Genomic DNA, 115,343 nt, shown 5'->3' with positions numbered 1-115,343 from the left:
TATATTTGCCATTTTGCGACACAATATGAACTAAAGAACCATTTTCTACTGATATAGCGCGATCTATTTTGAATAACATGTTTTTAGCGAAAACTTTTTTAGCATGCTTCAAACTATATTTTTTAAGTAAGCCATTTTTTCTTTGATACAATCCGCCATCAGTAGTAGCTATATTTTTAGCTAACTTGAAAACATAGCCAGCTTTAGTCAGTTTGTTAGACCATGTTTTATCAGACACACCCTGATTATTGACTACAGTATTTGTATCGCTTACGTCAGCTGCTTTAACAGGCACATAATTACTGCTTGTTGCACTAAATATCAAGCTTGCACCAAAAACAGCTGCAATTGCTGCTATACTAAGTGATTTTTTCATTTTTACCAACCTACTTTGATTTAATATATCATTTCTTAATAAATTAATATTTTAATAACAAAATTATATATCTTTAATTAATTTTGCTCAATCATTTACACCTATAAAAATAGCCTAAGACAAAATCTTAGGCCTCACTTTTGTACTATTAAGTAGTTCGTTAAGAATACCATTTACGATATTCAACACATCTCGAATTGTGGTAATTACAAGATACAAAAGAATTAGAATTAGAACATCAGACACGTCTTTTCACCACCTTTACGAGAAGTCAGTCAACTTCTCAAGATAGTGCACTAAACGCGGTAAGATTATTTTACGTCTTTTTCTATGTTGGCTAGTGTGACATCAGCTACTGTATTCACGGGCTCTAAATGATTGCCAAAAGTATATTTAGCAGTCGAAGCTTTCACAAAATTACAGTTTGACATCGATGAAGGTGAATCTAAAACTTCATAAAATAGTTCTGCTTTTTTATCTGCTGGAACCCATATATATCTTAATCCTGTAACCGAAACCGTATCACCTGAACTAAACCATGAATCGTCCGCAAATTCTCCTTTTATATTATAAAGATATGCGTCATTCACAAATCTTACATGCATGATATTAGTATACGGTATTAGTTGCTGACGAGGCTGCGTTTTAAGGTCGTCTCTTAAAACAAACAATTTTTTATTGTTTTTTATGCGGAATACTTCTAGAACTCCATTATCAAGCATATCAATTTTAGTCGTCCCTGCTAGTTCTTCTCTATTACTGCGACGATCAACCACTAGTTTCGTACCCTTTTTGACATATTTATTGGTAAATTCACCTTTATTATTAACAAGATTTGCTTTTGTAAAATCTTTATCAGAAGAAAATGGCGATGATGCTATTGTAACAGTAGCATAATTAGTAAATAACTTATTTCCATTGATACTATCAACATTTATAGCTTTAATATAACCGCCATGACCGATGTTGTAGTATTGTTTACCTTTAATTGTTTTATATGGTAGATAATACCAGTTCATATCTTTGTCATTAAAGGAATAACGCTTGGTATCTGGATCAGATAGGGCTTTAATTTTGCCAACATATCTTACTAAAGCACCCTTTTTTAGCAGCCCATTCGTTTTAAGATAAGAATACTTTTTCTTACCCTTTTTGTTATAAACACGAGTCTTATGATTCAAGGTTAGCTTGCCTTGCTCAGAATTTACATTTGACGTAGTAGTTTGAGCTTGATCAATATTAGTTGTAGTAACTGCTAATGATGTTGTTGTCAATATTCCAGCTAATAAGCTAATAAACAATTTTTTGTTAATTTTCATTGTAATTACTCCTTTATCCTTAAATTCTAATAGCAGTTATTGCATGTATTTATGAGTGGATAATATTCTTTAGAAATGCCAAAAAATCAGCAAAAGCAAACTAATTAGCTGTGCCAAAGATGACAGATCTCAATTTTATCTTGTTTAGATAATTTAGACATAAAAATACCCCCAAATTTGTCCTAAATTTTGAGGTCACTTCAAAATCAAATATGACAATTTTAAGTTTATTTATTTGCAACTAAAAGCTCTTCTAACTCCTTACCATAATCTGGCATTCCAGCTAATTTGATACTTTTAATTATTATTTCTGTTTCATCCAGATATTTTTTATCGTGATTATCTTGATATTTAACTATATTATAAAATGCCGGTATCAGCAGCTTATAAAAGAAAACCTCCGGTTTTGTTTTTATTTGATCCGCATAATTAACAAATTCCTCAGTTTCTTCAAATCGCTTATTTCTAATGCAAAAAATCAGCATATTGATAATGATAGCCAAAATTTTTTCTTGTATTCTGACACTGCTTGATCCAACAAGCTGTTTTATTATCCTTTTAGATAGCAATAAGTTGCTATTCAAATCATAAAAGCTCATGAAATTACAGTACGTAATTAAACCATCTTCATCAAAATTAGAAATATTAAAAACTTTTTCTTTCATTTTGTCTATAACTTCTTTATCTAGCATTGTAAGGTCTTTACTAATTACCGCAATATAGGTATCAATAAGAAGTAATTCATCATTTTTATTAGGCAATTCACTTTCAGCAACTACATCTCGTATTTGTTGCAACCCTTTTTTTGAATTTTGGTAATATGCTTCATTAATGAGTCGATTTATTTCTAATTCTTGTTGATTAATCGACTTATCTTTTTGATTTAATTTACTGAAAAAATCAATCACTGGAATTTGATTAGAATGTAGTAATTCAATTAAATCTTCGGCAGAAATTCGACTTAAATTTTTCTCTACTTTCGCATAGAATGAAGGGCTTATCACATCTTTTGCCCATTGTTTCTGCGTCTTTTTTTGACTTATCCGATAATCTTTTAGCAACTCCCCAATTGTCATTTAATTCCTCCTAGTTTTATGCTGTCAAATATGACATTCCTCTCTTTTTCATTATAGCCAAAATATATCGTTAAGTTATGAAAAGAGGTAAAAACATGAACATCTTTTTAAAAAATAAAAACTACAGAAAATTTACCACCATAACTGGTACAATCAATGTTAATTATGCCCTGTACGGTGTCCTGGGACTTAGTTCAATCGTCTTCACTGTTGCTTAAACTGAAATTGCATAAAAATTTACTGATGTTTTTACCTAAAAAATCCAGACCAATCCAACATAAATTATTGGAAGCTATACCAATTTTTTGCATACTAGGGATAAAAGCGTTCTCCATTTAAGATTTTGTGAAATTAAATTTATCCACAAGAAAAAGCCCAAAATATTGGGCTTATTTTTTAATGAGATGTTGCGTGAATTCCCACCAATTAAAGAGTTACTAGTTTAATTTTGAAGACTCATTTCAAAATCCATTCTTTTTATAATTATTTATTTGTGAGTACAATTTTTTGATATAACGTAACTGTTAACAAGTAATAACCCAGATAAAGCACAATAAATATTGTGAATGGAATCCAGATATTATGGTATGGAGATATCAGCAATGTTTTAAACAGTTGTAAGCCACAAAGGACATCTACTATGCCTAAAATAGCAGGCATGGTGAACAAAGTACCAATTTCTTTTCTGATTGAACTGAGCAATAATTGTGGCCTGGCTCCAATTTCATGTAGCATCTGGTAGCGCACCTTGTCACTGGCGGCACCACTTAAAACTTTAAACATTAACGTCGAAGCGAGCATAGTCAGAAATGCTATTCCTAAGAAAAAGCCCATAAATTCAAACGCACTGGTAAAACCAATCATATTGCTATAGTTATATGATTTTGAAGAAAGGTAAATATCTTGGTAATTGCGATTTTCCCTTAGTTGCTGTTTTTGAATTTGTTTAATCACTGGAAAATCATGGGCAAAGTCTTTGACATTAATATAACTAACAAATTTTTTCTGACCACCAAGTGTATTCCACCTTTGTTGTGAAACTAGCTTAATTTTCTTAGGAATACCATTTGGCACCATTTGGCTAAAAATGCTGTTGGCAGCTGTTTCTGGTTTATCCAGTTCGGCAGTAACCAGTGTTTTCACTTTATATGTAGGTAAATTGTCTTGATTGTCATGAAAATAGATTTCTATTTCTTTCAGCGGCTGTTTTTCAAATTCCGTGCGGTTAAAGTAGAGGTGCATCCCCTTTTCTTTGTAGTGATAAGTCTGCTTATTGGTAATGGTTAATTTTGCTTCTGCTTTTTTAACTGCTGGTGTCTTACTAACAATTGTAGCATCATAATAAAAGCTTTTTTGCGTCTCATCCTTCATGGAGCCAAAATTAAGTCCCACGGTAATTGCACCTAGAGCCAAGGCAAACAGAATTGAAATCATAGTTAATATCTTGGTGTAGCTTTGCAAACGGAATTTCAACTGACCAAGAGTAAATTCATTAATACCACGATATGAAAAAGATTTTTTATTAGGTAAATAATTAATAATAGCCGTAAAGACACCATTAAAGACGAAGAAAGAACCAGCAATAATTGTTACTAAGGCGGTGGGAATAAGAAAGTAAATATATCTGGTGGACAGAGTCATCACATAGTAACCGACAGCCAACAAAAGCACACCGCAAATTGCTTCAATTCCCCGCAAAACTGGATGATGATTAAGATTAATGGGATTTTGATCTTCGTGTAAAAGATCAATTACCGGAGTATGTGTAAGTTTGTGCACATTGCTCAGTGCACCCAAGAGAAAAATAATAACAAAGAAAAGCAGTGTCCCTATTATTGCGCTGGGTAATATTGCTTTAAAGTGAGTAATTTCTAGCCCTAACTTACCTACCAGCACCTTGGTAACTATTGTGGTCAACCCAAGCCCCAGTAGTATTCCCAGCAGAACTGCTAAAAAGCCGGTTAACAGAGTTTCACAAAAAATTAGTAAGCCAATACGCGTGCTTTTGACACCGAGCATCATATACATGCCATAGTCATGCTTACGCATGCTTAACAAAAACGAATTGGCATAAACAAGATAAACCGATGTAATGATCACCAACAAAATAATGCCAAAGGTAAAAATATATGTCAGGTATGCCGTTCTACCGTAGACATCTTTACTAATAAATACAGGGTTAGTAGCAATTGACAAGAACATGTAGAAAATCATGCTGGCAACAATTAAACCAGAAAATAATACCAGATAATCTTTTAGTCTATTCTTAATCCCCGTCACAGACAGTTTCCAAATCATTACTGCTCCTTTCTTTAATTAAAAACAAGAATCTATTTACTGCTCCAATTTTACTCACGTTCCAGGACGATTTTTTCATATAGTTTTACGGTTAATAAGTAATAAATCAGGTATAGCACGATAAAAATTGTAAAAGGAATCCATAAGTTCTGGTATGGGTGTGGCAAGAGCAACTTAAATAGTCTCAACCCAAAGAGCACATCGATTACGCCTAATACGCCGGGCAGAAGAAACAGCACTCCAATTTCATTTTTAATAGATTGACGCAAAACTTTTGCCCTTGTGCCAATTTCAAATAACATTTGGTAACGAACCTTGTCACTAGCTGCGCCACTTAAGACCTTGAACATTAAGGTTGAAGCCAGCATGGTCAGGAAAGCGAAGCCTAAAAAGAAGCCCATAAATTCAAAACCGCTGCTGAAATTCTTGATTAACTGGTAACTGCCTGCCTTGCTGGAAGTATAAATATACGAATAAGCAGAATTTTCCTTCAGTTGTTGTTTCTGCAATTTTAAGATGGTGGGGAAATCCTGATCAAAGTTTTTCACTTTTACAAAGCTGACAAACTTGTCTTGTCCTTTTTTCTCGGTCCATTTTTTAGGTGGAACCAGGCGAATAATTTTAGCAATACCATCAGGAACCATAGCGCCAAAGGCATTATTAGCGTATGTTGCTGGGACATCCAATTTTTCAGTAGGCAAATTGACCTTCTTGTATGCCGGTTTGCCATTTTTCATGTAAAACTTGACGTTTTTGACTAAGTTATTGTTAAATTCACTGCGGTTAAAATACAAATATTTACCCTGTTCTTTATAATGATAAGTTTGCTCACGAGTAATCGTCAGTTTATTTTTAGCCTGCTCAACTTTGGGAGAGTCACTGATAATAGTAGTGTCATAATAAAAATTGTCTTCAAGTTGCTCACTGAGCGTGCTGAAGTTAAGCCCTACAGTAATAGCTCCAAGTGCCAAGGCAAAAAGCAATGAAACAACTGTCAAAATTCGCGTATAATCATGCAATCGAAATTTCAACTGACCTAGAGTAAATACCCGAATGCCATGATAAGAAAAGCTTCTGCGGTTAAGCAAAAATCCGATTAAGGCGCTGAAAAAAGCGTTAAATGTGAAATAGGAACCAGCGACTATTGTCACCAGCGCTGCTGGAATAATAAATAAAATAGCACCGCCTGGAAGACCCAAAATAAAGTAGCCTGCAGCTAAAAGTAACAGACCAAGTATTCCTTGAATCCAGTGCAAGACCGGCCGGTGTTTGTAAGCAACTGGCTTTTGGTCATCGCGTAATAGTTCAATTACTGGCGTCTTGGTTAATTTACGGACATTTTTCAAAGCTCCGAATAAGAACATGATAATGAAAAAGATAATCGTCCAAATGATAGCGTTTGGTAAAACAACAGCAAAATGTTTCACCGTCAACCCTAAGCGAGATATCAACAGCTGTGACACTATTGCAGTCAGACCAAATCCGAGCACAATACCCACTAGTGTAGCTATAATGCCAGTTATTAGAGTTTCCAAAAAAATTAATAACCCAATTTTGGTACTCTTAGCTCCCAGCATCATGTACATGCCGTAATTGTGTTTGCGCATGCTCAACAAAAAAGAATTGGCATAAACAAGGTAAACCATGGTAATGATTATCAGCAAGATAATACCAAAGGCAAAAGTGAACCGAACATAGTTACTTGGTGCTGAAATATCATTTTTGATAAAAGTAGGATTAATTGTGATTGTAAGGAACATGTAAAAGATCATGCTGGCAACAACCAAGCCGGAAAATAAAACCGCATAATCTTTAAAACGACTTTTGATTCCCGTTAAGGACAACTTCCAAACCATTTTAGTTCTCCTTATTCGTCAGTATCTAAGTGGTCGATTAATAGATGGTAAAATTCTTGTCTGGACTGACCGTTTTTCAACATTTGCTCACCAATCTTGCCGTCTTTAATAAATAAAATACGACTGGCAAAGCTGGCAGCAAACGGATCGTGCGTAACCATCAGAGTGGTAATACCATCGTTTTGATTCAAATCAGCCATAGTATAGAGCAATTCGCGGGCGCTCTTTGAATCTAAGGCACCCGTCGGCTCATCGGCAAGCAAAATTGCAGGTTCATGTACTAACGCCCTGGCAGCTGCCACTCTCTGTTTTTGCCCACCTGATACTTCAGCGGGATACTTGGGCAAGATTTCTTTGATGCCTAGTCTAGTTGCAATTTTGTCAACCAGCGGATCAATTTTTCTGGGAGAAATACCCCTTAAACTTAAAGGCAAGGCAATATTTTCACGATTAGTTAAATTTTCCAGCAAATTAAAGTCTTGAAAAATAAAGCCGATTTGCTTACTTCTAAAGTCAGCTAATTGATTGGCATTTAAAGTGCTGTTATCCTCATGGTTAATAAAAACATTGCCTGTTGTCGGTTTGTCCAAAGTTGACAAAATGTTAAGCAAAGTTGTTTTACCGGAACCAGAGGCGCCCATAATGGCTACAAATTCACCTGAATTAACCGCGAAATTAATACCTTTGAGAGCCTGATACTGCTTTTCGCCACGCTTGCCGTATGTCTTAGTAACTTGGTCTACTCTTAAAATTTCAGTCATTTGTAAGATCCTCTTCGCAATACTTCTGTACTATTTATCTAATACACTAATTCTATTACTAACTTTTGTCAATAAAAAAATAAGCCTTTCCGATTTTGAAAGACTTATCTGAATACTTTTTCCTTGTTTTTAGCGGTCAATTAAAAATATTAAGTTTTTCTTAAAAACACTTCTATTTTCTTAGCCTACTCTGCGTAATACCTTGTTGAGCGGCGTCACAATAATTGGCGTCACAATTGCAGTGAATACTGCCTCAACCAGACCATTCAGACCTAGGGCAATTATTAACGCTGTAATTAAAGGCGTCCCCTGAGCGAAGCTGCCCAAATGGCCTAGCAGTTTGGCAGAGTTGCCCATGAAAACCAGACTGGTTAATAGAATTACAAAAACAGTGTTAGTTAAAGAAGTCACTGCTCCCGCAACTGTGTAGCTTACTTCTTTAATGCTATTTTTCTTTTTAGCAGTTAATTTTCCAATCAGTCCTGGAAAAAGACCCGCCAAAACACTAGGAATTACGGCAATCGCAAAGTTTTGAAAGAGCATTAAGCTGACAATATCCCCAGGTTGCGTATATGCCTGCACCATACGCGCAATACCCCAGAAAATACCAAAAAATGTGCCGGCAATTGGTCCCATAAGCAAAGAATAAATGGAAACAGTCAAAGGAATAGTAGTTATAGCCGGCAAAGTTGGCAATATGCGAATATAACCGATATTAGGAATGAAAGTTTGCAATAAAAAGATTGCGACAAATATGGCAGTAATAGCCAGGTTCTTAGTTTCTTTTCTGCGCATTTGCGTCCTCCTTAAAAAAACACCTTGCTATTATATTGCTTAGAATTATTTGTCGCAAATATTATCTCTGCTAAGTATTAGTTTTAACAATAATTACTTCAATAAAAGCTATATTTTAAATCCTTTCTCTAAAACTGATCCAGACTCAAAAAAGCGCTTGAATTTTTCAGCTTCCATAAGTAATTTTTCCCGATTATCTACCTGTGAAAGCTTATAGCCGACAAAATATGGCGAAGCTGTGTAGCGCAAAATCAATTTCGCACAAATCCCCTGATCAAAACGCGGATAAAAGAACAAATTGTAGGAGTCACAGCGACCATTGGACAAAACTTCCAGCATGTATTTAGCTCCGCTTTGAATCCAGTCAGACCAGTCATCAATACTTTTTTCGTCAAGCAGATTAAAATCTAATTCGATATAGCCTTGAATCGGATGGGTGCCAACGTTAACCTCCAGCCCGTTGTTGTTAAAAATACTAATGCCTTCAAAATTATTGGGCTGCAGATACTTATAGCCGTTCATCTTTTTCAAGCCAACAATTTGCATGTGTGGGTGCTCAAGTGATCCTCCAGAATTTTTGCCAAAATTCTTGTACCACAATACTGATCCGAACTCAGGTGAATCATTCATTTGCTTAAAACATGACAGTGAAAAGCGCATCAAAGCCCGATTATATTCAGGTGAATAGGTAGTGATATCTCCCGCATGTTTATTAGATTCAATCAAAACTGTCTGAACAGTATCCAGCAATGTGGGATATTTGTTATCAAGCCAAATCATCCCTCCCTGCCTTTTTATAATATTAGTCAGTTCCGCCACATTACAAAAGGGACAACCAGAATTGTTTTTCACTTTACGGTAAGAATTAGGCTTTTCTTTAGCTATGTTAACATCAAACACTAATGGATCATTTTCCATTGGGCAATCCCTCCTAAAAAATTTTCTTAAATCTTGCATTTTACTAGAGCCGCAATAGATGGTAAACTGTAACCGCAATTATTTTTTAAAAAATTCCAACGGTGGTAGAACTATGCAATCAAAAAGAAATTTAAAAAAATACAATAACCGCAATAATATGTTTCTGATTATTATCGGAATAGTTCTGATTTTAGCAGTTATATTTGGCGTGGTTCTATATAATAATCACGTTGAATCGCAAAAGCAGGCTAAAGCATTCGCTATTAATCATTTTAACCCTAATGTTAATATTTATGGAGTTGAAGTTGGAAACTTAACAATTAATAAAGCAACAGCCAAGATTAATCGGAAAGCCAACAATATCGTTTCCCTAGAAAATGGTAAAGTTGCAATTGAACGCGATCCTAACATTGATACGATTAAGAAAAAGGAAGTTGCGAATTACTTTAATAAGCAGCATACAACGATGCCAGATAAGCAAAATTATGAATACCGCAATACTGATTTAGATGCTGCCAATAAAAAACTGCAGGCTGTGAGTCACGCTGTGGTCAGTTACCATGTAGCCGGCAAAGACTATCAGCTTAAAGCTCAAAGTCTGATTAATCAGGTAATTTACAAAAAAGGCAAATATTCGTTTCTTAATTCAGAAAATTTAACAGCAAAACTCAATAAAATTGATCAGGAAGTTTCAACTATTCACCAAAGCTACAAGTTCACTGTGCCAAAGGGCAACAAAGTTGCAGGAACCAAAATTACCGTCAAAAACCAAAGCTATGGCTGGGGTGTTCATGTCAAAAGAGCTCAAGCCGCTGTCGAACAAGCATTTTTAAACGGGACTAAAAATCTTGATGGTAAAGATTACATCTATGGCCTGGGTTATAGTACTTATGGCTTAGGCTATGATAAAAACAATCATGGCATAGGAAATAACTATATTGTTGTTTCACTTAAAAAGCAGGAAATGTGGATTGTAAAAAATGGCAAATTAGTCGTACATTTGAATGACATTGTCACTGGTACGAGAGATGGCGTTAAGGGTAATCGGACTCCGCAAGGCGTTTGGTACATTCACTATAAGCAAGGTCATGCTGTATTGCGCGGACGCAATAACGACGGCTCTAAATATGCTTCACCAGTCAGATACTGGATGCCGTTTACTTTAAGTGGTTGCGGCTTCCATGATGCGAGCTGGCGCGGTGATTGGAGTAAAAAAGCATATTTACGTGGGGGTTCTCACGGCTGCGTTAATATTAAGCCTAGAGAAATAAAACAAGTTTGGCATAATGTAAGCAAGCATGAACCGGTAATTGTATATGATTAAGTAATTTAATAAGAAATTAAAGGACAAGAATTTAAAAAACTTGTCTTTTTTGTTATGCAAAAACCTGTTAACTTAATATCAAGTTCACACTCGCTTTAGTTAACAGGTTTTGCAATTTTAAATATTAAATAATTTTTACTTATAAAGCTTCCTTAACAGCCTGATTGACGGCATCCTTTTCAGCATTAATCACGTCAACCTTGGACTCGATATTCTTGGTATCCATTCTGATCTCACGACCAAGCCCCGGCTGATCAACCTTTGGCTCAAAGAATTCTTTGAATTCTTCCAGTCTCTTTTCAGTATGGAAAATGTTTGAAGCCACAGTAATATAAGTGGTAAATTCCATATCACCACCGACTGTTTTTTCCAGCCATGACCATTGGTCCCGTAACCAGTCCCAAGCAAATTGTTCGCCTTTTGGATTAGCTAAGACATTCGCAAACCAAGAGCGCAAATCTTGAGGCTTAACAACTGCAGCATTCTCAAAATTCTCAATAAGTTCCTTGATTTCAGATGGATTCTTGGTGTTGGTAATACCATCAGTAAGATCGTCCTTATAGTTAGGATCGATGGCAGCTTGATATTCTTTCAGCAAACGATCAACTAGACCCGGCTTATTATAGTTTTTAACTTCATTCATTAAAACATATGGTCTAACTGAAGCATCAATTTCGTTTAAGTTTTGATCGTGCTCAACAAAAATTTGGTGACCATCTTTTATCACAGCAGAATTATCGGCATACAAAGCTAAGGCTATTTCTAGTGGTCGAATTCTCTTATCATCATCTGTATCAGAATCTTTTGCTTGCCAACCTAAACGTTTAACTTGCTCTTGGGTTAATTTATTAACAAACGCCTTCAAATCTTTTTCTTGAGCTGAATCAGGTGTAACAAATTTAAATAATGAACGGATACTAGATAACAAGGCACTAATGACAATGTATGATTTAGAATTCGCAAATTTCGGCAGCAACGGTACAATTTCAGCGTATGAGATTTGCTTGCCTTCTGCTAAAAGTCCTAAATCTTGCAATAATTGTAATTGATCTACCGGTTTAAGCTGATCAAATTCAGCCATAATATCGTTCATCAAGGTTTCATCATAATTGACAATGAAATGTGAACTATTGCCTACGTTTACACGCAAAGCGTGACCAGCTGCACTGCGTAATTCTTTGTAATCTCCCAAATCCAGTTCACGTTCAGACATAATCTGCGGTGCCTCAAAGTTTGCGTTCAAAGGAATAGCCCACTTGCGCCCAACTTCTTTGCCTTCACCAACGAAGAACTGCTTTTGGCTCAAAATTAAGTGACCAGCTGTGTTTACTTTAGCGGAAACAACAGGGTAACCGGGTTGGTCAAGCCAAGTATGCATGATCTTACCAATATCTAAATCAGTGGCTGTCGAAAGAGCATTCCACAAGTCATCACCCGTAGCGTTGCCATATTGGTGCTGCTCAAAGTAATACTTAAGTCCCTTACGCAAAGCATCGTCTCCTAAGAGTGCCCGTACCATAACCAGCATTCTTGAACCTTTAGCGTAAACAATCGCACTATCAAAAATCGAATCAATATCAGCTGGATGCTCCACATTAACGTGAACAGATTGGACACCATCAGTGGCATCACGTTTTAAAGCTGCTGGCACTTCAGAAATTTGATAAAGATTATCCCAAACATGCCAACTCGGCTCCAAAGCATCAACTGAAACATATTCCATCATGTTGGCGAAACTTTCATTGAGCCATAAGTCATCCCACCACTTCATGGTAACTAGATCGCCAAACCATTGGTGCGCCAATTCGTGAGCGATAACTGTTGCCACATACGCTTTCTGATAAGGAGTAGCATTATCAGGATCAAGCAAAATTGCGACTTCACGGTATGTGACTAAGCCCCAGTTTTCCATTGCTCCGGCAGAAAAGTCAGGCAGCGCTAATTGCCAAGAATGTGGCAGCGGATACTTGGTTTGATAAAATTCTTCGTAAAATTCAATTGCCCGTTTTGCGATATCCAAAGCAAAGTCTAGTTCCTTTGCTTGATGTGCTTTAGTCGCAAAAACTCCTACTTTAACGCCGTCTTTGGTTTCGGTGATCTTTGATTGTAATTCACCAAAAGCAAAGGCAATCAAGTAGCTGGACATTCTAACGGTTTGCTCGAAGTAGTGCACGCCATCTTTAACTTTAACTTCCGGCATGTTGGCAATCGTAGTTTCACCTTCATGCTCATCATACTTAAGTGCTAAAGAAAAAGTAGCTTTGGCTTCTGGCTCATCAACACATGGGAAAGCCTGACGCGCAGCTGTTGTTTCAAATTGAGTACCGATAATCTGTTTTTGAACACCATCAACTTGATAGTATGACGGATAAATTCCCATCATAGAATCAGTCAGCGGTGCCGAATACTTAATCTCAACTGTGACTTTACCGGTTTGACCCAGTTCAATAGCAATAGCTTCTTTGTCCTCATTGACAGTGAACGGCACATCCTTGCCTGCACTGGTAACAGAAGCAATTTTCATATACTTCTGATTAATTAAAATAGTATTTTCGAGTGCCTTACCTGTAATTGTTGAAGTACCGTTAATAGTTTTCTGTGCCCGATTAATGTCTATGAACAAGTCATAGTGTTTAGGGTGAAAAGTTTCATAAAAATGTTTAGCAGCCATATTTACCTCCTAAAATAATAGTTACTATCAATTTTAACAGACATATATGGAAATAACATGATTTTTCATAGCAGTAGATATTTGCTCTACTTTTTTCAATAGTGGCAGAATTATTAAATTTCTAAAAAATATTGTAAGAGTTGCGTGTTCTTTCTGTAACAACAATGACATATTGACTGTGTATGATTATCCATAGAATTAATATAGTTAATTGTGGGGATTGAAATATATTGAAGAACAGTAAAAGTTTAATACTTAAGTTAATTACAGCACTGGCGCTTTCATTTAGTTTTGTCACTGCTATAAATATAGAAACAAACAATAATAACTCGTGTACACAAACAGTACAAGCTGCTCGTAAAAAGTCAAAAGCTGAACGCGCAGCTAAAAGATGGATTGCCATGCGTGAATCAGGTGGTAATTATTACGCGCGCAACGGTGTTTGTTATGGTAAATACCAACTAAATATTGCTTACCTAAACGGTAATTACTCTAAAAAGAACCAAGAAAGAACGGCTGACACATACGTTTACGGTCGTTATGGTTCATGGGTTAACGCCAAGAACTTTTGGTTAGCCCACCACTGGTATTAATAAATATCTCTTTAATACAAATATCCCATTATAAAAAATAGCCTAACTAATTGTTAGGCTATTTTTTATATGAATTTAGATGTTAAAACAAAAGAAATTTAATTTTCTTCATTATGAGTCTTTGACAAGAACGGTGCCAAGGTCTTCAAATCTGGTCCCTTACCGCTTGGAATATTTTCTGCACGAGAGACAATAATTGGATTAAGTCCTGTGTGAGTCAAAATATAGAATTTATTTTCTTCTAATGCCTTGAACACAATTCCAGGTATTTTATCTATTGGCATGCCCGTCACAATATCTTGCTTAGCACGTTCTTGACCTTCCTTAAATGCTTCACTTGAATAGTAAGGATCATTCTTATCAGTGTATTTAGCTGGTCTGTGATTTTCAGTATGATATAAGTCTGTCTGGACAAAGGCAGGACAAAAGACGTGCATGCTAATGTTAGCTTTTGCCACCTGCATATCATATTCTACTGCCTCAGTCAGTCCCACAGACGCAAACTTAGAAGCAAAGTATGATGGCATTGAAGGACTGGCAACTAGCCCAGCAATTGAAGCCACATTAATAATGTCACAATGATCTTTTTGTTTACGCATAATTGGTATTACGCGTTTTAATGCCCAAACCTGACTCATTAAGTCAGCATGCAAAATCCATTCCCAATCACGAGTAGGAAGTTCACAAATACCACCAGGTACCGCAATCCCAGCTGAGTTAATCAATAAATCAATTTCATGATATTCAGCTACTGTCTTTTTGACCATGGCATCAACTTCATCTTCATCGGTTACATCAGTAGTAATGCTAATAACTTCCGCGCCTAAATCTTTAATATCAGTTTCTGCCTTGCTCAACGCTTTATCATCTATATCAGCAATAGCAAGTTTCATCCCTCTTTTTGCTGCTTCTAATGACAATGCTCGTCCAAATCCGTGCGCTGCACCAGTAATTAGTGCAACTTTATCTTTAAATTCTTTCATGTGCAAGCCTTTCTATTTAATTGTTCAATACTGAACTAACTTACTTACATCATCAATATTAAGCGCTTACTGTATAAATAAAAATATATAATATTCACAGTTTGTTAGATATTTAACAATTTCGCATATCTATTAGGCAAATTAGCTTTTATGACTTTGATCAGCCATCTTTAAACAATGAACTATTACATCTTTTTGCGTTCTGCGAAACATATCTCTCATTTCCTCTGGAGTCTCTTTTTGTCCATTATTAAGCCAGTCAATAATTATTTCTGTAAATCCACCAGTAAAGAAATGGGCTATAAAGTCACGGTCTTTCTGACTTACATGTAATTTTTCTTTGCTTATTACTTCATCAATATAGCCAAGAAGTATACGATTTTGTGGTTCCCTAAAAATTGCATTAAATTGTTTAATATCTAAATTTTCATAAATGGCTCGTCCCAAGGTTGGATTAACAGCAAAATATTGAAAAATTTGATATAAATCATCATACCATTTTTCATAACCTTTTGACTGCTCTAATAAATTAATTATCTCATCCTGGACAGTCCACTTGATTAAATCAGGTACATCCCTAAAGTGATAATAAAAAGTAGGTCTACTTTTATTAGTTAAAGTAAGTAATTCACAAACAGTAATTTTATTTAAAGGCTCTTTTTTGAGCAACTTCTTTAGTGCCCGCGCAAATTCTCTTTTTGTATTTAGTGAAATCTCTTTATTTTTCATTTTATTTGCCACACTGTAACCCAATAAGAAAAATTTCCAGCAATTATTTGTTACTTGCCACTATTTTCTTAATTTTTGCAAAGCGCTCATCCCACTCGTTAACAATTAAATCATCATATTCCTGCTTTAATAAAAAGTCGAGCAAGACTTTTTTATCAGGCCGGTCTAAAAACAGGTAGCTTTGCGGAATAACAATCTGGGGCAAAACAGTGCGCAACTGGTTAAGTGAAATCTTTTTAACAGCACAAGATTTTAAAATTGGAATAATACAACCATCATCTTTAGGCATAAAATAGTCATAAATTTCGTCATAATCATCATTTTGAATTTCTCGGCCTATCTGAGCTAATGTTGCCGCATTGTTGCGAATCAAAGGTGCGCATTTGATAAATAACTGAATTCCGCCATTATTGCCTGTTGTATAAACAAAGGCTTGAAAACTATCTTTAAAAAATCTCTTGCGATATTCAATTATTTTTTGACCCGTTAAAATTTCTTTGACATACTCCTCATGCAGAGAAATTAGTAAAGTAGGTAAAAACGGATCGTAAACTTCATCTTCTATCTGACACATTAATTATTTTCCTTTTCTTTGTTCTTAATTGTGCAAATACTTATGTTTATCATAAATATCTTCGGTTAAACAAGCAACTGAATATTTAAAATATCAGATTAGCAAAACTGAATTATTATAGACACAAAAAAACTGAGCTGCACTTCAACCATTGAAGTACAGCCCAGCTTTTCTAATCATCTTACGCTCTGTGTCTTAATAAATGAGCCTTTGCGGGTTCACCTTTTAACCAAGTAGCAAAGAATGCATAGCCGAAGACCATCAAAGCAACCACAGCTGCCAAAATAATCATATTATTATCGTTCAGCGAAATTGTCTGTTCCTCTTCTAGCAGATTCTTTGACTCATTAACTTGATTGCATAATCCAAAGAATAACATGATTAGACTGCTTAGAGTTAGTAAGCCATTAACTGCCGTTAAAATTTTCATTTTCGTTAACTTCAAAAAATCATGTCCTTTCTTTCGATTTAAATACCAGCATTATATACCCTTTAAAAATAAATGCAAGGCCTTTGCTTAAAATAATTTAAATTTTTTGTTTATAATATGAATATTATTATAATTTTATAATCAAATCTTCTAAAAACCGAACAAAAAGGAGTACAGCATCTGTACTCCTTTTATTGCCATTCACTGGCCAGCCATTCCTGTGCCAGTTCGAACCAGTGGGCAGCGTGTGGATTCTCCTGCCATTCTCTACCCTTAACCACCATGTCCTTGCGAGCTAAAGAAAAACCGTGACCACCACGATTGAATATATGGGCTTCACAGGGAACCTTCTTGTTATGCAAGGCTTCCACGTATTCAAACGTATTAGTTACAAGTACAACTGGATCATCCCAGGCATGGAAGATAAAAGTTGCCGGAGTATTTGCAGTTACACCTAATGAACTATCCTTAATAAATTCATCTTGGGGTACTTTATCTTGTTCATCTTCTGGAATATCAAAGCCAATTTTAGGCAGATTAATTAAGGGATAACCCAAAATAGTCTTATTAGGCAGAACTTCCGCACTCTTAAAACCAAACTCTTTTTGATATTTTGCAGAGTTAGCCATACTGTTGGCAAAACTGGCAACGTGACCACCAGCAGAAAAGCCGATTGTGACTATTTTATCTGGATCAATCTGATAGTCTTGCGCATGCTCACGAAAGTATTTAACAGTGCTTAAGACATCAAGCCCGGCATCTGGATAAATGTCACCTTCGTCTTGCACAAGGTTGTATTCCATGACCACGCTGTTAAAGCCGCAATTATTGAAAGCCAAGGCAACCGGCTCTCCCTCTCTTTTAGACAAATGGTCAAAACTGCCACCTGGAACTACTACAGCCAAAGGGTGTTTTGGAGTTACCAATTCACCAATTGAACCCAAGGTGTATGTGTGCAGATTGAACTTGCGCTGGTTAAAATTAGTTAACGTTAAATCATTTACTTTCATTTTCTTCCCCCACTTTTACCATATTTTTTGCTAAAAATGTTGTTGCTAATGGTACTGTTAATAATACACCAATTAGAGAGTACATTATAATCAAAGCCTCATTGACAAACATTTTTTCGTTTAATACCTCACCTAACGTATAATTCAAACGAATATACCATAAGAATAACGAAAGAAAGCTGCCGAACATCCCAAATAAAATAGTATTCATAGCTGTCCCCAGAACATCGTTGCCGATTTTAGCACCACTTGCTTTGAGATCCTCATATGATATATCTGGATTATGCTTTTTAATTTCTAAAAGTCCTGAACTCATAGCAACAGCGGATTCGGCTACAGCACCCAGCGTTGAAAAGATAGCTACCGCAACTGCAATTAAAGGATAGCTTAACCCCGGCATCTGGGACAATCCTACCAAAATTTCACCTGCTTCAGGTCCAAGACCAGCAGCTTGTGCCAACCATTCAAAACCCATAATTATTACACTAGTTGCCAGGCACACAATCAGTGAAGAATAAAAAGAGTTTTTAGCAACTTGATAATCATGCGTTCCTAAGAAAATAATGGTTACCAGTTTTAACGGGACAAAAATTAAAATCAGAAGTGGAATATTAATCCCCCAGGAAATCAGAATAGCAACTAAAATTAATAAGAAAGTATTGATTAAAACACTAAAGAAACTGCGAATCCCTGTTTCACCGCCAACAACAGTCATCAAGATTGCGAGCACAATTAGTAAGGCAGTTAAGGTACTCATTTTCTAATCCCCGCTTTCCGCTTTTTCTCTTCTAAAAACAGCAGGCTGCAACCCGTGGCAAAGACCACCGTCAAAACTATCCCAATTGCGGAAATGATACTTTGTGTGACTCCCAGGGAAAGGGTGAAGCCAAAAGTGGAACGCAAGCTGTTGTTATCCCGCAAATAGATAATCGTCATTGGCAATTCTTCTGACATAAAGATTAATACCAAAACGTTAATCAGTGGTCCCATTATTTCTTGTCCCATTGTGCGTCCGCTTTGAATTAACTGCTTGGCAGTTAAATCGACCTTAGTCTGGATCAATTCATAAAGACTGGAAATAATATCGGTGGCTTCGTCCATCACGGCTCCTAAAATACCCAGTAATGTTTGTGCCAAAAAGATGCCACGAGGATCCTGAGTCGCATAATCTCCTGTTTCATATTTAATTTCCGATTCTCCTGTCAAACGCATAATTAAGTAGCATAATGCAAAAGAAACAAAAGTGCCTAGAATTGTCGCCAACCACGTTGCCAGCATCTTGCGGTTAAAGCCTTGGACAACTAATAAACTAAAAAATGAAAAAACAATATCGGCTAAGCCAAATAATAAAACGATATAGGAGCCATTTAGCTTAATATCCAGCATAATCACAAGGTAAAAAATTACCCAGCTGAGTATCATCGATGCAATTAAACTAAACGACTTTTTACCTGAGACTGCCACCATCAGCGTGGACATTACTGTCATTGCCAAAACCAAAACCCAGTCTCGTTTAGGATCCTGAATAACCGGTTCACCGTGTTTGACACTGACAAACAGGCGCTGACCTGCACGAAACTTTTGTGTGACTAACTGTGATGGATAATACATGTTAGTGGTTTCGTAGGTTTGACCCTTGAATTTACCAGACAAAACTTTTAAATGAAGAACTTGTTTTCTGGTTTCATCCTTGTTGCCGTAAACATCTGTACTTTTTTCTTCCAAAGTATCCTTGATTTTACTGTCCGTGACCACAGCTACATCATTTTTAGAATAAATATCTGTTGCAAAATAGGTGCAGGTAGTTAAAATCAACCCCACAACTGCTATTAATACCGCAAATAAGTAGCGTTTTTTAATTTTTTTCAATCAAATCATTCCAATCGATTTATACTTACCTACTGTAACTTAAAAACAGTTATCAGACATTAATTTTAAGCTAAATTTGTAAAATTTAAATATTATAAAAACGACTTTTAACCAAAAGTCGTTTTTTATGTGCCTACATGTCCAAAAACCGTTGCCACCAGTGAGTTTTTTCCGGTTCGATCTGCATATCTGCTAACGTGCGGTGGGCATTGGCATTTGCACTTTTTTCAGCATTTTCCTTAGCTTTGGCTAAAATTTCTTCATGCATCTGCTCACTTGATTTTCCTTCATCCTCGGCCACCTGAGCCCGTTTTTCGGCCGCGGTTAGAGGCTTTGTTTCTGGCATTTCCTGCACATCAGTTATGTCATCACCGTTATCGGTAACAATTCCTGAAATATCAGGTAACACGCTGAAGTCTTCTTCAGCATTAGTTTTTTTAGCTGCTGGTTGCTGTAATTGCTTTTGCTTTTTGAGCAGCTCTTTATTCTGCTTTTCAATATGGTTCAATTGCGTTTGCAAGTTGCTCAGCGCTATATTTTGCTGACCAATAGTTTGTTGCAAAGCATTCAGTAATTTCACCATCTGGGAAGTAGACATTACCTCCTGCTTTTTGCCATTATCCATATGCTGAGGCTTGTCTTTTTTGTCAGTAACAGCAAAAACCTGCTGTGCGGCTTCTTGCAAAGTTAAGCCATTATCCTGGGCTAATTGGTGAAAATCTTCGAGATCCTGCACATCCTGCTTACTGTATAAGCGCGCATTTTGCTTAGTCCGTGCGTAGTAATCCGGTTTACCAGTAACTTTTTCTACAATCAAAGAATATTTACGTAAAGTTGCAACACTAATGTGCAATTTCTTAGCCGTCGCGGAAGGCGCGGTTAATTCTTCAAAATTATGCTTATCTTCGCTCATCAGATATACTCCCCAGCACAATTAAATTAACCAATTTTGTGTAACAAGTTTTTCTTATGGTCAAAACGCTCCTGCGCTTTGACCATCAAACGGGTAATTAATTCCGAATAAGAAATTCCTGCTTCTTCAAAAAGTTTAGGATACATACTAATATTGGTAAACCCGGGCAAGGCATTAACTTCCGTTAAGATTACCTTATGATCACTTTCACGCAAAGTAGAATCTACACGGGCTAAGCCACTGCATTCTGTGACTTGATAAACTTTTAAGGCGTTCGCTCTAACCTTATCTACAATTTCTTGAGGTAATTTGGCAGGAATTTGCAAAGTAGTAGTTGAATCATCATCATATTTATTTTCATAACTGTAAAAAGTACCTGCCGCATTAATAATTTGTCCTACGCCGGAAACAATCGGCTTGTCATTGCCTAAAACAGCAGTTTCAACTTCTGTACCGTGAATGGTTTCTTCAATTAAGACCTTATCATCGTATCTAAAAGCATCAGCCAGAGCTTCATCAAATTCTTTTTTATTGGTAACATGATAAACTCCAACTGAAGAACCTTGATTTGACGGCTTAACAAAAAGATCACCGCCTAGTTTTGCACTCACTTTGTCATAATCACGTTTAACATTATTAGCATCTTCATATTCAAAACGCTTAATTGCGATCCAGTCAGCTACAGGAACACCAACTCGCTGTGCTAAAATCTTGGTAAATTCCTTATCCATGGTCACGGCAGAAGCCAGGACATCGTCACCAACAAAAGGCTTGTTTAAGATTCTGAACAGTCCTTGCAAACAACCGTCTTCACCTAAATTGCCATGTACAATCGGGAAGAAAACATCAATTTCCGGTAAATTCTTTAGTTGAATTAAATTTGAAATGTTGGCTACTTCATGCGGATTCTCAATAGTATATTTTGGATCCTTTAAGACTTTAAAAGAGTCTTCTTCACTGGCTAAATAGCCATCATTGGTAATCCAAATTGGGTGGACATCAAATTTATTTTGATCGATCGCTTTATAAATGTTGTGGCCAGACATAATTGAGACTTCGTATTCAGATGAATTACCGCCAAAAATTAAACCAACTTGTGTTTTCTTAGTCATTATTTTTACCTCTTAATCATTGTTTCTAACTTTTAATTATACGGCAAGAAAAACCCGAAGAACTGTAAATTAGACAATTTTTTAGGAATATTTTTTATTATAAGCAAAAAGTCTTGTATAAAGCAAAATCATAAAGCAAAAATTTACACTATATTAAAAATTGCTATTCGATTCCCAAGTTATTTCATACAGTTGATTGATTTTGGTTGGATGTTTGCCCAAAGCGGTGGGATCAAAGGACTGATGATAGGCTACGGTTAAGTAAAGATCATTAGTGGTAGCTAGTTGAATGCCCTCAAGCTCAGTATAATAGCCCGGAATTCCCATTTTACTTTCATTGGCTAAATTTACCAACTCCCAAAATGCAGGGTCAACTTCTCCCCAAGGAATTTTAACAATTTTTCTATTTTGACCGAGCCTGTCGTCTGCAAATTGACTGGAAACATAGATTGTGCGGTTGTTGTCAATAGCAAAGCCTTGCAGCGAACCAACTAACCCAGCTCGTCCAGAAAATTGTGGTATTTTAAAAGCGGCTATACTTTTTATTGTTCTGATATCAACGTATTTGCTTGCAGTTGCAGCTTCATCAAGCGCCATATTAATTTCTGCTAAATAATAGAGTGCAAAATAACCGGTATAGTCGTTATCACCGTATGCAAGCAGAAAATAACGCAAATCTGGTGAAACTGCAGCTTCTACGCGGGAAAATTGATTGCCTGCACAGCCTATGCCTAAATCAGCTCCCGCATAATTTAAATTTGATAATCTTGGTTGCATTTTGGTATTAGCCGCTATCTTAAAATAATGCGGAATTTTTATGCGCGCAATTTGTTTAGACCAAGTCGACCAGATGGGGTTTAAGTCGTTTGGCTTTGTGCCAACGAACCACTGCCCTGGTCTTCCAGCATACTCCAGCGTCTGAGTATGACCTGCAGCGGTGCCGGTTAAATGCAAAACTGGAATTTGCTTATTAAAAGAAACATTGTTGCCATTTTTGCCGCGATAAACAAAGTTGTCTCCTGCTACGTGTTGCAAAACATAAGTATAACCGTCAATAATGCTGGTTTTCTGGACTACCACTTGGCGCAAGTCCTTATCTATTGATCCAGTTACCCCATCCCAATCGTCCAACTTGCTTAACAGAGCAATTTTGACGTTTTGTGCTGCCTGCATCTTTTCATTATTAGCCAAGATCTTCATTTCCTCACTAAATTTTTCCAAAAACTCAATCAATTTATTAAATATAATTATTATTTTAAAAATAAAATTCTACTCGGTTTTATTTTGCCTTATAATTTATGCTAAAGAAAGGAGAGCATCTTAAATGATTAAAAAATTTTACTCTGCCCTCTTCTGTTTGCTTTTCACTTTTCCTTTTAGCAATACACAAGTTTTCGCTGCAGAACTCACTCCAAGTGAAACGAATGAAGTGAGTCGTTTGCAGCAGGAATATGCACAACTTGATAACACTATTTATAATCTTAATAATCTTTATTTAAACAAGCCACAGTTTAAAACCAAGTTTAAGTCGGGAGCACTTGTGCCGGACTATCTTAACAGTCAATTGGCATATACAAACTATTATAGAAAATTATTCAATTTGACTCCCGTTAAAGAAAATTTTCAAGATAATATTGCTGCCCAAAAAACTGCTGCAGTTTTAGCCGCTCTCGATGCTAATCCAATGGTAAATCAGCATAATTTGCCTTACGAAAAAAGACCGAAAATAATTAATAAAACTACTTGGCAACTAGCCCGCGACATTTCCAGCAAGGCCAATCTTAATTTTAATACCAGTGACCAGACTGCAGGTGAAGTTATCACTGACTTAATTACTGATCGGTATAACTTGACCGGCGCTGACACTGGTCACCGTGCATGGCTGTTATCAACGCGCTTAACTACAACAGGCGCAGGTGCAGCTTATGGCAAAAACGGGTATCGCTACTCTGTTCAAAAAGTTTTTAACCCCGCTGATGTCTTTCGTACTCCCAGTCGAGAAACAGTAACTTATCCCAATAGTGGCGTCTTTCCAATTGAGCTTTTACAAGGTGATAATATCGCCTGGTCAATTTATCTCTCTAATAAAATTTATAAAGGCACACCAAAAATAACCATAACTGATAAAGACACTGGTGAAGCTTATCAAGCAGAAAATGTACGCAATTATAGTCACACAGGCTATGGCAATTTTGAAACTATTATTACCTACTATCCATGCTCAGTTCCACTAGTTATCGGTCACGAATATGAAGTAAAAATTACGGGTTTAACTAGTTACACGTTTAAGCTGTTTCAACTTCAAAACAAGTCAATAGAATAGTAAAAACCTCGAAGAATTATTTTCCTTCGAGGTTTCGTATGTTTTATTATGTGAACTGAGTTAATTTTAAATATAGTTAGCTACGGCAGCTAATAAATCTTTTTCATTATTAACTATGGTGCCATTAAGTTTGATCAGGCCAGTAGTATACAAGTTAACATAATGGAATTGGTTTTCAGCAATTTGGGTCAAAGCTTGTAGCTTCTTTTGGTTAGTAGCTCCCTGCTGACGAGTATCTGTATATAAACCAATTATCGGAATTTCTTTTGCATAAGCTACGCCTATTTCACTCGCTACACCATTGTCAATGCTGAGACCGTCAAGAACGGCAATCATCAAATCGCTATTAAGCAGCTTTTCAGTATCAGCTTGAGCAATCATTTTAGAATCAGCATAAGCCTGTTTGTCATTAATTGACGCGTTTTCCTGGGGCAAATATAAATCAATTGAATTATCTATTTGACGTATTTTAGCCGCCAATTGCGCGTTATAATTAATTTCTGCTTGTGAAAACAGAGCATTTGCAAAATAAATTTTCATATGTGTTTCCTTTAAAAAAACGATTAATTATTTTAAAACAGAGAGCCTAATTGTTTGGAGAGCTAATTTCCCACGGAATTGCACTTAAAATATAAAGAACAACTCCTACAATAACAAAGTCCAAAAAGATACTGCTGCTTATTTCTAACACAAAACCTAATACAGCTAAACCTTCAACATTAAAAATTACTGGAATAATAGCCAATATGCCTGCAATTAATATTAACCAAAAACCTGCCCACATACCACATGCGGTAACTTCGTGAGTCAGCATTTTTGAATTGAAAAATAATTTCATATCACTTATTAATGAACGTAAACTAATAATAGCCATTATCAGGATAATTACGTTAACAATTAATAAGATAAAAGCAATATTGCCTCCAAGAGTGATTGTGTTCAGATTAAAAGTATCGATTACATCAAATGGAGCATTGTTTTCCTGCTCCTTTAATTTTTCTTGTACTAACTGGGCATCACTGGATGAACCTTGATCAATGTTTAAATCAATGTCATGTAAAATTTGCTTGGCCAATTTCATATTACTAAACTTGAACCAGGGGGTTCCCAAAGTATAGTCAATAATATGGTCAGCAATTGGTTGGGTTTGCTTAGTAGTCAGCAGATTGGCATTTCCATTTTTATTAGCTCCAATTGTTTCTGCTAATGCATCAAAATGCTTGTTTATTTGTCTGACTACTACAGCTTCATTACTACTGTTTCTAATTTGTCCCTTCATAAAAAAGGGATTAAGGAAAGTCGCGGTAATCATGGTTAGCGATACAATCAGAAAGATGATAAAGGACAGAACCTGTTTGTATTGGTTGTTCTGTTCTTGATTTATTCTGTGCAAACCATCTCGCACGCCATTTGCCATATTTTTCCTTCCTAACAGACAATCTCCTTGTCTTCATCAAACATCGTATCTATTGCATGATGAATGGTCTTAATGTCAGTAGATTCAATAATCTCATGACCCTCTTTAAGCGCCTTTTCAATAGTTGGTTTTGAGGAATGTAAAAAACTGTACATAAATGCTTTGGTACCATAATCAGCTATCTCTTCAGGAGAAACTCCATATTGTTTATTATCATAATAAAGACGCCCTACACCAGTTACGGAAAAGGCAATCCCCATGCGAACTTCTTTTGGATCAAAGTCAAAGTGATTAAACAACTGCTTTTCTTTCAACCAGTCGTTGATAGTTTTACTCCAAAAATCTAACGATTCGTTACTCTTAAATACCTCAGTAATAATACGTTTAAGACCTTCATCATAAATACCCAGCATTTCAATTGTATAAATAAAAGCTTTAGCGCGAGCCCATACTTCGACTTCCTTGCTAACACTAAACTTTTGCACTTGCTTATCTAATGTATTGAGAATATTCCGAACTACATCAGCAATTAAACTTGCTTTATGTGGATAATATGATTGCAATAAAGATTTGGAAATTCCAGATTTTTCTGCGATCATTTGAAATGAAACACTGTCCATGCCATTTTCTCTAATTAAGTGAAAAGTATTACTTAAAATTGTACGTCTTCTTTTATAATTTTTACGTCGTGCCATAATATTTTCTCAGCTCCTATACATTTGCCTTAATTATACCAATGATATTGAATAAATAAATAAAAATGCACCGGTATATTATTGGCTGATAGTATTTACTAAAGAAACATATACTAAAATAAGCCGTTTATCTACGTAATTACTTTAATTTGCTTTCACTTAACAAATGCATTGAACGGTCATTATATACATAATTAATTCCACGCGCTAAAAGCAAATCGACTGAAATACGAACCATTCTATCTGGATAATGACTATGTTTAATTGTATCAGTTACCACTATTTGTTCGATTGGCAACTCATTCAGAACTTCAGTTGCATTTTGTGATAATAATGCGTGAGTTGATGCAACGTAAACTTTCTTTGCACCTGCTGCTAAAACGGACTTAGTTGAAGAAGAAATTCGCGACCCCGTATCAATTAAATCATCTACAATAATACACTTTTTATCTTTGACGTCACCAATCATATCATGTACATCTGCGTCATAACGTGCATGACGCTGATCAACAATCGCAATTGGAGCATCAAAGTACTGGCCAAAATTACGAGCGAGTTTAGCGCCAGAGTGATCCGGAGAAACAACTACAATATCGTCTTCCTCTTTGGTAGCAATGCCATTATCAATAAAATACTGTGCTAAAAGTGGCATAGCATGCAAATGATCAACTGGCACATTATAAAATCCTTGAATTTGCGAAGCATGTAAATCAAGTGCAATTAAGTGATCCAGACCAGTAATTTGTAATAAATTAGCTATTAGTTTAGCAGTTATTGGTTCCCGCGAACGAGTTTTGGTATCTGAACGTGAATAAGCCAGGTATGGCACTACCACATTGATTCTGTGTGCTGAAGCGCGATGCAAAGCATCCAAAACAATTTCCAGTTCCATAAAGTTTTCATTTACAGGATCCTGAATTGACTGAATAACGAAAACATCACATCCTCTGACACTTTCACCAATATTAACTTGAATTTCACCGTCACTGAAATGTTGCACAGCAGTTTCAATTAACGGTTTTTTCAAAATTTGCGCAATTTTTTCATTTAATGCGGGATTTCCGCCCAACCCAATCAGCTTCATCGGGTGCAATATTTGAAGAAGTTCTTCCTTGTTCATGACTACCTCGTTTTTTAAAAATTACAATCTTTGCAAGTCTATTATAACCAAAAAAGTCCCCAGTGCCTAGAAAAGTAAAAATTCAAAAAAGCCGAAACTAATATCGGCTTTTAAACATTATGTTTGAAACAAAAATATTCTTAAACTAAATAAACTACTTAAAAAAGTCTTCCATTAAGTTTAGCAGTTTAAAACTCCTAACTGCATAACCTTCATGCTTTTGTCTAGGCATAATCAGAAGCTGTCCTCGAGGAATAATTTGACTGTACCAGCGAACATGTTCTACTTTAACCCAGTCTTTTTCTCCAACGACACAATAAGTCGGTATCTTGATTGCCTTCAAGCTGTCAACAGACATGAAACTTTCTGACAATTCCACTTTACTATCACGGTTCATGCGCAAGAAGCGCAGAAAGCCTTCAGTCAAATAATGATATGATTTGATACCATTGCCATTTACAAAGACACCGGCTACCATGAGCTTTTTAAAGATATTTTGATCCTGACTTGCAAGCATCATTGCCACCAAACCACCGGCATCAAAGCCAAAACAATAGCAGCCTCTGATATTCACCTGCTTAATAAAAGCAGCCAAGTCTTCAACTTCTGTTTGATAGTGCTCGGCAGGTTCTCCCTGACTGAGACCATGGCCTCTCATATCTAGAACATAAACCGCATAGTAAAGAGAAAGCGGGGCAACAATCTGGTCAAACATGCCACCATCTAAATGATGTCCGTGTAATAAAAGCAGCGGGGCACCCTTGCCTAACTTACTGTAATAAAGCTCGTTACCATTAACTTTTTCTCTCATCTTTGGTCTCTTTCACTAGCTTCTACCAAACTTCGATTAGAATTTTTTTCTTTCTTATGCTCATGCCACAAACTGCGAACAATGATCTTAGCAATAATATAGTTAGCTTTAAAATTATCAGGAATCATTTTAGCGTTAAAGTGATGAACCATGCTGTCCTTACGCTGCCAATAATGGTATATAGGTTTACTATCACAATAAAAGCCTTCAGTTAAAGACAAATATTGCACATTAAATATCTGATCTTCCATGAAAGCCAAATTTTCCATGAAGTGAAGATGATTCCTCCGCACGACAGATAATTTATAGCCCTTGTTCCAGGTATAGCCTTTGACTGGAGTAGCCAAACAATGATTATCACACAAAGAGCCTAATGGGTTGCTGATTAGCTGGTAAGTTCTAGCCTTGCCCTTCATACCCTGGACAATTTTTTTGGTAACAGGAATTGAGTCTGGTTTCGTTTCGTAGTCAAGCCAAAAGCCACAGGAAACCATTGCAGCATCAGGATGGTTATGAAAAGCATTTACAAAAAATGCTGTGTAATCGGAATCTACCCAGTCATCACCATCATGAAATGTAAAATATGGCGTATCGACATTTGCAATACCGACATTACGTGCATCAGACAAGCCACTATTGTGCTTGTTTATTATCTTAAAGTAACGGAATCTTTCACGATAGCTTTCTGCTATTTTTCGCGTATTATCCGTTGAACCATCATTGACAATTAACAACTTAAAATTCGGATCATCTTGCTTAGCTAAATGTTCAAGTGCCCGATCTAAATATTTTTCAACATTGTAAATTGGCATAATGACAGTTAATTCAGGTTGCTGAATCATAGCTCCCTCCTTCAATTTGTTATTATACCATCTTAAATATTAAAAATAACGTAAAGTAAGTAGTACATAACTATAATTTAACCTTTTGTATTTAGCATTTAGTATAATTAGGAACAGTCAAAAGGAGTTAATTTTTTTATGAAAAAAGCAAAAACAATTTCAACTATTATTACACTGTTATTTTTTAGTATGCTTATGTGCGGTGCTGTCACACAAACTGTTAAAGCAGATGAATTACCAGTTGTTTGTCTTGGGACTTCTTTAACCGATTCTCAAAGAAGCGGTACACTGAAAGCACTCAGCGAACCGCTAAACGGCAGTAGTTACCAAACAATTACTATTACTGGTGAGGATTTAGTCAAATATCTTAATCCTTCAGGTGCAAACTTTACCACCCACTCTGGTGTCTGGTCCAGTGCCATGATTGAAAAAGCAAGACAAGGTAATGGCATTAATGTCCACATCCTTGATTATCAGGGGCGTAATAATATTACAACAATTACAGCTGATCAATATAAAAATGCTGCTTTAACTGCCGGTATTTCTGATGCCAATATTTATGTTACCAGCGCTGTTCCAATTGATGGCTCTGGTGCTTTAGCAGGTGTTTATGCTGCCTACAACAAAACTGGAGAAAATTTAAATCAAAATCAAGTGAATGCGGCACAAGATGAAATGAATACCTTAAGTAAAATTACCAAGGAAAATAAGGATAAAAGCGGTTATAGCGATGCACAATTAAATAATGCAGTTGCCGGCGCTAAACAGGAAATGGGTAAAATCGGCAACAATGTGTCAGATAGTCAAATTCATGATATTGTAAACAATCAGATCAATATTAATCATCTTGGTGACGTCATTAATAATAATCAAAAACAGCAGATTATTAATGTCTTAATTGAAGTCCGTGATTCCGGTGCTTTAAAAAATCACAAATTTAAGGATCAGGCTGATGCTTTGTCCAAAAACATCAAGAAAAATGCCAAAGGAATTTTCGATAAAATAAACACTCCAGAAAATCGTAACTGGTTTGAACAAATTTGGCATAATATTACTTCATTTTTCAGCAATCTTTTTAGTGGTCTGATTGTTGTTAATTTTAATTAATTACATTTGGTCCATAAATTTGTTTAATGTATGATCAACAAATTCATTACCGCGATTATTAGCGTGTCCTTTAGTCCATTCGAATTTAGACTGAGAAAATTTATTTAAAAGCTGATCAAGCTCCTGCCAACACTCAAGGTTTGCAATTGCACCTTTCGTACTTTTTGTCCATCCCCGTTTTTTCCAGCTTTTAAGCCAGCCTTTAGTTATTGGATTTAAAACGTATTGTGAATCCAACACAAATAATAATGGTCTTTCATTAAAGCCCAACTCGAGCAATTTTTTGAGCGCTTTTATTAAAGCTGTTAGTTCCATCTTATTATTAGTAGCTCCAAATTCACCGTTTGAATCAAAAGCAGTTCTTTTATGACCCTGATCTTGCCATTCAATTAGATAAGCCCATGCAGCTTTATCGGTTTCTCGCACATGACCACCCTTAAAATTACCGGTATTGCGAGTACCGCCGTCAGTATAAATAGTGGCAAAATAATTGCCGGAATCTGCTGGAAGTAATTGATCAGTTGCTTTTGCCACTTTTTGTGTATTGTCAATGGCAGAATTTTGTTTGATTTTGCGACTTTCTTTTTGAATCTTGGCAATGGCTTTTTGTAATGAATCCTCGTCTTTTTGAAAAACTTGATTTACTGTTTCGCTGTCCCAATCTAAATATTCAGTGGCATCAGTTATTTTGGTGAAGGATTTGTATTCAGCACCAGAATAGCCCTCAACCTGTTTCCGAGCCTCTTCCCAGGTGCGATAAACGCCTGGCTTGCGGCCTTTTTTTACTGCATAAAATTTCATATGTTCCCCCATCACTAAAATTCCCAGTCAATGCTAAAATATAAGTAGTTCTATTTTTAAGGTGGTATTATGTTCTTCAATACTAAAAAATACAAGGAAGAAGTGGAGAAAAACCACAAGCGCGATCTTGCAAAGGAACCAAGCAGACTAAGCATGGTTTTCTTGGCTGCCTTGGCAACTTTTGCACCTACACGTATTTTCTTGCGTTTGCACAAAAAAGGGATCGAAGATGACGCCACTATTGAACCAAAAAAAGGCAACTTTGACCAGGTACCTATAATTTATTTTCATGGCTTTCGCGGCGGTGACTACACTACAAAGGTAATGGTCAAGCAGGCACTTGCCGATAAAGGCAATCCCAAATATCTCAAAGTTACTGTTGATTTATTGGGAAACTTTAAGTTAGAAGGGACTTGGACTGGTGATCCCAATCCAATAGTGCAAGTTGTTTTTCGCCAGAGACTCGTTGGCGTATATGCAATTGACTACTACCTGCGTTTTACACTGCCCTTTTTAGCTCAAAGGTACCACTTTTCGCATTATTCAGCAATTGCACATTCATTGGCATGTCCCTGCATAGTACGGACTGAAATGCGTGAATATCGGAAGAAAAATTTCCCTCATTTAGTCAAATGTGCGTTTATCGCAGGTCCTTTTGACGGTGTTGTTTATTTAGGAGATATCCCAAATGTAAATGCCTTTAACCAAAAAGGTCGTCCAGCTGTAGTTAATCTGCACTATCTGTATCTGTTGCTCAGACGCAAACGGTTTAATCCTAATATTTCAGTATTAAATATTTATGGTAATGTTTTGGATAACACTAATAGTGACAGATTTATTTCCGTCACTTCTGCTAAAAGCATACGCTATATTCTGGCTCCTTATGCTAAATCTTATCATGAAGTTGAAATTCGCGGTAAAAAATACGCTGAACACAGCTGGATGCACGATAACCCATTTGTAATCGACATTATTGATAAGTTTATTGGCATTAAGAAGTAATTTGATTTTTGGAGGAAATACGTGTGATTCTGCTCCGCGACATAGGACGTATCATCATTATTACTAATACTATACTAGCCTTTTATATCGTCTTTCATAGAAGACGCTCTGTCTCAACTACTTGGGCCTGGCTGATTATTCTGCTGGTTTTTCCAGTTTTAGGGATGATCATTTACGGCTTTTTTGGTCGGGGAATTTCACAGGAAAACATTTTTGCCATTAACAAGCAGCATCATATCGGTCTGCGCAATGTGCAAAAATCTATTACTGCTGCACCTAAAAAAATTAGTACATCTGACACCTCAAATAGAGCTAAAATGGTGGTACACTTTTTTGATCATGATGGCGAATCTCCATTGAGCAAAAACAATCATGTTAAGCTCTATACCGATGGTAAAATAATGTTTCATGATATGATGGCTGACATTAATAACGCTAAGCAATCAGTAAATGTTGAATTTTATACCTTTTATAATGATGAAATCGGCAATGATTTTCTAAATTTACTGATTAAAAAGGCACAAGAAGGCGTGTCAGTGCGTTTGTTATATGATGCTTGGGGGTCTATGGGCGCAACTAAAGCCTGGTTTGATCAGTTAAGAAAAGCCGGTGGCGTAGTCCTGCCGTTTATTACTTCTCGCAACATGATTACCCGGTACCGGATTAACTACCATTTGCACCGTAAAATTGTGGTAGTTGACGGTAAAACCTCCTGGACTGGTGGCTTTAATATAGGGGATCAGTACCTGAGTCGCAAGAAAAAATTTGGTTATTGGCGTGACAGCCAAGTGAGGATTGTCGGATCTGCCTCTTTATTATTGCAAGAGCGGTTTGTGATGGATTGGAATGCCTCTATTCAAAAAGAAAATCAGGTTATTGCTTTCAATACCATCCTTTTTCCCAACTTGGATGAAAACGAGATTCATCCTGGTGATGTAGCAACACAAATAGTTTCAGACGGACCTGACCGCTATAATGCTAATATGCGTAATGGTATTATGCGGCTGATGTCTCTAGCAAAAAAACGTCTCTGGATTCAGACACCGTATTTAATTCCTGATGATGCGATGTTCGCCACTTTGCAAACAATTGCCCAGTCAGGAGTAGATTTACGTATTATGATACCGTGTAAACCAGACCACCCATTTATTTACCGCGCTACTCAATGGTATGCCAATGAATTATCCCGTTATGGTATTAAAATTTATATTTACAACAAAGGTTTTATTCATGCCAAAACAATTGTAGTAGACGATACTTTTTCTACAGTGGGGTCAATGAATCAGGATTACCGCTCATATGATCTTAATTTTGAAGATGTTGCCGTTTTTTATGATAAAAATTTCACTAGTGAAGTTGCTAAATCATTTGAAGACGATATGAAAGTTTCTTCATTATTGACTCCTGAGGATATTGCCAAACAGGGTCGCTGGCTTAAGATTTTGCAAAGCTTTTCGCGGATGCTTTCGCCAATTTTATAATTAACAAAAAGCCTTCCAGAACGGAAGGCTTTTAAAATGCGCCATTATTAATTATTCTGCAAAGTGATAAACAGTTTCAGCTGGGTAGCGAGTTGTTTTAGCCATAGTTTCTTCGGTTTCATTGCTCTTACCAATTACTATTGCCATTACTGGTAAGTAGCGTTTTGGCTCTAAGTTAAAGGTTCTGGCAATTTTAGATTCATCATAACCAGCAATTGGGTTAGTGTCGTAGCCATGATTGCGGGCAACAAGCATAAACTGCATAGCAGCAAGTGAGCAAGACCTAATGGAATCAATTGCACAGGAATAATATGTACCATTTTCATAAGATGGCAAAAAGGTTCTTAAGACTTCGTCTAATTTTTCCTTAGTGATATTGCCTGTCTCATATTCCTTGGTCCAATTTTCACGATACTTTTTATAAGCATAAACATCAGCAAAGACTTGCACCACCGCAGCACAGCTGTCCATTTGTGGATCGTTAAATCTAAGCATGTATTTCTTAACTTTAGCAATAGTTTCCGGGGTATCTGCTACTTCAAAGTGCCAGCCTTGCAAATTGCAGCCGGAAGGAGCCGTTACTGTTTCTTCAAACATTTCTTTAAATTCTGAACGCGGAATTTTAACACTTTTATCAAAGTGACGCACAGAATGACGATTTTGTACTACATCATTAAAATCGTTATTACGCATATTTTCACACTTTCTAATATAAATATATCTCTTCTTTCTAATTTTACTACATTTTGTTATCTTCTTCACATAATTTTTTGAAAAAATTAGCAGTATAATAAAATTTAAATATTATAAGTAAGGAAGGCCATAAAAATGAAAAAATTAGTTAGAGACAAAATACCGGAATTTGCGCACTATGCTACTTATCGTGAACTTAGTCACGCAGAAATTGAGCCAGCTTTAAAGAAAAAATTAATTGAAGAAACTAATGAAGTTCTTGCTGCTAAAACTGAAACTAATTTAATTGAAGAATTAGGTGATGTTTACGAAGTCATTTTGGCATATCTTAAATTTAAAAACGTTGATCAAGCAACTTTTTTAAAGCAAGTAAAAGAAAAGCGCGCCCTTAAGGGTGGCTTTACCAAATATCTAGAAATGAATTGGGAAGAAAAATAAGCCTATTAAAAAAGCCACGTTAATGTGTGACTTAAAAAATATCTTGAATTTCAATCCGAATATCATGGTGTATATGATTTTTAAGTGCTTCGACAATTTGTGCTACGCCGTATGAAAAACGAAGGTAATATTGTCTGTTCTTTTGGGTTGTTAAAATACAAATTACCTGCTTTTTCTTCGGATTAGGCACTTTAATTAAAGTGACCATCGCAATCTCTGAATATGAGACTGTCCGCCGAAAGTAACCTGAAACAACAGCCCTTTTAGGTGCGAGACCCGTAAAACCATCAATAATACCAATCAACAAAAATATTGCCAAGAAAATACTGAGACCTGGATCGCCCTTTTCAATTAATTGCCAGGCAAAACCGATCCAAATAAAAATTACGGCCCAAATAACTGAAGACGAGCGATAATGTCCCTTTAAGTCAATATTTGCCTGCCAGTACCAACTATAACAGGTGTAGCCTAGAAGCAAGGCATCCAAAATTAGATAAAAAACTACCATATTACTCTCCTCAATTGTATTTTCATCTATTATAACAGATTGACAGTCTTTAGATATTTTATTCAACATTAATGATATTTTACTTGCAATTTTATTAAAATCATGATTAAATTATTATCAAATTAAATGCAATGAAAAAGACGAGTAGATAACTTACCTCTTTAAGTGAATCGGTGACAGTGGAAAACCGTTAGACCCTGGGTTATTGAAAAACACTTTTAGCAGCACGCTGAAATTTTTGTAAAAGTAGGTTGTGTCGTCTCCAGTACGTTACCACGCTGGTGAAGCATGATAGTGCTTCATGAGTTGGCCCTATATTTGGGCAATTAAGGTGGTACCGCGGAAAAAGCCTTTCGTCCTTGTTTTTATTAAAAACGGGATAAAGGGCTTTTTCTTTTCCTTAAATTTACAGGAGGTCAAAACAATGACTTTAATTTTACCCGAAGATTATCATCCAACTCTCACAATTCGCGATACCGAAGCAGCGATTGTTTTCATTCGTGAAAGATTCCAAACAATTTTGGCGAAAAAATTAAATTTACAACGAATGTCTGCACCGCTATTTGTTGAAAAATATACAGGGCTTAATGATAACTTAAATGGAGTTGAGCGTCCAGTTGCTTTTGATGCCAAGGATTTACCGGCAGATGACACACTTGAAATAGTGCATTCACTAGCCAAATGGAAAAGAATGGCACTTAAAAAATATGGCTTTAACATGCATGAAGGACTTTTTACTAACATGAACGCCATTCGCCGCGATGAAGATTTAGATAACTTTCATTCAATTTATGTTGACCAATGGGATTGGGAAAAAATTATTGCCAAAGAGGAAAGAACAGAAGAAACTTTAAAGAGTACTGTTACTAAAATTTTTACTGGTATTAAGGAAATTGAAGCAGAATGTGCATCCCGTTATCCTGCTTCTACTTACCGTTTGCCAGAGAAGCTTTACTTTATTACTACTCAGGAATTAGAAGACCGCTGGCCGGATATTAGTCCTGAAGAAAGAGAAAACAAAATTACTGAGGAAGAAAAAGCTGTCTTTATTATGAAAGTCGGTGACAAGCTGAAGAGAAGCGGCAAGCCACACGATGGTCGTGCACCCGATTATGATGACTGGGAATTAAACGGTGACCTAATTTTTTGGTATGAACCTTTAAAACAAAAAATTGAAATTTCTTCTATGGGTATCCGTGTTAGTCCTGAAAGCTTGCACGAACAGCTAAAGAAGGCTGATTGCCTTGATCGTGAAAAACTGGAATTTCACCGAATGTTGCTTAATGGAGAATTACCTTATACCATCGGTGGTGGAATTGGTCAATCCCGCTTATGTATGCTTTTGCTTGGCAAAGCTCACATCGGTGAAGTTCAAGCTAGTGTTTGGCCTCATGATATGATTGCCAAATGCGAAGAACATGACATTCAAATTTTATAATAAATGAAGAAAAGCCATACAGTTAAAAAGAAACTGCATGGTTTTTTATTGCAATAACCCTATATGTTAGACAAAATCTTGTAGTAAACTAGCAGTAGCAGAATTAGTTTTAAGAAAGGCAAAATTATGATTGATGCAAATGAAATAGCTGAGTTAAAAAATGATATTGATCAGGCACGCCACATTACTTTTCTGACTGGTGCCGGAGTTTCAACTCATTCTGGTATTCCTGATTATCGCTCTAAAAACGGTATTTATGATGGCGTCTCTGAAAGTCCGGAAACGATTTTAAGTGAGGAAACACTTTATCAGCGACCAGAGTTCTTCTACAAATTTGTGATGGATAATATGTATTTCCCTGAAGCCAAGCCAAATGAAATCCACCAGAAAATTGCCGAGATCTGCAACGAAAAAGGCGATCTAATTACACAAAATGTTGATGGCTTGGATACCAAAGCCGGCAATAAACACGTGACCGAATTTCATGGCTGTCTTTATAATATTTACTGCACTAAGTGCCATAAACCAGTTTCATACGCTGAATACGCCAAATCTTACCAGCATGAAAATTGTGGCGGTATTATCAGACCAGGAATTGTTTTATACGGTGAAGCCATTAACGGAGACAGTTTAGCCAAATCAGTCAACGCAATGCAAAGTTCTGACCTCGTAATTATTTCAGGCACTAGTTTCGTTGTGTACCCTTTTGCCCAGCTTTTATCTTACAGGCAGTCTGGAGCTAAAGTTTGGGCAATTAATAAAACTGCCATTCCAGCAGAAGGAATTTCCTCCATTATTGCGGATGCACTAGATGTTTTTAAACAGCTTTAACTAGTTTTTAAAAAGAAAGCCCTTTAAACCATCAGAATGGCTTTTTTACCCGGATACTATAAATTACTTGTGCTAAAATACGACACAGTAATTAAAAATAATTCTGAACTAGAAAAGAGCTTTTAAATGGCAATTTTTAAAATGTATGCTCCCTTTTTCAGTGGAAGTAATTGGATTCACGTACTGACCAGTGGCAAAGATTGGCTCGTCATCTTAACCCTGATTCTAATGGAATGCTTGCTTTCTGTTGATAATGCAGTTGTTATGGCAGCTCAAACCAAGGTTTTGCCTGACAAGAAGCAACAGGAAAAGTCATTATTCTATGGTCTTTGGGGCGCATACATTTTTCGTTTCATTGTGATTGGTATTGGTACTTATCTGATCAATTTTTGGGAAATTAAATTAGCAGGAAGTCTCTATCTTTTCTATTTATCGTTCAAGTTTTTCTATGAGCAAAAGCATCCCCAAAAAAGAGCAGCCAACACAAAAATTACAACTGAAAAAAGTCCCAGCCATGCTTCCAAAAAGGGCAAACATTTTCTGTCACTTTTCTGGCGGACCGTTATTTCAATTGAAGCAATGGATATCGTATTTTCAATTGATTCAGTTTTAGCTGCCCTAGCAGTTTCCAATAATCCGGTAGTAGTATTAATTGGTGGCATGATTGGTATCTTATGTATGCGCGGTGTTGCCGAAATCATAATCAAATTGATGGACATTATTCCTGAACTGCAACCGATGGCTTACGTTTTAATTGCTATCATTGCTCTTAAACTTTTATTGTCTTTACCACCACTGCATTACGAACTGCCTAATACAACTTTTGCCTTTATTGTGTTCGGTATTCTTCTCTTAACTATTGCTTTTCATTTTATACGAGCAAAAAAGAAAAGACGGAAACTATAATCTTTGTTCAACGTATTCTTTGAGCACAACTGCCTGGTTGTGCTCTTTATTCTTTGCACCATAAAGAAAAAGGACATCTTGTTTTGCAAGTTCGTCTTTCACTCGGGTAACAAAACTAACAGTCACAGGATTATGTTCTAATTCAGCAATGTACTTTTGCCTAAACTCAGGATATTTAGTATCATCATGATTGAACCACTTACGCAATTCGGTGCTGGGACCAATTTCTTTGACCCACTCATCCAAATCAGCATCTTTTTTACTTTTGCCTCGTGGCCACAGACGATCAACTAAAATGCGGTAACCAGCAGGCTGCTCATGTTCGTAAATGCGTACTAATTTTATCTTTGTCATTGTAATATCTCCTTTTAGTTTAAGTTTACTACACGGAAGAAAAAATGAATTATTCAACTTATTTCTCTAATAAATCAACTGCTGCCATTACTAAAGATTTGATTGGCAGACCATTAACATATAATGATGGCCAGAATATAATGGGTGGCTATATTGTAGAGGCTGAAGCTTACTTAGGCATTAAAGACCGGGCAGCACATTCTTATGGCGGTCATCGCAGCCCGGCTAATGAGGGTCTTTATCGTAAAGGTGGAACTATCTACATTTACGCCCAAAGACAGTATTTCTTTTTCGATGTCGCAACACAAGAATATAATGAGCCGCAAGGAGTTTTAATTAGAGCCATCGAACCAGTCTGGGGCATAGAGCAGATGATTAAAAATCGTGCCGGCAAAAATGGGGTGCTTTTAACTAACGGTCCTGCGAAAATGATGCAGGCTTTTGGTATTCACAGTAAAAAGTGGAATTTACATTTCTTAACTGATTCACCTTTTAAAATTGACTTAGATGACAGTCACAAAAAACTGGCTAAGGAGATCCAAACCAGTGCCAGAATTGGCGTTAGTCAATCCGAATTAGAATGGGCCAATAAAAAATTACGTTACTATGTAGCAGGTAATCCGTATGTTTCCAGAATGAAAAAAAGTGCCTATCAAAAAGATAATGGCTGGCAGTGAGAGCAGTATCCCAGTGGTCTTTTAAAATAGTAAAAGATAATAAATGAGATAATTATAAAATATTTTTTAAATAAAGTTATTGACAAGTCACTCTTAATAGCCTATTATTTTTCTAAGTTAAATAATTTCCAATGCAATAGAGGTCGCGGTTGTTACGAAACTAATCTGAGTGAGCGAACACTTTGAAGATTAGCGTAAGAATTACTGCCGAAACAAAAATGTTGTTCGTTTCAATCTTTTTGTTGGGCTGCAAGAGAATATTTTGCAGACTGTCCTGGTTCATTTCCAGGGAGCGCTATATGATTTGTTTAAAAAATAGATTATAACCTCGTTGTTTTTGACTAACAGCGAGGTTTTTGTTTACGCTTTTATTGTATTGGCTTTATTTGAAACATATTTTGTGGAGGTTTTCAAAATGAAGTCAAGATTTAAGTGGCTGGCTACCTTAGTTGCCTTATTCACCTGTTTGGGCATTGGGGCTAATTTTAGTCTGAATGAAGTTAACGCCAAAAAGGACGATGGTACGCTAAAAGTCGCCATGGAAGCTAATTATCAGCCGTACAATTGGACACAGACTAATAATGCCAATGGTGCTGTGCCAATTGAGGGCTCAAAAGAATACGCCAATGGTTATGACGTTAAAATTGCCAAAATTATTGGTCAAAAATTACATAGAAAAGTAGAAGTTGTTAAGACTGAATGGGATGGTTTACTCCCCGCTTTGACCAGTGGCAAAGCTGATTTGATTATCGCTGGGATGAGTCCAACAGCTGAACGTGAAAAGGCCATTAATTTCTCTAAGCCATATAGAAACAGTACTTTTGTGGTAATTACCAAGATTAACAGCAGATATGCTAATGCTAAAAAGCTGACCGACTTTAAGGGTGCCAAATTAACAGCGCAGCAAGGTACTTTCCACTATGATTTAATCAAGCAGTTAAAAGGTGCTAAGAGACAACCTGCTATGCGCGATTTTGCGGCTATGCGACAAAGTTTAATCTCCGGCACCATTGACGGCTATGTTGCCGAAGACACTGAATCAACTTCCTTTAAGATGGTTGACCCTGATATTAAGTCAATTCCTGTCAGCAAAATGGCTGGCTTCCACGCTACTAAAGAAGAATCTGTCACTTCAATCGGAATTGCCAAGCCCAACAAGGCACTGCTTAAGAGCGTTAACCAAATATTAGCTACTATTCCCCAAGCAAAAAGAGTCAGATTAATGACTGAAGCTGTCAAGCAGCAGCCTAAAACTGATAATAATAAAAAAGGCAAAAAGGCTAAGTCAGAGCCTTGGTTAGTATCTATGTGGCGCCAATATGGCGGCATGATCTTAAATGGTATCGGCATGACGCTTCTTCTAGCTTCTGTAGGTACCATAGCAGGCTTCTTTATTGGATTGGCCGTTGGTATTGTGAGAACTATTCCTACACCAACAACCGGTGGTAAAAGATGGCTGCTCAAGTTTGTCAACTGGCTGCTTTCAGTTTATATTGAAATTTTCCGTGGTACTCCAATGATGGTTCAAGCTGCTGTTATTTACTATGGTATTGCCCAATTCTGGCACCTGAACATTGACAGAACGGTCGCCGCACTAATCATTGTTTCCATTAACACTGGAGCATATTTAGCCGAAATTATTAGGGGAGGAATTATTTCTACACCCGAAGGTCAGTTTGAGGCAGCCAGCGCGCTGGGAATGACTCATAATCAAAGAATGTGGCATATTATTTTGCCACAAGCAATCAAGAACTGCTTGCCTTCAATTACTAACGAATTTATCGTTAACATCAAGGATACCTCAGTTTTGAGCATCATCTCTGTATCAGAGTTGTTCTTCGTCGGTTCAACGATTGCGAGTCAGACATTTAAGTTCTTCCCAACTTATTTAACAATTTCTGCTATCTACCTCATCTTGACCTTTACCATTACCAGAATATTCAACTTAATTGAAAAACACCTCCAAGGAAGTAAGAATTACAACTTAATGGCAAACCAAGTTCAAGTTGGCACACCAAAAGACATGGAGGCTAAGAACTAATGACTGAATCAAACGAAACTATTTTAAGTTTAAAGCACATCAAGAAAACATTCGGTGAACACCAAGTTTTGAAAGATATTTCTTTTGATATAAACAAAGGTGAGATTGCCACAATTATCGGACCTTCAGGTGGTGGTAAATCAACAACTTTGCGCTGCATCAACCTGCTTGAGGAACCCACTGCTGGTGAAGTTGATTTTCACGGCAAAAATGTTTTGGCGCCAAACTACAATTGCAATATTTACCGGGCAAAAGTCGGCATGGTTTTCCAACAATTTGATTTGTTTGAAAACAAGAATGTATTAGCCAATTGTATGGTAGGTCAAGAGTTGGTATTAAAACGCTCAAAAGACGAAGCACGTCAAATTGCGCTGGCAAATTTGAAAAAGGTAGGCATGGAGCAATACGTTAATGCCAGACCAAGCCAACTTTCTGGTGGACAACAACAAAGGGTCGCGATTGCCCGTGCTATTTGCATGGATCCTGAAATTTTGTTATTCGATGAGCCTACTAGTGCTTTGGATCCTGAAATGGTAGGAGAAGTTTTAAGCGTTATGAAGAACCTGGCCACTACAGGTTTAACGATGATTATCGTAACGCACGAAATGGCATTTGCTAAAGAAATTTCTGATCAAATGTTTTTCATCAGCGACGGTGTAATAACTGAACAAGGTAAACCTGATCAGTTATTCAATCACCCGCAAAATGAAAAAACCGCGAAGTTTTTAAGTAATTTTCAGAATAACTAATAAAGTCTAATTAAACAAAAAACTGGTAACCTCACCTTGTTAATAATGTGAGTTGCCAGTTTTTAGTTTGCTTGTGACTCTAAAAGCAGAATAATTTCCTGATTAAATTTAGTTGGCTCCTCCCACTGCGGGAAATGACCAGAATGGTCAAACCAAATCAATTTGCACGGACTAGTAATTTTAGCAGCATATTCTGCAGTCAATTGTGAGGACACATGATGGTCATGTCTGCCTTCACAAAAAGTGATGGGAATGGCAAAATGCAGAATATTTTCAAAATTAACGGCCATCAGTTCTTCCCAAAAATATTGAATTGATTGCTTTGAGCCTTGCAAGCGGTGAATTAAGTCTTTAAAAGAATAATCTTTAGCGGATATAAACGGCCAAATTAATTTACGGTAGTTTTTAGCACCATGGATCGAGCCGCCATAAGCCACAATCATTTTAGTTAATTTCAGGCTGGCATCAATTGGTTCATGTACAAAATCAAGTTGATCAAGTTTGGCAGTATTTTTCATTTTTGTTCGTAAAAAAGCTTTTTGTAAAACAATATTCTTTTTCATATTAACCACTTGACCAATTCCGATATATTGCGTAACCAGGTCTGGATACATTTGAATAAAATAGAGTCCTAAAACCGTACCCCAAGAATGACCCATGATAATCAATTTATCCTGTTTTAACCGTTTTAATAAATAAAGCACAAACTGATGAATATCTGCCAAGATGGTGTCAATAGACAAGTTTTCTTCAGGCGAGAATTTGTAATACGATAGTCCACTGCCCCTTTGTTCCAGATTGACAAAGATAAAATGATCTTCTAGTTCGCTATTAAATTTTTTGGTCAAGGGGATGCAAGCATCGCCCGGTCCACCATGCAAATATAAAATGATTGGTTTCTGACTTTGCTTTGAACTAACTGAAAAATAAAGTTTAGTGCCGTTAATTTCTACGTTTTCTATCACTGATGTACTACTCATTTTTTGCCTATATTCATATAATCGACTGTTATTATGGATACACTGCTACTTTATTTAAGTATATTATTAATGTCCCTGCTTTGTAAATTGCAAATTATATTTACAAGACTGACGCAATTTTTATCAAATAAAGGCTCGTAACTTTTACTACTCTAAACTAAAAAAACTATTGGAATAGCCAGCTGAGAAAACCGATAAATATCAAATAATCTGACGAACTTTATGCTAGAAAAAAGTACCAAGCATTTTAATAGCTTAGTACTCAAATTATGTTAAATTCTAATCATTTTTATCTTCAACTTTGTAAAATTTAACTCGATTAATTAAGTAGTCAAATAAGAACACACAGATTAAATTAAAGACAATAATAAAGAGTATCAATAACGGGTGGTCTTCTTGCTCATCTGTCATATTTAACAAATATAAAGTTTCAAAACTAATAGGTACGCCTTGTAATGCCAAACAGTAAATTAAATCATTTTCGACTTGGTCAATAAATGTATCTTCTTTTACTTCAAACCAAGCTGTAGCAATTATTGTCATGATGAACGCACTAATTGACCATATTAAGTTAAAATTCAGCTTATTGGAGAAAAAAAGCGCCATTCCAAATGTACACAACAATAGTAAGGCGGCTCTTGCTAATTTCATTTTCATCTCATTTCCTATAACCTTTCTTTTTTGATTTTTTAATTATTATATAATTTATAATTATAAATGAAATATAATGTTAATCAACAGTCTAATCAGTAATTGCAGTTAAATCATAATAAATGCTGCGCTTATTTCATGATATTTAGCAATAAATTTAATTTAATTTATTTTTAATTACTCACTTTACATCTTAATAGTTATGTACTAACCTATAAGTTATTATTATCATAGATATAACTAAAGTTTTAAGTTAAATTAAAACTGCTTTTTTTGTATCTGAAAAAAATTCAGAGAGACATAGAAAAACTGGTATCTGTGAAAAATTTAATATTGCTTTGTGCATAATAAATCTTGGCAATATCATGATTGGAGCTATTAATAATGATCAAAAACCAGACTACGATGAAAGAACAACTGCTAATAGATCATGGCTATAAATATTTATGGTTTATTGTATTAGGCACATTCTTATTGGTTTTAATCTTACCGTTTTTCAAATCTGTTGATTTAAGCGTTGGCGCCTTAGGTCTCCTACTATCAGCTTTAGCGGAAGTATTGACAACATTTTTTCAACACAAACATATTACCTTTATTATAAGTTGGGTTTTAGGTTGGCTATTAGCTCTAATAATTTGTGTTATTCTGTTTTTTTACATTATGTGACATGCTTTTTGTCAAATAATGAATTTAAGAAAATATCGCCACAGAAAAGAAAGAGCATCAAAACAGGCAAACCACTTAATTTGTGGTTTGCCCGCTTTTTAGTTGATGCTCAAATAGCAGTGTCCGCTTAATTCATCATCCAGCTAATCGATCTGTTATATTATTCTTTTAGTGTCCCGGTAATTAAAACTAATGAGGTTAGACTTTAAAATTTGAGCGCTATTTATCGTGTTCTTTGTGCCATTCTTTAATCTGCTCCAGCCTCTTTTTAAAGCGGTCTTCATGACCTTGCGAGGTTGGCAAATAATATTCGTGTCCCTCTAAACTTGGTGGCATAGTTTTCATTGTCGTTAACTTGTCTTTAGCATAATGCGCCAGCTGGTAACCTTTACCATAGCCTAAATCTTTCATTAACTTAGTTGGGGCATTGCGAATCTGCAAAGGTACTGGTTCATCAATAGTCTTCTTAACATCTTCTTCAGCAGCTAGTCTAGCCTTATAAACCGCGTTTGATTTCGGAGCAAGCGACAGATAAATCACAGCTTCCGTCAAATGCACATCACATTCCGGCATCCCCAAAAACTGGCAAGCCTGAAAGACATTGACCGCTACATTCAGTGCATTAGTATCTGCCAAGCCAATATCTTCACTGGCAAAGCGCACTAGTCTGCGTGCTATATAAAGCGGATCTTCTCCCCCTTCAAGCATGCGCGACAGCCAATAAATTGCCGCGTCTACATCGCTGTTACGCATTGATTTATGCAAAGCGGAGATAATATTGTAGTGTTCTTCCCCGTCTTTATCATACAAGACTGATTTTTGGGTGATTAATTGCCCCAGACTGTCCATAGTCACGGCGATCGTATTACCACTTTTGTTGCCATTTAAAACCGCCATCTCCAGCGTATTTAAAGCAGTTCTGGCATCACCGTTGGCAAATTTGGCAATGGCTTCAATCTCCTGCTCACTGATTTTGACGGTTAATTTGCCAAAACCGTTAGGGTTGCGCAAAGCATTTTGCAATAACTTGATAATATCTTTGACTTCAAGCGGTTTTAAGACAAAAACCTTGCAGCGTGAAAGCAATGCCGAATTAACTTCAAAGGAAGGATTTTCGGTCGTGGCGCCAATTAGCGTGATACTGCCACGTTCAACATAGGGTAAAAAAGCATCTTGTTGTGCTTTATTAAAGCGATGAATTTCATCTACAAATACCAGCGTTTTTTGCCCCACTTCGTGTTCTGCTTCAGCCTGCTTCATAATTTTACGAATTTTAGTAATGCTGCTGTCAACCGCACTAAAATTAAAAAAGCTCGCTTGACTCTGCCGGGCAATTATTTCAGCCAAAGTCGTTTTGCCGACTCCCGGTGGCCCCCAAAAAATCATTGAGGAAACCTGGTCATTATCAATGATTTCTCGCAAAATTTTTCCCGGTCCCAGCAACTGTTCTTGTCCTACAAACTGATCTAGATTTTGGGGACGTACACGGTTAGCCAATGGTTCATTTTGCCCATTATTTGCAAATAATGATTCTTGCTTCATCATTACATCTTCTTTGTTTACTTCTAGACACTTACTAACCTAATTATACAAGTATTTGTACGCTAGCAAAAACAAATGAACGTCTGTTTGCTCTGATTTTACTAACTAGTTTGCGTTATAATTATATTAGGTATTAAGTTACACATAATGAGGTGAAGATATGGAATTTTTTAAGAAAATTGGTCTTGGCTTAGCCGCAACAGTGTTGACAATTAGTCCGCTGCTGCCAAGTCTAAATCATATTCAAACAGTGCAAGCTGCGCCAAAAACACAAAAACTAGCTAAAAACAGAATTACTTTAGTCAATGACGCACCCGTATATAATCAATATGGTCAAAGACTTAAAGCAAGAAAAAACGGAGATCTATCTAAAATTGAAGCAGATGTGAATGGATTCTGTTATGTTTCTTCTTTTGATATCGACTCCTTAGATTATTACGGCACAATAATGATTAATGGGCAAAAATACTATAAAATTGGTCAAGGAGAATATATTAATGACGGTGATGTCAATAACGTTAACGGCAAAAGCTCTAAGACCGGTAAGCTGGTTTTGAATCACAGATCTGCAATCTATACTAAAACCGGTAAGCTAAAAGGCAAGACTCTACCAGTTAAATCAGTCGTTAACTATCAGGGTCAGGTTAAGCAATCTCAATCCAAGCCAAAATATTATTTTGCAAAATTTAACGTTTCTGAGCAAAAGGCAACCTTTTATTATTTGCCGACAGAAACAGTTAATGGTAAAGACTGTTATGCAATAGGGAAAAATCGTTATATTAGAGCAAATAACGTTGACAGTATAGATGGGTATCCTCTTATGTATAATGGCGTTACCTATGCCACTGTTCTCAAAAAGACGACAACTCAAACATTAACCAATGATTCTACTAAGCACGTTCTAAAAAAGGGTCAAAAAATTAAAGTTGATTTAGCGGTCCAGCCTTGGGCAGAAGACTTTGAAGGCTATATCTATCGCCTGCACGATTATCCTAACGAATATGTTGGTCAAAGTTACATTAAATTGAGAAACTATTTGCCAACATCAAGTTACGATGAACTTACATTCACCTATGTAAGGCCTAATACTACGACAAATACTAAATTCTATAATTTTGACGGTACTCCAACAGGTATCAGTTACAGGAACCGTAAGCAAAACCCCTTGACCGTTGATGGTCTTTATTACTTATGGGTACCTAGTGAAAAGAAAGCAGAACTGTTTTATCACTATTTAACCTACAGAATAGACAGAAACTATTTTGTTAATAACGATGGTACTGACCTTAAAAAACCAGAGTTTGACAAAAACAATAAACTAATTGAATCGACAGAAGATAAAATCCACTATACTAACAGCTTGGTCAAAGCTAGTGATGTTACTTTCGCTAGTGATGTTACTTTCGCCAGTGGAATTAAGCTTACCCCTCTCAATACTGCTAAAGACGCTGAGAACGATCAGAAAGTAGCAACAGATAAGGATAAGCAAGAATTGCAAAGAAAATTTGAGGAAAATAAGAATAACAAGAATGTTAAGTGTGAGCAACAAAGTGCAGTAAGTAATTATAATAACGCTTTGATGATTGCTTCTTCTATTTTACAATTTCCAAAAGCAACGATTGCACAAGTAAAACAGGCAATTTGGTTACTTGACACAACCAAAATTCAATTAAGTACTTTAAACTTCGCCGAATGGAGTTAAATTAAAAAATAGAGTTAGTCCACCAAACAAGAGTGGTTTAACTCTATTTTTATTGCTTAATTTGAAAACTAACTAAATCATGCGAAAATATTGAAAGCCACGCAAAAGTTTAGGTAATTTATATAATAAAACAATTTTAGACATCAGTTTAGGGTACAATGATATTAACATAAGCGTTTTTTGTGAGGTCATAAAATGAAATTTTTCAAGAAAGTTGGCATTGGCTTAACAGCCCTGGCTTTATCCACCAGTCTATTTTTGCCATATACCGCTAACCCCCAAACGGTAGAAGCAGCTCAGAAAGCCCAAGGAAAAGTCACGCTACTTGAGAGTGATTATGTTTACAACCCCTCAGGCCATAAAATAAAATTGAAGCAAAATCGGGATACACATAGCTATAACATTCCTAACGGCTTTAGTGCTGATCCCAAAGGCTATTTGATTACAGAAATGATAGTTTATGATGATGACAGTAGAACCAGTTATCCCTACTACGGCACTAAAAAAATTAACGGACAAAAATTTTACCGCTTGGGACATAACTATTACATTAATAGTGCTAATGTTTTAAAAGTCAATGGGCGCAATATCACACAAGGTAAATTGACCATCAAACACGATGCACTGATTTACACCAAGACTGGCAAAACAACGGGAAAGAAACTAAGAACTAATACAGTTGTTAAGTACCAAGGAAAAGCTAAGTCTGCTACTAAAACACCCAAATATTTTTACTACCTTAATGATGTCGCAAGGTACTTCCAGCCCAAATACGTACCTACCCACAAAATAAAAGGAAAATATTTTTACTCTTTAGGACATAATAGTTATATTAAAGCAGCTAACGTCGGCTACATTAACGGTCACATTGCTCGCTACAACGGCGTTTCGTCAGCGACTGTTCTTAAGAACACATCCAGCATAACGGTAAATTATTCTGCCGTTAAACGTAAACTGAAAAAAGGACAGAAGATTAAACTTGATTTAACTGTTATTCCTTACCAAAATGACGGCTTTGAGGGTTATCTTTACAGACTGCATGACTATCCGGATGAATACGTTGATGAGGACAATGTTAAATTGAAAAAGGATTTGCCTATCATTGACTATCGCGACTTAGTTTATACTTACGTTACGCCAGTGACAGACAACAGCGTTGAACTTTATGACACATCTGGCAAGACAATTGGTAAACGTATTATAAAGCCGCAATACAGTAATCTAACAGTTGATGGCATAATGTATCTCTGGGTACCTGAGGAAAACAAGGCGGAACTGTTTTATCATTGTTTAAATTACAGTGACGCTAGTGTGATTGATGCCAACCAACCAAACTCGGTGCCAAATTCAGAACCAACTTACCCTGCAAAAAAGCAAGCACTAATCTATGGTAATAACTTTATTAAGGTGAACGATGTGAAATACGTCAGCGGGTTAAAGCTCAAAGCACTGAATACGATTGAGCAGGCTGAAAATGGGCAGAAGATTGCGACAGGAGCTGATAAGCAGGAACTGCTCACACTTTTTAACGAGGGAAAAGATATAGCACAAAATAGCGCTTATGATAATCTCATGTCTAATTATGATTGCGCCTTAAGAAACGCTTCTGCTATTTTAAGGTCTGATAAGGCAACTGTCACGCAAGTAGATGAAGCTGTCTGGTACGTTAAAACCGCTAAAAAACAGCTGACAACTATGTCTACCCCTCCCGGTGATTAAATGGCTACTGGTCAGAGCAATATTAGTTTTATAAAAATAGTCCAAGCAAATATAATAGACAATATGTAGAGCCTGGCAAAAACAAGACTATCAGTTTAATGCTGATTTACTAGTTACTGATTATTAAAAAATAGCTATCAACTGACAAAACGTGATGACCAGCCTAGCGATAAAGGTTATTGAAATCAAATTTAAAGGAGTAAACTAAGGTGAAATTACATAAAAATATTATTGTTGCAGCTGTCGCAGGTATTACGTTTTAGCGCCAATTATTAGTCAAACTTCAGCTGTTTTAGCAGATGTCGCTGCAACTAACGAAACGAATACAAATAATCCAGATACAAGTGCAACAGATAAAACTGAAACTCCTGTAGCTGAACCAATTTCGCAACCTATTGAAGATAATGATCCCGAGCCTAAGACCAATATCCACAAGACTAAGAAGACCTGGTCAAAACGCCACCAAAAAGCAAATAATTATTTCAATAAGAACGTCAAGAAGGGGCAAAAGTTAACGAATAAGACTAAAAAATTAGCCCTTTACAAGAAGATCTTGAAGCATTTTAAAAATTATAAGACTAAGTATGCCAAGAGATTTAAGAAATATCTTAATGCAGAAATTAAATGGTTGAAGAGACAAATTAAGAAGGATGTTCCTACAACTAAACCTTCTGGAGATCTTAAACCAAAACCTGTAAATCCTCCTAAGAAACAACCATCAGAAGATCATGGTGGTTGGATTGATAGTACATTATATGATGATTATGTAGAAGATTATAAATATTATAAGAAATATCCATCAGATTATAAAAATGCTGTTAAAACTGATATTAAAGATTTAAAGAAACGTGGTTTTAAGTTTAATAAAGACTTATCTGATAAAGGATACGAAGCACATAATAAGAGACTTCAAAAACGCGATAATAAATTAATGGATGAAGGCAAATTAAAATAATCTTCAGTGCCCTCACTAATAAAACAAAAAGGCTAATTCGTAGTTAAAACGAACTAGCCTTTTTTGTCTTATTTATTTAAGCTTGAACCCTTTAGGAAGTTTGGGCTTTTTGCCATTATACATAACATAAGTTTCTTTGGGACTCTTTTTAGCCGAATGGTTATACAGTTTTAGCAATTGTTTTTCTGTATATTTCTTGCCTTTCGGCTTTCTAATTGTCCCTTTACCCACTGCTTGGATATGCTTAAAGCCTTTGCCTACTCCCGAACTCTTACGTAAGCGGTAATGCCCGAGTTTGACAACACAGCCTTTGGGATTACCGGCGTTGAGCAAAATTTGACTATTATGGATATTAAAATGACTTAGATCAACTCCAACTAATTTTTTATCGTTTTCAAACATTATAGTTGAAGATTTTAATTTTGGTAAATGCCAGCCACTTAAATTCACATACATCAGATTAGTACAATCATTAAACATCCCAGTTGTACTAGTAACATTAGTCATTCTGAAATGCGAAAGATCTATGCTAACCAAACTCTTATTATCAGCAAACATATAAGTCATGTCTTTAACATTCTCAGTGTTCCAGCCATCCAGGTTCAAATTGGTTAAAGAATAATCTCCAGTAAACATCCCCCACATGGTGGTAACTTTAGCAGTATTTAAATGACTTAAATCTAGACTTTCTATATTAGGATCTTCCGCAAACATTTCCCGCATATTGGTTACATTTGATGTATCTAAATGATTTAAATTTATGCTTTTTATATTAGGATTTTTCGCAAACATTTCCCGCATATTGGTTGCATTTGACGTATCTAAATAATTCAAATTTATACTCTTTAGATTAGGATTTTTCGCAAACATTCCTCTCATGTTTTTAACATTATGAGTATCAAGCTTGGCTAGATTTAATTGCTCTAACTGTGAAAAGCCTTCGAACATGTATGACATGTTTGTGACATTCGCCGTATGCAATTTGCTCAAGTCAACATCCGTTAAATTAGGACATTCAGCAAACATATACGACATATCTGTTACCTTATTGGTGTCCCAATTGTCTAAAACTAATTTTGTTATTTTGCTTGAAGCAAACATATTTGACATCTTAATAACATTACTGGTATCTAATGAGCTAAGATCCAGAGTCTTTACCCCGGTTGTTCCTGAGAACATGTGTTCCATGTCTGTAACTTTACTAGTATTGAGTTTGGCAAAATCTAAATTAGAAATATCAGCCCGCTCAAACATTCCTGACATATCTGTCACATTGCTTGTATCAAGGTCAGCAAAATTAAGATTTTGAAGTTTGGTTAGACTAAACATATTAATCATTTCAGTAACGCGACTGGTGTTAAAACTACTCAAGTTAATGCTTTTGGCAGTGCAACCATTAAACATATAATCCATTTTAGTGACATTACTAGTATTAAAACTGGTCAAATTAATGCTTTCAGCAGTGCAATTACTAAACATATAATTCATGTTAGTGACATTGCTAGTATTAAAACTGCTCAAATCTAGCGTTGATAGTCCTGTGGACTCAAACATTCTATTCATATCAGTTACTTTATCAGTTTGAAAGTGACTTAAATCAAGCTCAGTCAGAGCCTGATCCATATCAAACAAGCCACTCATGTCAGTGACTTCACTGGTGTCAACTAAGTCCAGTCCCTTAATATCTTTCAAATTATTTAACTCGCTAAACTTATATTTTGAATCTGCAGGAAGTTTTACGGGGGAGGCAAAAACAATATGGGTAATATTATTCCCCCAACTCCATTCTTCATTAAACGGGCGACTCGAAAGAGTGCTATTTTTCTGAGTTCCTTTAATTGTCAGGGTTCTGGTAACAATATCATAATTCCAGCTGCAGTCACCATCTTTGCCTGACCAAATACCTGGTATTTCTTGAATATCATTATTCACTTGATCGCTAGCATCAGGTTTATTAGTTGCAGCAGAAACCGGCTTAACAGCAGCTGCCATTAAGTTCAGACCACAAAAAGCAAGACTGCTGCTAATACCAACTTTTTTAACTAAACCTAAAATTTGTCTTGAATGGTTATGATTCATTATCATGACCTCCTTTTCATTAACTTAATTATAAGCCGTTTCAAACCCAAAATATTGCAAAATATAATTTTCCTAGTTGTTAAAAATAATGAAAGCCAGGCAAATCCATTAAATTCACCAGATAAAATAAATTTGAGTTTCATTTTGGGTTACGATAACATTAAACATAAGCTCATCTTTGTAAGATCATAATTTGTGAGGTCATAATATGAAACGTTTTAAGAAAATTTGTATTGGACTAACAGCCTTATTATTAACTGCTAGTCCATTATTGCCAAATATCACCAATTCCCAAACAGTAGAAGCTGCTCAGAAAGCCAAAGGAGAAGTTACGCTACTTAAAAACGATTATGTTTATACTCAAGCAGGTCATAAAATAAAATTGAATATCTCTCACGGCTTTACCGTTCCTGAAGGTTTTAGCGCTGATTCCAAGGGCTACGTGATTACTGACATGGAAATTGATGAATACAGCGATGGCAGAACCAGTTATTCCTACTACGGCACTAAAAAAATTAACGGGCAAAAATTTTACAACCTTGGTCATAACTATTACGTTAAAAATGCCGATATTTTAGAAGTAAAAGGCCATAATATTAAAAAAGGCAAACTAGTATTAAGTCACAATTCATTGATTTACACCAAGACTGGCAAAGCAACTGGTAAGAAATTAAGAACTGATGCAATTGTCAAGTATCAAGGAAAAGCTAAGACTGCTACTAAAACACCCAAATACTTTTATTATCTTAATGATTTAGACAGATACTTCAAGCCCAGATATATACCTACTCATAAAATTAAAGGGAAATATTATTACTCTTTAGGACATAATCGCTACATTAAGGCAGCTAATGTCGGCTACATTAATGGTCACATTGCTCGCTACAATGGTGTTTCGTCAGCGACTGTCCTTAGGAACACCTCCAGTACAACGGTAAATTATTCTGCCGCAAAGCGGAAACTGAAAAAAGGACAAAAGATTAAACTTGATTTAACTGTTATTCCATACGAAATTGATGGCTTTGAGGGTTATATATACAGATTGCACGATCACCCAGATGAATATGTTTCAGAATACGAAGTTAAACTGAAAAGGAACCTGCCTATTATTGATTACAGTGACTTAGTCTACACTTATGTCACCCCATTAGCAGGCAACAGTGTTGAACTTTATGATACTTCCGGTAAGGCAACTGGCAAGCATATCATGAAGCCGACACATAGTAATCTGACGGTTGATGGCTTAATGTACTTGTGGATTCCTGAGAAAAACAAGGCGGAACTGTTTTATCACTGTCTAAATTACAGCGATACTAATGTGATTGATGACAGTCAACCAGATCCGATATCAGATCAAGACTCAGTAACCCACAGTAATAACCAAAAATTAAACTATGGCAATAACTTTATCAAAGTTAGCGATGTTAAATACGTCAGCGGGTTAAAGCTGAAAGCACTTAATACGATTGAGCAGGCCAAAAATGATCAAAGAATTGCAACGACTGCTGACAAGCAAGAATTACTAGCACTTTTTAATGAGGGCAAAGATTTAGATCAAAATGCTAAATATGATACGGATCTAATGAATAATTATGACAGCTCCTTAAGTAATGCCTCTGCCATAATAAGATCTGATAAGGCAACTATCGCCCAAGTTGATGAAGCTGTCTGGTATGTTAAAACTGCTAAAGAGCAGCTGACAACTATGTCTGTTCCTCAGGGCGATTAAATTTTTTAGACTAATACAAAAGGCTAATTCGTACTTAAAACGAACTAGCCTTTTTTGTCTTATCTATTTGAGATTGAACCCTTCAGGCAGCTGGGGCTTTTTGCCATTATACATAACATAAGTTTCTTTAGGACTTTTTTCAGCCGAATGGTTATACAGTTTTAGCAATTGTTTTTCCGTATATTTTTTGCCCCGAGGCTCGGCAATTGTGCCTTTGCCAACAGCTTGAATATGTTTAAAGCCTTGACCTACTCCTGAACTCTTACGTAAGCGGTAATGACCGAGCTTGACAACAAATCCTTTAGGATTACCAGCATTTTTCAAAATCTGACTATTATGAATATTAAAATGGCTTAAATCAACTCCAGCTAGCTTCTGATCGTTAGTAAACATTTCCGTTGAATCATACATTTTTGGTAACCGCCAGCCACGCAAATCAACAAAAACAAGATTATCACAGTCCATAAACATTTGGCTGACCCTTGTAACCTGACGTGTATCCCAAGTATGCAGGTCAAGCTGCTCAAGACTTTTTGCACCTTTAAACATCCTAAGCATATCAGTAACTTTGGCAGTATTAAAGTGACTCAAGTCAATGTCTTTTAGACTGCTGTCGCCACTGAACATTGAATTCATCCAGCGTACGTTCTTGGTATTCCAGCCCGTTAAATTGAGTTTAGCCAAAGAGCTGTCTCCAGAAAACAGCGAGATCATATTAGTAACGTTGCTGGTATCAAAACTGCTTAAATCCAAACTAGTAACAGCTGGATTGTCTGCGAACATTTCTTTCATATCTTTAACTTTACTCGTATCAAAGTGACTGAAATTTAGCTGATCCAAATGGGCGAATTTTGCAAACATACCAGACATATCTGTAACATTACCGGTATTAAAGCCGCTTAAGTCAAGTTTAGTTAAGTCAGAACACCCTTGGAACATATTTTTCATACTGGTGACGTTTTTGGTGTTCCAATTAGCCAAATTTAAGTGAGTAACATTACTACCCCTAAACATTTCAGCCATATCTGTCACTTGACTAGTATCAAAATTACTCAAATCAAGACTTGACAGATTTTGGGTACCGGAAAACATACCTGACATATTATTAACTTTACTAGTGTTAAAGTGCTCAAGATTTAGTTCAGGAACTTTTATTCCAGCAAACATACCAGACATGCTAGTGACATTACCGGTATCAAAATTAGCCAGATCAAGCTCTGCCACATCGCTATCCGCAAACATATCTGCCATATCGGTCACTTGGCTGGTAGCAAAACTTTTCAAATTAAGATGTTTCATCGGGCTGTTTCTAAACATACCGTTCATATTTGTGACTTTGCTTGTATTAAAACTGGTCAAATCTACTTCTGTTAAGGCTGTGTTATCAAACATTCGTTCCATGCTAGTCACTTGGCTGGTATCAAAGTGACTCACATCAGCTTTAGTTAGAGCTTTGTCATTAGCAAAAAGCAAAGCCATATTTGTCACTTGACTAGTATCAACTTTATCGAGGCCCGTAATATCCTCCAAATACTCAAGACCGGAAAACTTTTCTGCCGAATTCGGAGCCATTTGAACTGGTGTTTCAAACACAATATGCTCAATATTGCCAGACCATTTGAACTGCTTTAAAAATGGTGTGCTGGATAATTGACTGCTCTTTTGCGCGCCACTAATCCGCAGAGTTCTACTAATAACGTCGTATTCCCATGTGCAGCTGCCATCAGTGCCAGTCCACAGACCGGCATCAGATGGCAAACCTGTCGCACTAATTGGGACAACAGCATGAGTTTCTGTTGCAGCAGCAACATTTACGTTTGTTTGCACCGTTACGACTAAACCTAATGCCATTGTTGCAATACCTATCCCAGTTTTTTCAAACTTGATTAAATTTGGAAGCTTCATCTTGATACCTCTTTTCTCTTACCCTAATTATACGGGTTTTTTGCTTAAAACTTATTAATGATTTAAAACTTAAGTTAAACTTTGCCAGACTGTTATTCTTTTACTGTAAGACATGTATTGCTGCACCTATATTAGGTTATAATAAATTTAGTAGAAAGAATTAGTAAGGAGGTAAATCATGAAACTTACCAAAAAAATCTGTTTGGCGATTACGGCTTTGGCATTGGTCGTCACACCTTTTTTAGCAAATTGCAATCAAATACATACAGTTGCAGCTGCCAAAAGCAGTAAAAAGACCGCAAAGGGTAAAATCACGTTAATCTATGATGCCCATCTTTATAATAAATATGGTCATAAAATTAAAAACAAGAACAAATATCTGCCTTATGCTGAAGATGATGCCAATGGCTATAAGTACATTCCAGGATTTAATGCAGATGTTATGCAATATTACGGCACCAAAATAATTAATGGACAAAAATTCTATAATATTGGTGATGGTTGCTACATTAGTACGGCGGATATTAAAGAAGTCAATGGTAAGAACAGCAAAAAGGGCAAATTGGTTTTATTACAGAAATCAGCTGTATATACTAAAGCCGGTAACAAGAGTGGTTACACTTTACCTAAGCGCGCTATTGTTAAGTATCAGGGCAAAGTTAAACAAGTTAAGTCAAGACCAAAATACTATTATAGTAAATACTTTAAATCAGATAACGATGAGCACTTTTTCTACCTTCCTCTTACAATAATTAAAGGGAAAAATTATTATGCCATTGGTAAAAATCGCTATGTCAAAGCCTATAATGTTGCAAGTTTAGATGGTTATCCTCTAACTTACAATGGGGTTACAACGGCCATCGTTCTCAAAAAGACAGCTACTCAGACTTTAAACGAAATGAAAACCAAACATATTTTAAAAAAGGGTCAGAAAATAAAAGTTGACTTAGCCGTTACGCCTTGGGCAGAAGATTTTGAAGGCTATATTTTCCGCCTGCATAATCATCATGATGAATACATAGATGAAAACTGTATCAACCTGAGAAATTACTTACCAACTACCGACTACTCTGATTTAACCTATAGTTTTGTTACTGCAAAGACTACTGCAAACGTTAAGCTCTATGACGCCACAGGAAAACCCGTTGGGATTAGTTTTAATACTGCAAAGCAGTCTGATTTTAATGTTGACGGCTTATTCTATATTTGGAATGCGGCTACAAACAAAGCGGAGTTGTATTATCACCTTCTGAGTAACAATTTAGACAGAAAAGCCCTTATCAACAATGATGGCACACAACTTAAGGCTCCAGCGACTGACAAAAAATATGGTCCAATCACTCTAACCACCAGTGAAAAAATAATAGCAGCTAACAGTTTCGTCAAAGCAAGTGATGTGAAATTTAGCTGGGGCATAAAACTTTCTCCTGTAAACACTTCATTAGCAGCTGAGCAGAAACAAAAAGTAGCAACCGACAGCGATAAAGTGAAGCTCCAGAAAGACTTTGACTCTGGACAGCAAACTATTAACGAGAGTGTCCATTATGATGCACTTATGCAGAGCTATGACTATGCTTTAGCTAATGCTGCTGTTGTCTTACGGTCGAGCAAAGCGACACTGGCACAAGTAGATCAGGCAATCTGGCTGTTAAAAACCACTAAAACACAAATAAAAACTTTAAACTTCCCTGAATTTGCCTAAAGTTTACTAAAAAGACAAACTAAAAAGGATTAGTTCTGAAATGTGATGTGAACCCAAAAATTAGATCACACCAATGAGCTAATCCTTTTATTTTACTAAAAATCAAAAATAAAATGATTTTGGTAACTGTGGTTTTTTACCGTTATACATGACATAGGTTTCTCTAGGGCTCTTTTTGGCAGAGTGATTATACAGCTTAAATAATTGCTTTGTAGTATATTTTTTGCCTTTCGGTTTTCTAATTGTTCCTTTGCCTACAGCTTGAATGTGCTTAAATCCTTGTCCTACACCTGAACTCTTACGTAAACGGTAGTGGCCCAGCTTCACAGCAAACCCTTTGGGATTGCCAGCCTGATTTAAAATCCTGCTGTTATGAATATTAAAATTAGTCAGATCAACCCCCGCTAATTTCTTGTCCTGCATAAACATATCTGTCGAATCAATTAGTTTAGGCATGTGCCAGCCGTGTAAATTAACTTTAGTAAGATTAGGACATTGAGCAAACATCTCACTTACTTCAGTTAATTTACGGGTGTTCCAATTATGTAAATCAACAGTTTTGAGACTCCGATCATTTTTAAACATCTCATATGCTTCAGTGAGACTATTAGTTTTAAGATGACTTAAATTAATATTGACCAGCTGCGGGTCGTTTTTAAACATGCGACTCATACTCCTGACCCGTTTGGTATTCCAGCCTTTCAAATTAACCGTCTTTAAATTGTCATCATCACTAAACATGCCTAACAAGGTCGTATTAGACTTAGTATTAAAATGACTTAAATCTATGCTGGTTATTTTTTTCATACCAGAAAACATATAGCTGGTGCTAGTCACCTTGCTGGTATCAAAATGACTAATATCAAAATCAGTTAAATTTTCAGCACCGTTAAACATGCTAAACATATCAGTTACCTTGCTAGTATTAAAGTGCTTAATATTTAAACTGACGATATTCTTTAATCCGGCAAACATAGTGCTCATGTCAGTAACATTGGCAGTATTCCAGCCCGTCAAATTAAGTTGTTTTAATGCTGTATCGTTTGAAAACATGCCTGACATATTAGTTACTTTACTAGTATCAAAATTACTCAAATCCAAACTGGTCAAATTTGCATCCCCAAAAAACATAGTTTTCATATTTTGGACATTACTAGTATTAAAATTGCTCAAGTTTAGAGTTGTTATGTTCTCACTATGAGAAAACATGCTGCTCATGTCCGTTACGTTTTTGGTATTAAAGCCTGAGCAGTCGAGCTGTTTAATCATGCAATTATCGAACATTCCGCTCATATTTTGTACTTTACTGGTATCAAAGCTATCTACATTAATCGTTTCTGCCTTAGTACTGGAAAACATATTTGCCATATCGGTTACTTTGCTAGTATTAAAGTTTTTTAAATCCAGCTTTTTAAAATTGGCTGCCGCAAACATGTTGTTCATAGTGGTTACATTTGCGGTATTCAATTTACTCAAATCTATTGCTGTAGCAATAGCATTATCCATACCTAAACTGGTGAACATGTTACTCATATCTGTAACTTTATCAGTATTAAAATTACTAATATCTAAACTAGTAAGTTTCATATCACCGGCAAATAAACCAGACATATCGGTTACATCACTGGTATCAGCGTTCTCTAAGCCCTTAATATCAGACAAATATCTCAAATTGGCAAATTTTTCTTTTGAGTCCGGTGCCATTTGAATCGGATTTTCAAAAACGATATGTTCAATACTTCCAGCCCATTTGAATTCTTTAGTAAAAGGTGTGCTTGACAATTGTGCTCCTTTAGCGCCGCTAACAGTCAGCGTATTGGTAAGGACATCATATTGCCACGTGCAGCTGCCATCAGTGCCAGTCCAAAAGCCCAGCTGATTATTGCTAGTACCGGGTGCATTCGGTGTTATTTTTGCAGTTTGATCTTTAGCAGCAGGTGTTGCAGAAGCTGCCAAAACATTTTGCACCAGATTAGCGCCACTCATCATGCCCAAGACTATGGCAGCCATACTGATCCCCAATTTTGCTAAAATATTTTGCTTGAATTTAGTTGACTTCATTTTTTGACCTCCTTTTCCTCTTAATTTCATTGTAAGCCTTTTAAAAGTTAAATAATATCTTCTTTTGCGTTTACTTGCGCTAGTTTCCAGCCAGTCATAAAATGCTGCTCGCGTAAAGAACGCAAGTCGTTATAATCGCTCTCCAAGCTATCAATTGCATCCTGCAATTTTTTGTTTTGCTTACGGAGCTGGTCAAGTTCAGGATCATTAACAACACCCTTCAGGTGCATTTTAGCTGCTAATTCCCGTCGTCTTTCCTCAAATTCACCCTTCAAAGTAGCAAGAGCGTCTTCATATTTGACCAGTTTTTGGTTAACTTCAGGAATTTCATTATTTAAACTGACAAACAATTTATACGGCATGTTGGACTTGATGCGATTGCATTCCGTGCAGGATAAAATCAGGTTGTCAAAATCATTATTATGTGAAAGTGAAACCGGGTCTTTGTGATCGACGCTACGTCCGCGCCTGCCGCAATATTGGCAGCGATAATGGTATTTAGCGCGAATGCGCTCACGGTCAATATAATCCACCTCATTTAGTTTAAAGTCGACGGTTAATCCTAATTTACTCAGATTTTCGGCAAAAGTAAATTCGCTGCTGGGCACAAAGTCAGTTTGACCTGTCTCGCTGTCTATTACTGCCTGATTAAAATCATGTGCTGATAGCTGTTGCTGGGCTAATTCATTGCCATCATAATCCTGAATAAAAGCCTCATAGCGCTTACGCATGTCATTTTTAGCAACCAAAAATGTTGAATTATCTGCGACTTCATCTTTTCCTACAAAAGTAAACAATAAGCATTGCGCAAAAACATTAACCGCAATATTGGCAAAGTCTTCCGGCTTTTCTCCTCTTTGAATGCATAGATCGCAAATACTGGTCAGTTTAGGATTAATCAGACCCGTTTGTTTAAAATGTTTGGCATTTATACGCAATCCACACGCACTGCATTGAAACTTCACTTTTAAATATTCTCCTTAGAGCAAAATGTATGTATCATTAATCTAATTCTACTCAATTTAGAGCAATAAAAAAAGGCGGACGAAAGTTTCATCCACCCTTTAGTCTTATTTAAAAACAAACTATTTATTTTCGTCTGCTTTGGCCTTGTTCAAGAAAGCAACAACTGCTGCCACGTGCGCAACACGTTTCTTGCCGTTCTTCTTGTTCTTAGGTCTTTGGTTTGGTTCACAACCAGTGTTGTAATTTTCACCTTTACGCATAGTACTATACTTCCTTTCAAGATTTTCGAAAATCTTATATAGTTTAACACTTAGGACTTTTTGAAGCAAGATTTGCTGATATTGAGTCATACGTTTTACCATTTAAAATAAAAAGCGTTCCATAATGGAACGCTATAAAATAAAGTTATTTTTGAGCACATATTATTAGTTAAATGAACTAATTATTTTCACTAACTGTCATGGCAGCATCAATTACGCCACTATCGTCTGCCAAACTGATAGCTGCATTTTTTTCATCTACTACTAAATCGTTGCCTAAATATTGCATTTCTGCTGGACTGGTATATAAGTCTAAGCCAATATTATTTTCAACATTAATTGAAAAATCTGGGTCTTTCTGATCCAAGACTACAAATTGAAAACGAGTACCAGCCGCACAGCTGCCAGCAATATTAGAGTACTTGTTAGAACCATCGTTTAGTGACAATAAAACAACCTGTCCATCTTTAACACTTTTTTTGATTTTATCAGCAGCACCTGATTTAACATTCATTTTAACTGATTCGGAATTACTCATTTTAATATTTCCTCCTAATCCTTAGCAATTTTCTCAAGTATAGGATATATTAAGTTATAGTGTCAAAAATTATGTTTATAGTAAAAGTGCTTTTCACCATGAAAAATTTATTATTGCGTATAACAGAAAAAAAGGTCAAAATGTATATAGCGATTATAGATGATTATAACTTGTGAAAGGGGACATTTTATGACCGTCTTGAAAAAGGTGTTTAGTGATAAAATCCTGCAGATTACTTTTGTAATAACGATTATCAGTCTTTTTTTTGCTAGACCGCGGCTTGAGGATATTAACTTACATACTATTTTTTCAGTCGCCGCGATGCTAATCATTATTCAAATATACGCTTACTTGCACGTTCTGGACGTGCTGGCGTATAAACTGACCAGTATTGCCGACAATATGCAGAAATTAAACATCTTGTTTACGCTTCTAGCGATTATTGCTGGAATGTTTCTCGGCAATGATATAACAGCGCTTACATTGATTCCCCTGTACTTAAATATTGCCAAAAGATGTAACCTACCGCAAATTTTACCTGTCACTTTAATTGGTATGGGTGCAAATATTGGAGCTGCTTTTACTCCGTGGGGCAATCCCCACAATATTTTTTTGGTCAGTAAATATTCTGTTAATGCCCTGCAGTTTTTTTCCTGGTCTTTGCCCTATTTATTAATGGCATTAGTCATTACGTTTATTATTTTTTACTTTATCCCTCGTAAAAAAATTCCCAGACAAGATATTAAACAGATTAATATCAGTTTAAGACCTACAATCATTACTACAGCAGTATTTGCTTTATTTTTCTTAGGGGTATTCAAGGTCATTAATGTGGTAATTCCGATGATTGTTGCAATTATCTTAGCATTATTAATCAATCCCAGAATTTTACTTAAAGTAGATTTCGCACTGCTATTAACCTTTACCTGTTTCTTCATCTTCATTAGTGATATTCAACAGATCCCGCTGATTGTCAGTATTATTCATACGATGATCAATTCGGAAAGTTCTACCTACTTCACTTCGATTATCTCCAGTCAGATTATCAGCAATGTGCCTGCGACTATTTTAGTTGGTAAGTTTACTCCTTACGCTGAAGCACTATTTTTAGGTTCTAACATTGGAGGCTTTGGTTCTCCTATCGGTTCAATGGCCAATATGCTGGTCTTAAAAACATTTACCCAAAATGCGACAGTTTCCAGAACCGAATTTTTTAAGAAATGGTCTGTAATGCAGTTTATTGGTCTGATTGTTTTAACCGTTTTGGGCTGGGGACTTTTATTAATTTAAGATACAATTTAGTAAAGCTTTGCTAATGAAAGATAGTATAAGCTTCTTTTTTATATTCAAAAGGTTCTTAATCAGTTATAATTAAGAGATACATATAAGGAGGAATACTATGAATAGTTTAACTTGGGTAATTGTAATTATTGTTGTTTTATTAATTGCACTTTATATTACAGTTTACAACAGTTTACAAAAAGCCAAAGTATACACCGATGAATCTTGGAGTCAGATTGATGTACAACTAAAGCGGCGTAACGACTTGATTCCCAACCTAGTCGAAACAACTAAGGGCTACGCCAAACATGAAAAAGAAACATTGGAAAATGTTGTTCAGTTGCGTAATCAGTTAACTAATATTCCCAGCGATGATCACGCTCAAACTTTAAAAGTTTCCAATCAGATTTCTGATGCACTTAAATCAATTTTTGCCTTATCAGAAAACTATCCTGACCTTAAAGCCAACCAAAACTTCTTGAAACTGCAAGAAGAATTGACTAACACAGAAAACAAAATTGCCTATTCGAGACAACTTTACAATTCATCTGCTGCACTTTACGACCAAAAGTTGTTAACTTTCCCATCTAATATTGTTGCTCACATTCACGGTTTTAAGAAAGTTGACTACTTACAAACTAATGAATCGGAAAAAGAAGTACCTAAAGTTAAATTTTAAATACCAGGTCAGTTTTTATGTTATTTCAACAAATTGCCAGCAATAAACGTAAAACCGTTGGGATTATGGGATTATTTGTCATTATTTTGGCACTTGTAGGGGCAGGACTAGGCTATCTTTTTGGCAACCGGCCTATTCTAGGATTGATCATTGCTGTAGTTTTTAGTCTAATCTACATGCTAATTGTCTTGCCTAACCCGGCCAACATGGTTATGAGTCTTAATCATGCTCAAGAAGTCCATGAACAAGATAATCCGGAACTGTGGCATGTTGTACAAGATATGGCACTGGTCGGTCGGGTACCAATGCCTCGAGTTTTTATTATTAATGATCCCAGTCCTAATGCTTTTGCGACCGGACGCGATCCCAACCACTCTGCTGTTGCAGTTACTCAAGGTCTGCTGGACATGATGAATCGGGAGGAACTGGAAGGCGTTTTAGGTCATGAGATTTCGCACATTAGAAACTATGATATTTTAGTTTCTACTATTGCCGCAGTATTAGTCGGAGTCATTTCTTATTTATCTGGTATTGCCAGCCGTTATATTTGGTGGATTGATGATGATCGCGACAGCGATAACGACAATGGTGGCACTATTGTTGTCATTTTTAAGATCGTGGCTATTGTATTTGTGTTAATTCTGGGACCTATTTGCGCTAGTTTAGCCCAAATGGCATTATCGCGAAATCGTGAATATCTGGCTGATGCGTCATCAGTAGAATTAACCCGCAACCCACAAGGATTAATTTCTGCTTTAGAAAAGATTGACGGTTCTGAGCCAATGAAGAAAGCCGATCCCAGCAGTGCTGGCATGTATATTGAAGATCCTGTACGCAAAAAACGCAGTTTTGCTCATTTATTTGACAGTCACCCGCCAACAGCTGACAGGATCAAACGCTTAGAAAAAATGTAATAAAATAAAGCAACCTTTTTAATCAAGGTTGCTTTTTATTTTAAGTTGATGTTTGCCTGTCTAAATAATTCAGCTCGCATTTGGACTGGCGTTTCATGATAATATTCACTGAATTTTTTATAAAAGAAGGACTTGCCACTATAACCTACCCGTGCAATTATTTCTTTTACGGAAATATCTGGTCGTGCAAGCAAATTGCGCGCCTCTTGCATACGCCTTTCATCAACATGCTCTACGAAGCTTTTACCAGTTTTTTGTTTAACCAAACTTGAAAAATAATTAGGATTAAAGCCAAAATGTTTGGCTGCCTCATTAAGCGTTATGTCAGTAAAATGCGCATCAATATAATTTTCTAAATCAGTTTGAACAAATTGGTGATTAGTTACAGGACCTGTCGCTAAGTCTTGATTTCTAATTGCGGCAATTAAAAGCAAGTTTAGTTCTGCCAAAATAACATTGTGAGTATACAAATCCTGATTAAGATATTCATCAATTACTTTTTTTAGCGCATTTGCAGATTTAGACAAAGGCGTACTGTTTAAAAATAATAAGCGCCTTTGATTGTAAGCGTCAGTAATTTCCTTAAACACTTTTTTTTCACGATGACTCATGGCAGAATAGCTTCCGAGAAAATCCAGCATCTTGAAATTATGGTCAAATTCTAACTTAACTAATATATCGTTTTCTCCCTGCCGCAATATTTCATAATCGCTTTTTCTCTGTAAAAATACGATATTGCCGGCTTTAAGCAAGAAATCCTCATCATTGATTCTGGCTTTTACTGATCCCTGAGCTTCATATAAAATAGTTGAAGCTGTAGTTTGGTAGCGATGAACTCCAGTATTACGATTTTCCAAAAACGCTCTAAATAAATCAAAATTATCGTTTTTGAGCTTGATTCTTACCTCATTAGTGTCAGACTTAGTTGAATCCAAAATGCTGGCTAAATATTGTTCAAGTTTAACAGCTGCCATTATTTCACCTTCTTATTCAAATTTTGGAATATATAGATTCATTATATAGCAAAATTTCATCTTACTAACAGAATTTTGTTATTTAGATTAAAGAGAATACTTGTGTATGTAGACATCTATTTTTCTTTTATGTATAATAAGTTTAACATCGGGGTGCCCTAGAGGCTGAGAACAGACCCGTCGAACCTGCTTTGGATAATGCCAGCGAAGGGAAAACGAAAGATTTTACGTCGTCAGGCTTTATCCTGACGATTTTTTTTGGTAACTAAATTGATTAAATTAAACAACCTGACTTTTTCATATGATAAGCAAAATAAAATATTAACAGATATTAATCTCACTATTCCCACTGGTGAACTTTCACTGTTAGTTGGTCCAACCGGCTGTGGCAAATCTACATTATTAAAAATTCTAGCAAATCTATATCCTGAGTTTGCGGGCCAATTAAGCGGCAGCGTTAATTTAGGCGGATTAAGATCTGCTATGATGTTTCAAAATGCCAGTGAACAGTTTACGATGACAACACCGCGAGAAGAAATTATTTTTGCACTTGAAAATCTTTGTCTTAATAAATCGCAGTATACAAAGCGCTTGAATGAAGCTGTTCAGTTTACGCAAATTGATTATTTGCTTGATCAAAAAATTAATACAATGTCTGGCGGCGAGCAGCAAAGAGTTGCTTTAGCTGTACTTGTTGCGATGAATGTCGATCTTTTTTTACTTGATGAACCCTTTGCCAGCTGTGATCCAGCCGCTCGCAAATTCTTAATTGCTAAATTAGCTCATCTGCGCGATCAAGGGAAAACAATTATTTTAAGTGATCATGTATTAACTGACTATGAAGGACATTGTGATAACCTGTTTCAATTTCAAGGTAAAGATTTGGTACAACTTTCTGCTAGTGAAAAAGAAAAACTGCTGCAAAAAAATACGGAATTCGTTTCTTATACTTTTGCCTTACCTGAAGAAAATAACGAAGTTTGTTTTAAACTCAAAAATACAGAGATTACACAAAATCGTTTGCTTTTAGAGCAGGAACAGCTAAATATCTTTTCTGGTAAAACTACTCTTATTACTGGAGCAAACGGGGTTGGCAAAACATCACTTTTTAACGCACTGACCAAAATGATCCCATATTCAGGCAGTCTAACTTATCACAATCAGGAAATCAGTAAATTATCAGCTCGCAAGTATCTCCTTAAAGTGGGGCAAATTTTTCAAAATGCGACCGATCAGTTTATCAACGTTTCTGTTGCAGATGAAATCAATTTAAGCAAAAAGCAACGAACCAATAATTATTTTACTGATGACAGAATAAATGAGGCTTTAGCTACCCTTAAGCTTGATTCACTGCTCGATCATGTGGTTTATTCACTATCTGGCGGACAACAAAAGAAACTGCAAATTTTACTAATGTTGATCTCCGATCAGGATGTATTGCTAATTGATGAGCCCCTTAATGGCCTGGATGCGGACTCTGCTAACAAGGTGATGGCTTTATTAAAAGAAAGTCAGAAAGCACGTAGTCAAACGCTTTTAATTATTAGTCATGAACTAAGGAATCTGGCAGATTGGTGTGACTATCACCTCATCTTTAAAGACCAGCATTTAACCTATGTGAATAAATGAGGTGTGATCATGAATCCCAGTTTTAAATTTTTTCTAGCACTGATTATTTCTATAGAAATATCTCTTAAATCAAGCTTGTTAACCAATCTTTTAATCATCTTTTTTACCATAATTTATCTAATCTACAAACACATCAAATTGAAGAATCTGCTTTTAACTTTATTAATGCCCTTAATTGCTGCATTTACGGTTTTTGCTACTTTATACTGGTTTGCACCTCAGCCTAATTTACAAAATGCACTGAGTTTATCCAGTCGTATTTACGTCTATACGTTGACTATCTATTGTGTATCAATAGGAACTACTGCTATGGAATTAGCACGTTCTTTTGAACAGAATTTTCATTTACCCAGTAAGTTTGCCTATGGGGTTTTAGCAGCTCTTAATATCGTTCCCAGAATGAAGGAAGCAGTTAAACAAATACGCACTGCCGGCATGATGAGGGGCGTTTACTTGAGCTTTTGGTCACCTGTTTTATATTTTAAAGCTATTCTTGTTGCGCTTAATTCGGCAGAAAATTTAGCACAGGGCATGGCATCTCACGGCTACCGTGAGAGCGCCCAGCGGTCAGTTATTGCACCTGTTCCTGTTCAAAAAAGTGATTGGCTTAAATCGATTGTTATCCTGTTTTTAGTTAACCTGGCATTATTCACATTAAAATAAAAAAGTGGACCTGCATGTCCACTTTTTCTTTAGCCTAATTTATTTTGCCATAGTATAGCCTGTGACATTTATTTTGACTGACTGGTCTGCATTGACGAAAATCTGAGGTTTTTCAGAAGTATAATACCGTTCTGAAAATACCAGCTCACCGTCATTTAAGAAAAACTCAATTGAACTGGTATCAATAAATACCTGTATTTTCAAATTTGGCTTTGGTCTTAATCTGCCATAACGTCGAGAATCATCTGCCGGCTTATCAGCTCGAGTTAAAACTACTTCGTTATTCCTTTTGTTCCAACTTAGTGTTACCAAATTTTCCTGCTCATTTTTGAGTACAAAATTAATCTCACTGCCAGACCAATTTTCTGTTTCAGCTGTCAAAAGCAATTCCAGATGCTGCGGATCGGAAACATTCATCTGCTTTAACGAAGTCATCAACTTTTCATCAATTACTTTTTCTTGCCGCAGCTGTTTTAATTCTTTAACTGGCTTCATATATAGCTGATTATTCTTTAAAGTCAATTCTCTGGGCAAGGTTAAAGCACCACACCAACCATCAGCCTGTTCAGGAAAGTCAGCGTGCCACATATCAAGCCAGCCAAAGACAATGCGCCGATTATCAGGTGTTAACATGGTTTGCGCTGCATAAAAGTCGTGGCCATGATCAAGTTCTCGAAACGCTCCGTGTTCAAACTGGTTTTTGTGATAATCCATCTTACCAATGAAATATCCCGTTTGATAAAGATTAAGATACTTTTTACCCTTTGCTGCAATTCCCTGTGGTGAGCACAACAGAACATCTTGCCCATTAAGTGAAAAAAGATCCGGACATTCCCACGTATATCCTTCATTATCTCTTCCCTGAGAAACTGCAATTGGTCCTAAATATTTCCAGTGCAATAAATCAGTTGACTTATAAGTAATTGCACGACCCAATCCTGCCTTATCTTGACTGCCAACAATAATATAATATGAATCCCCATGTTGCCAGACTTTCGGATCACGAAAGTGCTGTGAGTTATCAGCCGGTGGTACGGCAATCACTGGATTACCACCGTATTTTGTAAAATGAATACCATCATCACTATATGCAACATTTTGCGTTTGGCTAAAAAGGCTGTGATCATTCACATCATAATAATGATTACCAGTATAGATCAGATATAAACGACCAGCTTTTTCAATCGCACTGCCGGAATAACAGCCATTGTCATCTTCAGTGCTGTCTGGTGTCAGCGCTATTGGCAGTTCTTCCCAGTGAATCAAATCTTGACTGCGATAGTGTCCCCAATGCATTGGTCCCCTTTTAGATGAATAAGGATAATACTGATAAAAAATATGGTAGTAGCCTTGATAATACGAAAAGCCATTAGGATCATTCATCCATCCGGAAGGCGTTGAAACGTGATAATTAAGACGATAACGTTCATTAGTAATTTTTGCTGGAACCCGCATTTTTGTTTCTTCCTTATTTTTATAATTTCAGTTCGCTCACTTGTCTAATTGCAAAATTAAATTGCCGTGATTTACTTCTGTATCTTTGTTCTTTGTGGTAAAGCCATTTTTATATTCAGGGAATAATACCATGACGGTAGTTTGTTTACCAGCTGCTTGAATAGCTTTTAAATCCATCTTAGCTAATGGATCGCCTGCTGCAATTTCCTGACCATCTTTTACTAAAATTGTGAAACCTTTGCCACCTAAATCAACAGTATCAATTCCCATATGCAGTAATATTTGTACGCCATTTTCACTCTTTAAGGTAATTGCATGCTTTGTCGGGAAAACAGATATCACTTTACCATTAACGGGTGCAAAAATATCACCGGTAGTTGGTTGAATAGCGAAACCGTCCCCAACTAATTTCTTGGAAAAAGTTTCATCATTAACTTTTTCAAGAGGTAAATATTCACCATCAACTGGTGCTAAGACTGAATTATCATCAGTAGCAACTAGTATTTTGCTTTCTTTGTGGTCCACTCTTCTTTTGTTTTCCGGTAATATCGGCCTGAATTTATTCCAAACAAGAATAAAAATAATTGGCAAAACAAATGCAATGAGGTTACCAATAACATACGGTCCAATCGGTCTGGCAACCGTTAAACCAGGAAGTACAGTAAGACCCTGCGCTAAACCTTTAACATTTAACAGCTTCATGTAAACTCCGCCAAATCCGGCTCCCAGAAACGAACATACGAAAGGTACAATACTGTATTTAAGATTAACAGCAAAGATAGCGGGCTCAGTAATTCCGACTAACGTAGGAATAAAACTTGAAATAGCAATATCACGATCTTTGGATTTTTGCTTTAAAATCAAGTACATCCCAATACAGCCACCGCCTTGGGCAATAATGGAAACTGACCAAATAGGTTGAATATAATCAAATCCTGTCTGTACAATTAAATTAGCTTCGATTCCCTGGATAGCTTGATGCGTTCCAGTTACCACTAGAGGTTGCAATCCTGCGGCAAAGACAAAGGCACCAAAAGCGCTCATTTTCATATAAAGGAAATTAATGATGCCGCCCAAAATATTCCCAATCCAGAGACCAAGAGGTCCAAAAATTAGAAATAGTGATAAATTGGCCGCCAGCAAAGTAACAGCAGGCACGAGTATATACGAAACAACTTGAGGTATATATTTAGTAGCTATTTTTTCAACCTTGGCCTGAAACCACGCAGTTAAAATTGCCGCAAAGACACCGCCTTGAAAACCCACAGCAGCTATTTTTAGACCAAATAAATTCCAATACGCTGGATGAACTTGTCCCAGGACAAAAGCATTTCTATCAGCCAAATCAGGTGAAATCATGACAAAGCCGACTAGTATCCCCAAAATTGGATTACCACCAAAGCGCTTAGTGGCTGAATACATTACTAATACGGGCAAAATTTTAAATGTAGTGGCAATAACATTTAAAAATTTACAAAAATCGCCCACATATACACTCTGCTGGGCCAGTGACTTGGTCATACCAAACATGCCCGGAGTAGCAAGCAATGACCTTAAGCCTAAGATCATAGCAGCACCAATAAAAGCTGGAATTATAGGAATAAAGATATCGCCAAAAACTTTAAATGCTTGCTGAAATTTATTTTTGTTTTTGATACCTTCATCTTTAATTTGATCAACTGATACTTCTTTAGTTCCAGAGATTTTAACAAAAGCATCATAAGCTTGTTCTACTGCTCCCGGACCAAATACTATTTGCAGTTGCCCGCTGTTGTATATTACTCCTTTAGTGCCCTCAATGTTATTAAGGGCATCTTGGTCGGCCTTATTAACATCTTTTAAAACTAGCCTTAACCTGGTAACGCAGTGGGTTGCACTAACTACATTATCTGCACCACCAACATTTTTTAAAACTTCTTGTGCAATTTTATTATAATCTGCCATTTATTTTGTTCCTCTTTTATCATTTACGATAATCATTGGAAAATTCAATTTGTTCAAGTCGAAGCGTTCCGTTAGTTACGGTCACACTTAAAGTATGACCAAACTTGTGGTAAACGCGAGCATTTAACGCAGTACCATTTAGATAAATCGTTAGGATATTATCATCCACAATTACTTTTAGATCATATTCTTTACCAGCCTTTAAATCGATTGGTCTGTTAAGTCCTTTATTCATCATTTGGTACCATCTGTAACAAGGATTTTTATCCAAAGTTAAGTAGTTCTCATCCAAATTAAATCTAAACTCATAAGATTCATCTGTTACAGGATTTCGGTAAAGTCGAATAGAAAAATCACTAACAGATTTGCTAAAACTGATTTTAGTATGGAAATAAAAGTGTTCTCCCGTATCTTCAATAAGTTCTTTTTCTTCAAGAGTGTCTTTGGTTTGCAATTGCTGTGACGCAATTGCTGTTTTATTTGCAAAAGCTGCACAAATTTCTGCAACAGGACGCACACCAAGCGTATTATCCGCACGTTGGTAAATTTCTTGCGGTACAAAAGTACCGCCCCATTCATAATTGTTCATATCATTCAGACCAACTTTAGTGGGAACCCAGCCAAAGAGTACTCGGCGCTTGCCATCAAAAGCTGTTCTGGCAGCATAATAAGCTCGACCGTCAAAGGCTTCATCTTTAGGTTTGAGCCACGGACCATTCAGGCTTTTACTCATCCTGTAAAAAACCTTGTTTTTGACGCTATATTCTGAATAAAGCAGATACCACCAATCACCCATTTTAAAAAGCTGAGGCATTTCAAACATGGTATATAAATTCGGAGCCCAGAAGTCACCCTCAAATTGCCAATTTTCTAGATCTCTTGAAGTGTATTTTACAAGTCTTCCAGTCAACTTATGCTTATCTTGACCTTTGCGCGCTCCTAAAATCAACAGGTATTCCTTTTTGGTATCATCCCAAATGACTGATGGATCACGCCAATTACGGTTATCATAGCCAGGTTGTGGTTCAAGCTTTAAAGCATTTTTTGATTTCGTCCAGTGAATAAAGTCCTTGCTGGTGGCATGCAGTAAGATTTGCGATGCCTTTCCTTCTTTTAAAAATTCTTTGTTAAAACCTGTGTAAAAAGCATGAATTTTACCATTAGCTTCAAAAACTGACCCAGCATAGGCAAATTGATCCCAATCTTGGTCGCTGCCTCGCTTTAGTACCTCTCCATAATCATCATAGTGTACAAAGTCTGTGGTGGTTGCAAGTGACCACCCAAACGGATCAGTAATTGGACCATGAATCCGTTTATCTCGTTGATGGTAAATATAAAACTTACTATCCTGAGCGTAAGGCATAATATCTCCTACCCAAACATCTTTAGGTTGATAGTAAATTTGTTGATTATTAGTTGGCTTTAAATCCATCGTTTCCTCCTTGTTAGCACTTACATTCACTATTGAATATACTGCAACCCGTTACATATGTCAACCGGTTACATATATAAAATTAAAAAAAACCAGTTAAAAAAACTGGTAATTATTACACTGTATGTCCTATATAAAGACTTACAGGAAGATTAAGGCGATCTGTTTCTTTTTTGCCATTAATTTTATTTATTAATTTTTCTGTTGCTACTTGTGCTATTTGACCAATTGGTTGTCTGATTGTTGTTAATCTGGGATTATATAATAAAGTTTGCTTTGCCCCATCAAACCCGATAACTTTGACATCTTCCGGTACTCTTTTATCATGCATTTCTAGATAAAAAATAGCTAATGAAGCTAACAAGTCATCTCCTGCAAAAATGCCATCAATTTGGGGATGATTTTGCAAATAATTTTCAATAGTTTCTTTCTTCTTAGCAGCACTCCACACAAATGGGACTTCTAGAACATTTTTAGGTAAATTATTCTTTTCCATTAATTCCAAATATGCAATTGAACGATCATTAGCCGGTAACTTGACTGAACTATCACCCCTAATATCAAGTATTTGCTTACACCCACGGTCAACCAACAATTGTACTGCTATTTTACCTCCAGCATAATTATCACAGGCAACAGTTGTAGTATTTTCACCCAAGTCACGATCAATAGCAACTATGGGCAATTTAGAATTTTGATAGCCGGACACATGCTTATTATGCGTGCCAACAATAATGCCGTCTACTTGATTTTTACGGAGCATTGTCAAATACTCAATTTCTTTTTGGGGATTATTTAGACTGTTGCAAAGAAGCATTTTGTAGCCTTTTTGGGATAACAAATATTCAATATCCTGTATTAATTCAGCTTGAAAAGGATGAACATTTGAAGGAAAAATGACACCGACTGTATATGTTCTTTTTTGATAAAGCGCACGAGCTAAGTCGTTGGGATAATACTCTAATTTTCTCATAGCGGCCTGGACTTTATCACGAGTTTCTTTACTAATATAGCCCCTACTATTCAAAACTCGTGAAACCGTAGCCGTTGAAACTTGTGCTTCTTCGGCAACTTCGCGGATTCCAATCTTTTTCATACTAAAATTCCATCCTAAATATAATTTTAAAAATTACTTTGTGTACTGATTAAAATACAACATTAAGACAATTTGGTCTACTTATGATACGGACTGCCACTATTAATCATAAAGCCGCGATAGATTTGTTCAATTAAAACGACCCGCATTAATTGATGTGGCAAAGTCAACTTGCCAAAACTCAGCAGATCATTGGCACGCTGGTTTACTGCTGGACTAGTACCTAAGCTGCCACCAATTACAAAAGTTAAATCAGAATGCCCATAAGTTGCCAAATCCTTTAATTCACGAGCAAACTCTTCACTACTGCGCTGTTTACCTTTAATTGCAGTTACAAATACGTATTCCTTATCTTTAATCTTATTTAGGATCCTTTGCCCTTCGACTTCTTTGACATTATTCTGTTCTGCTTGACTAAACTTTTCCGGTGCCTTTTCATCAGGTACTTCGATTACTTGTACCTTGGCAAAACGGCTCAGCCTTTTTTTATATTCAGCGATTGCATCTTTAAAGTATTTTTCTTTTAACTTACCCACACAAATAATTTTAATATTCATAATTGCTATTTTATCCCCCAATTCCCAAAGTTTCCACTTGCTTTTTCCACAGCTGTGTAAAGTTCAAAACTACATTTTGTGGTTTTTACCTTTAGTAAGAGAACAAATTGTGTTTTGACAAATTTTTTATATTTATCATCGCTGATTTACCCACATAAATATTTTTCATAGTTGATTTTCACAAACTTTTTGCTCTAAAATACTGCTGTTAAGCCTTGAACAACTGTTTGAGCTAATTAATTTTCACTATTATTTACACACAATTCACAGGTTATACACAATTTATCCCATCCGGTTTTTCGCATTTTATGCACAATCCACAAAGTTATCCACAGTTGTCAACAAAAAATGCTATGATATTTTTTACTTGACAATAATAATTCGCGAACTTTTTTATGTTTCCCAATAATAATGTTAACAAAAAAGCTATACTTATGTCTAAAATCGCATAGTATAGCCTTTTTATCACTTAATTCTAGAATATTCTTTGTTTAATCGGATTGTAATTTTACACGTAAATTAATCTCTTTTCCGTTACGGTTAATGGTTAAATTAATGGTATCTCCGACTTTGTGATTATACAAAATGCTGTGTAACGAAGCAACATCTGATACAGATTTGTTGTCAACTTTGATAATCACATCACCAGTCTTAATTCCGGCCGCAGACGCAGCACTGTGCTTGGAAACCGAAGCAACATAAATACCATTTTTCAGATTAGACTTAATGTTAAGTTGTTTTCTGTTGCTAGAAGGTATGCCTTGCAAAGCAATCACTTTAACACCTAATTGTGGACGGACAATCTTGCCCTTTTTAACCAGCTGATTAACTATGGTTACCACTTCATTGGATGGAATAGCAAAGCCCATGCCTTCAACTGATGTGCCGTCACTTGATTGAGAAAGTTTCATTGAGTTGATGCCAATTACTTGCCCTGCGGAATTGACTAACGCACCGCCTGAATTACCCGGATTAATAGCAGCATCAGTTTGAATAACCGTCTGCTGATTAGCAGAAGAAGTCGTAATACTACGCGCTGGTGCTGATATTATCCCTTGAGTAACCGTTGAAGCGTATTCGCTGCCAAGTGGCGAACCAACTGCAATAACTGTTTGACCTGCCTGTAAACTCTTAGAGTCACCAAATTCAGCTGTTTGAGTTACATAGCTGCTATCAATTGAGAGAACAGCTAAGTCTGTTGTTGCATCCGTACCCACAATACGTGCGTTAACAGTTTTGCCATTAGACAGCATGACTTGCACTTTATCGCTGCCCGAAACAACGTGATTGTTAGTTACAATATAACCTTTATTGCCAGATCTCTGGTAAATTACTCCAGAGCCCTCGCTATATGTTTGCAGTTTTCCCTTACCTTTATTGTCATTATCGTTATCACCAAAAATATCGAAAATAGAGTTGCTGCTGCTTGATTGCCGTTTCATATTAATAACTGAAACAACGGCACCTTTAACGTCATTATAGGCTGGCGTCATTGTGCCACTGGTTTTAGCACTGTTTCTGGAAGTTTTCGCACTGCTGGAGCTAATAGTCGTTTGAGCATTATTATTCATATTAGCGTTATTAATTTGATCTAAGGCTACATATGAAGCTCCACCACCGATTAGTCCGGCTACAACACCAACAATAGCAGTTTTCATAATGCCATGTTGCTGATGACCAGAGTTTTGATTATTCATTATTTAATCTCCTTTACATATCTTTTTACTATACTAACAAAACTTGAAAAAAGATAAAAAGTTTCCTTAAATTTGTACTAAATTAGTTGGCTGGATCGGATCGGTCAGAACAATTTTAACATCACTGGGCAAATTAGCATCCCCATCAACCATTATTTTTTTAGCAGCATTATAAGCCAACTTTGCAGTATTATTATGCTGACTTCTATGTGCTAAAAAAATGTGTTCGGTTTTACTTGTCACCACATCGAGCAAAGCCTGCCCGGCATCATCATTTGATAAATGTCCGACATCTGACAAAATACGCTGCTTTAAGCTCCAGGAATATGGACCATTGCGCAACATCATATCATCATAATTAAACTCCATGAGATAGGCATCCGCATCTTCAATCACGCTTTTTACCTTACGAGAGACATAGCCGGTATCTGTCAAAAAAGCAATTCTCTTGCCACTACTGGTAAAAACGTAATATTGAGGCTGTGCTGCATCGTGACTAGTCGCAAATGCTGTCACATCCAAATCGCCAAAAGTCTTGGTTTGCCCCGGCTCAATAATATTAATTTGTTCAACCGGTATTTGCCCAATTTTTTGTGTTTCAGTTAAATATTCCCAAGTGCCACTGTTGGCAAAAGCCGCAATTCGAGGGTAACGGCGCATTAAAACCCCCAGTCCTTTGCTGTGATCTGAATGATCATGACTTAAAAAGACCATGTCAATGTCTTTAATATCAACGCCAACTTGACTTAACAAGGTCTTGATTTTTTTACCTGATAAACCTGCATCCATTAAAATTTTATGCTGACCAGTTTCAATTAAGCTGGTGTTACCAGTTGAACCGCTGGCTAAAACAGAAACCTGCACCGCATTATCCCTTCCTAATTTTTCTGTACATTAACATTATATGAGCTGCCTTGCAAGATTTGTGCTGTAAATGCATTAACTCTTTTAACAGTGATGTTCTTAGTTGTCTTATTTTCAACTTGAATTAGCCATGTAGGCAGCAAAATTGTACTGCCGCGAACATCGGTTAATTTAGAATAGCCTAAACTAACTCGCATTACCCGCGAATTGTTGGCAATTTCCCTGTCAGTATACATTGCTTTAACAGCGTGCCAAGCACTGATAATTAATTGCGGTTCACGAACTGCTTTAATAGGACCCATATAGGAAATAGTATAGTTAATAATTTGATCATTGCGCACATTAATTGTCAACTGAGCATCACTGTCGTAAATGCGACCATAATCGGTATTTTGCACATAGCAATATGTATTGTCACCAGACATGCTGGGTTCAAACTTAAAAGTTTTACCATAGGGTACATTTTTAGGATCGTTTTTAAAATCTTCCAGCTGCTGCATATTATTTTTGCGGTTGCCACTAAGTAGAATCATGGACTTAGGTGTCCCAGTTAAAGAATTGTCACTTTTGGAATAATGGGTTGTAACTTGTGTAAGACTACTGCTTTTACCAGAAAGATAATCACGCTTTTTAACAGCTAAATAATAACCAGATTGTTGCTTATGTGAAATATGCAGGGGCACGTCAATTCCGTCAGCTCGCATCTCGGCACGAATGCTTGTTGCAGTAGAACCGGAAGTATTGCTCAAGCTAATAGGCGAACGCCAAATTTCAATTCCTAAATAAATATCGATTAACAAGAAAATGACGAAAAATAACCATTCTATTCTTTTACGGTCCATCTTATTTCCCCTCTTCCGTTAATGTCTGCCTATATTTATTCAGAGCCAGAAAATCTATTTTCTCCCATTCGGCTAAACTCTTCCACTCATCATATGCTTTAACATAATATCCTGGTACCAGGTTAACCAAGTGGTCGTGTGAATTATCCTTTTCAACCTTAAAAGCCACTATTATACGTTGAATTTCATCTTTTCTCATACCGGCATTTATTAATCTTTGCATTACTGCTGCGCTTGTTGGCAAAGTTTTCGTCTGACCATCAAAAGGTATTGGTATTTGTAAATCTGTATTGTTAAAATCAACTTTTACTGCATCTTCAGTGAAAGTGGTTGCAACCTGTGGACTGCTTTCATCCCAAAAGACTGGTATGCCCTCAATATAGTTAATATAGCTTATAGAATCATTTACAGTATCAAAGTAACGCAAATCCTGCTCGCTTAAACCTAGTTTATGAACAAAATCTACGCTCTCTAGAAGCTGATCATTAAGTGATATATCTTTACGCTTCTCATACCCAGTATAGTGAAAATCATGTCGTTCAGTTTTAGCCTTGGGAGCTCGTAAATTGGTATAGTAATTAAGCGAGTACGTAGTCCAGCCTTTTTTGTTGGAGCGGGTTATCACGTTAGTAGTACCAAGCAGCCGAGATACAAAATATGAATCAGTTTGGGTATTAGTAAGGTAGCTGTATATTTTCCAATGGTCTTGCTTAGTAAAGAATACCTCATAACAATTTTTGAGACGTACGAACTCCACTGGAACTCTTCCTTGAGCTCTGCTGGCATAATTGCGTAGTTTTGAAAAGTTGCCTTTAATTAAACGAACCCGGTAAACAGTGAAAGTCTTATCATTCCCGAGATAAAGGTAATTATTGCTGTCTGACACAAAAACGCGTCGAAATTGCACATCATCCTTTTTTACGTTTTTTCTAGTAAACAGATTGATGCTAACTTCTTTAGGAAAGCTTAACTGAATACAATTTTCATCATGCAGCATTTTTTCATACTGCGTTTTACCGGTACTAATTTTATTAATACTGCGATATTTTACCCCTTTTACTTCTTTGACAAACTCCAGTGGCAAGTTCTTTTTAGCATCATATAAACGATATAACTGACCATTTCTAAATCCATAAGAGTTAGTAGGAATGTAGAGGTTGGAAACAATACGATTACGTCTGTTTTTTGCCTGTTCAGTTACTCTGCCCGTTTGATTAATATGATTAAAGTACTGATCATTAGTCATAATAAAAATCCAGAGAACAATTGAGAGAACGAAAACTGCCAACGTTCCTAGTAAAAGCAGTGCGTCGCCGAGCTTAAATTTAGACTTCATCCCAATCATCCCCTTCACTCATTGGTTCATAAGGCAGTGCAATATAAAAAGTTGAGCCATTTCCTTCACTGCTATTAGCCCAAATATGACCATGATGTTCTTCCACAATTTCTTTAGCAATCGCAAGACCCAGACCGGTCCCTCCTTGGGCCCTTGAACGAGCTTTATCAACACGGTAAAAGCGATCAAATATTTTAGTCAGATCTTCACGTGGAATGCCCAAACCCTGATCTGCGATACTAAGAACAATCCGATTTTGTTCAGAATGAAGTTTAACCGTGATTGTCCCACCATTAGGTGAATACTTAATTGCATTATTCATGATATTATCAATTACTTGGGCAAACTTATCTGTATCAATTTCTACCCACAATGCCTGCGTACCTAATTCACGTTTAATAGTGTACTTTTTGTTTTCTTTTTTATCCGTTTTGACAATCATGTCAAAGCGATCAAGAATATGAGCTACAAAGTCATTAAAATTGACCCATTCCACATCAACTTTAGAAACTCCTCTGTCCATGCGTGACAAGCTGAGCAGCTCGCTAATCATTCTGATCATGCGCTCGGTTTCTTCTTGTGTAACTTGCAAAAATTTAGGAGCAACATTTGGATCTTTCCAGGCACCCTCATTTAAAGTTTCAATATATGCATGAAGACTAGTAAGCGGTGTACGCAACTCGTGAGAGACATTAGAAACAAACTGCTTTTGTGAATTTTCATTTTTTTGTTGTTCGGTAATATCATGCAAAACGCAAACACTACCGGAAACAAAACCTGTCACCCTTTTAATAAGAGAAAAACTGGCATGTAAAATGACTTCATCTCTTGTTCCCTTATTGATGGTAATAGCTATACCCTTTTGATTTGCAATTAAATCCTGCGAAGATTCTTCCAAACCCAAAACTTTAGCAATTGGCTTATTAATAATTTCTTCTTCTGTTTGATTTAAAAAGTTGAGCGCCATTTGATTAACAACGTTAACATTGCCGTGCCTGTCTGTAGCAAGGACGCCATCACTCATATGTGACAAAACACTATCCAATCTGCGCTGTTCACTTTCAGATTCTTCTTGTGAACGTTCAATTCTGACGGACAAAGTGTTAAAGGCCTGACCCAACTGACCCAACTCGTCATTTGAATAGATCTTTACTTGGCTCGAATAATCGCCGTCTGCGATATTAAGTGCTTGACTCTGCATTTCCTCAATTGGTTTGGTAATCGCATGCGAAACAACTAAGGATAAAATTGCACCTATCACTGCCGCAATTAAAGAAGTGACCAAAAACATCAGTGAGATATTACGCAAGTCATTGAAAACTCCCTGCATTGACGCTCGTACGTATATTGCACCAACTATATTAGCAGAACCATTACCGGCACTTAAGGGGGTAACCTGCACCATGTAGTCTCCATGGTCATTAATTACTTTAGTTGCCTGTCTGCCAGTGGAAGTTACCTGCTTCACTAAAGTATTATTGACACGCTGACCAATTCGGTTTTTATCATTTAAGTTTGAAACTGCACGAATAATGTCTTTATTATCTACAACAATAATTTCACTGATCGTGCCAATACCATTGCTATAGTCGTTAACAATCCTATTCAAATTGCTGTCAGTATGCTTGTTGTCTTTCAGTAATTGAGTTGACAACTGATTAGACACAATGGGCAGAACCTGAATGGAAGATTGGAAGTTTTCAATGCTGTTTTGCTCTAATTGGCGCGTAAAATAAGCACCAATGACCTCAATTGTGGCAATAATTGTCGCCATAAACACGATGGCTAATGTTGTATTAATAGAAATAGTTAAATGTTTAAACTTATTCTTGATTTTTTTCATAATTTTTGTAGTGATTAAATAAAAAGAAAGCCTCGCTTGCTAAACATTGCGGGCTTTCTTAATTAGTCTTCATTAGGCTGTTTTACATAATAGCCAACACCGCGACGAGTTACTAAAATCTGCGGCTGAATAGGATTATCTTCAATTTTTTCACGCAAGCGGTGTACAGTAACATCAACTGTCCGAACGTCGCCAAAATAGTCATAACCCCAAACGGTCTGCAAAAGATGCTCTCTGGTCATTACCTGATCCATGTGCTGGGCTAAATAGTAGAGCAACTCAAATTCACGGTGAGTCAGCTCAATCTTTTTGCCTTCTTTTTCAACAATATAGGCATCTGGCATAATAACCAGATTACCGATGGCAATATTTTTTGTAGAACTATCATCATTAGCACTTTCATCTTTTTTGACGATATTGCGCCGACGCAAATTAGCCTTTACTCTTGCTACTAATTCACGGTTAGAAAAAGGTTTGGTAACATAATCATCTGCGCCCATTTCCAGACCTAAAACTTTATCAATTTCAGTATCTTTTGCTGTCACCATAATGATAGGCATATCATGAGTTTGTCTTACTTCACGCGCTACATCCAAACCATCTTTTTTGGGTAGCATCAAGTCTAAAATCATTAAGTCAGGATTATATTCGTCAACTTTCTTGATAGCCTCTTCGCCATCATACGCAGTGTCGACGTCAAACCCTTCTTTTGTCAAATTAAATTTAATAATATCAGAAATTGGTTTTTCATCATCAACAACGAGAATTCTCTTTGACATCGAAAAGCCCCCTTTTGTGATCATTATACTGGTTTTTAGTTTATTAGCCAAAAAAGTCACCAAAATTTAATAAAAAAACTTGCATTTCAGTGAAAATAATAGCATAATAGTCTCCGTCGGTTATTTGTAATAACGCTTATGGGTGGCTAGCTCAGCTGGCAGAGCAACGGACTCTTAATCCGTGGGTCCAGGGTTCGAACCCCTGGCCACCCATTAATAATAAAGGTAGTAATCACTTGGTTGCTACCTTTTTTGTTTGTCAAAAGACACTAAACCTTTATATAATATCAGATCAGTTTCATTTGTCAATTCTATTGTATTTGTTATTGTTTTAAACAATTAATCCAGCACTTTTTCAGCAAAAACATTGATTCAACAGTATTTTATCCACTCATTTTACTTTTGCAGAACCTCATGAAATTAACAAATAAAAGCAACAAACTATAGCTTTATAACTACAAATTCTGCCCTAAGCAAATGTTAAGCAGAGTTCTTTATACTTTTTTATACAAAAGCCTTGTCAAAAGCCGAATTAATTGTTATCATAATTAACTGTCAACAGAAATGGTGACGGGTGGCTAGCTCAGTTGGCAGAGCAACGGACTCTTAATCCGTGGGTCCAGGGTTCGAGCCCCTGGCCACCCACCATAATAAAAATAGCACTGCAAGTAGTCGGTGCTTTTTTTATTGCTTTTAAAAAATTCAGTTTGAAGGAGACTTTCTAGTCCCCTTTTTTGTTTTCATAATCTGCAATATCCGTTAGAACTTGTTCTGCCAGTTCTTTGACAGTGGCACTTGTCAGCTTACGCTCTTTTTCGCCAAGTGTATCTTGTTCAAGCCACCATTTCTCGAGAGTCTCAAGCGGAAAAGGACTTTCTTTTTCTTCATTATTTTTTAGGGTTTGCGCAAAAGAAATATCTAAGTAATAAACAAATGCTCCTGCACCAAATTCATGAATTATTTTAGTTAAAGTTGTGCCATAAATCCTTTTGGGCAATATCCCTTCCAATATAATTATAGGGTAGTATTGTTTGCCCCATTCAATCATTAATTCTATCAGACTGGCAGTTGGTGCCGTCTCTTTTTCCTTAACATGCAAAATATCAAGGCGCAATAAATCTTCATGTAAAAGCAAACATCTTTGGTAGCCAAAATGATTTTGCAAACAATTGGCTAGGACAGTTTTGCCACTACCAGAATTTCCTCTAATTAAAATAAAAATTGGTGTCATTGAATATTTTTCCTTTCAATACCGGTGACTAAAGAATTAACGTTACTATTTAAATTATATTATTAAGCTTTTATATTTTTAATATTAAAATAATGCACATAAGATATAATTAATACATTAAATTATCAAAGTAGGCAATATTAACGAAGAAAAAATGGTTAATAGGAGTAAGCAGCATTTTAGGCTTGCTCTTAGTTACAATTGTCCTGTTTCACACTTATGAACAAAAAAGTTCGCATACGGGTACGGAAGAAGTCAATTCTGGCAATACGAAAAAAGCTCATTTTAAAGCTACGCCTACCATTTATTTGCATGGCTATGGTGCTGGTGCTCGCTCGAGTGCAGGAATGATTGCATATGCCGAACAGCATAATGATGCACACAAGGTATTAACAGCTAAAATTTCTCCTGCAGGTAAGGTTGAATTACAGGGAAATTGGCCCCGCAAAACTAAAAGACCGCTTATTCAAGTAATTTTGCAAGATAATAAAAACAGCAACTATTACACAACGCGAGAGTGGTTTCACAACCTGATAATATGTTTAAAACAAAAATACCATATTAAGCAATATAATACCGTAGCTCATTCTATGGGAAATATCATGACTCTCTCTTATCAGTTAAAATACGGACAGGATCGCAATTTGCCTCGATTAAAAAAGCAGGTCAATCTTGGTGCGCCATTTAATGGTATTATTGGTTTAGATGAGAAGCCCAATCACAATTATCTGCTTAAAAATGGGAAACCAAAATATATGACCCAATCCTACCAGTATTTTTTAACGCATCGTCATAACTTTCCAAACAATGTATCAGTGTTGAATATTTTTGGCAATAAAGAAAATGGTACCAATTCTGATGATGACGTCAGTTGCGTTTCAGCCCAGTCTTTACGATATTTGTTGCGTGGCAAAGTAAATTACCATGAAATTGAAATTAAAGGTGCAGGTGGACAACACAGTAAGTTGCACGACAATTCCAAAGTAGATCAGATTATCGGTCAGTTTCTGTGGGCTAATTAACTATTAATTCTATAAATTATTTTAATATTTTTTTCATAAATTATAGCGTATAATAAAAAGAAAAAGGATATTTTATAGTGACAGGAGAAGAATGATGACTCCACTAATTGAAAACTTCATCTCAAAATTGGCTCTGAATTTGACATCTTTATCTAAATTAGAGCAAAAATATACGCTCGCTTTCTACCGTGATTTTCTGCTCGACGGTGATTTTCAAACAAAAGAAGAAATAGTTAAAGAACTAGGTACTCCAGATGACTTGGCAAAAGAAATTAAGCAAGACTACGTTAAATTTTTAACAGCAGTTACTGCCTCTGCTAATGATCCCAATGCCAGTGATAATTATTTTAATGGGTTGCGTGTCAAAAGATATCCCCGCAGGGAACGTACCATTACCCTTGAAAACTTCAATCAAGTAAAATTGGCAGTTAAGACTACAGATGTAATTATTCATCAAGGCAGTCAGTTTCAAATAACAGTAGCAGATTACAGCAGCAGACCTGTAGAGGTAAATTTAGTCAAGCAAACGTTAGTTGTTAAAGAGGCTCCTGTTGAGGAAAAAAGCCATGTGATCATGTTCAACAGGCTCACTAATGCCAGTCGCGTGGAAATTACTGTTCCTAAATTAGATTCTTTATCTAAAATTAGCGGACAAAGTCACAATGGCGACATCATGTTGCAAAATCTAAAGCTTAAAAACATTGTACTTAACCTTCATAATGGCGACATATACATCAATAATGTTCAGGTCTCAGATGAGTTGATTTTTTCCGGCAGAAATGCGGACTATTTTATTACTCAGTCACTAATTGCTCAATTATCCAGCAAAGATCGTAACGGTGATGGCAGTTTAAAACGCAGTATCCTTAAGCAAATAATTGCTCAAACAAGTGAGGGAGATATAGAACTTGTCCAATGTCATACTAACATCAGTCTGGAAGCACGAGATGGAGATATTCAGATCAGGCAAAGCCAACTAACCAGCCAAAATATTGTTAAGGCTGCAAATAGCGACTTGAAGTTAAGCCAACTTGCCCATGACATCAGTGTGCAGCTTAAAGTAAACGATGGCGACATTATTTATCGCAATTCCAGTATTGGTAATAGTTTTAACAGTCAAAGCATGCAAAGTGACACGTTAAAAGCAACTCTAAATGATGGAGATATAATCATCAAATAAAAATAAGGCTCAGATGAGTCTTATTTTTTTGTATTATTTATCAAAAATTTCGGTTTAATACTTGCTAATTTCTTAAACCTAAATTAAAATATTATATATCATATAATATTAGGGGAGGCAAAGCATGGCAATCCAGATACCAACTCGTTTGCTAGATGGTGCGGTTTTAGCTTTTCTAAAACAAGATGATCTGTATGGCTACGCTTTGACACAAAATGTGCAAAAGATTTTTTCTATCTCCGAGTCAACTATCTATCCTGTTTTACGCAGATTAAAAAAGAATAACTGCTTAACAACTTATGATGAGCCTTATCAAGGACGCAACCGGCGTTACTATCACATTACTGATGAAGGGCTGACGTTGCTAAATACAATTCAAGATGAATGGCAAGATTTTAGTGCAAGAGTTAATCAAGTATTAGGAGGGCAAAATGACCAAAGTAATTGATGATTATATTTCCGAACTAGAACAAAACTTAGCTGATTTGCCTGAAAAAGATCGCGAAGATGTTGTCGAATTTTACCACGAATTTTTATTGGACGGTGACTTCATCAGACGTTCTACCATCGAAGCTGAACTAGGAACGCCCAAACAATTAGCAATCAATATTTTAGCCGATTATTCAAGCAAAGATGATTCTGTTTCTCCAAGAAAGGAGACTCCGAAGTCAAACCTAAAGGCCAGCTGGTACATTTTATTAGGAATTTGTGCTGCTCCAATTGGCATCCCACTCGTTTTAGCAATTTTATTCGTGCTCTTCTTTATACTCGCAGTTTTCTTTGGCTTATTTTTTACGATAATAGCCTTTTTGTTTAAATTCTTTGTCGGTGGAGGCCTAAACTTTCTTAAATCTTTATCCCTGCTATTCACTAACAACTGGCCAGTCGGCTGTCTTTACTTGGGTAAATCCTTAATTTGCATTGGCATTATTCTTTTATTACTCCCATTTATTATCAAATTAGGCAAAATTTTAATTGCCAAGTGTACCCAGTTTATGCGTAACCTTGGTAAAAATATTTTAAAGAAAAATTATTTTCAAACTAATACCGGAAAAAATACAGATAGGGAAAAATAAAAATGAAAAAGTTTTATAAAATTTGTGGGCTAATCTTTGGACTGGTAGTGCTTATTGGGCTGATTCTACTAGTCGTATTTAGATTAAATGATAACCCGTCACATGATTATAATGGTAAACACGCTCATTATAATGAAAGCAAAACTTTTTACGTAAAAAAGTTCGACAGTATTAAGTTAGCCTGTTACAGACCCGATATCCGAATTTCACTTAAGGATATTAACAAGTTTAAAGTGGTTGTTAGAGGGGGGCACGGTGCAGACATCAAAAAAATAAAAACTAAAGTTGATCATAATATGCTCACTATTTCGGATCAGCCTGAACATGATTATAACGATGGCTATTATAGCGTTGATGTTTATGTTCCTGCTAAAAGCGCCTTGAAAAAAATAACTGGTTTTTGTGAAGAAGGCGATTTCTATATCAATAGTTTAAACGTTCCCCACGTCAATTTGACAATAGAAGATGGCGACGTTTTGATTAATAAGCTTACTGCGAAAAGCCTTGACCTAAATTCAAATGACGGTGACCTCAAAGTAAACCAGTCGACTTTTTCACGTAGTTCACTAAAACTAAATGATGGCGATGTTAAGATTAGCGACTCTCAAATACTAAATAACAGCTCAGTCATATTGAATGACGGTGACTTTTCAATGTCAAACGCTCCTAAGATCAACTATGTATTGACAAATCACTCGGATGATAAAATCATTTTTAAAGGTTCTTATCATTCCAATCATTTTGCAAAAAAAGTTAAAAATAAACCCGTATTAAAAGTTACTAGTATGGATGGCGATATTCTAATTAATTAGTGGGCAAGTAAACTTTACTTAGATGTTTTCTTGGTTAGTAATACCCATTTTAAAATTAAAAACTTATCCAAAACAAGGAGAATCAAAATGAAGAAGTTTTACCTAATCAGTGTTGCCATCATTACTATCGGTATAATTTTGCTTGGTATTGGTGAAACTAACGGTGGCAGAGAAGATATCAATAATATCCATTCAGGCATAACAACCAATATTGAAAACTTTTTTAATCGTAATCAAACTCACGTATACTCACATCATATACCAGCAAAATCCCGTACTTTCAACGTAGGCAAGTTCTCTAAAATTAATATTGACGCTGAAGAACCCAACATCCAAATTGCTAAAGGAGACAACTTCCAAATTAAAGTTAGTGGTCCTAATGTAAAAAAGATCAGTGCCAAGGTTCATGGCGAAAAACTGACCATTTCAGACAACGGTGCTTATGAGGATGGTACTTATAAGGTAATTGTCACTGTTCCAGAAGAAGACTCGCTAAAAGAAATAACTGGATCATGTTCTGAGGGCAATGTTCATTTAGCTGATTTGACAGTTGCCAGCATCAATTTACAATCAGAAGATGGCAATATTACTACAGATAGTATTAAAACGCAGGAAGCCAACTTTGACCTTGATAATGGCGATTTGAAAATCTCCAATTCAACATTAACAAGCAGTTTCCTCAACATGAGTGAAGGCGACCTGATTGTTACCAGTAGTCACTTTAAAATCAAGGCTACCTTAGGTGACGGTGATGCTAAGATAAATAATTCTAATTTACTTGACAACAGCTCATTTAATCTAAGCGAAGGCGATTTTCAAATGAGCAGGTCTCCCAAGATCAGTTACCAGCTTTCAACCGCTTCAGATGATGATCTTGTCTTTCATGGCAATAATCATCGCAAACACTTTTCTAAAAAATTAAAGGGTTTGCCTTTGCTTAAAGTTACAAGTGGAGATGGGGATATAGTTATTAATTAAAAATTCCAAAAGACTTGAGTTGGGAAGCCTTTGTCACATTAAAATAATTATAAGAATAAAAAAGGCATTATTTTTTATTTCTATATTGTCTGAATCAAGTTGCGGTGCTAATATTTACTAAATATAATATTAGATCTAGATTAAAGAAAGAAAAATACAATGAAAATTAATTTTAACGGGTCACTTGAATTTCAAAATAAACCGGATCCTGAACCACATGAAATTGACCTATCTTCATTTACCAACATCACAATGGATCTTTATGCTTTTAGCATTGATATTCATTCTGGAACAAATTATCATGTAACGATTTGTGGTAATGACAAAGACTATGTAACTGCTGAAGTTAAAGAACAAACTTTATTTATTAGTGAAAAAGGACATAATTCTAATAGTTTTACTTTCGAGCATTCTTTCAAAATAAATAAAATAATAGTTACTGTTCCAGAGGATGCATCGCTTAACACACTGCAAGCAAGTGAACATGCTGGAAGCGTCCTTTTATCTGACCTTAATATGCAACAGCTTAAATTGAAAAATGAAGCCGGTTCAACAAAATTGCTTAACGTTACTATAACTAAAGATGCAAAACTTAATCTAGAAGCAGGCAGTTTATCAATCAGCCACTGCAATATAAACCTAAAAGCAAAACTTTCTGCTGGTTCGGTTAAAATTGATAATTTGCAAGGAAAAAGTCAATTCGTACTCTCTAGCGGATCATTTAAAATGACTGACAACAATAATATTAAGACTAGTTATGATTTATCTGCTAATATCGGGTCAATATATTTTCACGGTAATAGAGAAGGTCAGAGCTTTTATTGCCTAGGTGACGATCAAAACCAGGTAACTGTTCAATGTGGAGTGGGATCAATCAAAATTGTATAAAAAAGTCTTACCTTAACCTATTCAGGCAAAGGTAAGACTTTTTTGATGCAAAAATTAGCGCTGAACATCAATTACAAAAGAATTAATGTCTCCTCTATATTTAGCAATTGAGTATTCAATTGGCTGTTCATCAGCCGTAAGACCCTGAGTATGAAAGTAAAATATCGGCTTATTGACTGCAATATTAAGCAAGTTGGCAGTAGTTTCATCTGCTTCCATTACTTCCAGCTTTCTGATTACCTGCGTTACTTTTAAATGATATTTTTCAAGAGTACTATATAAAGAATCCTGGGCAAAATTATAATTAATCAGCTCGGGTATCCTTTGTTTGGGCACATAGGTTGTAACCAGAACAATTGGCTGATCATTAGCATAGCGCAACCGTACTAGCTTAAAGACAGGTGCTTTTTCAGGCAACTTTAAATTTTTGCTTACTTCAGGTGTGGCTTTTTCTTCATCAAAATAAAGCAGATTGGTTTTAGGATAGATGCCTTTAGCACTCATTTCTTCGCTATAGCTTTCAATCAAATGGGTAAATTCCTGCTCGATTTTAACCTTTTTAACTAGTGTACCTCGTTTACGACGCCGCTCTAAATAACCTTGATTAACCAGCAATGAGATTGCCTGACGCATTGTTGGCCGACTTACCTGATATTTATCCGCTAATTCAGTTTCTGGAGGAATAATTGTATTTTGCGCATAAATGCCCGTTTGAATTTTATTCAAAAGATCGTTGGCAATTACTTGATATTTAGGGAGTTCTTTTTTTACCAATTAGTCCCACCACTTTCATCTTACTAAATTATACCATTATAAGAATACTATACCATGCAAAAAACCGGTGTAAAGAGCTAAATAGCCCTTATTTACACTGGTTTTTTTAACACTATTTTTTTATTCACACTTAAATTTCAATTGAGTTGATGCCATCTTTTTCAAACCGCTGTTTAAGAGTTTCAATGATTTTTACACCTGAGCTAGTGCCTATTCGTTCTGCTCCAGCTGCGATCATTGCTAAAAAATCATCGGTATTGCGAATTCCGCCTGCAGCTTTGACTTTAACACCCGAGCCAACATTTTCTTTCATCAATTTTACATCTTCTACTGTTGCACCAGCTGTCCCAAAACCAGTTGATGTCTTGACAAAATCAGGTTTTACTTCTTTTGCAATTAAAGCCAGCTGCTTAATTTCTGACTTAGACAAGTAGCATGTTTCAAAAATAACCTTACATGGAACATGGTGATCACGGCAAAGATCAACCATCTGAGTCATTTCATCTTCAATATAAGACCAATTATGAGCTTTCACTTGCGTTAAGTTAACAACATAATCAATTTCATTGGCACCGTTTTGTAATGCATCTTTAGTTTCTGCCAACTTGCAAGCTACCGTTGTTTGACCCAAAGGAAAACTAATTGCAGCTCCTGTATCAATATCAGTCCCCTTTAACTGCTGGGCGCAAAATTCTGATTGGACTTCATTAATTGCTACCATCTTGAAATGATATTTTTTAGCTTCATCGCATAACTTTCTCATGTTGTCTTCAGTAGCATCCGCATGTAAGTTAGTATGATCAATTAATCGTGCAAAGTCATCAATTGTGTATTTCATTGTTATTCTCCTTTTTGTAATTACATAAACTGATTTTAACCACAGAAAGCTTTAATGTCAACCGCTTACTTTTTTATTTAAAATGGTGTTTTACTTATATAAAGCGATTACATATAATTGTGTTGTAAATTAATATGTATTTACAAAAAGGAGTGGTTTTAGTGAAAATATTGTTAACTTCACACGGACATTTAGCACAAGGCATCGCTTCTGGTTTTGAATTTATTGCTGGCAAATCGGATCATATCATGACACTTGAATTAGATGAAAGAGGAATTGGTTCATACCGTAATCGTCTTCAAGAGCTGCTTGACGGTGAAACAGAATCAGTCTTAATTTTGGCAGATCTAAAAGGTGGAACTCCATACAATGAATCCTTTAAGTACTATTTAGCTCACACTGAAAAAACACGTGTAGTAAGTGTCTGAACTTACCCATGCTTTTAGAGCTTGTCCCCCAATTATCTGACAATACAACACTTGATGAAGCCGTACAGACAGTTTTACAGGCGGGAACAAACGGTATTGCTGTTGCTCAAGCCTTAGAGAAATGTTATTAACTTTTTGTCCAAGTTTTTGGACTCAGTACATAAGTGTGCTCTTTTATATAAATTCATCTTTATAAGTAAGTAATTACTTACTATAATAACTTTTATATGTGTGATTATCCACTTATGAAGAAAGCAAACCCTCCTATCAACCATAGAGAAATACATATCTAAGGTAAAAATTATGACAAATAACCTATATGGCACCCTTTTTAATCTTGAGCAATTCATGATAAAATTACTTAATGACGTTATTGAAAGAAGGGTTCGATGGGCAAGCGAAAATTCTTCTATCATCATTTAACAGATGATTTGGTGGTTAGCCTGAACCAAGATTATCATTTACCAAATAGTTATGCTATTTTTCCGAAATCATTAGGTGGGAAAATCTGGTCTAAGATTGTACGCCCTTTAGGACATCTAGTTAGTATAGTCTATATTAATTTGATCCTAAGAGTACGAATAGTTGGCAAGGAAAAGTTGCAAGCAATAAACGATCAAGGGTATTTTATCTATGGTAATCATACCCAAACTTTTGGCGATGTGGTTTTACCACTTAGCATTATTCCTGCAAAAAACTATTATGCTATTGCAGCACAATCAAATTGGGGCATCCCTGTTTTAGGAAAACTGGTTTTACCATATTTTGGACTTCCTGTTGGTCAAAACATAGAACAATCTGCAAAATTGATTAAAGCAATCACTGCGGTTATTAAAGCAAAAAAGGTAGTTGTCATTTATCCTGAATCACATGTTTGGCCTTATTACACTAAAATCAGGCCTTTTCCAGTGAACAGCATGCATTTCCCTGTTGCACTTGACTCTGCCAGCTTTACTATGACTACAACATATTCTAAGCCCAGGTGGGGTAAGAAACCGCAAATAACGGTCTACATAGATGGGCCCTTCTTTCCAGATAATCATCTTACTAAAAAGCAGGCGCAAGAAAAGCTGCATAAGCAAGTTTATCAGACAATGCAAAAACGAGCCTTAACAAGTAATTTCGAATATTGCATTTATCAAAAAATAAATTAAGGAGTTCTCAATGAATATTCTTTTTTGTGGCGATCATAACGCCGAAGATGGTATTCTTATCGCTACGCTTTCATTAATAAAAAATAGTGGCGCAAAAGAACTCCATATCTACATTCTAACAATGTACACTCAGAGTTATCATAAGAAATTTAAGCCCTTCAGCAAACATGCAGCGGACTATTTAAAAGAACTTTTGGTAAAACAAAATCCTCAAAGTACGTTAAAATTAATGGACTGCACGGGACTATTCGTCAGAGAGCCTCTAATAGCTAACATGAGTACTCATTTTACTCCTTATGCTATGCTCAGGCTCTTCGCTGACGAAATACCACAGTTGCCAAATAAAATACTATACCTTGACGCTGATGTAATAGTCAGGCGAAGTCTCGTTAGTTTTTACCAACAAGATATAACTAATTACGAATTCGCTGGAGTCCTTGATTACTGGGGACGGTTCTTTTTTCACAACCTGCACGAGCATAAAGTTTTTGATTATATTAATTCCGGCGTATTGCTGCTCAATCTCCCAGAAATTAGAAAAACTAAATTATTCGCTAGAATCAGGCACCTTCTGCAAACCCGAACCGTATTAATGCCTGATCAAACTGCAATTAACCGTTATGCCAGAAATAAGAAAATTGCCCCGCGTCGTTATAATGAACAGTATAAATTGCAGTCAGACACAGTAATTCAGCATTTTACTACCAGTTTCCGTTTCTGGCCCGTGTTTCATACCTTGACAGTTAAGCCATGGGATGTTAAGCGGGTACATAAAGTACTAAAATTGCACGAATATGATGACATTCTGAATTACTATCTCAGTGTGAAAAGCAATTTAGTACAAAAATAATGTTTGGAGAAAATAAATATATGACAATTCCAGTTTTTTATGCAATTAGTGATGATTTTACAAAATACGCAGCAGTTTCACTGAACTCTTTAGTAAAGAATGCTGCTGAGGATAAAGATTATACTATCTATTTTTTAAGTCAGGACTTATCACCGCAGCACAAACAAGATTTATTAGAAATAGGCTCTTCTAATGTTCATGTTAAATTCTTTAAGATTAACGATGAAATAGTTGCACCAATTCAAAATCGTACTGAAAACTATTTACGAGCTGATTTCTTTACAATGTCCATTTTTTACCGCTTATTTATTCCTGATCTGTTTCCCCAATATGATAAGGCAATTTATATCGACAGTGACACAATCGTAAATGATGATATTGGTAAATTGTATGATACAGAACTTGGCAATAATCTCTTTGCAGCTTGTACTGATTCTTCCATTCAATTTGTAACAAAAATGGTTGCCTATATTAAAGAAGTATTAGTTCTTGATCCTAAAAAATACATTAATTCCGGCATGCTGGTTTTAAACTGTAAAGCATTTCGCGATGAGAATTTTATTGATCATTTCATGCGTTTACTCAGTAAATATCATTTTGACTGTATTGCCCCAGATCAAGATTATTTAAACGAAATTGGCGATAAAAGAATTTTACATTTAGATCCCAAATGGGATGCAATGCCAAATGATAATACTGAACCTTTAACTAATCCCAGCTTGATTCATTACAACCTTTTCTTTAAACCATGGCATTTTAAAAACGTTCAATATGAAGAATATTTCTGGAAGAGCGCAAAAGAAACCAAATTTTATAATGATCTGTTGACTGAACTAAATACATACACTGATGAGCAACGTGATGAAGACCGGCATAAATTAGATCATATGCTAGCTAAAGAAGATAAAACTATTAATGACCCATACAACTGGGCTAATGTGAAAAAGCAAGGACCTGTCAGTTTATGATTATAGGTGACAGTCGTGAACAAGTTATTCAAAATATTAAAGAAGCAGTTAATAGTGGCAAGTGGGATGCCAAAGTTGAAGTCGGTGATCCTGTTCTTTCTATAAAGGAAAGTAAAGAATTAGTCAATGCTTTTTGGCGAGAGCAAAAAACTTTTAAGGGAAAAATTAATAATCGGATTGGACATTTAATTTTCAACACTTTAATGCATATTTTTACATACTCCACTACATTTACCGGTCTGGAAAATTTAGCTAATTTGCCACAAGGTGGAGCAATTATCACTGCTAATCATTTTAACCAAATTGACTCTTTACCCATTAAGCATTTAGCAAATAAAACACACCATTCCTTAACTATTGCCATTGAGGACACCAACTTAAAATTACCCGGAATATTGTGCTACCTAATGAACTATGTTGGCACTATTCCTTTAATAGAAACCCCTAGCTATGTCGGTAATGAATTTCCACGTCACCTGCATGATGCGTTAGAGAAAAATAGCTGGGTTTTAATTTATCCTGAACAGGAAATGTGGTGGAATTACCGCAAGCCCCGCGAATTAAAACGAGGCGCCTATTACTTTGCTGCCAAGCAAAATGTGCCGGTTATTTCAACTTTTATTGAAATTCAAATAACTGACAAATTAGAAAAAGACCACCCTGATTTTTACCAAACTAAATATGTAGTTCACGTTTTGCCACCTATTTTCCCTGATGTTAAACTGAATGCCAATGAAAATTCTAAGCAGATGATGAAACACGATTACCAGCAAAAAGTAGCAGCCTATGAAAAGGCTTACCAGCGTGAATTAGATTCGGCTTTTACCCCCTGGGATATTGCTGGCTGGCGTTTTAATTATCAAAAAAAATCAAAGTAAAAGTTAGACTTGTTGATTCTTTGAGCTATAATATAGGTGACAATAAGTAAGTGTATTTGGAAAGGGGATATTTTCCAATGGAGAAGTTTACAAAAGAATCTTTAGCAAAATATGATGGTAAAAATGGCAACCCAGCTTATGTCGCTATTAAAGGAGTTGTTTATGATGTCACTGACAATCCACACTGGACTGATGGCGAACACCATGGCAATTTAGCTGGTCGTGACCTGACTGTTGCAATAGGACAATCACCTCATGGTGAAAGTGTCTTAGGCAACCTGAAAAAAGTCGGTACCTACGAAGATTAATTAGATAATATAAATAAAAAGAAAAGAATCAAGCAGCTAATAAACTGCTTGGTTCTTTTCTTTTACCTTTTTTGCCAATCTGATCTTAGTTTACTTTATTGCTCATTATTATACTGTAAATTGTTAGAAAAATAATGCACAATATTTGTCAAAGGAAGTGATGCTCATGTTACAAATTCGACCTGTTTCAGAATTAAGAAATTACAATAAAGTCCTTGACAAAGTTAAAAAAGATAATCTAGTTTTTCTTACCAAAAACGGCTATGGCAAATTTGCGCTCATAGATATTGAGGACTATGATGAATTTACTACTGCTCTTGAGCTGGTAACTAAGCTGAAAAAAGCTGAAAAGTCAAAGCATTATAATTTTGATGAAATTAAAGGAAAACTATTCAGCTAATGTTCTCATTAAAATTATCTAGCCCGTCTAAAGAATATTTTGAAAACCTAAAAACATACTTATTGGCTAAGTTTGGTGAAAAAGTAAAAAAAGAAGTTTTGGCTAGGGAAGAAAAAAACTGGATAATTTAAAGTCATTTCCATATCTGGGCATTAAAGCTGCTAAGTTTTTTGAATTATTTGATGGTTGTTATGTTCTAATTGATAAATATGAATATATTTTTTGCCGTGTAGATAAAAAAGAAAAAATAATTTATATCGAACTTATATTAAGTACCAAAGAAGACCTCATTAAAAAAATCCAAAATTACTTTCATTAATTAAGGCGCATCCTAAATGGACGCGCCTCTTTTGTAGTCTTAAACCACAATATTCCAATTTCTATTTAGTAAAAGCCAAAAAATCAATGATGAATTATTGAATTTTTATTATTTCTCAGCCAATTTCGCTGCAGCTGCAATATTTTGCTGTGCGGGCAAGGGGATCCTTCCTAAACCATCAAGGCCAATATTTAATAAATAATTGATTCCCAAGCTGTTTAAATATTTACGGTTGTGATAAATAGTTTCAGGGGACTTCCAATTTTGATCACGATAAGAAAAGCCCCAAGAATCATTAGTGGTACCGGCTGACTCATATAAACCATATGGTGAAGGTTTAAGGCCATTAAGTGAGTTAAAATTAATATCTTTTTGCTCCTTTTCTTTTTCACTTGGAATTTCATTATCGCCAAGGGAAACATAATCATATTTGCCATTACCAAGACGTGAATTTATTAGGCAATTTGGTTGCAATTTTTTTACTGTCTCATAAATTTTCTGACTTTGGCTTGCAGTTAATGTCATTGGTACATCAAACCAAGCAACAGCTATCTCCCCATAATTATTCATTATTTCCTTAATTTGGGGCAGAATTTTGTCTGTAAAGCATTGATTATAATTCTTATTTTTTTGAGGAAAGTCCCAGCTATTGTCCCAAGTAGTGCCAGAGGATTCAATATCATTTGAAAGGTAGCCTCCCCCATTTGGTTCATGCCAATCTAAGTCTTGGGAATAATAAAGACCCAGCTTTAAGTCGAATTTTTGGCAAGCTGCTGCAAGTTCACCGATTACATCCCGCTGAAATGGTGTTGCATCATACACATTATATGAATCTACTTGTGAATGGTACATTGCAAAGCCATCATGGTGTTTAGTTGTAACTACCAAATATTTCATACCACATTTTTTAGCAAATGCTACGATTTTTTCGGCATCAAAATATATTGGGTTAAAAGCGGTAGCAAGCTGGCGATACTTTGCAACAGGTATTTGCAATTTAGACTGAATCCATTCAGCGTAATTGCTTGCAGATTTTCCTTCATATTCACCAGCAAGAAGTGAATATAAACCCCAGTGAATCATCATGCCGTATTCAGCATTTTTAAACCATTCAATATTCTCGTTTGCAGTCATACATTCCTCCATTACTAAACTTACGCTGGAAATACATAGTGTTGTCATTAAAGTTTAACACGTATTTTTCGTATAAATTTGATTTAACCAAAAAAGAGTTAGCCTTAATACTTAAAGCTAACTCAAAATATCTATTATCTTAATAAAATTTACTGTAATGCTAAGTAATTTTCCGCATTACGCAGATCCTCAATTGACAACTGACCAGGTGCAGAAGTTTGACCAACAGCACCAAAGGACAGACTTGAACCGAAAACCTGGCCTGCTACTCTAGTGACTTTACCGATATCGCCCATGGCCATAGTAATCAGGGGATTAGCAATCTCTTTGTTCATTTCTGTCGTTGCTGTTAAAAGAGTTAAAACGTCAGCGGCACAATGAGGCATGCAAGCTAACTTTGGCACATCAGCACCAAGTTGCGCCATTTTTCGTAAGCGAAATTCAATTACATCTTTAGCTGGCACTTTTTCAAAGTCATGGTTACTCATAATTACAACAACATTGTAGTTATGAGCTAAAGTCACCAAAGACTTTATTCTTTTTTCATCATGAAAAAGTTCAATATCAACAGCATCACCCAGCCTGTTAGTAATTACATATTCTACTAAATTTAAATACTGGTCATCGTCGAGCTGACAAACTCCACCTTCATTTTTGGTACGAAAAGTAACTAAAACTGGTAATTCGCCGACTTCTTGCCGCAATTTCTTGGCTGTAGTATTTAGTGTATTAAAATCCTTAATCCCTGCAGCATAATAATCAATACGCCATTCCATTAAATCCGGTTTGGCAGCCTTAATCTTCTTAGCTGAATCCATAATCTCTTTTTCAGTTGAACCGACATTAGGCACAGCAATTTTAGGCAGACCTTCACCTAAAACAATATTTCTAATCTTGACAGTAGCCATTATTCAATACCTCAACTAATTATTATCATCTGAAAACATAATTTCACGGATATAATCAGTTGGCATATCTTTACCTGTCCATAACTTAAATGAGGCTGCACCCTGATCAATCATCATGCCAATGCCATCAAAAACATGCTTAACTCCAGCTTTTTGAGCCACTTTCATTAATTTGGTAGTTCTAGGAGCATAAACTGTGTCAAACACCACCATATCTTTATGGAACCAGGAAGGATCTGAAACTAGTGTCTTATCCTCAAGTGGCTTCATACCGACGCTGGTGGCATCACAATAAATATCGCTTTCTGCAATCGATTGTTTAAATGCTTCTTGATCAGTCAATTCAGTTAAAGAAACTTGGCAATCAGTTTTTTCTTGAATAGTTTTGACGTTCTTTTCAGCCTGAGCCCACTTATCATCTTTAATATTAAACAATCTGATTTCTTTAGCACCATCTAAAGCAGATTGAACAGCTATTGGTGTTGCGGCACCGCCGGCACCAGTTAAAGTCATCACTTTACCTTTAATGTCAATGCCTTCATCCTTAAGCGATTGGACAAAGCCAATGCCGTCGGTAGTGTAGCCAGTCAAAACACCATGATCGTTCACAATAGTATTAACCGCATCACACATTTCAGAAGCTGGCGATAATTTATCAAGGTACTGGATTACCTCTTTTTTATTGGGCATCGAAACGTTTGAGCCACGCATATCTAAAGTGCGGATAGCGTCAACTGCACCTTTTAATTTATCATTGCCAATTTCAAAACAGAGATAAGTATAATTCAAGCCCAACTTGGCAAAGGCATTGTTGTGCATTGTAGGTGACATTGAATGCCGAATAGGATATGCCATTAAGCCAATTAAGTAGGTATGACCATCTAGCCAGCCAGTAATCGGACCATTAACACCAGTAATTTTATTAGCCATCATTTTTCTCCTTTATTAAATTTAAAAATAAAATAATTAATCAACGTTAGTTTTTAGAAGCACCAGACACTGTATCAGTTGAATTGGACGCAGTTTTTGCCAGCTTTTGATAATTAGCATTATCAGCAGCCTCAGTTCCGGCCACAAAACCTGAAGCATAGGACCAAGAATTCATCATACTTGGCATTGAATCATGACCATTAGCACCGCCAACAATCTCACCGGCGGCATAGAAGTTGTCTAGTGCTTCGAAATCTTCGTCTAATAGCTGCATATGCCGGTTAGTTTCATAGCCACCAAGAGTAGTACAGAAGCGCAATTTCTGTTCAATCACAAAGTATGTATCGCCTTCATATTTATGCATGAACTGAGAAGGGCGACCAAACTCAGGATCATTACCTGAGGCAACATATTTATCGTAGTCAGTTAAAGTTTTCTTGAGGTTTTCATAGTCAATGCCAGCTTTTTGAGCCACTGTTTGCAAATCTCCGCTTACTAAAATCGGACTCTTCTCGCCATCAAGATCAAAGAAACCTTGAATTTCATCTTTGGTAAAACCATATTTGAGTAACAATTCATAGAATCTGTTCCATGTTCTTTCATCCATCACTACAAAGGCAATTTTATCCTTTTGTTCTGCAATAGCATCTCGAAAATGAGTATACGGAGCTGATTCATTTACAATTCGCTTACCACTAGTATTAACAAAAATAGCACCCATGTCTGTTGCTTCTTTTGTTGAATAGGTTGTTAATTTGGCAATGCCAGGTTCAACTTCTAAACCATGGGGGTAAACTTTATACCAATCAAGATTGCGTGTAGCCAGATTCATATTTTTAGCAAAATCGAAATAATCACCAGTAGAAGTCATCGGACCGTAATAAGGAATATTAGTCTTATGCTGCCGATAATCACGAGCGCCCCAGCCACCAGCTGCCATAACTAAGGACTTAAAGTTTACTGTAACTGTTTCATGTTTGCTTTCAGCAACTAAAGAGGAAAGCTGGCCCTGTTTGTTTTTATTAAGTTGTTCCACCCGAGTTTCAAGTAAAATTTTGCCACCTTTTTTGGTAAAGGCCTTTGCTACTTTAGAAACTACTTCATAAGAACTCTCTGAGGGCATTTCAATTTGCCGGTCAACAGAATGCTCAATAGTCTGTGTTTCAGCTTTTTGATAAGTAAGGTCTGCAAATTCAGTGATAAAATCAACTGCTTTACCAATATTTTGAGCAAGTATATTTGAAAGTAGTGGATAATTAGTCCCCCGACATTCACGGACAATATCTTGGACTAAAAGCTGTGGAGAATCTTTTTTAGCTTCCTCGCCAAATAAAGCAGCTGCTAGTTTTGAGCCAGTACCAACCACATTTGAACCATTAAGAATTGTAGCTCCACCAAGATAGCCATTCTTTTCAATTAAAAGAACATTTTTACCCATTGATAGTGCCCGAGAGGCTGCCATCAATCCTGCCATACCTGAACCAATTACAGCTACATCAACATCATAAGTTACATCTTGATGTGACTTATCACTAGACTTAGCAAAAATATTTACACCATTTTCTTTTAAAGCTTTTTTTCCAGAATCAAGCATGGCTTGTGTCATAATCGAAGCACCAGAAATAGCATCGACATCAAAACTTTGATTATTAATAATATTCTTTTTTAATTTACCTACCACCTGGTTAAAAATACCTGGGGTTTCTGCAGTTTTTGTTACATTAATATCTGCAATTTGATTATTTTCAACTTTGATGTCAAAGTCGATTTGACCATTTCTTCCTTCTGCCGTTGCTTTAATTATTTTTTCTGACATAACTCCACCTTCTGCTTTATATTAATTTTTAATGTTGAAATTTTTACCACGACTAATTAAGACAACACACAGAACTACAGAAATAATCGTTATCACTGTAGTTATCCAAAATACCATTAGTGTACTTGCAGCATTGGCCTTTAACACAAATGCAGCTACAAGTGGTGCTACGAAGTAAACTACTGCTGGTGCAAAACTGTAGTATGATGTAATCTTTCCGTGACTTTGGGGGAAATAAGAAGTTAAAACTGAAAGTCCAACTTGCCATACTCCTCCTGCAGTAAAGAAACCAACAGCTAATGCGCCTATTTCCCCAGCTAATAGGGATGGCTTTAAGACCATAAACAGCAGACCAAGAGCAGTAATAGCTGAATAAACCATAATTAAATTCAATCTCTTTACCTTAGTAACTAGAGCTGATGTAACAAATACAGATATTAAGGAAGCAATTGAATACCATGATACAAGCTGATTGGCATTAGCAGCAGATTCATTTAAAACATACTGTCCGTAATAAGGAGCATAGAGTGAAAAAATATAAAATGTGAAGCAAAGCGTAAAGCCCAACCCAATGATCATTAGACCATCAACGGCTAACTTAGGTTGGTTTTGACCACTTACACTGGTTTCTTTTTCTTCTTCTGTTTCAGTAGTCTCTTTTGCCTCAGCTTGGGGAGCAAAGGCAGTCTTCATTGTAAATACAACATCCAATAAAATAATAATAACTAAAATAAATGCTGTAATCTTTGGATTTTTAATTAGTTTCACACAAAAAGGAAACAGCATCTGCATCACTTGCATTGCAGCCTTAACAAATGAGTTCATTGTAGCTGTTTTATCTGGAAAAGCGTCTGCAAGTGCAGGGTAACCTGCTGTATCACCAAATGAATTAGTTGCCCCGAAAAACATAGCCGCTAGGCCAGCAACCCAGATATTGTTAGCAAAAACAGCGCCGAGAAGGAAAACTGCGTCACTGAGCAATGCAATTAACAAAGTTCTTTTCCGGCCTATCTTATCTGAAATAGCACCAGCAAATAAAATTGTAATAATTCTGCCTAAGCCCACCATTGCGATTACCAGTGAAACTTGAGTTTCATTGGCATTCCAAGAATGTGCCAAGATTTCTCTATATTGACTAATAAATAAGGTAGCTGCTCCTACAACTGCAAAATGGATATAAACGGAGGCAGCAACGCCAACATAACTTTTTTCTTTTTTCATAGCTTTACCTTTCAAAATTAAGATTTGCTAATAACTTCATAAATAAATATATCTTATTAAAATAGATATTAATAATTATTTATGATTGTTCAATTATAAAAAATACCTATAATTACAAGCATTGTTATATCAATGCTTTCTTGCTTTATAAAAAAGTTAGAGTCTTAATTTTAGTATTTATGGGTAATTAATCGTTATACATTGGTCTATTATCTATTAAATAATTTAATACCTAAATAGTTATAATTAATAGTTTTACTAATAAACGAATTAAACCAGGACCTCAACTCAAAGCAACTCTATTTAATGCCAAATCTCTTTTTGACTGACTCAATATATTCTTTTTCTTCTACATCAGTAACATGGTACTGCTCAATAGAACCTGAGATCGGTTCCAAGTTTGCATTAACTGCAACATAGGTAAATACCGCTTCACCGATTAATTCCGAACTTGAATTATCAAGAGAAATTCTATTCACTTCCGCATAAATAGTCATTGTCTTTGCTGTCGTTTTTAATAAAGTTACGCAAAAGCAAATATGATCACCGGCATAACTTTTTTTGTGAAAAATAAATTTATCTATTCGACCAGTTAACGTACGTGTATGACAATATGAGTTTGCAAACAAGCCCATTGCTGAGTCTGCATTATCCAAGAGCGTACCACCATGAGTAATTTCCATATGGTTAAGCATCCTTGGAGTTACAAAATAATCTGCCATTTGACGTTTAAAAAATTTATTCTTCATTTACTTTTTTACCTTCCAGCCAATTTTTTAAAAGATACTTTTTTATTTTGCCATTTGACGTTTTTGGTAATGAATCAACAACCCATAACTTTTCAGGCCATAATTTCTTATCAACGTGCTGCTTTTCTAATTCTGAAATCAACTCAGCTTTGGTTAATACTTTTTGACCATGATTTAGAACAATAAATGCACCAATTCTCTGCCCTAAACGGACGTCTGGGACTCCTAAAACGGCTACTTCCTCAATATTTTCGCAACCTTTGATCTTGTCTTCAACCATATGAGCGGAAATATTTTCACCACCACGAATAATTTTATCGCTATTGCGTCCATCTATTTCCAATAAGTTATCTTCATTATAATGGCCAACATCTCCAGTAACAAACCAATCACCGTCAAATGCTTTAGCTGTTTTTTCAGGATCATCCAGATAACATTTAAAAATGATTGGTCCAGAAACTTCAATTTGTCCTTGTTTGTTGCTATCTGTAATTATATTTTTGTTCTTCACAAGTCTGACTTTAATATTGGCCATTGGCTTGACTGCCGTGGTCATTGCACCTTTACTTAAATAATAATCTTGAGGAGTATAACTAAATGGAACTGCTTCTGTCAGACCATAACAGTTGTAAAGGGGAATATTTCTTTTTTTAGCCTGAACTAAAATACTTTCTTTAATTTTGTCACCACCACAAATGAGCATCCGCAGCTTGCCCAAATTTTGAACTTTAAATAGCAGATCATACATAATTGTAGGCAAACTATCAATATATGTAATTGGTTCTTCTTCAAGCATTTTTGCCACTTGCTCAATATTATAATGTTTAATTATTGCCAAGTGACTTCCTGCCATAATCGTTGAAATTAAGCCATGATGAAATCCAATTGCATGATACATCCCCGAAAGAATTAAAGTCATATCATTTTTAGTAATGCTAAAAGCATCATTATATGCACTTTCTGCACTAATAATATTTTTATTGGTTAAAACTACTCCTTTATAAAGCCCACTAGTACCCGAAGTATTAAGAACCAGTGCAGGAGCATCTGATCCGTCACCTCCAATGAATTCAGATGGTAAATGCTTTTCTCTAGTAAAAAATACCAGGTCCGCGATTTTTTTAGTCTGATAATTATCCAAATTAGTAATATTACTAATAGTATCACGACCACGCACAGATTTTTGCGAAATGATAGCATATGGCTTAAACCTGTTAATCATGCTATTAATCTCATCAATATCAAAATGCGGGTTTAGTGGATTAATAACCACTCCCATTTTGATACATGCAATAATCGTTACAATATTTGCCAGATCCAGTTCGAACTGAATTGCTATTAAATCACCTTTCTTAATGCCATTATTCCGAAGCAAGTCCATCTGCTTATTGGCTAAACAATCTATTTTTCTATAACTGTATTTACGACCATCTTCAGTGACAAAAGTACTTTGAGCACTTTGCTTTAAGCGCTCCCGCCATAAATCATTTAAGGTTTGCACCTTTTTGCTAGAAGTCATTTTTTTACCTTACAAAAGCTCATTTAATTGCTTTATTACTTGGTTAGCATCCCCAACAATGCCGTAATTTGCTAATTTAAAAATTGGTGCTGCTTCATCAGTATTGACAGCAATGACACATTTTGATTTAGTCATTCCCGCAGTGTGCTGGACGGCTCCCGAAATGCCAAAAGCATAGTAAACATCTGGTGCAACAGACAAATTCGATATTCCAATCATACGGTTCTTATCAATCCAGCCTTGATCTGTAACTGCTTTAGTTGCTCCCACGCTAGCATTTAATTTTTGGGCTAAAGTAGCTAAAGGTTTAAATTTATCTGGGGAACCCAGACCTTTACCACCAGCTACAATTACCTTTGCATATGCCAAATCATTGCCAGAGTTAGCTTCGGGTACATATGCTGCTCTATTGGTTTCTGCACATTCCCAGTCAATTATGTCAACTTCATTCTTACTGTGGCTCACGACACCATTGCAAGAAAGAGATATTACCGCCTTGTCATCAAGTGTTATTTTTCTTAAGGCTTGTGTTTTGCCGATATCCTGGTTAACTATTATATGATCTTGATCACAGCAAATATCTTTGGCATTATAAATAAATGGGACATTTATTACGGCAGCTAATTGACTGCCAAGACTATTACCTAAATTACTCTTATCAAATACTATTAAACTATTTGCCTTATCGACAAAAATTTTTCTAAGGGTATTAGTCACAGCTGGCAAGTTTGTCACACTAAAATTCTCATTTTGGTATATGGTAGTCTTGACTCCTGAAGAAGCATATTTATCCTTAATTTCAGTAGCATGATTACTGAAAACCAGTACTTCTTTCTTACCTTTAAAATTGCTGTCAAGACCTGCTAAGTTATTACTGTTATGACCTTCATCAATATTCTTATCTTCTAACTGAATATAATAAATTGGTACCATTTTTCTACCTCAACATCCCATTTTGCTTAAGTATTTCAACCAGTTTTTGCGTAGCTTTAGGATCTTGATCCAGATTGAAAATAGTTTTTTCATTTTTAACTGGTTTAGCTACAATTTCACTTGCAACGCCTTTATCACTAGTTTTAAAACTTACGTTATTAATACTTGAATTTATTGCTGTACTTAACGACGTGAAACTAGCAAGGCGTGGCACATTGATTGAATCTAACGTGGCAATTACAGCTGGCAAGACACATTGCCCAGTAATTTTGCCTTTTTCAAGTTTCATTTCATAATTGAGGGAAGTATCAATCATAGAAACATAGTCATAAAATGATATTCCTAATCCTGTAGCAATAGCAGCCGGAAAAGCTGAAGATGTTGTTTTTCCTGTTAAAATCAAGTCATAATTTTCATTATTTTCTTTTAAGTAATGGACAAATTCACTTGCAATTTGATTTTGCAGTAAAGGATCATTGACATTACCTGCTGAAATTTTAGTAGCTGTTGTTGCTCCCATAGCCAGTGCTTCATGCAAAATCCGTTCAGCTGCTTCACCTTGTTCAAAAGTAAAGACATCAATAGCACCTTTTTTTAACTCTGTTAATTGCAGGGCAAACTCGAGGGCATTTTTGTCTTCATCACTCAGAAATAAATTTTCTGGATGATAAGTTACTTTATTCTTATGAGAAGTATAAGTTTTAGGATTATCTGCTTCAGCCTTGGCAATTAATGCGATTTTCATTATGGTACCCTCCTAGTCCTGATAATTTTTGCTAACTTCACGTGCAATTGTCATTCTCTGAATTTCATTAGTTCCTTCCAGAATTTGAAATCCTTTGACATCACGCATTAGCTTTTCAACCGGATAAGCTCGGGTATAACCATAACCACCAAGAATCTGAACTGCATCAGAAGTTACTTTTTGTGCTACATCAGTGACATAAAGCTTGGTCATTGCTCCTTCTTGACGTACAGACAAATCTTTATCCATCATTTTCATTGTGTTGTTGACTAATAAGCGGGCTGTTTCAACTGCCGTTGCCATATTAGCAAGCATATTTTGCACAGATTCAAATTGAGAAATCGGTTGATTAAATTGTTCACGCTGATTGGCATATTTGGCAGCTTCATTAAGTGCCCGTTGCATAACACCAACGGTCAAAGTAGAAACATAAGCACGTGAGAGGTTAAGGCTGTTTAACGCAATATTAATCCCTCTTCCTTCTTGGCCAATCAGATTTTCGGCTGGCACGTGTACATTTTTAAATCCTAACGGTACTGTATTTGATAAACGCAGTCCCATTTTATCTTCATGCTTTCCTACCCAAATACCTGGCGTATTTTTATCAATCATGAAAGCAGATAAGCCATGATTACCATTATTAGAAGTTCTAAAAATTCCAATAAAAATATCTGCAATTCCACCATTAGTAGCAAAAGCTTTATTTCCGTTTAAAATATATTCATTGCCTTGCCGAACAGCTGTTGCTTTCACAGAGCCTGCGTCAGAACCAGCATCTGCTTCTGACATTGTAAAGGCAGCAAAACGACCAGGTCTGATGACATCGGCAAATCTTTGTGCTTGTTCTTCAGTACCAGCTAACATTACGCACCGCAGTGCAACAAATGAAGTAATTAAAGTCAGTGCATAACCTGCATCATATTCAGCCAGTTTTTCAAAAACGAGGGCAGAATCTTCATAAGAAAGGCCAGCACCACCATATTCCCTAGGGATCTCAAGCATATGAAGGCCAATTTTAATTGCAGGCTCAAACAAGCTGGAAGGACAATCACCTTTTAAATCGTATTTCTTAATAATTTCAGGGGTTAGATACCGATCACCAAATTCTTGTGCTAAATGAATATATTCTTTTTGTGCTTGTGTATAAAGTAATGTCATTTTAATACCTATTTAATTGGGTCTCCTATATGACGCAGGCCACTGGCAGCACCACTGGCAAACATCTCACTAATTTTTTCATCACTGTAGCCTAACTCATCTTTGAGTACTTCGCGTGTATCAGATCCCTGAGCACGAGAAGGAGTTAGCGTAGGCTTGCCTTGAGACGAAAAACGTACTGGATTAGTGGGAATAAATCTCTTATTTCCGGATGGAAATTCCATCAGTCTAATTTCATCATTATCCAAAGCCTCAGGATCTTGGTATATTTCCGTTGGTATCTGACAAGCTTCAAGCGGTAAGTCTTCCTTATTAAAAAGGTCTATCCAATACTGCAACGGTTTTTTCTTAAAAGCGTCTTCTAAAATGGCAATCACTTCATTGCTGGTACCGTTAGCATTCAAAGTGTCCATTTTGTTATATCTTTTATCGCCTTTGACATCATCACGACCAATGTCATGCATTACTTTGTCAAAATCACGGTCATATTCAGGAACGCATAGTACGAACCAGCGATCATCAGAAGTTTTATAGGTATCATTAAATGGATTAGTAACCTCTTTACGACTCTTAGGATATACATTGCCATATTGTGCAGAAACCATAGCGATATTTTGCATAAAAATCGCTGCGTGATTCAAGTTAACAACAACCTTATCACCCTTCCCGGTTCTTTGAGCTCTCAGTAAGGCTGCACAAATACCTGCGGCCAAGGTCATTGATACTTGGAAATCACCATAGCCATTTACTGGATTATATGGATTCCCTCCTTTATCTACCGTTGTTCCCTGAACTCCGCCACGTGCTTGATAAGCAGTTGCATCATAGCCGGCAGAATCTTTTTTAGGACCAAATTCACCATATCCGCGATCTTGTGCAAACACTAATTTAGGAAATTCTTTATGCAGCTCTTCCCAAGTGATTCCCATATGAGCTAAGCTCTTTGTTCTCACTGAGGTTAAAAATACATCTGCGGTTTTTAATAGGTCTTTAAAAGCTTGCATCCCTTCAGGAGTTTTCATGTTTAAAGTAATGAATCTTTTATTCATATTAGAAACATCAAAGCCCAAATTCTCATCATCTTCATACTTCATGCCAAAAACTGCACCTTGGGTTCTTCCAGCATCACCCTTAGGAGCTTCAACTTTAATTACATCAGCTCCCCATTCTCCAAGGACTCGTCCTACGGTTGGGGCTGCCAAAAATTGTGTGAGATCAATAACTCTTATTCCTGATAATATTTCGTTAGCCATCTTTTTCTCCAAAACTATATACAACAAAGAGGATTGAACCTTGCAAAGTAAATTTTAGATTCAGCCCTCCTTGATTTATTTACTCAAGTTAATTTAATTGATTGCCTTAAAGACTTGTTATTGGTGTATTGCCACCGTCTTTAATTAATAAACGACCTGCAGTTAGTCTTTGAACGGAACGAGGTCCTTCTTCTAACCACATAGCACGACAATCACGGTAAAGTCTTTCAGCAGGTCCATAAGGATTGTCCTGGAAGTAACCAATACCACCAAAGATTTCAAGCATGTAATCAGAAACTAATTTGACAGTATTGATGCTTTCCAGTTTGGCTAGAGAAGCTTTTTTGGTAATATCCTTTCCTTCGTCATAATCTTTTGCCAAGTCCCACAACATTAATCTAAGGGCATGAATGCGCGCACCCATGTCAGCAATTTCAAAAATGATTGATTGCCGTTTGCATAGTGGCTTACCAAAAGTTACACGATCTTTAGAATAAGCAATGGACATTTCTAACATCCGTTGAGCCATTCCTAAGTTGGAGTCAGCAATATGCGCACGAGAAAGTGAAAGTGAAGAAATAGCTACTTTCATACCCTCTCCTCTCTTGCCAAGCATGTACTTATCAGGTACTCTCATATTAGTGAATTTTAAATCGGCATGTCCGGCACCACGACAACCCATCATTAAAGGCATCTCATTAGATTCAAATCCAGGTGTATTTGTTGGTACAAAGAAAGCTGATAATCTTTCATCCCCTTCTTTATCTGGGTCAGTAACTACAATTAAGTAAGTAAAATCTGCAACATCTGCATGAGAAATCAAAGTTTTTTCGCCGTTGATTACCCAGTCATCGCCATCCTTAACAGCTAAAGTATGAAGGTCTGCTCCAGTACCACCGCTCTTTTCGGTTAAAGCAAAGTTGGCATAGATTGATTTGTCTTGAAACTTGTTCATATACTTGTCTTTAAGTTCTTGACTACCAAAATTATCCAATATCCGCCAGTTCATATCTGAAGCATGGTGCAGGTGCATTCGAATTCCACCCTGGGTTCTTGAAAATTCTTCTTGAACTTGCAGGATTTGCTTTTCACTGAGACCCCAGCCGCCGTATTCTTTAGGCAATGCAAAACGATATAAATCATGTTTAATTGCAATTGGGAAAAAGTCTTGCGGAAACTTGCGATTTTCCTCTATATATGGGGTCATCCTGTCAAACTCGTTTTGTGCCAGGTGACGAATTTCTTTTAAGTAGTTTTCAAAGTCTTCTTCAGGCATTGATTCACCCGGTTTAGTTTTGTGCATAATCGGAGTTTCTTCATATGGTGGTAATACATGCAACTTCTTTTGTTCTGTCATAATACAATCTCCTTTTAAACTTTAATAATGCTTTTGAAAGCGTTTTTCTATCAACAGTTGTATTATGTTTTAAAAAGTTTAGATTGTAAAATTGATAACAAAGTCAGAACTATTAATTTTATAAATACCCTTATGGCTATATATATTAAAAAAAGCGGAATTATAAGATTATTAACTGCAATAATTAAAAAGACTCACCAAATTTGGAGAGTAAAATCACAATAAAATCAACACTAATAAACTAATATTAATTTTATCAATATTATTATAAATAATTTTTGTAAGCGTTTTATAAAAAATAGGTATAGCATTTATTTATATAGGTATTGAATATTAAAATAATTTTTGAGGTAATATCATGAATTTAAATCAACTTTACTATTTTCGTGAATTGGCAGATCAAAAACAATACACTAAAGCAGCAGACAGCTTATTTATCAGTCAGCCTACCCTCTCAGTATCAATTAAACAGCTTGAAAAAGAACTCCACTGCCAACTGTTTAAACACAATGGTCATTACGTGCAATTAACTGAATATGGACGTATTTTTTACGATACTGTAACCAAATCTTTAGACTCTTTAGATCGCGGTAAAAAGAAAATTGAACAGCGTATCAGTCAGGACCATGGCAATATACACATTGCTGGTATACCTACTGCAATTGGAACCATCTTGCCTAACTTAACAAAGCAATATCAACAAGAAAGTAATATTTCACCTCATTTTATATACCACGATAACCCTTCATATCAGATTTGTGAAGGTATCAAAAATGGCTGGTATGATATTGGAATTTCTTCATTCGTACCGGAATTTAGTTATTTTACTTACATTCCCCTTTATACTGAAGAAATCATTGCCATTGTTTCAAAGGAAAATGACCTGGCAAAAATAAATGAAATCTCTCCTGAAGAACTACAGGGTGAGTCAATTATTACCTATTCTAAAAAAATTCAAATTGGAAAAGACATCACTAATGCTTTACTGGCCAATGCCTCTGATCTGAATATTACAAATAGACTTCATGACGAGCTGGCAATTGCAGGACAAGTTTTGACCAACGATATCGTTGGTGTAGTAGCAAAAACTATTTATTTGAGTGGTTTCGACATCCACATCATCAAACTGGATTTGCCCAAAAATACTCGTCAGGTTTATTTAGTGTATGATTCAAGTCAAAACTTTTCACCGGAAATAGTTGATTTTATTGACTTTCTTAAAAGTCATAAACCAGATATTCAGAAAATCGTCGATAATATTCCTGTCAAATAAGATTTTAAAAAGGTATAAAACTAATGAATAAAATTTGTCAATTATTGGGAACAAATTACCCTATTGTTCACGAGCCTATTCACACCTTAACAGATGGCAAACTAGTTGCTGCTATTTCAGAATCTGGTGCACTGGGCATTTTAGGTATTAATGCAGGCTATAAGGTTAGAAGTGACGCGACATCAAGCGCTTCTATTTCTAATTCAAATAAAATAGGTACTATTAGCAACAATTCTTTGCTTGATGCCATGACAGAAAGAAACTTGATGAATGAGCAAATTGATCAAACTCTATCTAATACCTTTAGGTCTTTTGGAGTGGAAATTGCTAGCACCTCATCTAGCCCGGAAGATGATCATAGAGCAACCGAATTAGTAGAATTAATGCGAAAAAGAAGGTTGACTATTGCACTGTTTGAAGGTTTTGGAAGAGTTGCATCTAAAGCATGGGTAAATCTACTACATAATAGTGGCATTAAAATTATGCAAGTTATTAATAATATTAATAATATTCGTGCTGCTCAAAGTAATGGTATTGACATTTTAATCTGCAAAAGTAACATCGAGCTGGCAAATTTTGTTCATCAAGCAGGAAAAACACCGGTTTTAGCTGGGTATGATACTACTGACTCGCATGTTTTGAAAGACGCATTGACAAAAGGTGCACAAGGGGTTTTTCTTAAGACAGTTTTTGCACTTGCTAAAGAAGCTCCAACTTCACCAATAATCAAAGACAAGATTATAAATGCACAAAAACATGAACTAATAAGTTTTAAAATGAACTCGCGAACTATCTATTCTTTACCTGGAAAATTGCCCCAGAAACTGGCAAAATTAACACAGGATAACGAAGACGAAAAGCAAATTTTTACTGCTGCAGACGGTTATCAGGGATTAATAAACGGTATGGCAAAAGGTGATCTTGAAATGGGGTATACTGATATTGCAGCAGACAGTTATAACATCAAAACTATTAAAACTGCTCACGAAACTATTGCAGAATTAACTAATAACAATTAAATTTATACATATGACTAATTCAATTACAAAAAATGCTCTACGCTCACTCTTATATGAAGTTGTTACCGCGCCAAAACCTGGTTTAGTAGACCCCATCAGCCAAGGTCCTCATCCCGACATGAATATTTATACTTTTATTGACAGCAGTTTAAACTTGGAAGCATATTTTGCTGCTGCTGTTGAAATTGGGCAAAACTTTCAGTCGACTGATTTAACGCAAATGTTTCAGCAATTAAGACAAAGAGGCATTACTGCTGAAAAAGAAATGTTTGCTGCAACGCACGGCGCTAATACGCATAAAGGGGCAATTTTTGCTCTAGGCATTTTTGTCTGCGCTGAAAGCTACAGTATGACAAACAATACTGAACTATTTCTGACTATCAGCAAGATGTGTAAAGGGCTTGTACAGCATGATTTGATTCAAAATAATGAGTTACAAACAGCAGGTGAAAAAGAATTTGAGCAATATCATGTTGGTGGGGCTCGTGCTCAAGCGGAACAAGGCTATCCCATTGTACGTGAAGTAGCTTTACCTTTTTTAAAAAACAATAAGGGAACGCTCCAAACGAGACTTCTTGATACTTTAATGAAAATAGCAACAGTTACGGTTGACAGTAATTTGATTAAGCGAGCTGGAAATTATAATGTAACTAACTGGCTACATCAAATGGCCACAAAATACCTAGATTTAGGTGGTTATGCTTCTCCAGCTGGGAAAAAATGTCTGCAAAAATTAAATGATGACTGTTTGGCCCACAATTATAGTTTAGGTGGCTGTGCAGATTTATTAATTGTTACCATTTTTGTAGCTCTAGAACGTGGATACATATAAAAAAGAAGGCTTGTGCCTTCTTTTTTTAAAATCAAAATAATATTTATTTCTTTGATGCACCTGTCACTGCATCATTATCTGCAATTTCACTGCAAGCAGTGTCAGCAGCAATACGACCAAAAGTAAAGATATCAGCTAGTGAATTACCACCAAGACGATTACCAGCATGTAATCCGCCAGCGACTTCACCCGCTGCATAAAGACCAGTAATTACTTGTCCATCTTTGTTTATTACTTGCGCTTTTGGATTGATCTTTAAGCCGCCCATTGTATGGTGAATAGCGGGTTTACGAGGTGTAGCATAAAACGGTGCAACTTCACATTTAAGGTTAAACGCACTCTTACCAAATTCTGGATCACTACCTGCATCAACATATGAATTATATTTTTTAATAGTATCAACCAAAGTGTCTGGATTCATACCGGCTTTTTCAGCTAATTCCTCCAAAGTGTCTGCCTTTAACAAAGTACCCGCTTTTACCTGAGCAGCAAGCGATTCTTCGGTTGTGTTATAAGCTGTAGCTTTTATTTTTTCATCAGCTATTAAGTAGAACAAAGTACCATTGGCAATAGCGGCCTTAGCTAAAGTATCGCGTTCAGCAAATTCATTAACAAAGCGTTCACCTTTTTGATTGACCATAATAAAGTTCTCGGGTGGGGTTTGAATACCAGTAAATAATTCACCTGTCTTAGGATCTGAAACAGGCATTAATTGAATAAATCCCATACCCACTAAATCAGCACCAGCCTCTTGACCTAAGGCAATACCGTCACCAGTAATTGCAGGCGAATTAGTAGTAGCAATATCATCATCAATATGCTTCCAATAAGTGTTATACTTTTGCACCATTTTAGTGTTTGCACCAAAACCACCAGAAGTTAAAATTACTTTTTGTGCATGAATAGTAACTTTACTGCCATCACTAGTTTGGGCTACAACACCGGTAACTTTACCATTTTCAATAATTAAGTGTTGTGCCCGAGTTTCTGTTAAAACTGTAGCACCATGGTCTTTTACCCAATCACCCAAAACGTGAATAAAGGCATAGCCCATAGGTTCAACTGGCTTGTGACCACGACGCCACAAGGCTCCAACCGGCATGGTAACATCAGAGCGGTCAAACTTTAGGCCTAAGTCAGTCAACCACTTAACTGAATCAAGTACGTTATTGACAAGCTCAGTAACCAGGGCATAATTACCATGAATTTCATTACCATTCAAGTCAGTTCTTTTACCACCTATATAAGTCTGTATTTCATGCAATAATACTGAATCAAACAGATATTTTTTACCAGAATCTACATAAGCCTTAATTTGCTTTTGCAGTTCTTTAAAGTCATCACGATATTCTGGATCAATTTCATCAATTGGAGTTGCAGCTAGTTTTTCCAAACTTTCTTTTTCACCCGGTAAAGCTTTAAATTGATTTTGCCACTCAGGTTCAGCAGCGTTTAAAGGTCCACCCGCTCTGGTAGTATTACCACCAATTTGAGGGAATTTTTCTAGTACAATTACTTTTTTACCATTTTGAATTGTTCTAGCAGCTGCAGTGAGACCAGCACCACCGGCACCAATAACTACAACGTCAGTTTGGTATTCTCTGTCAGAAGCATTAGAAGTCTTTGGCTTTGGTCTGTTAAGCCATTCTTGTGCGTCTCCACCAGCTTTTGTAATCGCCTGAGCCACACCATCTATCACGCCATGACTGGAAATTGTAGCTCCACTAACAGCGTCAACATTTAAAGTTTGATTAGCAATAATTTGCTTGGGCAGACGTTTAAAGACCTCATCTGCTACTCCAGCAGTTTCGCCACTGGAATCAATATCTATTTCCTTGATTTTGTCTTCAGAAAGTTTCACCTTCATAGGCATAAAACTAGAACCATGACCCTTAGCTTTTACTTCATAAGTTCCTGATTTCATCATTAATATACTTCCTTTCTTTCAATACTCATTAGTTAAATTTTACTAACTTTTCTGATTAAAATGAAATAGTTTTCTAGCAAGCGGGCTATAATAAAATTGTTATCGGAGGCAAAATATGAACAATTCTGAAACTGTCTTACATTTTATTGATGTGCTATTAAAAGAAAGTAATTTTACCAGAGCGGCTAGTGAATTATATATATCACAGCCATATTTGACTCAACTAATTAAACGAATTGAACATAAATTGGGATCTGAAATAATTAATCGTGAGACTATCCCATTTACATTAACGGAAGCTGGGGTAATTTATTACAATTATCTGGAAACAAAAATTAGTAACAGGCAAAAGTTAGCTGAGCAGCTAATTCCCTATGCATCACCAAATAAAGAATTAATCCGAATCGGAGTTTTAGAAAGCCTGGGGACATTTTTATTGCCAGAGCTTTTACCTCACTTTATGTTTACACATCCAAATATTAAAATTCAGCTATCAGAAAACTTTCCTAGAGTAAGTGAAACTCATCTTTTACATGAGCAAATTGATTGTTATCTGGGTCAAACACCTGAGTCTCTTAATCAAGGATTGGATTTTTATGTTAACGGTGGAGAAAACTATTTTGTAATCATTTCACCAAGATCAAAATACTTTAAAAAAGGTCGATTTATACTCGAGCCAAATGAATATGATATTAAAGACATTTTACAAGAGCCGTTCGTTGTTAGTTCAAGCAATTCTGCAATCCGTCATCAAGTTAATGGTGCATTTCAGAAATTTCATATCAAACCTAATATTATATTGGAAAGCAGCAGTATTATTACTGCAACTAATTTAGCAATAAAAGGAGTAGGACTAACTATTTCAGCTGCCAGCATTATTAAGCGAATGGCTCAAACACCTATTAACTTACTTCCAGTTGATCATAATTTGATTCAAATTAAATATTTTATTGCAGTTAAACATGGGCAAAAACTGAAACCCGGACTCAAGAATTTGATTTCAGAATTTAAGAAACTAAAGATTGAACCAAATATAAGTTAATTATTAAATTTAAGCACAAAAAAAGAGAACCCGCAGGTTCTCTTTCCTCTCTGCTCGCTCCGGCTGTCAGACTCGAACTGACGACATCTTGATTAACAGTCAAGCGCTCTACCAACTGAGCTAAGCCGGATTGCTAAAAAGC

At 36.0% G+C, this 115,343-nt stretch carries 108 protein-coding genes, 3 tRNA genes, 2 pseudogenes, 1 riboswitch and 1 other annotated feature (1 of these 115 running past the window's edge); of the genes and pseudogenes, 44 read left to right on the top strand and 69 right to left on the bottom strand.

From position 1 onward, the window contains the following. From H3T43_RS07190 to H3T43_RS07180, 3 genes are all read right to left on the bottom strand, one after another. A protein-coding gene (locus H3T43_RS07190) for a hypothetical protein (protein ID WP_198180282.1) crosses the window boundary here: on the bottom strand, positions 1-376 show its 5' portion. 266 nt of this gene lie to the left of the window's left edge; the window shows 376 of its 642 coding nt (coding positions 1-376); it begins with the start codon at positions 374-376; its stop codon lies off the left edge, out of view. 311 nt (positions 377-687) lie between these two features. Beyond that, positions 688-1,695: an SLAP domain-containing protein gene (locus tag H3T43_RS07185; protein ID WP_198180280.1), complete on the bottom strand. Its 1,008-nt coding sequence runs from the start codon at positions 1,693-1,695 to the stop codon at positions 688-690. Positions 1,696-1,922: 227 nt separating this feature from the next. Then, entirely contained in the window at positions 1,923-2,771 is an 849-nt protein-coding gene (locus H3T43_RS07180; protein WP_198213584.1) for a helix-turn-helix domain-containing protein, read from the bottom strand. 95 nt (positions 2,772-2,866) lie between these two features. Between H3T43_RS07180 and H3T43_RS09555 the strand changes: the two genes are divergently transcribed. After that, a complete protein-coding gene (locus H3T43_RS09555; protein ID WP_255534824.1) occupies positions 2,867-2,989 on the top strand; it encodes a hypothetical protein in 123 nt (40 codons plus the stop codon). 265 nt (positions 2,990-3,254) lie between these two features. Here H3T43_RS09555 and H3T43_RS07175 read toward each other — a convergent pair whose 3' ends face one another. The 5 genes from H3T43_RS07175 to H3T43_RS07155 all read right to left on the bottom strand — a co-directional run bounded on the left by H3T43_RS07175 (position 3,255) and on the right by H3T43_RS07155 (position 9,399). Then, positions 3,255-5,069 (bottom strand): FtsX-like permease family protein, encoded by a 1,815-nt coding sequence (locus tag H3T43_RS07175; RefSeq protein ID WP_198213582.1) that lies wholly within the window; start codon positions 5,067-5,069, stop codon positions 3,255-3,257. A 50-nt stretch (positions 5,070-5,119) separates the two neighbouring features. Further along, positions 5,120-6,925: an FtsX-like permease family protein gene (locus H3T43_RS07170; RefSeq protein WP_198213580.1), complete on the bottom strand. Its 1,806-nt coding sequence runs from the start codon at positions 6,923-6,925 to the stop codon at positions 5,120-5,122. An 11-nt stretch (positions 6,926-6,936) separates the two neighbouring features. Further along, on the bottom strand, positions 6,937-7,686 hold the full coding sequence (locus H3T43_RS07165) for an ABC transporter ATP-binding protein (protein ID WP_046331498.1): 750 nt from the start codon (positions 7,684-7,686) through the stop codon (positions 6,937-6,939). A 180-nt stretch (positions 7,687-7,866) separates the two neighbouring features. After that, entirely contained in the window at positions 7,867-8,481 is a 615-nt protein-coding gene (locus tag H3T43_RS07160; protein WP_081945394.1) for an ECF transporter S component, read from the bottom strand. Between the two features lie 108 nt (positions 8,482-8,589). Beyond that, a complete protein-coding gene (locus H3T43_RS07155; protein WP_198213578.1) occupies positions 8,590-9,399 on the bottom strand; it encodes a DUF4931 domain-containing protein in 810 nt (269 codons plus the stop codon). 112 nt (positions 9,400-9,511) lie between these two features. On the opposite strand from H3T43_RS07155, the gene H3T43_RS07150 reads away from it, so the two are divergent. After that, a complete protein-coding gene (locus H3T43_RS07150; RefSeq protein WP_198213576.1) occupies positions 9,512-10,723 on the top strand; it encodes a L,D-transpeptidase family protein in 1,212 nt (403 codons plus the stop codon). Between the two features lie 139 nt (positions 10,724-10,862). Here H3T43_RS07150 and H3T43_RS07145 read toward each other — a convergent pair whose 3' ends face one another. Continuing rightward, the gene (locus H3T43_RS07145; protein WP_198213574.1) at positions 10,863-13,394 is read right to left on the bottom strand and encodes a M1 family metallopeptidase; all 2,532 of its coding nucleotides are present in this window, start codon (positions 13,392-13,394) and stop codon (positions 10,863-10,865) included. A 227-nt stretch (positions 13,395-13,621) separates the two neighbouring features. On the opposite strand from H3T43_RS07145, the gene H3T43_RS07140 reads away from it, so the two are divergent. Next, a complete protein-coding gene (locus H3T43_RS07140; protein ID WP_034980791.1) occupies positions 13,622-13,987 on the top strand; it encodes a hypothetical protein in 366 nt (121 codons plus the stop codon). A gap of 98 nt (positions 13,988-14,085) precedes the next feature. On the opposite strand, the gene H3T43_RS07135 is transcribed toward H3T43_RS07140, so the two are convergent. The 10 genes from H3T43_RS07135 to H3T43_RS07090 all read right to left on the bottom strand — a co-directional run bounded on the left by H3T43_RS07135 (position 14,086) and on the right by H3T43_RS07090 (position 22,798). After that, complete coding sequence (locus H3T43_RS07135) at positions 14,086-14,970, bottom strand: SDR family NAD(P)-dependent oxidoreductase (protein ID WP_198213572.1); 885 nt, start codon at positions 14,968-14,970, stop codon at positions 14,086-14,088. 141 nt (positions 14,971-15,111) lie between these two features. Beyond that, positions 15,112-15,699, bottom strand: a complete 588-nt coding sequence (locus tag H3T43_RS07130; protein ID WP_198213570.1) for a TetR-like C-terminal domain-containing protein — start codon at positions 15,697-15,699, stop codon at positions 15,112-15,114. A 43-nt stretch (positions 15,700-15,742) separates the two neighbouring features. Beyond that, a complete protein-coding gene (locus tag H3T43_RS07125) occupies positions 15,743-16,273 on the bottom strand; it encodes a hypothetical protein (protein WP_198213569.1) in 531 nt (176 codons plus the stop codon). Positions 16,274-16,454: 181 nt separating this feature from the next. Continuing rightward, positions 16,455-16,703: a hypothetical protein gene (locus H3T43_RS07120; protein WP_052726843.1), complete on the bottom strand. Its 249-nt coding sequence runs from the start codon at positions 16,701-16,703 to the stop codon at positions 16,455-16,457. Between the two features lie 191 nt (positions 16,704-16,894). After that, the gene (locus H3T43_RS07115; protein ID WP_198213567.1) at positions 16,895-17,713 is read right to left on the bottom strand and encodes an alpha/beta hydrolase; all 819 of its coding nucleotides are present in this window, start codon (positions 17,711-17,713) and stop codon (positions 16,895-16,897) included. Beyond that, positions 17,700-18,470 (bottom strand): YibE/F family protein, encoded by a 771-nt coding sequence (locus tag H3T43_RS07110; protein ID WP_198213565.1) that lies wholly within the window; start codon positions 18,468-18,470, stop codon positions 17,700-17,702. Before H3T43_RS07110 ends, H3T43_RS07115 begins: the two co-directional genes overlap by 14 nt. Beyond that, the gene (locus H3T43_RS07105; protein ID WP_198213563.1) at positions 18,467-19,582 is read right to left on the bottom strand and encodes a YibE/F family protein; all 1,116 of its coding nucleotides are present in this window, start codon (positions 19,580-19,582) and stop codon (positions 18,467-18,469) included. The genes H3T43_RS07110 and H3T43_RS07105 overlap by 4 nt, the downstream gene beginning before the upstream one ends. A 133-nt stretch (positions 19,583-19,715) precedes the next feature. Continuing rightward, positions 19,716-20,495, bottom strand: coding sequence for a MerR family transcriptional regulator (locus H3T43_RS07100; protein WP_198213561.1), 780 nt, complete (start codon positions 20,493-20,495; stop codon positions 19,716-19,718). Positions 20,496-20,521: 26 nt separating this feature from the next. Continuing rightward, entirely contained in the window at positions 20,522-21,607 is a 1,086-nt protein-coding gene (locus H3T43_RS07095) for a D-alanine--D-alanine ligase family protein (RefSeq protein WP_198213559.1), read from the bottom strand. A 153-nt stretch (positions 21,608-21,760) separates the two neighbouring features. Beyond that, positions 21,761-22,798 carry a helveticin J family class III bacteriocin gene (locus H3T43_RS07090; protein WP_198213557.1) on the bottom strand — a complete coding sequence of 346 codons (1,038 nt, stop codon included), beginning with the start codon at positions 22,796-22,798 and terminating at the stop codon, positions 21,761-21,763. 133 nt (positions 22,799-22,931) lie between these two features. Here H3T43_RS07090 and H3T43_RS07085 point away from each other — a divergent pair, with 133 nt between their 5' ends. Continuing rightward, entirely contained in the window at positions 22,932-23,930 is a 999-nt protein-coding gene (locus H3T43_RS07085) for a CAP domain-containing protein (RefSeq protein ID WP_198213555.1), read from the top strand. Positions 23,931-23,996: 66 nt separating this feature from the next. On the opposite strand, the gene H3T43_RS07080 is transcribed toward H3T43_RS07085, so the two are convergent. From H3T43_RS07080 to H3T43_RS07055, 6 genes are all read right to left on the bottom strand, one after another. Then, positions 23,997-24,470 carry a nucleoside 2-deoxyribosyltransferase gene (locus tag H3T43_RS07080; protein WP_187154834.1) on the bottom strand — a complete coding sequence of 158 codons (474 nt, stop codon included), beginning with the start codon at positions 24,468-24,470 and terminating at the stop codon, positions 23,997-23,999. Between the two features lie 46 nt (positions 24,471-24,516). Next, positions 24,517-25,347, bottom strand: a complete 831-nt coding sequence (locus H3T43_RS07075; RefSeq protein ID WP_198213553.1) for a hypothetical protein — start codon at positions 25,345-25,347, stop codon at positions 24,517-24,519. Between the two features lie 11 nt (positions 25,348-25,358). Continuing rightward, positions 25,359-26,042 carry a TetR/AcrR family transcriptional regulator gene (locus H3T43_RS07070; protein ID WP_198213551.1) on the bottom strand — a complete coding sequence of 228 codons (684 nt, stop codon included), beginning with the start codon at positions 26,040-26,042 and terminating at the stop codon, positions 25,359-25,361. Between the two features lie 139 nt (positions 26,043-26,181). Continuing rightward, positions 26,182-27,162, bottom strand: a complete 981-nt coding sequence (locus H3T43_RS07065; protein WP_187154831.1) for a ribose-phosphate pyrophosphokinase — start codon at positions 27,160-27,162, stop codon at positions 26,182-26,184. A 154-nt stretch (positions 27,163-27,316) separates the two neighbouring features. Continuing rightward, positions 27,317-27,973, bottom strand: a complete 657-nt coding sequence (locus tag H3T43_RS07060; protein WP_198213549.1) for an alpha/beta fold hydrolase — start codon at positions 27,971-27,973, stop codon at positions 27,317-27,319. Next, positions 27,970-28,815, bottom strand: a complete 846-nt coding sequence (locus H3T43_RS07055; protein ID WP_198213547.1) for a glycosyltransferase family A protein — start codon at positions 28,813-28,815, stop codon at positions 27,970-27,972. Before H3T43_RS07055 ends, H3T43_RS07060 begins: the two co-directional genes overlap by 4 nt. Before the next feature lie 138 nt (positions 28,816-28,953). On the opposite strand from H3T43_RS07055, the gene H3T43_RS07050 reads away from it, so the two are divergent. After that, entirely contained in the window at positions 28,954-29,922 is a 969-nt protein-coding gene (locus tag H3T43_RS07050) for a DUF1002 domain-containing protein (RefSeq protein ID WP_198213544.1), read from the top strand. Here the strand turns inward: H3T43_RS07050 and H3T43_RS07045 are convergent, their stop codons facing one another. Continuing rightward, on the bottom strand, positions 29,923-30,723 hold the full coding sequence (locus H3T43_RS07045) for a ribonuclease H family protein (protein ID WP_198213542.1): 801 nt from the start codon (positions 30,721-30,723) through the stop codon (positions 29,923-29,925). It abuts the gene before it with no gap. 69 nt (positions 30,724-30,792) lie between these two features. Between H3T43_RS07045 and H3T43_RS07040 the strand changes: the two genes are divergently transcribed. Both H3T43_RS07040 and cls read left to right on the top strand, forming a co-directional pair. Further along, positions 30,793-31,725: an alpha/beta hydrolase gene (locus H3T43_RS07040; protein WP_198213540.1), complete on the top strand. Its 933-nt coding sequence runs from the start codon at positions 30,793-30,795 to the stop codon at positions 31,723-31,725. 17 nt (positions 31,726-31,742) lie between these two features. Further along, positions 31,743-33,206 carry a cardiolipin synthase gene (gene cls / locus H3T43_RS07035; RefSeq protein WP_370520799.1) on the top strand — a complete coding sequence of 488 codons (1,464 nt, stop codon included), beginning with the start codon at positions 31,743-31,745 and terminating at the stop codon, positions 33,204-33,206. A gap of 51 nt (positions 33,207-33,257) precedes the next feature. On the opposite strand, the gene H3T43_RS07030 is transcribed toward cls, so the two are convergent. Then, on the bottom strand, positions 33,258-33,899 hold the full coding sequence (locus tag H3T43_RS07030) for a nitroreductase family protein (protein WP_034980832.1): 642 nt from the start codon (positions 33,897-33,899) through the stop codon (positions 33,258-33,260). 135 nt (positions 33,900-34,034) lie between these two features. On the opposite strand from H3T43_RS07030, the gene H3T43_RS07025 reads away from it, so the two are divergent. Continuing rightward, positions 34,035-34,337 (top strand): nucleoside triphosphate pyrophosphohydrolase, encoded by a 303-nt coding sequence (locus H3T43_RS07025; protein WP_034980833.1) that lies wholly within the window; start codon positions 34,035-34,037, stop codon positions 34,335-34,337. 31 nt (positions 34,338-34,368) lie between these two features. Here the strand turns inward: H3T43_RS07025 and H3T43_RS07020 are convergent, their stop codons facing one another. After that, on the bottom strand, positions 34,369-34,845 hold the full coding sequence (locus H3T43_RS07020) for a hypothetical protein (protein WP_034980835.1): 477 nt from the start codon (positions 34,843-34,845) through the stop codon (positions 34,369-34,371). Positions 34,846-34,967: 122 nt separating this feature from the next. Further along, positions 34,968-35,209: a binding site (T-box leader), on the top strand. A gap of 60 nt (positions 35,210-35,269) precedes the next feature. Here H3T43_RS07020 and asnA point away from each other — a divergent pair. The 3 genes from asnA to H3T43_RS07005 all read left to right on the top strand — a co-directional run bounded on the left by asnA (position 35,270) and on the right by H3T43_RS07005 (position 38,020). Next, positions 35,270-36,283: an aspartate--ammonia ligase gene (asnA, locus tag H3T43_RS07015; RefSeq protein WP_198213535.1), complete on the top strand. Its 1,014-nt coding sequence runs from the start codon at positions 35,270-35,272 to the stop codon at positions 36,281-36,283. Positions 36,284-36,409: 126 nt separating this feature from the next. After that, the gene (locus H3T43_RS07010) at positions 36,410-37,114 is read left to right on the top strand and encodes an NAD-dependent protein deacylase (protein ID WP_152560579.1); all 705 of its coding nucleotides are present in this window, start codon (positions 36,410-36,412) and stop codon (positions 37,112-37,114) included. 126 nt (positions 37,115-37,240) lie between these two features. After that, complete coding sequence (locus H3T43_RS07005) at positions 37,241-38,020, top strand: TerC family protein (protein WP_198213533.1); 780 nt, start codon at positions 37,241-37,243, stop codon at positions 38,018-38,020. On the opposite strand, the gene H3T43_RS07000 is transcribed toward H3T43_RS07005, so the two are convergent. Beyond that, positions 38,015-38,374: a DUF488 domain-containing protein gene (locus H3T43_RS07000; protein WP_198213532.1), complete on the bottom strand. Its 360-nt coding sequence runs from the start codon at positions 38,372-38,374 to the stop codon at positions 38,015-38,017. The genes H3T43_RS07005 and H3T43_RS07000 overlap by 6 nt on opposite strands. A gap of 44 nt (positions 38,375-38,418) precedes the next feature. On the opposite strand from H3T43_RS07000, the gene H3T43_RS06995 reads away from it, so the two are divergent. The 3 genes from H3T43_RS06995 to H3T43_RS06985 all read left to right on the top strand — a co-directional run bounded on the left by H3T43_RS06995 (position 38,419) and on the right by H3T43_RS06985 (position 41,841). After that, entirely contained in the window at positions 38,419-39,051 is a 633-nt protein-coding gene (locus tag H3T43_RS06995) for a DNA-3-methyladenine glycosylase (RefSeq protein ID WP_198213530.1), read from the top strand. 415 nt (positions 39,052-39,466) lie between these two features. Beyond that, positions 39,467-41,092: an ABC transporter substrate-binding protein/permease gene (locus tag H3T43_RS06990; protein ID WP_198213528.1), complete on the top strand. Its 1,626-nt coding sequence runs from the start codon at positions 39,467-39,469 to the stop codon at positions 41,090-41,092. Beyond that, positions 41,092-41,841, top strand: coding sequence for an amino acid ABC transporter ATP-binding protein (locus H3T43_RS06985; protein WP_198213526.1), 750 nt, complete (start codon positions 41,092-41,094; stop codon positions 41,839-41,841). The genes H3T43_RS06990 and H3T43_RS06985 overlap by 1 nt, the downstream gene beginning before the upstream one ends. 62 nt (positions 41,842-41,903) lie before the next feature. Here the strand turns inward: H3T43_RS06985 and H3T43_RS06980 are convergent, their stop codons facing one another. The 3 genes from H3T43_RS06980 to H3T43_RS06965 all read right to left on the bottom strand — a co-directional run bounded on the left by H3T43_RS06980 (position 41,904) and on the right by H3T43_RS06965 (position 45,680). Next, the gene (locus H3T43_RS06980; protein ID WP_198213524.1) at positions 41,904-42,821 is read right to left on the bottom strand and encodes an alpha/beta fold hydrolase; all 918 of its coding nucleotides are present in this window, start codon (positions 42,819-42,821) and stop codon (positions 41,904-41,906) included. Positions 42,822-43,100: 279 nt separating this feature from the next. After that, complete coding sequence (locus tag H3T43_RS06975; RefSeq protein WP_152560580.1) at positions 43,101-43,472, bottom strand: hypothetical protein; 372 nt, start codon at positions 43,470-43,472, stop codon at positions 43,101-43,103. Positions 43,473-44,357: 885 nt separating this feature from the next. After that, a complete protein-coding gene (locus tag H3T43_RS06965) occupies positions 44,358-45,680 on the bottom strand; it encodes a replication-associated recombination protein A (protein ID WP_198213683.1) in 1,323 nt (440 codons plus the stop codon). A gap of 160 nt (positions 45,681-45,840) precedes the next feature. Between H3T43_RS06965 and H3T43_RS06960 the strand changes: the two genes are divergently transcribed. Then, on the top strand, positions 45,841-47,382 hold the full coding sequence (locus H3T43_RS06960; RefSeq protein WP_198213521.1) for an SLAP domain-containing protein: 1,542 nt from the start codon (positions 45,841-45,843) through the stop codon (positions 47,380-47,382). A 195-nt stretch (positions 47,383-47,577) separates the two neighbouring features. Then, positions 47,578-49,101 (top strand): SLAP domain-containing protein, encoded by a 1,524-nt coding sequence (locus tag H3T43_RS06955; protein ID WP_198213520.1) that lies wholly within the window; start codon positions 47,578-47,580, stop codon positions 49,099-49,101. Between the two features lie 276 nt (positions 49,102-49,377). Here the strand turns inward: H3T43_RS06955 and H3T43_RS06950 are convergent, their stop codons facing one another. Beyond that, the gene (locus tag H3T43_RS06950; protein WP_232350300.1) at positions 49,378-49,527 is read right to left on the bottom strand and encodes a hypothetical protein; all 150 of its coding nucleotides are present in this window, start codon (positions 49,525-49,527) and stop codon (positions 49,378-49,380) included. Between the two features lie 127 nt (positions 49,528-49,654). On the opposite strand from H3T43_RS06950, the gene H3T43_RS06945 reads away from it, so the two are divergent. After that, positions 49,655-50,056, top strand: a complete 402-nt coding sequence (locus H3T43_RS06945) for a hypothetical protein (protein WP_198213518.1) — start codon at positions 49,655-49,657, stop codon at positions 50,054-50,056. A gap of 72 nt (positions 50,057-50,128) precedes the next feature. Here the strand turns inward: H3T43_RS06945 and H3T43_RS06940 are convergent, their stop codons facing one another. Beyond that, positions 50,129-52,135, bottom strand: coding sequence for a BspA family leucine-rich repeat surface protein (locus H3T43_RS06940; protein WP_198213517.1), 2,007 nt, complete (start codon positions 52,133-52,135; stop codon positions 50,129-50,131). Positions 52,136-52,343: 208 nt separating this feature from the next. Between H3T43_RS06940 and H3T43_RS06935 the strand changes: the two genes are divergently transcribed. Then, positions 52,344-53,864: an SLAP domain-containing protein gene (locus H3T43_RS06935; RefSeq protein WP_198213516.1), complete on the top strand. Its 1,521-nt coding sequence runs from the start codon at positions 52,344-52,346 to the stop codon at positions 53,862-53,864. A 63-nt stretch (positions 53,865-53,927) separates the two neighbouring features. Here the strand turns inward: H3T43_RS06935 and H3T43_RS06930 are convergent, their stop codons facing one another. Next, positions 53,928-55,769 (bottom strand): BspA family leucine-rich repeat surface protein, encoded by a 1,842-nt coding sequence (locus H3T43_RS06930; RefSeq protein ID WP_198213515.1) that lies wholly within the window; start codon positions 55,767-55,769, stop codon positions 53,928-53,930. A 178-nt stretch (positions 55,770-55,947) separates the two neighbouring features. Here H3T43_RS06930 and H3T43_RS06925 point away from each other — a divergent pair, with 178 nt between their 5' ends. Next, on the top strand, positions 55,948-57,471 hold the full coding sequence (locus H3T43_RS06925; protein WP_198213513.1) for an SLAP domain-containing protein: 1,524 nt from the start codon (positions 55,948-55,950) through the stop codon (positions 57,469-57,471). Between the two features lie 102 nt (positions 57,472-57,573). Here the strand turns inward: H3T43_RS06925 and H3T43_RS06920 are convergent, their stop codons facing one another. From H3T43_RS06920 to H3T43_RS06905, 4 genes are all read right to left on the bottom strand, one after another. Next, on the bottom strand, positions 57,574-59,532 hold the full coding sequence (locus tag H3T43_RS06920; RefSeq protein ID WP_198213511.1) for a BspA family leucine-rich repeat surface protein: 1,959 nt from the start codon (positions 59,530-59,532) through the stop codon (positions 57,574-57,576). Between the two features lie 47 nt (positions 59,533-59,579). Further along, positions 59,580-60,497: an HNH endonuclease gene (locus tag H3T43_RS06915; RefSeq protein ID WP_198213509.1), complete on the bottom strand. Its 918-nt coding sequence runs from the start codon at positions 60,495-60,497 to the stop codon at positions 59,580-59,582. Positions 60,498-60,617: 120 nt separating this feature from the next. Beyond that, positions 60,618-60,758: a hypothetical protein gene (locus H3T43_RS06910; protein WP_090094091.1), complete on the bottom strand. Its 141-nt coding sequence runs from the start codon at positions 60,756-60,758 to the stop codon at positions 60,618-60,620. Between the two features lie 178 nt (positions 60,759-60,936). Beyond that, positions 60,937-61,296, bottom strand: coding sequence for an iron-sulfur cluster biosynthesis family protein (locus H3T43_RS06905; protein ID WP_052060344.1), 360 nt, complete (start codon positions 61,294-61,296; stop codon positions 60,937-60,939). Positions 61,297-61,485: 189 nt separating this feature from the next. Between H3T43_RS06905 and H3T43_RS06900 the strand changes: the two genes are divergently transcribed. The 3 genes from H3T43_RS06900 (at position 61,486) to htpX (ending at position 64,170) form a co-directional block, all read left to right on the top strand. Beyond that, positions 61,486-62,586 carry an SLC13 family permease gene (locus H3T43_RS06900; protein WP_198213506.1) on the top strand — a complete coding sequence of 367 codons (1,101 nt, stop codon included), beginning with the start codon at positions 61,486-61,488 and terminating at the stop codon, positions 62,584-62,586. A 109-nt stretch (positions 62,587-62,695) separates the two neighbouring features. After that, complete coding sequence (locus H3T43_RS06895; protein ID WP_034980895.1) at positions 62,696-63,256, top strand: LemA family protein; 561 nt, start codon at positions 62,696-62,698, stop codon at positions 63,254-63,256. A 17-nt stretch (positions 63,257-63,273) separates the two neighbouring features. Beyond that, on the top strand, positions 63,274-64,170 hold the full coding sequence (gene htpX, locus H3T43_RS06890) for a zinc metalloprotease HtpX (protein WP_198213504.1): 897 nt from the start codon (positions 63,274-63,276) through the stop codon (positions 64,168-64,170). Positions 64,171-64,205: 35 nt separating this feature from the next. On the opposite strand, the gene H3T43_RS06885 is transcribed toward htpX, so the two are convergent. Further along, positions 64,206-65,144 carry an AraC family transcriptional regulator gene (locus tag H3T43_RS06885; RefSeq protein WP_198213502.1) on the bottom strand — a complete coding sequence of 313 codons (939 nt, stop codon included), beginning with the start codon at positions 65,142-65,144 and terminating at the stop codon, positions 64,206-64,208. Between the two features lie 139 nt (positions 65,145-65,283). Next, a riboswitch (TPP riboswitch) is annotated at positions 65,284-65,374 on the top strand. A 40-nt stretch (positions 65,375-65,414) separates the two neighbouring features. Between H3T43_RS06885 and H3T43_RS06880 the strand changes: the two genes are divergently transcribed. Both H3T43_RS06880 and H3T43_RS06875 read left to right on the top strand, forming a co-directional pair. Continuing rightward, positions 65,415-66,773: an ATP-binding cassette domain-containing protein gene (locus tag H3T43_RS06880; RefSeq protein ID WP_198213500.1), complete on the top strand. Its 1,359-nt coding sequence runs from the start codon at positions 65,415-65,417 to the stop codon at positions 66,771-66,773. A gap of 9 nt (positions 66,774-66,782) precedes the next feature. Further along, the gene (locus tag H3T43_RS06875) at positions 66,783-67,436 is read left to right on the top strand and encodes an energy-coupling factor transporter transmembrane protein EcfT (RefSeq protein ID WP_198213498.1); all 654 of its coding nucleotides are present in this window, start codon (positions 66,783-66,785) and stop codon (positions 67,434-67,436) included. Positions 67,437-67,475: 39 nt separating this feature from the next. Here H3T43_RS06875 and H3T43_RS06870 read toward each other — a convergent pair whose 3' ends face one another. The 12 genes and pseudogenes from H3T43_RS06870 to yycF all read right to left on the bottom strand — a co-directional run bounded on the left by H3T43_RS06870 (position 67,476) and on the right by yycF (position 81,281). Further along, positions 67,476-68,891, bottom strand: coding sequence for a sucrose-6-phosphate hydrolase (locus H3T43_RS06870; protein WP_198213496.1), 1,416 nt, complete (start codon positions 68,889-68,891; stop codon positions 67,476-67,478). A gap of 36 nt (positions 68,892-68,927) precedes the next feature. Further along, a pseudogene (locus tag H3T43_RS09625) lies at positions 68,928-69,359 on the bottom strand (PTS glucose transporter subunit IIA); the annotation flags it as partial. A 57-nt stretch (positions 69,360-69,416) separates the two neighbouring features. Continuing rightward, positions 69,417-70,835: pseudogene (locus H3T43_RS06865) on the bottom strand (PTS transporter subunit EIIC); the annotation flags it as partial. Between the two features lie 19 nt (positions 70,836-70,854). Continuing rightward, positions 70,855-72,267: a family 43 glycosylhydrolase gene (locus H3T43_RS06860; protein ID WP_198213492.1), complete on the bottom strand. Its 1,413-nt coding sequence runs from the start codon at positions 72,265-72,267 to the stop codon at positions 70,855-70,857. A 115-nt stretch (positions 72,268-72,382) separates the two neighbouring features. Continuing rightward, positions 72,383-73,363, bottom strand: coding sequence for a LacI family DNA-binding transcriptional regulator (locus H3T43_RS06855; protein ID WP_198213490.1), 981 nt, complete (start codon positions 73,361-73,363; stop codon positions 72,383-72,385). Between the two features lie 77 nt (positions 73,364-73,440). Beyond that, positions 73,441-73,920: a 23S rRNA (pseudouridine(1915)-N(3))-methyltransferase RlmH gene (gene rlmH, locus H3T43_RS06850; protein WP_198213488.1), complete on the bottom strand. Its 480-nt coding sequence runs from the start codon at positions 73,918-73,920 to the stop codon at positions 73,441-73,443. Between the two features lie 491 nt (positions 73,921-74,411). Further along, entirely contained in the window at positions 74,412-75,617 is a 1,206-nt protein-coding gene (locus tag H3T43_RS06845) for a S1C family serine protease (protein ID WP_034980915.1), read from the bottom strand. A 66-nt stretch (positions 75,618-75,683) separates the two neighbouring features. Beyond that, positions 75,684-76,481: an MBL fold metallo-hydrolase gene (locus H3T43_RS06840; protein WP_198213486.1), complete on the bottom strand. Its 798-nt coding sequence runs from the start codon at positions 76,479-76,481 to the stop codon at positions 75,684-75,686. Positions 76,482-76,495: 14 nt separating this feature from the next. Next, on the bottom strand, positions 76,496-77,323 hold the full coding sequence (locus H3T43_RS06835; RefSeq protein WP_122051783.1) for a two-component system regulatory protein YycI: 828 nt from the start codon (positions 77,321-77,323) through the stop codon (positions 76,496-76,498). A 1-nt stretch (position 77,324) separates the two neighbouring features. Next, complete coding sequence (locus H3T43_RS06830) at positions 77,325-78,659, bottom strand: hypothetical protein (RefSeq protein ID WP_232350299.1); 1,335 nt, start codon at positions 78,657-78,659, stop codon at positions 77,325-77,327. Beyond that, a complete protein-coding gene (walK, locus tag H3T43_RS06825) occupies positions 78,649-80,502 on the bottom strand; it encodes a cell wall metabolism sensor histidine kinase WalK (RefSeq protein ID WP_034980924.1) in 1,854 nt (617 codons plus the stop codon). The genes H3T43_RS06830 and walK overlap by 11 nt, the downstream gene beginning before the upstream one ends. A gap of 62 nt (positions 80,503-80,564) precedes the next feature. Further along, positions 80,565-81,281: a response regulator YycF gene (yycF, locus tag H3T43_RS06820; protein ID WP_034980927.1), complete on the bottom strand. Its 717-nt coding sequence runs from the start codon at positions 81,279-81,281 to the stop codon at positions 80,565-80,567. 140 nt (positions 81,282-81,421) lie between these two features. On the opposite strand from yycF, the gene H3T43_RS06815 reads away from it, so the two are divergent. Together H3T43_RS06815 and H3T43_RS06810 are read left to right on the top strand one after the other, a co-directional pair. Beyond that, positions 81,422-81,494 (top strand) — tRNA-Lys (locus H3T43_RS06815). A gap of 359 nt (positions 81,495-81,853) precedes the next feature. Then, positions 81,854-81,929 (top strand) — tRNA-Lys (locus tag H3T43_RS06810). 73 nt (positions 81,930-82,002) lie between these two features. On the opposite strand, the gene H3T43_RS06805 is transcribed toward H3T43_RS06810, so the two are convergent. Beyond that, a complete protein-coding gene (locus H3T43_RS06805) occupies positions 82,003-82,512 on the bottom strand; it encodes a zeta toxin family protein (protein WP_198213482.1) in 510 nt (169 codons plus the stop codon). A 185-nt stretch (positions 82,513-82,697) separates the two neighbouring features. Here H3T43_RS06805 and H3T43_RS06800 point away from each other — a divergent pair, with 185 nt between their 5' ends. The 7 genes from H3T43_RS06800 (at position 82,698) to H3T43_RS06770 (ending at position 88,468) form a co-directional block, all read left to right on the top strand. Continuing rightward, positions 82,698-83,534, top strand: a complete 837-nt coding sequence (locus tag H3T43_RS06800; RefSeq protein WP_198213480.1) for an alpha/beta hydrolase — start codon at positions 82,698-82,700, stop codon at positions 83,532-83,534. 94 nt (positions 83,535-83,628) lie between these two features. Next, positions 83,629-84,714 (top strand): DUF4097 family beta strand repeat-containing protein, encoded by a 1,086-nt coding sequence (locus tag H3T43_RS06795; RefSeq protein WP_198213478.1) that lies wholly within the window; start codon positions 83,629-83,631, stop codon positions 84,712-84,714. A gap of 124 nt (positions 84,715-84,838) precedes the next feature. Beyond that, a complete protein-coding gene (locus H3T43_RS06790) occupies positions 84,839-85,162 on the top strand; it encodes a PadR family transcriptional regulator (RefSeq protein ID WP_034980930.1) in 324 nt (107 codons plus the stop codon). Next, the gene (locus tag H3T43_RS06785) at positions 85,146-85,790 is read left to right on the top strand and encodes a DUF1700 domain-containing protein (protein ID WP_198213476.1); all 645 of its coding nucleotides are present in this window, start codon (positions 85,146-85,148) and stop codon (positions 85,788-85,790) included. Before H3T43_RS06790 ends, H3T43_RS06785 begins: the two co-directional genes overlap by 17 nt. A 2-nt stretch (positions 85,791-85,792) precedes the next feature. Beyond that, entirely contained in the window at positions 85,793-86,602 is an 810-nt protein-coding gene (locus H3T43_RS06780; protein WP_198213474.1) for a DUF4097 family beta strand repeat-containing protein, read from the top strand. A gap of 87 nt (positions 86,603-86,689) precedes the next feature. Then, the gene (locus H3T43_RS06775; RefSeq protein WP_198213472.1) at positions 86,690-87,580 is read left to right on the top strand and encodes a DUF4097 family beta strand repeat-containing protein; all 891 of its coding nucleotides are present in this window, start codon (positions 86,690-86,692) and stop codon (positions 87,578-87,580) included. A 159-nt stretch (positions 87,581-87,739) separates the two neighbouring features. Beyond that, the gene (locus H3T43_RS06770; protein WP_198213470.1) at positions 87,740-88,468 is read left to right on the top strand and encodes a DUF4097 family beta strand repeat-containing protein; all 729 of its coding nucleotides are present in this window, start codon (positions 87,740-87,742) and stop codon (positions 88,466-88,468) included. 54 nt (positions 88,469-88,522) lie between these two features. On the opposite strand, the gene H3T43_RS06765 is transcribed toward H3T43_RS06770, so the two are convergent. Together H3T43_RS06765 and deoC are read right to left on the bottom strand one after the other, a co-directional pair. Then, positions 88,523-89,242, bottom strand: coding sequence for a GntR family transcriptional regulator (locus tag H3T43_RS06765; protein WP_034980938.1), 720 nt, complete (start codon positions 89,240-89,242; stop codon positions 88,523-88,525). A gap of 130 nt (positions 89,243-89,372) precedes the next feature. Continuing rightward, complete coding sequence (gene deoC / locus H3T43_RS06760) at positions 89,373-90,080, bottom strand: deoxyribose-phosphate aldolase (protein WP_198213468.1); 708 nt, start codon at positions 90,078-90,080, stop codon at positions 89,373-89,375. 161 nt (positions 90,081-90,241) lie between these two features. Here deoC and H3T43_RS06755 point away from each other — a divergent pair, with 161 nt between their 5' ends. The 7 genes from H3T43_RS06755 to H3T43_RS06725 all read left to right on the top strand — a co-directional run bounded on the left by H3T43_RS06755 (position 90,242) and on the right by H3T43_RS06725 (position 95,066). Continuing rightward, entirely contained in the window at positions 90,242-90,508 is a 267-nt protein-coding gene (locus H3T43_RS06755) for a hypothetical protein (RefSeq protein WP_198213466.1), read from the top strand. A 389-nt stretch (positions 90,509-90,897) separates the two neighbouring features. After that, positions 90,898-91,662, top strand: a complete 765-nt coding sequence (locus H3T43_RS06750) for a 1-acyl-sn-glycerol-3-phosphate acyltransferase (protein ID WP_198213464.1) — start codon at positions 90,898-90,900, stop codon at positions 91,660-91,662. Positions 91,663-91,672: 10 nt separating this feature from the next. Continuing rightward, positions 91,673-92,512 (top strand): glycosyltransferase, encoded by an 840-nt coding sequence (locus H3T43_RS06745; RefSeq protein WP_198213462.1) that lies wholly within the window; start codon positions 91,673-91,675, stop codon positions 92,510-92,512. Between the two features lie 20 nt (positions 92,513-92,532). After that, positions 92,533-93,480: a glycosyltransferase family 8 protein gene (locus tag H3T43_RS06740; RefSeq protein ID WP_198213460.1), complete on the top strand. Its 948-nt coding sequence runs from the start codon at positions 92,533-92,535 to the stop codon at positions 93,478-93,480. After that, positions 93,477-94,358, top strand: a complete 882-nt coding sequence (locus H3T43_RS06735) for a lysophospholipid acyltransferase family protein (RefSeq protein ID WP_198213458.1) — start codon at positions 93,477-93,479, stop codon at positions 94,356-94,358. The genes H3T43_RS06740 and H3T43_RS06735 overlap by 4 nt, the downstream gene beginning before the upstream one ends. 77 nt (positions 94,359-94,435) lie before the next feature. Beyond that, positions 94,436-94,666: a cytochrome b5 domain-containing protein gene (locus tag H3T43_RS06730; RefSeq protein ID WP_198213456.1), complete on the top strand. Its 231-nt coding sequence runs from the start codon at positions 94,436-94,438 to the stop codon at positions 94,664-94,666. A 166-nt stretch (positions 94,667-94,832) separates the two neighbouring features. Continuing rightward, positions 94,833-95,066 carry a type II toxin-antitoxin system prevent-host-death family antitoxin gene (locus tag H3T43_RS06725; RefSeq protein ID WP_198213454.1) on the top strand — a complete coding sequence of 78 codons (234 nt, stop codon included), beginning with the start codon at positions 94,833-94,835 and terminating at the stop codon, positions 95,064-95,066. A gap of 427 nt (positions 95,067-95,493) precedes the next feature. On the opposite strand, the gene H3T43_RS06720 is transcribed toward H3T43_RS06725, so the two are convergent. The 12 genes from H3T43_RS06720 to H3T43_RS06665 all read right to left on the bottom strand — a co-directional run bounded on the left by H3T43_RS06720 (position 95,494) and on the right by H3T43_RS06665 (position 109,108). Next, positions 95,494-96,519, bottom strand: a complete 1,026-nt coding sequence (locus H3T43_RS06720) for an alpha-L-fucosidase (RefSeq protein WP_198213452.1) — start codon at positions 96,517-96,519, stop codon at positions 95,494-95,496. 149 nt (positions 96,520-96,668) lie between these two features. Continuing rightward, positions 96,669-97,427: a type I 3-dehydroquinate dehydratase gene (gene aroD / locus H3T43_RS06715; RefSeq protein WP_198213450.1), complete on the bottom strand. Its 759-nt coding sequence runs from the start codon at positions 97,425-97,427 to the stop codon at positions 96,669-96,671. Between the two features lie 15 nt (positions 97,428-97,442). Further along, positions 97,443-98,357 (bottom strand): shikimate dehydrogenase, encoded by a 915-nt coding sequence (locus H3T43_RS06710; RefSeq protein WP_198213448.1) that lies wholly within the window; start codon positions 98,355-98,357, stop codon positions 97,443-97,445. 46 nt (positions 98,358-98,403) lie between these two features. Beyond that, positions 98,404-100,173 carry an FAD-dependent oxidoreductase gene (locus tag H3T43_RS06705; protein WP_198213446.1) on the bottom strand — a complete coding sequence of 590 codons (1,770 nt, stop codon included), beginning with the start codon at positions 100,171-100,173 and terminating at the stop codon, positions 98,404-98,406. A 21-nt stretch (positions 100,174-100,194) separates the two neighbouring features. Then, positions 100,195-101,394 (bottom strand): MFS transporter, encoded by a 1,200-nt coding sequence (locus H3T43_RS06700; protein ID WP_198213444.1) that lies wholly within the window; start codon positions 101,392-101,394, stop codon positions 100,195-100,197. Between the two features lie 299 nt (positions 101,395-101,693). Beyond that, on the bottom strand, positions 101,694-102,143 hold the full coding sequence (locus tag H3T43_RS06695; RefSeq protein ID WP_198213442.1) for an acyl-CoA thioesterase: 450 nt from the start codon (positions 102,141-102,143) through the stop codon (positions 101,694-101,696). After that, complete coding sequence (locus H3T43_RS06690) at positions 102,133-103,662, bottom strand: AMP-binding protein (protein WP_198213440.1); 1,530 nt, start codon at positions 103,660-103,662, stop codon at positions 102,133-102,135. The genes H3T43_RS06695 and H3T43_RS06690 overlap by 11 nt, the downstream gene beginning before the upstream one ends. A 9-nt stretch (positions 103,663-103,671) precedes the next feature. Further along, a complete protein-coding gene (locus tag H3T43_RS06685; RefSeq protein ID WP_198213438.1) occupies positions 103,672-104,595 on the bottom strand; it encodes an electron transfer flavoprotein subunit alpha/FixB family protein in 924 nt (307 codons plus the stop codon). 4 nt (positions 104,596-104,599) lie between these two features. Next, positions 104,600-105,340 carry a hypothetical protein gene (locus tag H3T43_RS06680; RefSeq protein ID WP_198213436.1) on the bottom strand — a complete coding sequence of 247 codons (741 nt, stop codon included), beginning with the start codon at positions 105,338-105,340 and terminating at the stop codon, positions 104,600-104,602. A 12-nt stretch (positions 105,341-105,352) separates the two neighbouring features. Continuing rightward, complete coding sequence (locus H3T43_RS06675) at positions 105,353-106,498, bottom strand: acyl-CoA dehydrogenase family protein (protein WP_198213434.1); 1,146 nt, start codon at positions 106,496-106,498, stop codon at positions 105,353-105,355. Positions 106,499-106,506: 8 nt separating this feature from the next. Then, entirely contained in the window at positions 106,507-107,751 is a 1,245-nt protein-coding gene (locus H3T43_RS06670) for a CaiB/BaiF CoA-transferase family protein (RefSeq protein WP_198213432.1), read from the bottom strand. A 106-nt stretch (positions 107,752-107,857) separates the two neighbouring features. Then, positions 107,858-109,108 (bottom strand): acyl-CoA dehydrogenase family protein, encoded by a 1,251-nt coding sequence (locus H3T43_RS06665; RefSeq protein ID WP_198213430.1) that lies wholly within the window; start codon positions 109,106-109,108, stop codon positions 107,858-107,860. A 358-nt stretch (positions 109,109-109,466) separates the two neighbouring features. On the opposite strand from H3T43_RS06665, the gene H3T43_RS06660 reads away from it, so the two are divergent. Genes H3T43_RS06660 through H3T43_RS06650 form a run of 3 tightly spaced genes read left to right on the top strand, consistent with a single transcriptional unit; the run spans position 109,467 to position 112,232 of the window. Further along, entirely contained in the window at positions 109,467-110,381 is a 915-nt protein-coding gene (locus H3T43_RS06660) for a LysR family transcriptional regulator (RefSeq protein WP_034981642.1), read from the top strand. A 23-nt stretch (positions 110,382-110,404) separates the two neighbouring features. Beyond that, positions 110,405-111,400: a nitronate monooxygenase gene (locus tag H3T43_RS06655; protein WP_198213427.1), complete on the top strand. Its 996-nt coding sequence runs from the start codon at positions 110,405-110,407 to the stop codon at positions 111,398-111,400. Positions 111,401-111,410: 10 nt separating this feature from the next. Continuing rightward, positions 111,411-112,232 (top strand): triphosphoribosyl-dephospho-CoA synthase, encoded by an 822-nt coding sequence (locus tag H3T43_RS06650; protein WP_198213425.1) that lies wholly within the window; start codon positions 111,411-111,413, stop codon positions 112,230-112,232. 43 nt (positions 112,233-112,275) lie between these two features. On the opposite strand, the gene H3T43_RS06645 is transcribed toward H3T43_RS06650, so the two are convergent. Next, positions 112,276-114,156, bottom strand: coding sequence for a flavocytochrome c (locus H3T43_RS06645; protein WP_198213681.1), 1,881 nt, complete (start codon positions 114,154-114,156; stop codon positions 112,276-112,278). A gap of 118 nt (positions 114,157-114,274) precedes the next feature. Here H3T43_RS06645 and H3T43_RS06640 point away from each other — a divergent pair, with 118 nt between their 5' ends. Then, positions 114,275-115,201 (top strand): LysR family transcriptional regulator, encoded by a 927-nt coding sequence (locus tag H3T43_RS06640; RefSeq protein ID WP_198213423.1) that lies wholly within the window; start codon positions 114,275-114,277, stop codon positions 115,199-115,201. 57 nt (positions 115,202-115,258) lie between these two features. Here H3T43_RS06640 and H3T43_RS06635 read toward each other — a convergent pair. Further along, positions 115,259-115,331: transfer RNA gene (locus H3T43_RS06635), tRNA-Asn, on the bottom strand. Positions 115,332-115,343 lie beyond the last annotated feature (12 nt).

The organism is Lactobacillus sp. M0396, from assembly GCF_016101625.1.
GTDB classification, from domain to species: Bacteria; Bacillota; Bacilli; order Lactobacillales; family Lactobacillaceae; genus Lactobacillus; species Lactobacillus huangpiensis.
The sequence above is the reverse complement of the archived record's forward strand: the minus strand, read 5'-3'. Positions and strand labels throughout refer to the sequence as shown.

Excerpts from the sequence above, each read along its gene's own strand:
- H3T43_RS06830 (WP_232350299.1), bottom strand. The coding sequence starts at position 78,659 with ATGAAGTCTAAATTTAAGCTCGGCGACGCACTGCTTTTACTAGGAACG.
- H3T43_RS06990 (WP_198213528.1), top strand. The coding sequence starts at position 39,467 with ATGAAGTCAAGATTTAAGTGGCTGGCTACCTTAGTTGCCTTATTCACC.
- H3T43_RS06660 (WP_034981642.1), top strand. The coding sequence starts at position 109,467 with ATGAATTTAAATCAACTTTACTATTTTCGTGAATTGGCAGATCAAAAA.
- H3T43_RS06910 (WP_090094091.1), bottom strand. The coding sequence starts at position 60,758 with ATGCGTAAAGGTGAAAATTACAACACTGGTTGTGAACCAAACCAAAGA.
- H3T43_RS07170 (WP_198213580.1), bottom strand. The coding sequence starts at position 6,925 with ATGGTTTGGAAGTTGTCCTTAACGGGAATCAAAAGTCGTTTTAAAGAT.
- H3T43_RS07155 (WP_198213578.1), bottom strand. The coding sequence starts at position 9,399 with ATGGAAAATGATCCATTAGTGTTTGATGTTAACATAGCTAAAGAAAAG.
- H3T43_RS09555 (WP_255534824.1), top strand. The coding sequence starts at position 2,867 with ATGAACATCTTTTTAAAAAATAAAAACTACAGAAAATTTACCACCATA.
- H3T43_RS07150 (WP_198213576.1), top strand. The coding sequence starts at position 9,512 with ATGCAATCAAAAAGAAATTTAAAAAAATACAATAACCGCAATAATATG.
- H3T43_RS06685 (WP_198213438.1), bottom strand. The coding sequence starts at position 104,595 with ATGGTACCAATTTATTATATTCAGTTAGAAGATAAGAATATTGATGAA.
- H3T43_RS07100 (WP_198213561.1), bottom strand. The coding sequence starts at position 20,495 with ATGAGCGAAGATAAGCATAATTTTGAAGAATTAACCGCGCCTTCCGCG.
- rlmH (WP_198213488.1), bottom strand. The coding sequence starts at position 73,920 with ATGAATATTAAAATTATTTGTGTGGGTAAGTTAAAAGAAAAATACTTT.
- asnA (WP_198213535.1), top strand. The coding sequence starts at position 35,270 with ATGACTTTAATTTTACCCGAAGATTATCATCCAACTCTCACAATTCGC.
- H3T43_RS06655 (WP_198213427.1), top strand. The coding sequence starts at position 110,405 with ATGAATAAAATTTGTCAATTATTGGGAACAAATTACCCTATTGTTCAC.
- H3T43_RS06645 (WP_198213681.1), bottom strand. The coding sequence starts at position 114,156 with ATGAAATCAGGAACTTATGAAGTAAAAGCTAAGGGTCATGGTTCTAGT.
- H3T43_RS06750 (WP_198213464.1), top strand. The coding sequence starts at position 90,898 with ATGGGCAAGCGAAAATTCTTCTATCATCATTTAACAGATGATTTGGTG.
- H3T43_RS06935 (WP_198213516.1), top strand. The coding sequence starts at position 52,344 with ATGAAACGTTTTAAGAAAATTTGTATTGGACTAACAGCCTTATTATTA.
- H3T43_RS06975 (WP_152560580.1), bottom strand. The coding sequence starts at position 43,472 with ATGAAATTAGCAAGAGCCGCCTTACTATTGTTGTGTACATTTGGAATG.
- walK (WP_034980924.1), bottom strand. The coding sequence starts at position 80,502 with ATGAAAAAAATCAAGAATAAGTTTAAACATTTAACTATTTCTATTAAT.
- H3T43_RS06895 (WP_034980895.1), top strand. The coding sequence starts at position 62,696 with ATGAATAGTTTAACTTGGGTAATTGTAATTATTGTTGTTTTATTAATT.
- H3T43_RS06965 (WP_198213683.1), bottom strand. The coding sequence starts at position 45,680 with ATGAAGCAAGAATCATTATTTGCAAATAATGGGCAAAATGAACCATTG.
- yycF (WP_034980927.1), bottom strand. The coding sequence starts at position 81,281 with ATGTCAAAGAGAATTCTCGTTGTTGATGATGAAAAACCAATTTCTGAT.
- H3T43_RS07085 (WP_198213555.1), top strand. The coding sequence starts at position 22,932 with ATGATTAAAAAATTTTACTCTGCCCTCTTCTGTTTGCTTTTCACTTTT.
- H3T43_RS06710 (WP_198213448.1), bottom strand. The coding sequence starts at position 98,357 with ATGGCTAATAAAATTACTGGTGTTAATGGTCCGATTACTGGCTGGCTA.
- H3T43_RS07045 (WP_198213542.1), bottom strand. The coding sequence starts at position 30,723 with ATGAAATTTTATGCAGTAAAAAAAGGCCGCAAGCCAGGCGTTTATCGC.
- H3T43_RS06905 (WP_052060344.1), bottom strand. The coding sequence starts at position 61,296 with ATGAGTAATTCCGAATCAGTTAAAATGAATGTTAAATCAGGTGCTGCT.
- H3T43_RS06925 (WP_198213513.1), top strand. The coding sequence starts at position 55,948 with ATGAAACTTACCAAAAAAATCTGTTTGGCGATTACGGCTTTGGCATTG.
- H3T43_RS07080 (WP_187154834.1), bottom strand. The coding sequence starts at position 24,470 with ATGAAAATTTATTTTGCAAATGCTCTGTTTTCACAAGCAGAAATTAAT.
- H3T43_RS06680 (WP_198213436.1), bottom strand. The coding sequence starts at position 105,340 with ATGAAAATCGCATTAATTGCCAAGGCTGAAGCAGATAATCCTAAAACT.
- H3T43_RS07165 (WP_046331498.1), bottom strand. The coding sequence starts at position 7,686 with ATGACTGAAATTTTAAGAGTAGACCAAGTTACTAAGACATACGGCAAG.
- H3T43_RS06725 (WP_198213454.1), top strand. The coding sequence starts at position 94,833 with ATGTTACAAATTCGACCTGTTTCAGAATTAAGAAATTACAATAAAGTC.
- H3T43_RS06790 (WP_034980930.1), top strand. The coding sequence starts at position 84,839 with ATGGCAATCCAGATACCAACTCGTTTGCTAGATGGTGCGGTTTTAGCT.
- H3T43_RS06920 (WP_198213511.1), bottom strand. The coding sequence starts at position 59,532 with ATGAAGTCAACTAAATTCAAGCAAAATATTTTAGCAAAATTGGGGATC.
- H3T43_RS07005 (WP_198213533.1), top strand. The coding sequence starts at position 37,241 with ATGGCAATTTTTAAAATGTATGCTCCCTTTTTCAGTGGAAGTAATTGG.
- H3T43_RS07070 (WP_198213551.1), bottom strand. The coding sequence starts at position 26,042 with ATGGCACGACGTAAAAATTATAAAAGAAGACGTACAATTTTAAGTAAT.
- H3T43_RS07115 (WP_198213567.1), bottom strand. The coding sequence starts at position 17,713 with ATGAAAGTAAATGATTTAACGTTAACTAATTTTAACCAGCGCAAGTTC.
- H3T43_RS07055 (WP_198213547.1), bottom strand. The coding sequence starts at position 28,815 with ATGATTCAGCAACCTGAATTAACTGTCATTATGCCAATTTACAATGTT.
- H3T43_RS06640 (WP_198213423.1), top strand. The coding sequence starts at position 114,275 with ATGAACAATTCTGAAACTGTCTTACATTTTATTGATGTGCTATTAAAA.
- H3T43_RS06780 (WP_198213474.1), top strand. The coding sequence starts at position 85,793 with ATGAAAAAGTTTTATAAAATTTGTGGGCTAATCTTTGGACTGGTAGTG.
- H3T43_RS06805 (WP_198213482.1), bottom strand. The coding sequence starts at position 82,512 with ATGACACCAATTTTTATTTTAATTAGAGGAAATTCTGGTAGTGGCAAA.
- H3T43_RS06875 (WP_198213498.1), top strand. The coding sequence starts at position 66,783 with ATGAATCCCAGTTTTAAATTTTTTCTAGCACTGATTATTTCTATAGAA.
- H3T43_RS06845 (WP_034980915.1), bottom strand. The coding sequence starts at position 75,617 with ATGAATAATCAAAACTCTGGTCATCAGCAACATGGCATTATGAAAACT.
- H3T43_RS07050 (WP_198213544.1), top strand. The coding sequence starts at position 28,954 with ATGAAAAAAGCAAAAACAATTTCAACTATTATTACACTGTTATTTTTT.
- H3T43_RS06860 (WP_198213492.1), bottom strand. The coding sequence starts at position 72,267 with ATGGATTTAAAGCCAACTAATAATCAACAAATTTACTATCAACCTAAA.
- H3T43_RS07000 (WP_198213532.1), bottom strand. The coding sequence starts at position 38,374 with ATGACAAAGATAAAATTAGTACGCATTTACGAACATGAGCAGCCTGCT.
- H3T43_RS06775 (WP_198213472.1), top strand. The coding sequence starts at position 86,690 with ATGAAGAAGTTTTACCTAATCAGTGTTGCCATCATTACTATCGGTATA.
- H3T43_RS06670 (WP_198213432.1), bottom strand. The coding sequence starts at position 107,751 with ATGGCTAACGAAATATTATCAGGAATAAGAGTTATTGATCTCACACAA.
- H3T43_RS07095 (WP_198213559.1), bottom strand. The coding sequence starts at position 21,607 with ATGACTAAGAAAACACAAGTTGGTTTAATTTTTGGCGGTAATTCATCT.
- H3T43_RS07120 (WP_052726843.1), bottom strand. The coding sequence starts at position 16,703 with ATGAAAATTTTAACGGCAGTTAATGGCTTACTAACTCTAAGCAGTCTA.
- H3T43_RS06885 (WP_198213502.1), bottom strand. The coding sequence starts at position 65,144 with ATGGCAGCTGTTAAACTTGAACAATATTTAGCCAGCATTTTGGATTCA.
- H3T43_RS07010 (WP_152560579.1), top strand. The coding sequence starts at position 36,410 with ATGATTGATGCAAATGAAATAGCTGAGTTAAAAAATGATATTGATCAG.
- H3T43_RS06995 (WP_198213530.1), top strand. The coding sequence starts at position 38,419 with ATGAATTATTCAACTTATTTCTCTAATAAATCAACTGCTGCCATTACT.
- H3T43_RS06735 (WP_198213458.1), top strand. The coding sequence starts at position 93,477 with ATGATTATAGGTGACAGTCGTGAACAAGTTATTCAAAATATTAAAGAA.
- H3T43_RS07110 (WP_198213565.1), bottom strand. The coding sequence starts at position 18,470 with ATGAGTACCTTAACTGCCTTACTAATTGTGCTCGCAATCTTGATGACT.
- H3T43_RS06940 (WP_198213517.1), bottom strand. The coding sequence starts at position 52,135 with ATGAATCATAACCATTCAAGACAAATTTTAGGTTTAGTTAAAAAAGTT.
- H3T43_RS06795 (WP_198213478.1), top strand. The coding sequence starts at position 83,629 with ATGACTCCACTAATTGAAAACTTCATCTCAAAATTGGCTCTGAATTTG.
- H3T43_RS06980 (WP_198213524.1), bottom strand. The coding sequence starts at position 42,821 with ATGAGTAGTACATCAGTGATAGAAAACGTAGAAATTAACGGCACTAAA.
- H3T43_RS07130 (WP_198213570.1), bottom strand. The coding sequence starts at position 15,699 with ATGAAAAATAAAGAGATTTCACTAAATACAAAAAGAGAATTTGCGCGG.
- H3T43_RS06665 (WP_198213430.1), bottom strand. The coding sequence starts at position 109,108 with ATGACAGAACAAAAGAAGTTGCATGTATTACCACCATATGAAGAAACT.
- H3T43_RS07160 (WP_081945394.1), bottom strand. The coding sequence starts at position 8,481 with ATGCGCAGAAAAGAAACTAAGAACCTGGCTATTACTGCCATATTTGTC.
- H3T43_RS06870 (WP_198213496.1), bottom strand. The coding sequence starts at position 68,891 with ATGCGGGTTCCAGCAAAAATTACTAATGAACGTTATCGTCTTAATTAT.
- H3T43_RS06730 (WP_198213456.1), top strand. The coding sequence starts at position 94,436 with ATGGAGAAGTTTACAAAAGAATCTTTAGCAAAATATGATGGTAAAAAT.
- H3T43_RS07075 (WP_198213553.1), bottom strand. The coding sequence starts at position 25,347 with ATGGCAAATGGCGTGCGAGATGGTTTGCACAGAATAAATCAAGAACAG.
- H3T43_RS06690 (WP_198213440.1), bottom strand. The coding sequence starts at position 103,662 with ATGACTTCTAGCAAAAAGGTGCAAACCTTAAATGATTTATGGCGGGAG.
- H3T43_RS07025 (WP_034980833.1), top strand. The coding sequence starts at position 34,035 with ATGAAAAAATTAGTTAGAGACAAAATACCGGAATTTGCGCACTATGCT.
- H3T43_RS07175 (WP_198213582.1), bottom strand. The coding sequence starts at position 5,069 with ATGATTTGGAAACTGTCTGTGACGGGGATTAAGAATAGACTAAAAGAT.
- aroD (WP_198213450.1), bottom strand. The coding sequence starts at position 97,427 with ATGGCTACTGTCAAGATTAGAAATATTGTTTTAGGTGAAGGTCTGCCT.
- H3T43_RS07020 (WP_034980835.1), bottom strand. The coding sequence starts at position 34,845 with ATGGTAGTTTTTTATCTAATTTTGGATGCCTTGCTTCTAGGCTACACC.
- H3T43_RS07040 (WP_198213540.1), top strand. The coding sequence starts at position 30,793 with ATGTTCTTCAATACTAAAAAATACAAGGAAGAAGTGGAGAAAAACCAC.
- htpX (WP_198213504.1), top strand. The coding sequence starts at position 63,274 with ATGTTATTTCAACAAATTGCCAGCAATAAACGTAAAACCGTTGGGATT.
- H3T43_RS07030 (WP_034980832.1), bottom strand. The coding sequence starts at position 33,899 with ATGCGTAATAACGATTTTAATGATGTAGTACAAAATCGTCATTCTGTG.
- H3T43_RS07065 (WP_187154831.1), bottom strand. The coding sequence starts at position 27,162 with ATGAACAAGGAAGAACTTCTTCAAATATTGCACCCGATGAAGCTGATT.
- H3T43_RS06720 (WP_198213452.1), bottom strand. The coding sequence starts at position 96,519 with ATGACTGCAAACGAGAATATTGAATGGTTTAAAAATGCTGAATACGGC.
- H3T43_RS06960 (WP_198213521.1), top strand. The coding sequence starts at position 45,841 with ATGGAATTTTTTAAGAAAATTGGTCTTGGCTTAGCCGCAACAGTGTTG.
- H3T43_RS06900 (WP_198213506.1), top strand. The coding sequence starts at position 61,486 with ATGACCGTCTTGAAAAAGGTGTTTAGTGATAAAATCCTGCAGATTACT.
- H3T43_RS06985 (WP_198213526.1), top strand. The coding sequence starts at position 41,092 with ATGACTGAATCAAACGAAACTATTTTAAGTTTAAAGCACATCAAGAAA.
- H3T43_RS07145 (WP_198213574.1), bottom strand. The coding sequence starts at position 13,394 with ATGGCTGCTAAACATTTTTATGAAACTTTTCACCCTAAACACTATGAC.
- H3T43_RS06770 (WP_198213470.1), top strand. The coding sequence starts at position 87,740 with ATGAAAATTAATTTTAACGGGTCACTTGAATTTCAAAATAAACCGGAT.
- H3T43_RS06650 (WP_198213425.1), top strand. The coding sequence starts at position 111,411 with ATGACTAATTCAATTACAAAAAATGCTCTACGCTCACTCTTATATGAA.
- H3T43_RS07185 (WP_198180280.1), bottom strand. The coding sequence starts at position 1,695 with ATGAAAATTAACAAAAAATTGTTTATTAGCTTATTAGCTGGAATATTG.
- H3T43_RS07180 (WP_198213584.1), bottom strand. The coding sequence starts at position 2,771 with ATGACAATTGGGGAGTTGCTAAAAGATTATCGGATAAGTCAAAAAAAG.
- H3T43_RS06855 (WP_198213490.1), bottom strand. The coding sequence starts at position 73,363 with ATGAAAAAGATTGGAATCCGCGAAGTTGCCGAAGAAGCACAAGTTTCA.
- H3T43_RS06740 (WP_198213460.1), top strand. The coding sequence starts at position 92,533 with ATGACAATTCCAGTTTTTTATGCAATTAGTGATGATTTTACAAAATAC.
- H3T43_RS06695 (WP_198213442.1), bottom strand. The coding sequence starts at position 102,143 with ATGAAGAATAAATTTTTTAAACGTCAAATGGCAGATTATTTTGTAACT.
- H3T43_RS06930 (WP_198213515.1), bottom strand. The coding sequence starts at position 55,769 with ATGAAGCTTCCAAATTTAATCAAGTTTGAAAAAACTGGGATAGGTATT.
- H3T43_RS07135 (WP_198213572.1), bottom strand. The coding sequence starts at position 14,970 with ATGAAAGAATTTAAAGATAAAGTTGCACTAATTACTGGTGCAGCGCAC.
- H3T43_RS06705 (WP_198213446.1), bottom strand. The coding sequence starts at position 100,173 with ATGTCAGAAAAAATAATTAAAGCAACGGCAGAAGGAAGAAATGGTCAA.
- H3T43_RS06700 (WP_198213444.1), bottom strand. The coding sequence starts at position 101,394 with ATGAAAAAAGAAAAAAGTTATGTTGGCGTTGCTGCCTCCGTTTATATC.
- H3T43_RS06835 (WP_122051783.1), bottom strand. The coding sequence starts at position 77,323 with ATGGACCGTAAAAGAATAGAATGGTTATTTTTCGTCATTTTCTTGTTA.
- H3T43_RS06675 (WP_198213434.1), bottom strand. The coding sequence starts at position 106,498 with ATGACATTACTTTATACACAAGCACAAAAAGAATATATTCATTTAGCA.
- H3T43_RS07125 (WP_198213569.1), bottom strand. The coding sequence starts at position 16,273 with ATGTGTCAGATAGAAGATGAAGTTTACGATCCGTTTTTACCTACTTTA.
- H3T43_RS06955 (WP_198213520.1), top strand. The coding sequence starts at position 47,578 with ATGAAATTTTTCAAGAAAGTTGGCATTGGCTTAACAGCCCTGGCTTTA.
- deoC (WP_198213468.1), bottom strand. The coding sequence starts at position 90,080 with ATGAAATACACAATTGATGACTTTGCACGATTAATTGATCATACTAAC.
- H3T43_RS06745 (WP_198213462.1), top strand. The coding sequence starts at position 91,673 with ATGAATATTCTTTTTTGTGGCGATCATAACGCCGAAGATGGTATTCTT.
- H3T43_RS07060 (WP_198213549.1), bottom strand. The coding sequence starts at position 27,973 with ATGAGAGAAAAAGTTAATGGTAACGAGCTTTATTACAGTAAGTTAGGC.
- H3T43_RS06785 (WP_198213476.1), top strand. The coding sequence starts at position 85,146 with ATGACCAAAGTAATTGATGATTATATTTCCGAACTAGAACAAAACTTA.